The following is a 115,343-nucleotide window of genomic DNA, read 5'->3' as shown; positions in this document are numbered from 1 at the left end:
GTCATCGAGATGGTGCTGAACACGTGCCCCTCGGCACAGCGGACACCGGTCCGCCGAACTTGCCGCCGGCGTGCAGCATGGTCGCCTTCACCATCGAGACGCCCGCATCACACTCGTCCCGACCTCGGCGTCCCCGTGCAGGACCGAACTACGTCGTCCGCTTCCGCAACGTCGGGGGCCGGTCGGTGGGGTTGGCGAGCATCCGGCGGACGGTCTCCGGGTGCCAGCGCTCCCCGCGCTTGGGCCGGATGTCCTCGGCTTCCAGGACGGCCGCGATCTCGCGGTAGGACAGTTCGTCCTCGTCCCGGAGCTGGCGGGCGCGGGTCCGGCCGGCCTGCTCCATCTCCTCCGGGGTGAGTTCCTTCTTGTGGGCCTGCCAGCCGTAGGGCGGGGCGCCGTAGGCGTACTCGCCCTTCTCGCCCTTGATGCGGCGGCCGCGGCGGAGCTTGGCGACGGTCATGCCGCGGTCGAGCTGTGCGAAGACGCCCATCATCTGGCGCATGGCGGTGCGCATCGGGACTTCGGGGTCGTCGGGCAGGATCTCGCCCTGGTCGGCCATGAAGGCGCGGCCGCCGTGCTGCCAGCACTGGGCCAGGGCTGCCTCCTGCACGACCAGTTCGCGCGCGAGGCGGTCGAGGTTCGGCGCGATGATCCCGTGCACGCGCTTCTCCTCGACCCACAGCAGTGCGGTGGCCAGCTCGGGCCGCTCGTCGCCGGCGACAGTGCCGGACACCGCTTTCTCCACGAAGAGGTGCGCGAGCTTGTGGCTGTGCTCGCGGGTCCAGCGGCGCACGATGCGTTCCTGGTCCTCCAGCCCGAATCCGTCCAACTGCCCGCCGGTCGACACCCGGATGTACCCCGCGAGCCGCATCTGATCGCCTCCAACGCGTTGACCTGCAGTGTCACAGATATTGGTGTAACTGTGACTCCCTGAGCCACTGGTCGAGTGGTGCGCACATGTTCCGGCCGTAGCAGCGAGAGAAGAGCGGCTGTGACCAGCCTTCCGCGTGTCCGGCGATCGCGGGGATCGTTGAGAAAACATCGCGCGCTGCACCGCCCTGCGGACATGCCCACGATGGATGGGGGCCCCAGTCTCACCCCCTGGACTCGGGCCCTCCTTCGTGCCCCTGCAGGACTGGGGCTGTGCCGTCGTCTGCGCGCACCACCTTCCAGTTCGTCCCGCACCGGGTCTGGCAGGGGGTGGTCCTGCGTCCAGCCGATGATGTGCCAGCGACCTCGGTTCCGTGGGCCATGCCTCTCCACCGTCCGTCACCCCATGTTGAACCGGGTTCTCATCGCCAGCGGACGGCAGTACCGCAGCCGACTCCTCGCGCCGGCCAGCTATCACCGCAGACGGGAGGGCTGCGTCAGACCCTCCCAGCCTGTGTCTTTTCGGCTCGAAGGCACCCCCAAGGGCCCTGGATGTCTCGCGCGGCCGCCAGGACCTCACCCCACGCCCGGCCCTCCGGGGCCCGCACCATCCCCACAGGCGACCCGCCCAGCGCCGTGACAGTCGGCGGAGTCCCCCGGTCCCCTCTAGGCCGGACGTACCTCGACGGCCCGTACGGCGGCATCCGCCCGTTCGATCGCGTAGATGACGAGCTGCCCTTGCCTGACGAAGTCGACGAACCTCACGGCCTGCGCGTGAAAAGGGACGTGTTCCTCGCCACCGCACGGGGCGATGACCCCCGACCCCCGCGCAGGATCGAACGAAATCACCGTGCCCGCCCGCAGAATGCTCCGCACACCGCCACCTCTCCTCCAACGCGCCCGGCCGATCCCTTCATCTCCTCGCGGAGCGGAACATAGAGCAACCCGGCCTCCCCCGGACAGAGCACACAGCACACGCACTCCGGGCCGCCGGCACGACAAGCCCACAGCACCCGCATGGCGGCATCGGCGGCCCCGAACCAGGAAGTCACCTGGGATAGCACGACCGCCGCAGCAGTCCGCAGCCCCGCACCCCGTCAGTGGGTCCGCCTGAGTGGGACGATTTCCGTGCTGCGGGTCAGGCATAGTGGGCCGGACGGCTTCTGGAGTGGCCCAGCGGCGCGACGATGGTGATGGGCTATTGGCAGTGCGGGCAGTTGCGTGTCGCAGTGGGCGCCATGGGGCGCGTTCGCCGTGGCCCTGGCGGCTCCCGACGGTTCGGACGGTGGGCGGAACGCGGGCAGCCTGAGGGGCAACTGACCTGACTCTTGGGATTGTTGTTCCTTGTGCTGCCAGTGGGATTTCCGTACCGTGATCAAGTAATCCCCCGGACGCCGCGCCGGACCACCGGCCTCCGGGGGAACGACCGCCTCTCGTGCCCGCTCCGCGGCGTGCGGGCGGCTGTCGCACGCGCTGTATTCGGGGAGGAAATACGTGATCCGCATCCGCACCACCATGACCGCCGGTGCCGCCTTCGTCGGCGCGCTCGCGCTTGCGCTGTCCGCCGCCAGTCCGGCCGCCGCCGCCGACGACTCCTGGCAGCAGGGGACCAGGACGAGCAACCCGGGCAGCGCTGCCCTCTGCGTGGGTTCGCCCGACAAGGCCAGGGTCTGCTTCAATCCGACCGGTGACAAGATCTACGTCTACGACGGCGACGCCGACAGCGCCTCCGCGGTCGCCGACTGGGACAACTACAAGCACTGGAACGACACCAGCATCTACCGGTCCGGCCAGTGCGTGAACTCGGAGGGCGCCGGCACCTGGGTCGTGTGCAACAAGGACTTCTACGAGGACGGCCTGATCCTCATGAGGGCCCGCACCTACGACCGCAGCGCCGGCCAGTGGACCGGCTCCTACGGCTACGAGTCCTTCAGCACCAGCTGATCTGATCCGTCTCCGGCAGACGCGTCCGGCCGCGCCCCGATCACCGGGCGCGGCCGGACGCGCTGCCGGAGACGAACAACGTCACGCCGGACCTGACTGGTCGTGGAAGTCGGCGCCGACGTCGCCCGCGACGCGGCCGGCCGGTGGCGGCATCCCGCACGCCGGCCCCGCCCCCGCACCGACCTCGCTCCCAGCGATGTCCCCCGCGCCTCCGGGCGCACGTGATCAAAACGCTCGCAGCCCCGGCCGGTGTCCCGGCCGGGGCTGTCGACGTGCGTGGTCGTGAAGGTTCAGCAGTCTGCTTGTGCTGAGCCGCTCAGTTGGCGCGGAGCGTCCTGACTCCGCCGGCCTCGAAGTCGTAGATGTTCCGGTTGATCCGCAGGCCGTCGACGGCGCCGGCCCACAGGTTGTCGCGGCCCTTGCCCACGGCCGCGGTGTAGATGGTCGGAGCCTGGCCGCCGTCGTTGAGAGCGGTCTTCAGCTGCGGGAAGGTGCACGGGGTGCTCTGGTTGCATCCGGTGACGGTCCCCGCGTTGCCCGTGAGGAACCATGTGCCGCTGGTGGTGGCGTCCAGGTAGGGACTCCAGCGGTCGGTCACCGGGGAGGCCGGCGGAGCCCACACCATCGAGGAGTAGGTGGTGCCAGGCGCCGCGGTCAGGCGCGGGTTGATCTCGAACCTGATGTTGGGCATGTTCCCGGGACCGCCGTGCGTGGTGTTCTCGCCGGTCTGGAAAACATGGAACCCGACCCTGGTCAGCCCCAGGACCGGGTCGCCATAGAAGTCGACCTCGTTGCCGAAGTCGACCTTCTCACTGGGCGGGGTCAGGGAGGTGGAGTTGTCCGCCACCTCGATACCGAGGCTCCCCGTTCCGTAGGGCGGCCTCGCGGCGCGGCCCGTGACACCGAACGAGCCGAACGGACCGTTCCGCAGCGCGGCGACCGGAGAGCCGATCGTATTGCGGGTGATCACACCCCAGTGATCCGAGCCGCCCTGAGCTGGGCCAGTAGCGGGCGCCGCCGATCCCGGGACCGCCGACACGGCGATCGCCGCCAGCGTCGTGATCCCCAGCGCCATCGTCCGTTTCACGCCGGACAGAGCATTCACGTCCTGCTCCCTTTTCGTGGGTGGTTGAAGCGCAGGACATGCACCTGCACGGGCCCTGCGTCACGCCCGTCACATAAGCACTCTCCCGTCGTGGCATATGCCACGACTCGCCTGCATATGCCACGATTCGCCCGCACGGTGGCATAGAGAGCCACCCTCCCGGCGCCCTGCTCCCAGAGCGAGCCCGCACGCTCACCGCTTCGACCGGGTGGGCCGCCACAGAAGCTCGCATGTCACACGGTGTCGCCGCCTCCGCACCGACCTCACCGCCGCCGACCTTCCGCACACCACGGCATCCGCGTGATCGATACGCAAGCAGCCCCGTCCGGGTGCGGGGCCTGGTCGGGGCTGTCCAGATGCGTAGCCGTGAAGGGCGGTCGCCTCCGCGGCGCGCCGTCCGGCCCTGCGCACACGCGAAACGCAAGAGCACACCGGAAAACCAGAGTCAGCGCCCCGCCGCACATGCATCGGAGAACGGGCCGTTCAGGAGGTTCAGTCCTCGCCCAGAATGATCGCGGTGTTCGGGGTGCCACCCCCGTTGTCCTCCCGCAGCGCAGGATCCGCATCCGTCAGGATCGCCGGCTCGCAGGTACGAACAGGCTCCCCGCTCATGTGCCGGCTGCTTATCAAGCCGTCTTCTGCCGACGCCTCGCTCACCGTCCCACCCCTGTTCCTCTCGACCTATTCCGGTTCGACGCCCATGCCGACCCAGAGGGTCGGGTACCCCGCCAACACCTGCCCTCACGGCGCGACAGCATCGGAGAGCAACTCCCGCTGCAGCCCCGCCCCGACCTGGGGGCGTGGATCGCGGACCAGCGGCGGTAACTACGCGGCGGGGACGCTGGAGGCCTCGCGTGCCGCGGAGCGGGGTGGCCCGGGTCGCGGTGTCATACGCCTCGGCCCGGACCGGGACGACCTGACCGACACCAGCGTCGGAAAGGTCAGGCGGCGAAGCCGACGTTGGTGACGTATTCGTACTGGCCCCACTGGGAGCCTAGGTCGATGACCTGTTCCACCCACGCGTCGTCCAGTTCCTGCTCCGCGCCGGCCGCCCATGCGGCGACGATGCGGTCCCAGCGGCGCACGTTCATGTGGCGCATGCCCACCTCGCGCTGGAGTGGCCGGGAGACCTGGGACTGGTTGAGCGGGTGGATCTCCACCCGGGTCCCGCGGCCTTCGCGGTTGAGGCGGGCGAGGAGGTAGCGGGCGACGTTCTCACGCCGCACGGTGCGGTAAGCCTGCTCGATCTTCTCCAGCGTCGCGCGGCGCGGGGTGACGGAGCCGTCGCGCCAGCCCCTGAGTTGGGCTCTGGCCGGGGTGAAGCCGAGGGCGGCCGCGGCGGCGCGGGCGTGGGCGGTGCGGGTCAGGTAGTTCAGCCGGGCGGTGAGGCCGCGGCGGGCGGTGACGGGCGTGGCGATGTAGCCGGCGAGGTTGTCGAGCTGCCGGGCGACGGCTTCGTGGCCTTTGATGCCGCGGGCCCCGAATTTCCCGAACTCGATGGTGCGCTCAGGCATGGTCTCCGGTCCTCAAAGTCTGTGGATCACTGTACGGGCTCCCGGAGGCCGAGGGGCCGCCCCGGCAGGGGGGATCGGCGCCGGGGCGGGTGATCGGCTCCAGGGAGAACCGTCAGGGGCGTTCTGAGGGGTCTGTGGATCAGTGCCGACGGTGTAGACGTCCTTGACCTTCACCTCGGTGACGCCGCGGCCCTCGGGGAACACGGCCCGCCAGTCGCCGATGACGTGCAGTTCGTCGGTGCCCATCGCGCGGAGCACCATGAGGCCTTCGTCGTAGGCCTTGAACGCTTTCGTCCAGAGGTTGGCGAAGGCCTGGGAGCGGATGAGGTGCATCCAGTCGGTGCGGTAGAGCTCGCGGTTGTAGTTCGACTCCCCCAGCGTGGACACGAACTTGGAGTACATCGCCTTCACGTACTCCAGCGTCACCGGATCGTCGTCGGCGATCGCCCGTTCGCGGGCGTCGCGCAGGGTGGTGCGGAACTTCTCCAGCAGGCCCTCGGTGGAGCCGGACGTCCACGACTCGTGGATCTCCGGCGGGTCGCACAGCCCGTACTTCGGCCCGGACAGGCGCAGCAGCAGGCGCAGGGTGGGTTCGGTGACCCACAGCGGTCCGTCCTCGTCGCGGTCGCCCAGGGGGTTCGGCAGGACGGTGTGGTGGTCCCAGGCGGGCGGGGTGATCAGGTGCAGGCCGGAGCGCTTCCTGTCGTGGTGGTCGCCGGTGGAGTGTTCGAGCTGTCCGAGCGGCAGGTGGGTCTTGAGGGCGGACAGGTAGGCGCCGTTGAGGTCCAGAGCGGTCACCTCGTGCCGGCCGGCCGGGAGTTCGGCCCGCGTCCATCTGGGGCGGGCTTCCCATACCTGGTCGGCGCCGCGGGCGGTCTGCTTGCGCAGGATGTCCGGCAGCCACGGGTGGGCGACGATGTCGTAGCGGCCGCCCCTGCGTGTGCGGTCGAGCAGCGCCATCGCATCCGGGATCGCCCGCTTCAGCAGCGCGGCCGTCGCCGCTTCCGCATCCCCGCCGTGCTCCTCAAGCGCGGCGGCTACGGCGGATCCGACCGCGTCGGGCAGGTCCTCGGTGGCCTGCACGCGCCGTCCTACCGGCGCGACCTTCACCCCGTGACCGCCACCGCGGCCGGCTTGCCGTCCGTTCCCCGCCGACGCCGGCCCGGCCGTCTCCGCTCGGTCCGCCCGACCCGGGCGGACCGGCTTCGAGGGCGCGGCAAGGTCTGCGTCCGGTGCGGGCGTGGCGACGGGTGCGGGGGCCGCGCATTCGGCGGCATCGAGGTGCTGGGGGAATCCTTCGACCTGGTGGCGGGCTGGCTGCCCGCACAGCACGCAGGGGCGGGGCGTGGCCAACTCGTCAGCGTCCTCCTCGTCGTCGGTGTGGCCCGCTTCCGCCGGTTCGTCCGCCGGTTCGTCCGCCGCTTCGTCCGCCGCTTCGCCGTCCGAGGCTGTGACAGCGTCCAGTTTGGTACGGGCTCCCTCGAGGAAGTACGCGTACTTCTCACGGCTCTCGCCGCCCGGGTCGCGTCCGGACTCCCAGCCGCCCACCGTGGAAGGACTCACGCCGAGGACCGCGGAGAGCTGGGCACGTGAGAGGTACAGCCCCTCACGCAGGCGTCGCCGCTCCTCGGGAGGGGGCAGGGACACTTCCTGCTTGGCCGCGGCGAGCAGGGCATCGATGGCGTCGAACCCGGTCACCGTACGCTTCCGTCCTGAACGGCCTGACGGCGGGTACCGGCTGCCGAACGCTCGACAGGTCGGAAGCGCTGGTCGGGCAGAGCCTCCATCGCCTGCGTGGGTCCGGCCAGGAGGTCGAGGGTGCCGATGCCGTAGTGCGTGGCGACGGCGTCGCAGTCCGTCAGACTCCATGCCGCCGTGCCGGACTGCCGGCGACTCACCTGGGCCTGGCTGACTCCGAGAGCGGCTGCCAGATCGGCCTGCGATTCGCCCGTCGTATGCAGAAGCGCTGCCACGGCGGATCGCATCCGCTCATCGAGGCTGATCCTCATAACATCAAAGGTACCACTTTTTTCGTATCAGGTATGCGGATATAGCAATTCTCTGCGGCCGGACCCTCTCTTCGATCTGGTTGTCCATGAGGTGAGTTGCGGTCAGTACGGCGACGGCACCTCGTCCTTGGCGGTGGTGCAGGCCGATACGGGCGGCGATGTCACGAGCGGCAGCTGGGCTCCGCCGGCATAGCCGCGGGCCTGGCGCCCGCACCCGGCGTCGACCCGCCTGCGGCCTCCTCGAGTGGGTCTTCCCAGTAGGCCAGAGGTGAGGCCCGATGGCGCCGCGGCCATCCGCGCATGCACGGAGAGCAGTGGACCTTCGCCCGGCTCCAGCAGTTCAAACGACTCCGCATCCGCTTCGAGATACGCGGCGACCTCCACCTCGCCCTGCTCCGACTCGCCTGCAGCATCATCCGCTTGAGACGCCCGCGGACCTCGTTCCGACCATGTATTCACCACGAAGCGGATCCTCACCCCCGGACTTCTCGGGGCGAGGGTCCGCCTTCTTGCGTTCTGGGCCGGAAACCGGTCGGGGCCAGAAGCATCGGGCCCCGGAGGCGCTCACCCGTGCGCCCTGGAACGGAAGCGTCTGCACGATCGCTCGGCCAGGGATGGAGGCTGTGGCACTGCTGGGTGAGGCGGATCGCGTTGGTGTACAGAACAGCGCAGGCCCGCCCTGTCTTCCACAGCTGCGGGCCGGTTCCGAAATCGACGCGTACGTTGCCGTTGACCATGCAGCGGCCACCGTGAGCCTGCCCCTGGACGTGCTGGTACCTGCTGCCGGCCGCGTCGTGACCGTCGAAGTCGATCCACCGGTTGCAGATGGGCCACCCACCGGTGGGTGACAGGCTGGACTTGATGGCTTCGGGTGCGTGATGGGGTTTGACTCAGGGGTGGTTCATGGGGTGGTCGGGGCGCATCGAGTCGTTCACACGATGTGCATGGGCCGGCCGGGCGGAGATCACTCTTGCTGGTGATTCTCCTCCTCATGACGATCACTTCCCGCATGGCCCGGCTCCACCTCGCCGCCGCGATCGCCCTGGCGGCCTCGGCGTCGCTGTTGGCGACACCGACTCCCGCACGGGCCGCTTCGAACGCGGTTCCCACGTACGAAGTGAAGATCAACCTCACGGCCACCGCGCTGGACTCTTCACACAGCCCGCTCGGCGCCGTGAAGTCGGCCTTCGGCATCAGCGGTTCCGCCAAGGCCCGTTCCTACGAGTACTTCGACACGAGCGCGCTGGGGCTGAACGCCCAGGGCTGGGACGTGCGGCTCCGTCACAAGAGCGGCTCGTCGTTCGAGGAGAGCTACAAGAAGCGCTTCCCTGTCACGGGTGGCGACATCAACGGCGCTCTGAGCACGGCCAACTCCGCCGGCTTCAGCGGCAGCGACACCAATTACGACGCAGAGGTCGACTGGGGCTACTCGAAGCAGACGCTGAGTTTCAGCAACGAGAAGTCGCATAGTGCTTCGGGCTACTCCGGCACGGCCATGCCGAGCGCGAGCACGGGCCTCGGCTGGGTCGTTGGCGACATCCCCGGCAAGTTGGAGGACTGGAACTCCGCGAACTGGGGCAAGACCGCACTCCAGGCGTCGCGGGTTCACGGCCCGGTCACCTCGCAGGTGTGGGGCGGCGCGTGGGAGGTCTCGGACGATGCGAGCATCGAGGTGCTGCCGGTCATCGGGGCGAGCGGGTCGGGCACCGAGTACATCGTCGAGTTGTCCTTCAAGACGGACAGCTACGCCGACGCGGCGAAGCTGCACACCGACGCCGTCAATGTCGCGGAGAGCCATGGCTGGCTTTACCACGGCGACATCCTCAAGACCCAGACGATCCTGGACCGTTACTGACTGCTGGTAGGGCGTGGTGGCTCCCCGTGGTGCGGCCCTGCCGGTTTCACCGGATCCGGAACGAGGCTGATCGCTTCCCCCGGGTGATCCTGACCGCGATCGATCACGACGCGCTCGGCGATGTTCTGGTCGGTTTCGGCGACTTCTCCGCGACGGTCAGCAGCTCGGCCAGGATCTTCAGCAGCTTCTGGCGTCCCGGGGAGAGCTCGGTGAACACCGGTACGGCATCCGTGGGGCCGATCAGGGCTTTCAGCAGGTTCTCGGTGCGGACCGCCTGCGGGCGGGGCACGACTCCGGTCTCCTTGATAGGGGGCAGGGGGCGGACGATGTCCAGAAGGACCCCGTCCGGGTCCTCGGCGGCGCCCATCAGGAGCAGCCGACTGCGGACGGTGTGGTGGTGAGGTCGCCGGCATGGTGGGCGGTGGCGGACTCGCGGGCCGGCCCGGCGCCGAAGGCCGCCAGCTCGGCGGCGGTGCGCCCCGCCGGCGGCAGGCCGGGCGCGGCAGGTTGATCCGCGGCCGCCCGCCGGACCCGGCGACAGGCTACGGTGGCGCACCCGCCGTCAAGGGAGGCAGTGCGTGATCGATGTCGTCTTCGGAGTTGACGTTGGCACCTCCAGCACCAAGGGCGTGGTGGTCGACACCGCCGGCCGCATCCTGGGTCAGGCCGTACGCTCTCACGTGGTCGACCGTCCCCGCCCGGGGCACGTCGAGATGGACGCGCAGGTGTGGTGGGAGGAGTTCGTCTCGCTCGCGGCGGAGTTGCTCGTCCGCGACGACGTCGCCGTCCGTGCCGTCGGAGTCAGCGGCATGGGCCCGTGCACCCTTCTGGTCGACGACGCGGGCGAGCCGGTCCGTCCGGCGGTCCTGTACGGGGTGGACACCCGCGCCGAGCAACAGATCGCCCGGCTGAACGGGGAGTTGGGGCCGGACACCGTCTTCCGCAGGTGCGGTTCCGCGCTGTCGTCCCAGGCCGTCGGGCCGAAACTCGCCTGGATCCGCGAGCGGGAGCCCGAGGTGTGGGCACGCGCCCGCCGCCTCTTCATGCCCGCCTCGTGGCTCGCCCACCGGCTGACCGGCGCCTACGTGCTGGACCTGCATTCCGCCAGCCAGTGCACGCCGCTGTTCGACATCCACGAGCAGCGCTGGATCCCCGAGTGGGCCGAGCGCATCGCACCCGGCATCGACCTCCCCCCGCTGCGCTGGCCGGGTGAGGAGGCCGGCCGGGTCGACACGCCCGTCGCGGGCGTCCCGGCCGGGACGCCGGTGATCGTGGGGACGATCGACGCGTGGAGCGAGGCCATCAGCGTCGGAGGCCACAACGTCGGCGACCTGATGCTGATGTACGGCACCACGATGTTCCTGGTGAACACCGTCGACCGGCTCGTGACCAGCCCTTCGATGTGGTCCACGGTCGGCGCCCTGCCCGGCACCCGTTGCCTGGCCGGCGGCATGGCCACCTCCGGGGCCGTCACCGACTGGCTCGGGCACCTCTTCGGCCAGGTCGACCCCGGGGTGCTGTTCGACGAGGCTGCCTCCTCGCCCCCGGGCGCGAACGGCCTGGTGATGCTGCCGTACTTCGCCGGGGAAAGGACACCCCTCATGGACCCCGACGCCCGGGGAGTGATCGCGGGCCTGACGCTCGGTCACACCCGGGCCGACCTGATGCGCGCGGCGCTGGAGGGCACCGCGTACGGTGTCCGGCACAACATCGAGACGATGCTCGCGGCCGGCGCCGACATCCGGCGGATCGTGGCGGTCGGCGGCGGCACCCGGGGCGGACTGTGGCCTCAGATCGTCAGCGATGTCACCGGTCTCGAACAGATCGTCGCCCGCACGACCGTCGGCGCCGGTTACGGTGCCGCCTTCCTCGCCGCCGGGCTGATCGGCCGACCGGACATCACCGCCTGGAATCCGACGGAATCAGTGGTCCGGCCCACCGCAGCCGCGGGTGTCTACGACCGCCGGTTCACCCAGTACCGAGCCCTGTACGAGAGCACCACCACGGTCACCCACGCCCTGGCCCACGACCAGAACACAGGCCCTGGGGAACATGCCGTGTGACAGCGGTGGGCGAGCGTGGGTGTCAGCAGAGTGGGGCCCGCGGTCGTACAACGCGAGATCCCGCCTCCAGAGTTCGGAGGCGGGATCGTGTGGAGCGCCGGGCAGGCCTTGCACCTGCATCTCCCCGCAGGAAGCGGGGCGTCTTTCCTTGGACCACCAACGCGAGGCTCACCGCTGAAAGTTCGAGCGGCGAACACCTGAATCACTGTAGCCCACTCCCCGCGCGCGCAAGCACAGGGGAGGCGGCGCAGGCCGCGAGGGCGACTCGCTGCCCGGTGCGGACGTCACGCCGGTGATGGAGCCGGCCAGGATCGGTCCTGCGGGTGCGCGGTGGCCGGGTGGGCCGCCGCGCGCCGGCGGTGCTCGGGGCGGTTCCGCACTCACTGTCCACCCGGGTCGACGTCCTGACCGGCAAGGGGCTGGACGAGGTGCTGAACGGGTGGTCGAGGTGGGGGTGCCGGACCTGCGCCGGCCGCCGCCGGGAGACGGAACCCCATCCCGCGCTGCCCGCCGGCCGTACGGGGTCTCGCTCTCAGGTCGCCTGCGGCAGCCAGGTGGCGCCTGCCTGCGCGGCGAGGATGAACGCGCGGACGTGGGCGGGCAGGACGGCGCCGTTGAGCCACGCCAGGGCGATCGGTGCGCTGGGCATGTCGCTGACCGGGACGGCCCTGATCCGCGGCGCCAGGCCCGCCTCGACCGAGCGGAAGGAGAAGTGGAGTGCCTGGGTGGTGCTCAGGGTGTGGGTCAGCGCCTCCTGTGTGGTGAGGGTGTGGACGCGGCGGATCGGCGTCCCGGCCGGGGTGCACGGGGGGACTATGAGGTCCCACACCGACTCCGGGAACCCTCGTGGGCGGTCGAACGCGTCATAGGCGGCGGCCTCCTCGACCGTGACGGTGTCGCGCGAGGCGAGCGGGTGGTCGGTGCCGACGAGCACGGCCCGGGCGTCGAAGCCGACCGGCGGGCCCACCGCGATGTCGTTCTCGTGGGGGCTGTACTTCACGAGCATGACGTCGACGCGGCGGGTGCGCAGCTGCGTGAACGACTCGCGGACGCTGGACGGGACCAGGACGAAGTCCTCGATGCGCGAGCCGGTCCGGGCGATGACGCCCTTGGCGAGGTCCGGTGTCACATGGATGCCGAAGCGGATCGCGGGGGCGTCGGTGGTACCGAGGCCGCGGGTGGTTGGCTCGGGGTCGGTCAGGTGGACCATGTCAGAGCTCCTCGGTGGGGGTGTCAGGGGTGGTGTGTCGGAGGTGCGGTGGGGTTGGTCTCGGGGGCGCTGCGGGCCGCGTACGTCCGTCCCGGTGTGTACGGATGAGGGTGGGCGCGTGTCCGTGGCCCGCCGGGTGGGGTGCCCGGAGCGGTGTGCGCCGGGTGCCGGTGCGGCCGTGGCGGCTCGGGGAGGGGACCGACCGCGGACAGACGTGTCCCCGGGCGATGGTGACCAGGCGCGGTGGCACGGTGCGGGGCGCGGCGGGTGGTCTCCCCCGGCCGCGGTGTGGGCGTACTCGCCGGGGCGGCAGAGTGGGTGGCGGGTGCGCCGTGTGTGGTGGCCGGGTCGTGCGCTGCGGCGGCTTCGGGGAGGACTCGCGGGGTCCGGCGGGGAGGGGCCGGGCCCCGCGGGTGCCGCTCGCGGGGGCGGGGCGCGCGTACGCCGGGAGCGGTCGTTGTCCGGGCCGTGGCCATCGTCCGGCCTGGGGCCGTCACCCGGCCTGGGGCCACCGTCCGGCCTGGGACCACCGTCCGGGCCGGGTCTGTGGTCCGGCCCGGAACCGCGGCCCGGTCCGGGTCCGCCGGCCGGGGGCGTCCGCCGTCACGGGCGTCCGCCGGTCGCGGTGCGGGAACCGGTCGCCGTCGGGACGTGGGAACATCCACCCGCCAGGGCGCGGAAGCAACCGCCTCGCGTGCGGTGCCGGTTGGGGCGCCGGCGGTGCGGTGGGGGTGCGGGCGCGCGCCGGCTGTCCGGTTCCCGGTGGCCGCGCGTCCGGGAATCCGGTGGCCGCCCGGTGCCGCGGGGCGGGTGGCGGTGCGTGTGTGGGAGGGCATGCCGGTGGCCGGGGCCGCTGACGGCGGGTCAGAGACCCGGTGCCCGGGAGGGGCCGGCGGTGTCTGCGGCGCGCGGTCCCGGCCGGCCGGTGTGCCCTTCGGCGACACCGCTGAGGTTCAGTGGTGTGTTCATGCCGTCAGCCTCGCGGGTGGAGGGTGCCGGGCGACAGCCGAGACGGGCAGATCTAATAATTCACTTACGGATCGCTTCCCGTTCGGACGGTGCGCGGCACGGCGGGGGCCCGGGCGGCGGGGGCTCAGGCCTGGCGGGCGAGGTCGGCCAGGGGTTCGCCGGAGAGGCGGAAGACGGTGAGTTCCTTGCCCTGGACGGAGGGGATCTCCGCGCCGAGGGAGCGGTAGAACGCGGCGGTCGGTTCGTTGGTGACCCTCCCCCACCACTGCATGTGGCGGTAGCCGCGCTCGGCGCACAGGCCGGCGAGGGTGCTCAGCAGGGCGGTGTCGAAGCCGCGGCCGACGGCGTCCTCGCGGACGTAGATGTCGTCGATGTGGATGGCCGTGCCGCGCCAGGTGCTGTAGACGAGGGCCCACAGGGTGTAGCCGACGATCTCGTCGGTCTTGTCGTCGACGGCGAAGTGGGCCCAGGCCACCGGCTGCGGGCCGAACAGGGCGCGGCGCAGTTCGTCCTCGTCGGTGCTGATCTGCCCGGTGGCCTCCTCGTTCTCGGCCATCCCGTGCACCATCGTGTGGAGCAGTGTGAGGTCCTCGGCGGTGACTGGACGAATCATGTGTGCCATCCCCTGATCCTGGTGATCCGATGAACCGGCCACGGGGGCGCGGCGGGCGGGCCGTGCGGCGTGGGGTGCCGTGGCGGCCGGGCCCCGGGGGCTCAGGTTCGCACGCGTGTGCAGGTGCCATGGATCGGCCGCGGGGGAACTGGTGGAATTCCCAGAGTCCGTCGCGCGTGCTTCCCGGGCGGGAGGGGCGGCGGTAAATACGGGGGTGGGTGGGGCGGTTCGCGTCTTCGTCCGGGGAATGCCGGGGTGAATGCCGGGGAATGCGGGTGGCCGGGGCGGGGCACGGGGACGTGCTTGTACCACATGGCCGGCCGGGAGGAAAAGGGCTGTCGGGCTTCGTCCCGTTCTCCGGGGACGTTCCATTGTTTTCCCTACGACCTGTCTGCCGAGGTATCCGGTCGGTGGCCGGGGCGGCGAGAATTCATTGTCCGGAGGCGGCCTGCAGGCGTGGTGACACGAGAGCCGGGCGGTCGCGTGGCCGGAGTGACGATTCAACGCGCAGAGAGGCAGCCATGATAGAGCCGGTACGGTTCGAGCTCAGCGCCCGGGAGATTCCCGAGACCTGGTACAACATCGCCGCCGACCTCGACTATGTGGCGCCGGTGTTGAGCCCGGCGACCGGTAAGCCGGTCACTCGTGAAGAGATGACCCGCACGATGCCGGAGGCGCTGGTCGACCAGGAGCTCAGCAGGGAAGCCGAGTTCGAGATTCCTGGAGAGGTGCGGCAGTTCTACGCCCGGTGGCGGCCGGCGCCGCTGCTGCGTGCCCGTGGTCTGGAGAAGGTCCTGGACACGCCGGCGCGGATCTACTTCAAGTACGAGGGTGTCGCGCCGACCGGCAGCTTCAAGCCGAACTCCGCGATCCCGCAGGCCTATTACAACAAGCGGGCGGGCCGTACCGGTCTGATCGCCGAGACCGGTGCGGGCCAGTGGGGCAGCGCGGTCGCGTTCGCGGCGTCCCTGTTCGGCATGGACGCCAAGGTGTTCATGGTGAACGTGAGCTTCCAGCAGAAGCCGTACCGGCGGGCGCTGATGGAGACGTTCGGGGCGAGCTGCACGCCGAGCCCGAGCATGGAGACCGAGGCCGGGCGTGCGGTGCTGAAGGAGAACCCGGACCACCCGGGCAGCCTGGGCATCGCCAAGTCCGAGGCGCTGCAGGTCGCTTTCTCCGACCCGCGCTGGGGCTACACCCGCGGCAGCGCGCTCAACCATGTGTGTGCGCACCAGACGGTGATCGGGCAGGAGGCGCTCCTGCAGATGGAGAAGGCCGGGGACTACCCGGACATCGTGGTGGGCTGCGCGGGCGGCGGTTCCAATCTGGCGGGGCTGTCGTTCCCGTTCCTGCGGGCGCAGCTGCACGGCGGGCCGAAGATCCGGTTCATCGCGGCGGAGCCGGCCGCGTGCCCCTCGCTCACGCAGGGGCGCATCGCCTACGACTACTCCGACACCGCGGGGCTGACGTCGCTGACCCGTACGCACACGCTGGGCCACCAGTTCGTGCCGCCGTCGGTGCACGCGGGCGGGCTGCGGGCGCACAACATCGCTCCGCTGGTCAGCCGGGTGGTGGAGGAGGGTCTGATGGAGGCGGTGGCGCTGCGCCAGCGTGACTGCTTCGAGGCCGGTGTGCTGTTCGCGCGGACGGAGGGCATCGTGCCCGCGCCGGAGTCGACGCACGCGATCCGCGGCGCGGTCAACGAGGCGATCCGGTGCCGTGAGGAGGGTGTGGGCAAGACGATCCTGTTCGGTCTGTCCGGGCACGGGAACTTCGATCTGAGCGCCTATGACCGTTATCTGTCCGGCAGCCTCGCCGACGACAGCATCGACCCCGGCGCCCTGGAGCACGGGCTGGAGAGCATTCCCAAGCTGGTGAACGCCTGACGCCGTCGGGCCGGCCCGCAAGCAGGAGTACAGGAGAAGGGACGGGACGATCCCGTGAAACGTGTCAGCGCCGTGCAGTTCGTGGTCCTGGGGATCATCTGGGGCTCCAGTTATCCCCTGATCAAGGTCTCCGGTGAGGGTCTGAACCCAGGTCAGCTGGTGCTGGCCCGGCTGGTCCTGGGGGCGGTGGTCCTGCTCGGCATCGGTGCGGTGACGGGTGCGGGGCTGCCGCGCTTCGGCTTCGTGTGGGTGCACATCACCGTCACGACCGTGCTGGGCATGGTCGCTCCGTTCCTTCTTCTCGCCTGGGGTGAGCAGCACACCAGTGCCGCGATGGCCGGTGTGCTGACGGGTGCGACTCCGCTGCTGACGCTGGGGCTGGCCACGGTGCAGCTGCGCAGTGAGCGGGCGACGGCGCGCCGCGGTGCGGGTCTGGTGCTCGGTTTCGCGGGCATCGTGCTGGCGATCGGTCCCTGGAACGGGGCGACGGGCACCGCGGGCGGTGAGGCGGCGTGCCTGGCGGTCGCCGTGATCTATGCGGGGCATGCGGTGTTCGTGCGCAAGTTCCTGTCCGATCGCGGTATCCCGCCGATGTCCTCGGCCAGTGCGCAGGTGCTGGTGGCGCTCGTCATCCAGGCGGCGCTGCTGCCGTTCCTGGGCTGGCGCACCCCGTCGTTCACCTGGTCGGTCTCCCTGAGCATCGTGCTGCTCGGGGTGTTCGGCACGGGGCTGGCCTATGTGCTGTACAACCGGCTGATCGCGGACATCGGGGCGACCGGTGCCTCGGCGGTCAACTACCTCGTGCCGTTCATCAGTCTGGTGGTCAGCGCGGTCTTCCTCGGGGAGCGGTTCAGCTGGAACGTGCCGGTCGGCGGGGCGGTGATCGTGGTGAGCATCCTGCTGGGCGAGAACCAGCTGGCGCGGCTGGGGCGGCGTGCGGTCGTCACCGGTCCCGAGCCGGAGTTCACGCCGGCGGCGGTGGCCGTGGGGGCCGTGCGGGCGAAGTCCGCGGGTGAGGCGGGGCGCGTGCCCTGATCCGGGGGTGTGCCGTGGCCGCCGGCGGGCGGGGTGAGGTTTCCCCGCGGCCGGGTGGCGGGCCGGGCCGCCGGTCGTGGCGGAAGGGATCCGGTGCGCGGAGCGCTCGGCCGGGTGTGCCGGCAGCGGCTCGTTCACGAGCCGGGGGAGCTGTGGCCCCGGTGCCTCATCCAGGATGTTTGGAGGTTGATGTCGCAGATGGCCGCCACCGGTCCCCGTACCCGGCCGATCCGGATCGCCGTTCTGGCCCGTCGGCCGCTGCTCGTCACGGCGTTGCGCGCCCTGATGGCGGCGGAGGCGGAACTAGAAGCGGTCGGGGTGGCCGATTCCCGGCCGCAGTTGCTGCGTCTGCTGGACGAGCAGGAGCCGCGGGTCGTGCTGATCGACGACTCCGATCCGGGCTGGGAGACGGGTGACATCCTGCGCGCGGTCGTCGCCCGGGGCGGCGGCCCGGCGGCGGTGGTGCTCGTCGACCGGTGTGTGGACGAGACGGCGCTGGAGCATCTGCGGGCCGGCGCGGACGGGTTCGTGCTGCACGACGCGGCGCTCAGTGAGATCGCCACCGCGATCCGCGCGGTCTCGGACGGGTACGCCGTGCTGCCGCCGCCGCTGACCCGCCGGCTGGTGGACCTCCTGGTGCGGCGTGGGCCGGCGCAGGTGGCGGTGGAGCAGGTGCCTCAGGTGGCGACGCTGACGTCCCGGGAGCGGGAGATCTTCGATCTGATCGCGGCGGGCATGTCCAACAGCGAGGTCGCCCAGGAGCTGGTGCTGAGCGAGAAGACCGTGAAGTTCCACGTGTCGAACCTGCTGCGCAAGCTCGGTGTGCGCAGTCGTGCGCAGGCCATCGTCCGTGCGTGGGACCGGGGTGTTCTGGCCGGCCCGCGGGGCGGGGGTTTCTAGGTTCCGCGCGGTCGCGGAACCGAATGGGGTATTTCCTGGAGAATCAGGTATCCACTGTTGCGGAGAATGCTCGTCGAAGGCGGTCGGGGCCGGTTTTGAATTCACGGTCCGGGCCGCCTGGACGAGCTTTTCTGTTCCCCGGGGGGGGAGTTCATCAAGGCAGGAGAGACGTCTGTCACGTTTATTTGTGGAGTGTCTTCCGTCCGGTCCTGATACAGGTCCAAAGAACGGGTACAAAACCCGTCCGCTAGTCCGAAGAGAATTACGGGGCGGCCCCCTCAGAATGTTCGTGACGGTATATCCGGTCGGAGGACTCGATTGCTCGGGTCCCCCGATCTTCGATCAATGGGGAGTCATGTCCAGATCGGTGGCGGCGGACGTCGCAGTGCGTGCGAAGCAAAGCCCGGACGATCCGGCGCTGCTGTTCGGCGGCGCGCGGGACGAGGTCGTCACGTATGCCGAACTGGTCGCGGCGGCGGAGCGGATCGGTGCGGAGCTGGCCGGCCGGTATCCCGACACCCGCCGCCCGCTCGCGCTCCAGGCGTCGAAGTCGGCCGTGGCGATCGCCACGGTCCTGGCCTGCATGAGGGCCGGACGGCCGCTGCTGCTGGCCTCCACGGAACTCGGCCGGGAGCTCCTGGCCGAGCTGGTCGGACGCAGCGGCTGTCAGGCCGTCCTGGGCGTCGCCGAGGAGCGTCTGACGCACCGTCCGGTGACGGCCGCGCCGGGCGGGCCGGTGCTGCCCGAGGACACCAGCCTGCTGCTGACGACGTCCGGTTCCACCGGCATCCCCAAGCTCGTTCCGCTGGGCGCGGCCGGCGTCGACGCCTTCACCTCCTGGGCGGGCAGCGCGTTCGCGCTCGGCACCGGTACGCGGGTGCTGAACTTCGCCCCGCTCAACTTCGACCTGACCCTCCTGGACATCTGGGGCACGCTGCGGCACGGCGGCTGTGTCGTACCGGTGGACCACGACCGCAGCGTCGACACGAAGTACCTGCTCGGGCTGCTGGAGAGCACCCGGCCGCACGTCGTGCAGGCGGTGCCGATGTTCTTCCGGCTGCTGACCGAGGCGGGCACCGGGTCCACGTTCCCGGGCGTGCGTGAGCTGCTGCTGACGGGTGATCACGTGCCGCGGTCCGTGCGGGCCGGGCTGTCGCGGCTCTTCCCGGCGGCGCGGCTGCACAACGTGTACGGCTGCACCGAGACGAACGACAGCATGATCCACACGTTCTCCGCGGCCGAGGCCGCCGACCGGGAGGTGCTGCCCCTGGGCAGTCCGTTGCCGGGCGTGCTGGTGGACGTGGTGGCCGACGGCGAGGTGCTGCGCGGTGCCGGCAGCGGCGAACTGCTGGTCTCGACGCCGTTCCAGACCTCCGGGTACCTCGGCGAGGCCGGGGCGAAGGACCGGTTCGTGGTGCGCGGCGACCGTGTCTGGTACCGCACCGGTGATGTGGTCACCCGTTCCGCCGGCGGTGAACTGGCCCTGGTGGGCCGCACCGACTCGCAGGTCAAGGTGCGCGGTGTGCGCATCAACCTGGAGGAGGTCGAACGGGTCCTGCAGGGCCACGGAGGGGTCGCCGAGGCGGCCGTGGTGGCCGTGCCGCACCCCGACTCGGGACGTGCACTGCACGCGTTCGTCCGGCGCAGCGACGACGCGGTGACCGGACTGCAGCTGCGCAGCTACTGCGCCGCCAAGGTCAACCGGGCGGCCATTCCCGCCGCCTTCCACCTGATGACCGACCCACTGCCGATCGGGCCCACCGGCAAGGTGAGCCGTCGCCTGCTCATGGAGAAGATCCAATGACCATCCAACGCGACATCACCGCGCACATCGTGGCGGAGTACCTGCCCGGCACCCCCGTCTCGGAACTGGACCCGTCCTACGACCTGCTGGAGAACGGCGTCATCAGCAGCCTGGACCTGCTGCGGCTCATCGAGTGGCTGGGTGACCGCTTCGACATCCCGTTCGCCGACCTGGAGATCTCCCCGGACGACTTCCGGTCGGTCGCGGCCGTCGAGAAGGTCGTCCGCCGCTACGCCGGCGTCACCGCCCCCGAGTAACCCCCGCTCCCCCGCACCTCCACACCAGGAGAAAGAAAGGAAACCATGTTCATTCGCGAGAAGTCGCAGGTCACACCGGTCGAGTGGGGAAGCGGTCCGAGTCACCGCCTCCTGGTCGAAGCGGACAACATGGGCTTCGGCATCTGTCACACCGTCGTCCGCGCGGGCACGAAGTCACGGCTGCAGTACCGGCGTCACCTCGAGGCGTGCTACTGCATCTCCGGCTCGGGCCGTGTCGAGGCCGCCGACGGCAGCGTCGCGCAGGACCTGACCCCCGGTGTGCTGTACGTCCTCGACGAGCACGACGCCCACTTCCTGATCGCCTCCCCCGACCAGGACATGGAGCTCGTGAGCGTCTTCAACCCGCCGCTGAGGGGCGACGAGAGCCACGCGCTCAGCGACGAAGCCTTTTCCCAGTACTGAGGATCGGACACTTCCCCGTCATGATGCGCTGGAGCGAGGAACAGCAGGAACTGCGTGAGGCGATCGGCGCCGTGGCCTCGAAGGCCGGCGCCGACCACCTCGAACGCGACCGGGACGGCACGTTCGACCGGGACGGCTGGCAACGACTCAGGGACGTGGGCCTGTTCGGGCTGCCGTTCGACCCCCTCCACGGGGGTCTGGGCAAGGACCTGCTGACCACCGTCCATGTGCTGGAGCAGCTCGGCCACGACTGCCAGGACTCCGGGCTGAACTTCTCGGTCTCCACCCACATGGTCAGCACCGGTGTCCCGCTCCAGCGGTTCGGTTCGTCGGCGCTCAAGGCCCGCTACCTGCCGGAGATCTGCGCCGGCACGATGATCGGCGCGCACGCCATCACCGAACCCTCCGGCGGTTCGGACGTGATGGGGATGCAGACCACCGCCGTCCTGGACGGCGACGACTTCGTCCTCAACGGGAGCAAGTCGTTCATCAGCAACGCCTCGATCGCCGACGTGATCGTCGTCTACGCCCGGACCGGCGCGCCCGGTGACCTGGCCGGGATCACCGCGTTCCTGGTGCGCCGCGACTCGCCGGGCCTGTCGGTCGGCAACCCCATCTCGAAGATGGGGCTGCGCACCTCGCCGCTGGCCGAGGTCTTCCTGGACGACGTCCGGGTGCCCCGGGACCACGTGGTCGGCAGCAAGGGCGCGGGGTTCCTCATCTTCGACCACGTCATGAAGTGGGAGATCCTGTGCGGCTTCGGGATCAACGTCGGCGAGATGCGCCGGCGCCTGGAGCGGTGCGTGGAGTACGCCCGTACCCGTACCCAGTTCGGGTCGGTCATCGGCGCGAACCAGTCGGTCGCCAACATGATCGTCGAGATGCGGATCGACCTGGAGACCTCACAGAAGTGGATCTACGACACCGCCGAGAAGGTGCAGTCCAAGGCCGACGCCGCCAGTGACGTCGCGATGACCAAGCTGGTGGTGAGCGAGGCGAACGTGCGCTCCGCGCTGAACGCGATCCAGGTCTTCGGCGGTTACGGCTACGTCAGCGAGTACGGAGTCGAGAAGGACCTGCGGGACGCCGTGGGCGGGCGGATCTACTCCGGCACCTCGGAGATCCAGCGCCAGCGTCTGGCCACCCTCATGGGCCTGAACCGTCCGCTCAGGCCCGCGCAGGCCTGAGGATCTGGAAGGAATCCCGAGAAACATGGCAGAGAACACCGGTGCCGCGGCTGCGGCCGGCACCGCCACCGAGACGGCCACTCTGGCCGCGACCGAGTTCCTGGACCACCGCTCGCCGGCCGTCCGCGCGTTCGTCGACAAGACCCTCGCCCGGGCCAAGGAGAGCGAGACAAAGACGCAGAAGGCGATCGCGCTCTACTACGCGGTGCGCGACGGCATCACCTACGAGGTGTACGGCGCCGATCTGACCCGGCACGGGCTGAGCGCGACCGGCGTGCTGGAGAAGGGCTTCGGGTTCTGCGTCCACAAGTCCATCCTCTACGCGGCCGCGCTGCGCGCCGTGGGCATCCCGAGCCGCGTCTACTACGGCGACGTGCGCAACCACCTCGCCTCGCCGCGGCTGCGGGAGCTGGTCGGCGGGGACGTCTTCCGCTTCCACAGCCTGACCGTGGTCGAGCTCGACGGCAGGTGGGTGAAGGCGACCCCGGTCTTCAACAAGCTTCTCTGCAAGCTCTACAAGATCAAGCCGCTGGACTTCGACGGCCGCACGGACAGCCTGTACCACCCGTTCGACGAGGACGGCCGGCAGCACATGGAGTTCATCCACGAGCACGGCTCCTTCGACGACGTCCCCTACGACCTGGTGGTCGGCGGGATCCAGCGGGCCCACCCGCAGCTGTTCGCGAGCGCCCACACCACCGTCTCCGGATCGCTGGCCGACGAGGCCGCGACCGCGACGGTCTGAGACGGGGTCCGGTGCGGCCCCACCCGGTCTCCCCCGCCGGGCCGGCCGCACCGGACCGCCCACCACCCCGCACCCCCCTGCACCACCTCGCCCCCACCCGCACCCGTATGTACCCGCACCCCACAGGAACGGAGATCGCTGTGTCGGCAGCGGCCACGACCCGCGACGACCTCACCGGATACGCCGAGTACGCCGGCTGGTCGCACACGCTGCACCGCAGCCACCCCGGAGGGCACCTCGTCCTGCCGGGCGCCTACCTGAAGTGGTACGACATCCGCGGCGCGGAGCAGGAGGCGACGCCCGAGGTCGGCGAGCGGGCGCGGGTGTTCCTGCGGGCCGAGGAGGCCGCCGGACGGCTGGCGTTCCGCAAGGAGTTCGGCTACGTGCTGCTGCACCGCTGCGGCGACCACTACTTCATGCAGGTCTGCGTGTGGCGGGACCGCAACGAGCTGGTCCAGGCGATCTACGCCGACACCGGCGACGGCTTCCGCCCCTACGAACAGGAGCCCGGCCTGCAGCTCGCCGCCCAGGACGTCGTCGAACTGGACGTGACCGGGCACGAGCGGCGCGCCTGGTCGCTCTACCTGCGCTCGGCGCGCGACACCGCCGCGAAGCAGGCCTACCTCGACGACTTCGACACCGAGCGCCCGGTGGGCTGACCCTTGCGAAAGGCAGGAAGCGCCGTGTCCCTCCACCCGGTCACCGACCACGCGTTCTCCCCCCGCCTCATCGGTGAGATCCGCTCCGACGCGCCGCTGATCGTCGCGGCCGTGGCGGAGGAGGCGGCCCACCTCGACGGCCGCTTCCCCCTGCTGGTCACCGGGATGGGAAAGGTCAACGCGGCCGCGGCCCTCGCCCTCACCCTGTCCCGGGGCGAGCGCCCCGGCGAGATCGTCAACCTCGGCACGGCCGGAGCGCTGAAGGACGGCCTGCCGGGCGTCCACGAGATCTCCCGGGTCGTCCAGCACGACTTCGACACCGCCCTCCTGCACCGGATCAGCGGCCGCGTCTACGGTGCCCCCCTCACCGTGGGCGCGGACCGCGGGCCCACCCTCGCGACCGGCGACACCTTCGTCACGGACTCCGCCGTCCGCGACCGGCTCGCCCAGGAGGCCGACCTCGTCGACATGGAGGGCTACGCCGTCGCGACCGTGGCACAGCACCTCAACATCCCCGTACGTCTCGTCAAGTTCGTCAGTGACAGCGCCGACGAGGACGCACGTACCACCTGGCCCGAGGCACTCGACCACGCCGCCGGAATCCTGGCCGGCTGGGTCGCACAGCACCTCCCCGCACCCCGCACGCCCCGCCGCCTCCCCCGCCGCACCCGCACGTCCGCCGTCTTCACCGTCCACCCGCTGTCAGCGCCCCGCGCCGCATAGGGCTTCACCGCCGACAGCCCCCGCACCCAAGGGAGCGCCGTGTCTCACCGCCTGTTCACCTCGGAGTCCGTCACAGAGGGACACCCCGACAAGATCGCCGACCAGATCAGCGACACCATCCTCGACGCGCTGCTGCGCCAGGACCCCACCTCACGCGTGGCGGTGGAGACACTGATCACCACCGGCCTGGTGCACGTGGCCGGCGAGGTCGCGACCACCGCCTACGTGCCGATCGCCCAGCTCGTCCGGGACAAGATCCTGGAGATCGGCTACGACTCCTCCGTCAAGGGCTTCGACGGACTGTCGTGCGGGGTGTCCACGTCGATCGGCACCCAGTCCCCCGACATCGCCCAGGGCGTCGACTCCGCGTACGAGAAGCGCGCCGGGGACGGCCAGAGCGACGACCTGGACCAGCAGGGCGCCGGTGACCAGGGCCTGATGTTCGGCTACGCGACGGACGAGACCCCGGAGCTGATGCCGCTGCCGATCCACCTCGCGCACCGGCTCTCCCACCGGCTCTCCGAGGTCCGCAAGAACGGCACGGTCCCCTACCTGCGCCCCGACGGCAAGACCCAGGTCACCATCGAGTACGACGGCGACCGGGCGGTCCGCCTGGACACCGTCGTCGTGTCCTCCCAGCACTCCGCGGACATCGACCTCGACTCGCTGCTCGCCCCGGACATCCGCGAGTTCGTCGTCGAACCGGAGGTGCGGGCGCTCGCGGACAACGGCATCAAGCTGGACACCGAGGGCTACCGCCTGCTGGTCAACCCGACCGGCCGCTTCGAGATCGGCGGCCCGATGGGCGACGCCGGCCTCACCGGCCGCAAGATCATCATCGACACGTACGGCGGCATGGCCCGTCACGGCGGCGGCGCCTTCTCCGGCAAGGACCCGTCCAAGGTCGACCGTTCCGCCGCGTACGCGATGCGCTGGGTCGCCAAGAACGTCGTCGCCGCCGGGCTCGCCTCGCGCTGCGAGGTCCAGGTCGCCTACGCCATCGGCAAGGCGCGGCCGGTCGGCCTGTTCGTGGAGACCTTCGGCACCCACACCGTCGACGTCGACCGGATCGAGAAGGCCATCGACGAGGTCTTCGACCTGCGCCCGGCCGCGATCATCCGCGACCTCGACCTGCTGCGCCCGATCTACGCGCAGACCGCCGCCTACGGCCACTTCGGCCGCGAGGGCGACGCCTTCACGTGGGAGCGCACCGACCGCGTCAACGCCCTGCGGACAGCGGTCGGGCTGTAGGCCCGCCCCGTCCCGGCGACGCGGTGCCGACCGCCTCGCACACGCATCGGGCCCGGCGTCCTCGGGGGACGCCGGGCTCCGGCATTCCCCCGGGCGCCCGGGCGCCTGCGGCGGGCGGCACCAGGGCCTCCGGCGTGCGCCGCCCGAAGCCGGGGCGTGCACGCGGGAGATGACACCCGCGGCGGCGGAGGTCGTCTCGGCGTGGCGGAGGGGGTCCAGGCGTGGCCGCGGTCGTCTCGGCGGGGTGAAGGGGTCTGGGCGTGGTGGAAGCGGTCTGGGTCTGACGGAGGGCGGGCCGTCCGGCCCCCGTCGGGTCTGACGGAGGGCGGGCCGAGCCCGGGTGAGACGAGCCGGGCCTGGGTGAGCTGCCCGGGCTGGTCCGGCTTGAGCGGAGCGGGCCGCGGCGGGGGCCCTGCCGGGCGCGCGCAGCCGGAGAGTGTCCGCGATGCGGGACCGGAGGTGCCGGAGGCGCACCGGCGGCGGGGGCGAGTCGGCCGGTGCGGGGCGGAATCGACGGGAACGGCCCGGCCGGACCCGTGGCAAGTCCGCCCGTCCGGACCGGCGGTGAATCCGGACGAGCGGACCGGCGGTGAATCCGGACGGCTGGATCGGAGGTGAGCCCGGCGGCGCGCAGCGAGTTGGCCGGACGCCGGATCGTGGGCGAACGGCGCCGGCAGGCCAGGCGTGCGGTGTCGCCGGGACGGCGTCGAGCGGAACCCGCCCGGGGGTCGCGCGTCCGGTGACGCCAGGACAGCCCCCGGGCAGAGCCTCGGTGTCAGGCATCCGGTGGCGCGGGGACGGTTCCGGGCAGAGCCCGGGCGGCAGGCGTCCGGTGGCACCAGGGCAGGCCCGGGCGGAGGCCGGACCGCGGGCGTGCCGGTGGTGCCGGGGTGGAAGCCCGGGTCAGGCGTCCGGCGCGTACGTGTGCAGCCGCTTGGTCCACTCCGGCGTGAGGAGTGCCCGCGCGCTCTCGCGCGGGACGCTGAAGTGCACGTCCCGGCTGCCGTCGTCCACCGGTGTGGGAGTGATCAGGATCGACCACGGCACGGGGCTGGCGGGGAACTCGAACCAGAACGGCCGTCCCGCGCCGAGGTCGATCTCGTAGACGGGCAGCCGGCTGACGTTGTTGACCGCGACGGTTCCCCCGAAGGCGTCCAGGGCCATCCGGCTCAGGACGAGGTGGGTGCGGCGGGCGTCGCGCTGGGCCTCCAGGAAGGCGGCCTCGTCGCGTACCCGGTCGGCGGTGATGCCGTCGACGGCCCGGCGGACGGCCGCGACGGTGTCGGCGAGCGAGGCGGCGCGCAGTTCCGCGGCCCGCATCTCCGGCGTGACGTTGGTGACGGCGTTGCCCCAGTACCCGTCGGGCAGGGCCGCGCGCAGCGCGGAGCGCAGGCCGACGACCATGCCGAGCCGCTCCGCGCTGTCGTCTGGGCGCGCCCGCAGGTCGGCGAGGACCTTCCACAGGTGCGCGCTGAGCGCGTCGCCGCTGGAGACCCGCAGACCGCTGCCGGCGAGCCCGGCGCGGGCGTGCTCCTTCAGCGCCCGCACCTCCTCGGCGGCGAAGCGCAGGGTGAGGGTGCGCACGCGTCGCGCACCGGCGTTGACCCGGAGGATGAAGCGGGCCTTCCGCGGTCCGGACACCAGGGCGTACTGGCTGCTGTGCCGTGCGGCGTCGGGCGCGGCGCCCTCCGCGAGGCCGTCGAGGAGCGTGCGGGCGTACGGGGCCGCGCGGTGCTCCTCGCCGTGGTGGACGCGCGACCAGTGCCGCAGGAAGTCGAGGTATCCCGCGCCGTCGACGATGCTGTGGTTGATCGAGACGCCGAGGACCGAGCCGCCGCCGCGCATATGGGTGACCCGCACGGTCAGCAGCGGGGTGTCGTGCCCGACGATCCGGAAGGCGCTGGCCTTGTGGAGGTAGGAGCCGATGTCGTCCTTGGCCGAACGGCCCAAGCCGTACTCGGGCATGGGCCGGTCGCTGTGGCTCTCGGTGAACGGGACGCCCGCGTCGTCGCAGACGACGCTGAGCCCGCGGTCGTCGTCACGGACCAGCCGTCCGGTCAGCAGCGGGTAGTGCGGCAGGGTCGCGGCCAGTGAGGCGCGCAGCGCCGCGGCGTCCAGCGTCCGGCGGTAGTAGAAGGTGCGCGGGGTCGCGAACGTGCCGGTCATGAGGTCGTAGACGCTCAGGCGCACGCGCTCCGCGGTCGCTTCGCCGGCCCGGACGGTGACGGTGTGGTGCCGTGTCCGGGACGCAGCTGAAGTGTTGTTCATCGAGCCTCACTGGAATCGGCCTGCGGGCGTGCCTGTTGACCTGACACTCCAGCGTTCCGCGGACCGGGCGAGGAAATCACTAGTCCTCGTCCGCGGGTCTTCCCCGTGGCTGCTCAGGCCACCAACGGCCGTGCGCGGGCCGGGTTTTGGTTGTTCCCTAGACTTGTCCGGCAGCGCTGGGCAGGCCGGTGCGCCGTGTGTTGGGCTGGGCTTCCCGGACGGCACAAGCCCGGCCCGGGGACCCCGCTCGCACTTCCTGCCGTCGAGGCCACGGCTCCGTCCCCGCCGGCAGCCACAGGGAGGCCACCAGCCGATGGGCAACGACAAGACAGAGATCCTCGACCTGGTACGCGAGTACCACCGCTCCAACGCGTCCTCGGGATTCGTGCCCGGGATCACGTCCGTCATGGCCTCCGGTGCCGTCCTCGACGAGGACGACCGGGTCGCGCTGGTCGAGGCGGCCCTGGACATGCGGATCGCGGCCGGGCCGAGCTCGCGCAAGCTGGAACGGGCGCTGGCCAAGTACTTCGGTCTGCGCAAGGCGCATCTGACGAACTCCGGTTCGTCGGCGAACCTGCTGGCGCTCAGCTCGCTCACCTCACCGCAGCTGGAGGACAGCCGTCTGGTGCCGGGCGACGAGGTGGTCACCGTGGCGGCCGGGTTCCCGACGACCGTCAACCCGATCATCCAGAACGGTCTGGTGCCGGTCTTCACCGACATCGAGATCGGCACGTACAACCCGACGCCGGAGCGGATCGAGCAGGCCATCGGTCCGCGGACGCGGGCCATCATGGTGGCGCACGCGCTCGGCAACCCGTACGCCGTGGAGGAGATCGCGCAGATCGCCGACGACCACGGCCTGTTCCTCATCGAGGACAACTGCGACGCGCTGGGCAGCACCTACAACGGCCGTCTCACCGGCACGTTCGGTGATCTGGCGACCGAGAGTTTCTACCCGGCGCACCACATCACGATGGGTGAGGGCGGGGTGGTCCTGACGGACAACCTGGCGCTGGCGCGCATCGTGGAGTCCATGCGCGACTGGGGCCGGGACTGCTGGTGCGAGCCGGCCGAGGACAACCGCTGCTTCAAGCGGTTCGAGCACCAGATGGGGACGCTGCCGGCCGGCTACGACCACAAATACATCTTCTCGCACGTGGGTTACAACCTGAAGTCGACCGACGTGCAGGCGGCGCTGGGTCTGCAGCAGCTGACGCACATCGACGAGTTCGGCAAGGCCCGGCGTCACAACTGGGCGCGGCTGCGGGAGGGGTTGGACGGTCTTCCGCACCTGGTGCTGCCGGAGGCGACCCCGGGCAGCGATCCGAGCTGGTTCGGTTTCGCCATCACCGTGGTGCCGGGGGCGCCGTTCGCGCCGGGCGCGCTCATCGACCACCTGGAGTACAGCAAGGTGGCCACCCGGCGTTTCTTCGCGGGCAACCTCACCCGCCACCCGGCCTACGAGGGGCAGAAGTTCCGGGTCAGCGGTCCGCTGACCAACAGTGACATCACCACCGAGCGCACGTTCTGGATCGGTGTGTTCCCCGGTCTGACGGACGAGATGATCGACTACAGCATCTCGACCATCAGCGAGTTCGTCACGCTGCCCCACTGATGCCGGCCGGCCCGCCCGTGCGGTGCCGGCGGTGCCGCGCCGCCCAGCCCTGAAGGGTGTCGGCGGCGCGGACGGCACCGCCGGCGCCGCGGACGGCTTCGCGCATCCGCCGCAGGGCGCCGGGGGTGCGCGGGTCGGCCAGCAGCCCGTTCACGGTGCGGGCGAGGACCTGGGCGTCGAGGCCGGTCCGTGACAGGGTGCGGCCGACCCCGCACTGCTCCAGCCGCTCGGCGCTGAGGCCGAGTTCGTGGGCGCGCGGGATGGCCACCACGGGGGTGGCGAAGTACAGGGCCTCCATGAGGCTGCCCATGCCGGCGTGGCAGACGAGGACGTCGGCGTGCGGCAGCACGGCGGGGTGCGGCAGCCAGTCGTGGATCTCCACGTGCGGGGGCAGCGGCCCCAGTTGTGCGTGGTCGGCGCCGTGTCCGAGGGTCATCACGACGTGCCAGGAGGCCGGGTCGAAGGCCTGGGCGCAGGTGCGGAAGAAGTCGCCGCGGTCGCCGGACTCGGTGCCCAGGGACACCAGCGCGGTGCGCCGGCCGTCCGCCGGCGGCGACCAGAGGCCGGCCGGGGCTTCGGTGACCATGGGGCCCACGAACGCGAAGCGGTCGTCGAAGGTGTCGCCCTCGATCTGGAAGTCCCGCGGCAGGAAGACGAGGTTGTGCTCGTCCCACTCGGTGCCGTAGCGGCTCATCTCGTCCAGGCCGATGCCGTGTTCGCCCATGAACTCGATGAGGACGCCGGCGCCCTTGGCCATGACCGGGTCGGCCCGGTCCCACATCTGGGCGCGCAGGGAGAAGGTCTCGTTCGCCGCGTGGCTGGGGAACATCTGCACCGGCAGGGCGCCGAGGACCCGGGCGGCGACGCGTCCGGCGGCCACGTTCTCGAAGTCGTAGAGGACGGCGTCCGGGGGGTCCTGGGCGAGGGCGGTCAGGGCGGCGGGGAACACGGTCTCGATGGTGTCCACCAGCAACGCGTAGCCCTCGGCGGCCAGTTGGCCGGGGGCCGGGTCGGCGGCGCGGTAGAACTCGCCGCGTGCGGAGGTGTAGGTGACGGCGCGGGCGCCCGCTTCCTCGACCAGGGAGGCGTACCGCTCGTCCACGACGTAGGTCACCCGGTGGCCGCCGGCGACGAGCGCGCGGGCGACGCCGAGGCTCGGTGCGACGTGCCCGAAGTCCGCGAAGGGCAGGACGGCGCAGTGGAGCGGGCGGGGGTCGGCGGGGTGCGGCATCGGCTGTTCCTTCGGTACGGCGGCGGCCTCGGACGGTGTGCCGGCGGCCGCCGGGGAGGGGGGCGGGTCCGCTGCCGGGCGGCCGGTCACGTGCCGCGCAGTGCCGCGTAGTGGTCGAGGCAGTCCTCGTAGCGCGGCAGCAGGCCGGTGCGGCGGGCGGTGGCGACGGAGACGGCCCGGGAGTCCTTGGCCGACATCAGCGGGGTCTCCGACAGCTGCCACGGTAAGTCGAGTTCGGCGTCGAGGGGGTCGATGTCGATCTGGGTGCCGGGGACGAACTCGGTGGAGCACAGGTAGGAGACGCAGGTGTCGTCGGTGAGGGCGAGGAAGCCGTGCACGAGGCCTTCGGAGACGAAGACGCTGTCGCCGGACTCGGCGGTCATCCAGTTCGCCTCGTGCGCGCCGAAGGTGGGCGAGCCGAGGCGCACGTCGACGACGATGTCGAGGATCGCGCCGCGGACGACGCACACGACCTTCGCCTGGCCGGGTGGCAGGAGGGTGCCGTGGAGTCCGCGCAGGGTGCTCTTGCGGGACACCGAGTAGTTCACCTGCACCAGGGGCACCGGTCTGCCGATCTCCTCGGCCAGCCTGTCGTGGCGGAACGACTCGTAGAAGTTCCCGCGCACGTCGCCGATCTTGTGCGGTGTGATGTGGTATGCGTCCGGCACAGCCATCTCTCGAACCTTCATGGTGTCAGCACCATAGGGCGGGCCGGTAGAGGACCGTTGAAGGGCCGCACAGGGCATGGTCGAGTCGAACGGTCCTGGAGGGGTCCTCGATCGCCGGGTGCGACAGTGACCGCACAAATCCGACGTCCGCCGCCGTGGCGCACCGGGACGACGTACGGGTGCGGGGGCGACCCGGCCCAAAAGGAGAACGGCATGACGCTGGTCGGTACGCAGTCAGTGCCCGGAGCGCCGGACGGATCCCCGGGCCGGGTGGTCGTCCTCGGCGCGACCGGCTTCGTCGGCCGGCACGCGGGCGCGGCCCTGGAGGCGGCCGGTCACGAGGTCATCGCCGTCGCGCGGCAGGCCGCGAAGATGCCGGCCTCGTGGCAGTTCTGCCCGATGGACCTGGTCAAGGACGGGCCGGACGCGCTGACGAGGCTGATCGAGGCGGAGCATCCGGTGGCGGTCGTCAACGCGGCCGGGGTGGCCTGGTCGTCGTCGGTCGGCGTCATGCGGCAGGGCAACCAGCTGCTCGTGGATCAGCTGCTGGCGGCGCTGGACGCCGCCTCGTGGCGGCCGCGTCTGGTGCATCTGGGCTCGGTGCACGAGTACACGCCGCAGCCCGCGGGTGTCCTGCTCGCCGAGGACTCCCCCACTCGCCCGGCGACGGACTACGGGCAGTCGAAACTGCTCGGCAGCCAGGCCGTCCTGCGCTCCGTCGAAGAAGGCCGGACGAACGCGGTGGTGCTGCGGCTGTCGAACCTGATCGGCGCCGGGACCCCGCCCGGCAGCCTGCTGGGCCGTGTGGCGCAGCAGTTGCTCGCCCGGCCGGAGCCGGGCGGGGCCGTCACGGTGCAGCTGTCCCCGTTGCGCAGCAGCCGGGACTTCGTCGACGCCAAGGACGCGTCCGAGGCGGTCGTGGCCGCGACGCGGGCACCGGGGGCGCGGGGCAGGGTGGTGAACATCGGCAGCGGCACCTCGCTGCATGTGCGTGCCGTGGTGGAGCGGCTGATCGCGGCGAGCGGCAGACGGGTGCGGCTGGTCGAGGACACCGGCGGTACGGTGCGGCCGGCCACGGACGCGGACTGGATGTGCGTGGACGTCACCGCGGCGCGCGAGCTGCTGGGCTGGTCGCCCCGCCGCGGGCCCGAGGAGGCCGTACGGGACCTGTGGAAGGCGGCGAAACGTTCCGTCTGAGCCGGGGGCGGGGTGCGCGTGCGGGTCGGCGTCCGCACGCGTGCGGACGCCGCCGGCCGGTCGGCGACCCGTCGGCGCAGGGCCGCAGGGCCGCAGGGCGCACCGACCGGACCCAAGGCCTCCACGCGCAGAGCCGAGGACAGCAGAGCCAGGACATGGGGGCCTCCGCGTACGGCGCGGGTACACGAACGCGGGCCGCGCGCACACCACTCGATGCAGAGTCAGGGACGCGGGGACCGGACACGGACGCGAGGCAGCAGACGCACTGGCGCGAAGGCAAGGACCGGGCACGGGGATGCGGGGCAACGGACGCGGGCGCGGGGCCGTGCCCGCGCTGGCGCGGGCGCAAGGGCGTGGACGTACGGGCCGAGCGCAGGGCCTCGGGGGGCGCGGCGCGGGCGCGCGAACGTGGGAGAGCCGGCGCAGGCGCTCCGGCATGGGAGGGCCGGCGCGGGCGCGCGAACGTGGGAGAGCCGGGGCGGGCGCGCGGGCGTGGGAGGGCCGGGGCGGGTGTGGGCCCGTCCGGCGGCTCCCCGGTCAGCCCGGCAGCAGGCTGAGGTCGGCGGTGGTGACGCGGTCCAGGAGGACGTGCTGGCGGATCTGCTGCAGTCCCGCGGAGGGTTCCAGGCCCAGTTCGTCGCGGAGGAGCCGGCGCAGCCGCTGGTAGACCTGGAGGGCCTCGCTGCTGCGGCCGCAGCGCTGGAGCGCGATGATCAGGCCGCCCTGGAACCATTCGTGGAGCGGGTAGGTGCTGGCCAGTTCCTTGAGTTCCGGGACGAGTTCGCGGTGCAGGCCGAGGCCGAGGCCCGCGGTGATGCGCAGCTCCAGCGCGTGCATGTGGAGCTCCTCCAGGCGCAGCGCGTACGCCTGGAGGCAGGGGCCCTGGCCGATGTCGGCGAACGGCTGCCCCGACCACCAGGCCAGTGCGGCCTGGAGGCGTTCGGTGGCCGTGTGCGCGTCACCGGCCTCGATCGCGGACCGTGCCTGGACGGTGAGCCGTTCGAACTCCTCGGCGTCGTAGTCGCCGGGGGCCACCCGCAGGATGTAGCCGGTGGCCCGGGTGACGAGCGGTCCCGTTCCCTCGGTCGTCTCGCTGTCGCTCTGCAGGAGTTTGCGCAGCTGGTAGACGTACGTCTGGACGGTGGCGGTGGCGCTGCGCGGCGGGGTGCGCTCCCACAGTTCCCCGGCGATCGCGGAGATCGACACCAGGGTGTTGCGGCGGGCCAGCAGCAGCGCCAGCATCTGGCGGACCTTGGGGGCGGTGGGTGTCACGGGCCGTCCGTCCCGGGTCACCTCCAGCAGTCCCAGGGTGCGGAAGGTCAGCATGCGGGGGTCCCTGTCGCCGCCTCGCCGGTCCCGGCGAGGGCGGGCTCCCACCAGTCGCGGTTGTCGCGGTACCAGGCGACGGTCTCGGCGAGGCCCTCGGTGAAGTCCTTCTGCGGCTTGTAGCCCAGCTCGGTGTGGGCCTTGGTCCAGTCGACGGAGTAGCGGCGGTCGTGTCCCTTGCGGTCGGTGACGTACTCGACCTGGTCCCAGGTGGCGCCGCACGCCTCCAGGAGCCGTTCGGTGAGCCGGCGGTTGTCGAGTTCGGTGCCGCCGCCGATGTTGTAGATCTCGCCGGCCCGGCCCCGGGTGCGGACCAGTTCGATGCCGCGGACGTGGTCGTCGATGTGGAGCCAGTCGCGCACGTTCATGCCGTCGCCGTACAGCGGGACCTTCTTGCCCTGCAGGAGGAGGCTGACGAAGAGCGGGATGATCTTCTCGGGGTACTGGTGGTGGCCGTAGTTGTTGGAGCAGCGGGTCACCCGTACGTCCAGGTCGTGGGAGCGGTGGTAGACCAGGGCGAGCAGGTCGCTGGCCGCCTTGGAGGCGGCGTAGGGCGAGTTGGGGTTCACGGACTGCTCCTCGGAGCAGGAGCCGGCCGGGATGGAGCCGTAGACCTCGTCGGTGGAGACGTGCACGAAGGTGCCGATGCCGTGCTGCAGGGCGGCGTCCAGGAGCACCTGGGTGCCCATGACGTTGGTGCGCACGAACTCGGCGGAGCTGGAGAGCGACCGGTCGACGTGCGACTCGGCGGCGAAGTGCACGACCTGGTCGTGTTCGGCCATGAGGAGGCCGACGACGTCCGGGTCGCAGATGTCGCCGACGACCAGCCGGAAGCGGTCGGAGTCGTGGACTTCGTCGAGGCTGGCTCGTTTGGCCGCGTAGGTGAAGGCGTCCAGCACGGTCACCGAGACGTCGCCGGGGCCGAGGGGACCGAGGAGGGTGCGGACGTAGTGGGAACCGATGAAGCCGGCACCGCCGGTCACCAGGATGCGTGTCTGACTCATCGGGATTGCGGCGCCAGGTACCCCGTCGGGGTCGCGGTTGACGCCGTCCTCCTTCCTCGTGTGTGCGGTGTGGTGCGCGAATCCGGCCGGTGGGCCGGTCTGTCCGGGGCAGGGTGCTCGGGGCGGTGCGTTCGGGCGGGTGTGTGCGGACCGTGCGCTTCGGGCGGGTGTGTGCGGGGCGGTGTCAGCGGTCGGCGACCAGTTGTTCCAGTCGGCCGACCAGGGCGTGCGGGCTGGGGAGGGCCGCGGACTCGTCCCGCAGCCGTCCCGCGGCGGCCGCGAACGACGGCTCCTCCACGAGCATGCGGGTGTGCACGAGGACCTGGCCGGCGTCGACGTCGCTGTGGTGGACGAAGATCCCGGCGCCGGCCTTCTGCACCGCGCGTCCGCGCAGTTCCTGGTCGGCGACGTTCGTCGACAGGGCGAGCTGCGGGACGCCGTTGACGAGGGCGGTGGCGAAGGAGCCCCAGCCGCCGTGGTGGATGACGGCGGAGCAGGTGGGCAGCAGCGTGTTCAGGGCGATCCCGCTGACGGCGCGCACGTTGGGGGGCAGGTCGCCGAGCTGTTCGGCCTGCTCGGGCATGAGCGCGGCGACGACGTCGACGTCGAGTGCGCCCAGGGATCTGAGGATGTCGTAGAGGGGGACGTAGTCGCCGCCGTAGGCCTCGCTGTTGGTGCGGCCGAGGGTGACGCACACCCGGGGCGACTTGGGCCGCTCGCGCAGCCAGTCCCACTGCACGGCGGGGCCGTTGTAGGGGATGTAGCGCATGGGCAGCTGGTGCAGTTCGCTCGGCGGCCGCAGGCTCGGGGGCAGGGTGTCGATCGTGAACTGGCCGTTGAGGAGTTCCTCGTCGCAGGACACGCCGTAGGCGCGGCCGCGTTCGTCGATCCACTCGGCGAGCGGGTCGGTGCGTTCGGCCTCGGGGACGTCGCGGGCGAGGTCGACGAAGGTGCGGCGGGCCTGCCCGTACACGTCGGCGCACCACAGCAGGCGGGCGTGGGCGGCGCCGCAGGCGCGTGCGGCGACCGCGCCCGCGTAGGCGATGGGGTCGCGGATGACGAGGTCGGGCCGCCAGTCGCGGGCGAGGGCCACCATGTCGTCCATGACGGGATCGTTGTAGCGGGCGAAGCCCCAGGGCACGCTGATCTCGTAGCGTTCGCGCAGGGTGGCCCAGTCGACCTGGCCGGGGCCGAGGTGGCTCCAGTTGGCGACGTCGGCGTCCTGGGACTCGCGGGCGAGGGCCATGTCCGCGTGCAGCAGGGTGTGGTCGTCGGTGCCCACGGGGGCGGCCACCAGGCCTACCCCGGTGATGGAGGGGGTCAGCGACGGCGAGTTGGCCATCAGCACGTCGTGGCCGGCCGTGACGAAGGCCCAGGCGAGCGGCACCATGGTGTTCAGGTGCGACTTCTCCGACAGGCCGGCGAACAGAACGCGCATGGCATCCTCTCGTTCGTAGAAGGTCTGCGGCCGGGCCGCGGGACATCGGAGCGGGTCCGGCAGAAGGCGGGCCGGGCGCCGCCGTCCGGCCTGCCGGAGCCGCTCAGTCCCCGTCGAGGGTGATGGCACCCAGCGGGCAGGATTCGTGCGCTTCGCGGATCGCCTCGTGGTGGTCGCTCCCCGGCCGTTCGATCAGGAGCAGGGCACGTCCGTCGGTCTCGTCCTGGTCGAAGACCTCGGGTGCGATCAGTACGCACTGACCCGCTCCCATGCACTTGTCGTGGTCGATCGCGATGTCCATGCCGGCCTTCCGCGTCGGGCGGTACGGGGTGGCGCCCCGCTGCCGGGGCGTGCCCATCTTGGGCCGCGGGCAGGCCCGTTGCCGCCGTGGGCGGGCACTGTCTGGGATTTCCTCCAGAGATTGCGGCCGCCGCCCGGCCTCCCGGGCGAGGGCCCGGCGGGCGGTACTCGGTGAATCCCTAGACTGCGCGGCCGTTCCTGGCCCCGGTCCGGCGCCGCGTGCTGGAGTGACGCGAGAGCCGGGCCCGTCGGGCGCCGGCCGGACCGGGCACGTCGCGGGCCGCGATCGCGACCGGGCCGCACGAGAGGGGGAACCACTGGTGGCGGAGGAAGGCACCCCGGACGTCGGTGTGACGCGGGCAGGGGCGGATGCGGCGCCCGGCGCGGCGCCGGGGCCCGGCGTCGGCAGGGCTCCCTCGGTGGAGCCGGACGGCGGGGCGACGCTGCTCGCCTGGCTCGCGCGGATGCGTGAACAGTGCCCCGTCTGGCGTGACGAGGCGGGCCAGGTGCATCTGTTCCGGTACGAGGACGTGCAGCGGGTCCTCACCGACCCGGCGACCTTCTCGTCCGACACCGTGGGCCGCCTGTCGGGCGGTGAACGCCAGGCCCCGCGCGGCACCCTCCTGCTGCTGGACCCGCCGCTGCACGGCAAGATGCGGCGTCTGGTCAGCCGTGCCTTCACACCGGGGCTGATCTCCGGTCTCGAACCGTGGATCACCGATCTGACGGCCGAGTTGCTGGCCGCGGCCGGCTCCGACCGCTTCGACCTGGTGGACGTGCTCGCCAACCCGCTGCCGGTGACGGTGATCGCGCGGATGCTCGGCGTGCCGACGGCCGACCGGGACCTGTTCCAGGGGTGGGCGGACCAGCTGCTGTCGACGGACCCGGAGGATCCCGGGAGCGTGCAGCGGATGGAGGAGACCGGCGCCGTCATCTCGGCGTACCTGCAGGGCTTCATCGACGAGCGGCGCCGCGAGCGGCAGGACGACCTGCTGGGCACCCTGGTGCACGCGGAGCTCGACGGTGAGCGCCTCGACGACGAGGACATCGCGAGTTTCGCGACGCTGCTGCTGCTCGCGGGGCATGTCACCACCTCGGTGCTGCTGGGCAACACGCTGATGTGTCTGGACGGGGAGCCGGAACTGTTCGAACGGGTCCGTGAGGACCGGTCGTTGGTGCCGGCCGTGATCGAGGAGACCCTGCGGCTGCGTCCGCCGTTCACGCGGATCGAGCGCGTCACCACGGTGGAGACCGAGTTCCACGGGACGAGCCTCGCCCCCGACACCCTGGTGCATCTGTGGCTGTTGTCGGCCAACCTGGACGAGGAGGTCTTCGAGGACGCGGCCGCCTTCCGTCCGGACCGCTCCAACTCCCGTCAGGCCGCCTTCGGTCACGGTATCCACTACTGCATCGGGGCGCCGCTGGCCCGGCTGGAGGGGCGGGTCGCGCTGAACGCGCTCCTCGACCGGTTCGCCCGGATCGAGGTCGACCCCGACGCACGGCTGACCTACCACGGCACCAACGTCTATGGCGCCCGGCATCTGCCGCTGGCCGTCAAGCGTGCCTGACCCCTCCACCCGCTCCCGCCCCACGACACCCGACGGCGCAGCCGGCACACCAACGGAGTGACCATGAAGACACGGCCCGACGCACCCGTCATCCCGGCGGACCGGGGCACATGCCCGTTCGATCCGCCGGCGGCCTACGCCCGCCTGCGTGCGGAGAACCCGGTCAGCCCCATCACCTTCCAGGTGGCCCCGGCGGACACCTCGGGCTGGCTGGTCACCCGGCACGACCTGGTGCGGCAGATCCTGGCCGACAACCGCTTCAGCCACCGCAACGAACTGCTGGCCCATGTCGTCGCGCCGCCGTTCCCGATGGACGAGTACAAGCCCCAGCCCTCGCCGCCCGGTTCGTTCGCGAAGACGGACGCGCCCGAGCACTCCAAGTACCGCCGGCTGCTGGCCGGGCACTTCACGGTCCGCCGGATCCAGCAGTTCGAGCCGGAGCTGACCCGCATCATCGGCGAGACCCTGGACGAGATGGCCGCGCAGGGCTCGCAGGCCGATCTGCTGACGTCGTTCGCCGAGGTGGTGAGCGTGCGCACGGTGCAGTCCCTGATGGGGGCCTCCGCCGAGCTGATGGCGGTCATCTCGAAGCACTTCTCGGCGATGATGACGCTGACGTACACGCTGGAGGAGTTCATCCACCACGTCGAGTCCATGGACGCGGCGCTGCGGCCCATGGTCCGCGAGCGGATGAAGGAACGGGGCGACGACTTCTTCGGGCAGCTGGCGTCCACCGGGGAGCTGACCGAGGAGGAGATGGTCAACCTCGCCGTCCTCACCCTGGGCGGCTCCCTCGACACGACGCCCAACATGCTGGCCCTGAGCACGTTCGCGCTGCTGGAGCAGCCGGAGCAGCTGGCCCTGCTGCGCAGCCGCCCGGAGCTGTACGAGGCGGGTGCCGTCGACGAGTTGATGCGCTATCTGACCATCTCACAGATGGGGTCGAGCCGTTGCGCGCTGGAGGACGTCGAGATCGAGGGCGTCACCATCAAGGCCGGGCAGACCGTCGTCCTGTCGCTGCCCGCCGCCAACCGTGATCCCTCGGTCTTCACCGACCCCGACGCCCTCGACGTCACCCGTATCCCGCGCAAGCACCTGGCGCTCGGGTTCGGGGCGCATCAGTGCCTGGGCCAGCACCTGGCCCGCGCCACCCTCAGGATCGGTCTGCGCACCCTGTTCGAGCGTTTCCCGAAGCTGCGGCTGGCGACGCCCGCGGACGAGGTGCCGCTGCGCGACCGCGCCGTGCACTACGGGGTCGACAGCCTGCTCGTCGCCTGGGACTGATCGGCCGCGAGGAGGACATCCGTGACAGCGAACACGACCAACCCGAAGGACACGCCCGACCCGGGCACGACGAGTACGGCGAGCACGACGGACGGGACGCCTGCGACCGGCGGCGCGGGCTGGACCCGCAGGACGGGCCGCGCGGGCCGCACGGGCGGCCCGAGGGGCGGGAAGGGCCGGAAGGGCAAGGCGCCCGTGCCGGCGTTCCGCCACGCCGTGGAGAGCCGGGAGGAGCGGTCCTTCCTGGTCCGCGCCGGCACGGCCGGCACCACCCGGGTCCGGCTCAGCGGTTACGACCTGCTGACCGGTCCCTGGTACACACCGCTGACGTTCTTCTACCGCGAGACGCTGGACGGCGCGGAGCTGCGCGCGTCCCTGGCGCGCACGCTGCGCCACTTCCCGCTGCTGGCGGGCCGTCTCACCCGGGACGGGGACGGCGGGCTGAGTGTGCTCTGCAACGACGCCGGGGTCCGCTTCACCGAGGCGGTGTCGCCGGAGCCGCTGCGGGAGTACGGGCCCTCGCTGCGTACCGAGCCGGTGATCGGCAACCTGCTGCGCGAGGTCAGCGCGTTCCGTGTCGTCGACCGGGACACCCCGCTGCTGAAGATCCGGCTGACCCGGATGCGCGGCGGCGGTTCGGTCCTCGGCGTGATGATCAACCACAGTCTCGCGGACGGCGGGAACACCGTCGCGTTCCTGGAGAGCTGGTCGCGCGAGCACCACGGGCTGGACTCTCCCGGGGAGCCGTTCCACGACCGGACCGTCCTCGACGCGCTGGGCCGGACGTCCACGGACCCCGCGACGGTGGCCTCGCGCGCGTTCACCGGTGTCTCACGCGCACGGCTGCTGGCGACGAACATCAAGGTCGGCCTGCACAAGCTCGCGACCGTCGCCACCCGCTTCGAAGCCGCCGAACTCGCCGCGATGAAGCGGTCCGCGCAGCGGCAGCTGACCGGCGAGGGCTCCTGGGTCTCCACCAACGACGTCCTGACCGCGCACATCTGGCAGGTGCTCGGCGCCCTGCGCGGCCGGCCCGACGACGCGGCCGAATGGCTCGGCATGATCGTCAGCGCGCAGTCCCGGCTCGGTGAGGCGCTGCCCGCCGGGTACTGGGGCAACTGTGTCAGCAACAGCTGGACCGGTACCTCGGCGGCGGCGCTGCGCGAGAGCCCGCTGGGCCAGGTCGCCCAGGACGTCCGGGCCTGTCTGGACTCCAACACCGCCGACAAGATCCGCGACGAGATCGCCTTCCTCAACTCCTATCGCGGGGCGGGTGTGTCACGGCACGTCATGTCGGTGCGGGCGCCGGACGTCTTCGACACGGCGCTGACCGTCAACAACTGGTCGCAGTTCCCGCTGTACCGCATCGACCTGGGTGCGGGGCGGCCGTTCTGGTACGAGTTCCCGGACCTTCCGGTGCCGACGGTGCACATCGCGCCGACGCCCGCCGAGGACGGGGGCCGGGACGTGTACCTGTGTCTGGCCCAGGAGCACGCGGCCGAGGTACGGGAGCCGGCCTGGCTGGAGCGTCTGCACGCGCACGCGCGGACCGGCGGGGGTGGCGTACCCGAGGAGAAGTGACGCGGGTGGGCCGGTGGCCCCGGTTCTCACCGGGGGCCACCGGCCCGCCCGTGTCCGTTCCTCCGCGGTCCGCCGACACGGATCGTGGAAGGACTCCCGGCCGGCAGCCGCCGGCTGGGGACGGGTGGACGCGGGCCGCCGGTCACCGGTTCCGCACCGCCCAAGGGCACACTGCCCAAGGCGCACCGGCCGGGGCCGCTCCGCGGGCCCGGAGCGAGAGTGTAGAAGTTCGCCTAGCCGGGGCGGCTCCGGGAAATCCCGTCCGCCGTCGTGCCCCATGCTCGTCGTGATTGTGTCGGCCACGACGAGGCGAGGTGGCGTGAGGTCGATGAAGAGTGGGTCGAACGGCACGTACGAGCAGGGGACTTCGCGGCCGGAGCCGCGGCCCGGGCCGCTCGTCCCCCCGGTGCCGGGTCTCGCCGGGCCGCGGTCGGCGGTCGTGGCCGGGCTGGGCGGTTCGGTGCCCGCCACGGTGGTCTCCAACGACGATCTGGCCGCGGTCCTCGACACCGACGACGAGTGGATCCGCCGCCGTACCGGTATCGGGCACCGGCGGGTGATCGCGCCCGGCCAGTCCACGGGTGACCTCGCCGTCGAGGCGGCACGCAACGCGCTGGCGTCGGCGGGCCTGGAGCGAGCGGGGGCCGTCGTCCTGGCGACGAGCACCCCGGACCGGCTCTGTCCGGCGACCGCGCCGCACGTGGCGAGCCGTCTCGGGCTGGGCCCGGTGCCCGCGTTCGACGTGCAGGCCGTGTGCACCGGATTCGTGTACGCGCTGGCCGCCGGCGCCGGGCTGGTGTCGCTGGGGGTCGCCGACAGTGTGCTGGTGATCGGCGCCGACACGTTCTCGACGATCCTCGATCCCGCGGACCGGGCGACCCGGGTGGTGTTCGGCGACGGGGCGGGCGCGGTCGTGCTGCGCGCGGGCGACGCCGCGGAGCCGGGCGCGCTGCTGGGGTTCAGCCTGGGCAGCGACGGCGGCGAGGCCGATCTCATCGAGATCCCCGCGGGCGGATCCAGGCAGCGTTCCACCGGTCTGCCGACGAAGACCGAGGACACCTTCTTCACGATGCGGGGCCAGGCGGTCTTCGCTCAGGCGGTACGCCGGATGGCCCAGTCGGTGGAGGAGATCGCCGCGCTCGCGGGATGGCCGCCGGGGGAGATCGACTCCTTCGTGCTCCATCAGGCCAACGCCCGCATCCTGACGTCCGTCGCCAGGCGTCTGGGCCTGCCCGCCGGTCGGTTCGCGTCCAACATCGCCGCGCTGGGCAACACGGTCGCCGCGTCGATCCCCCTCGCGCTCACCGACTGCGCCGCCTCCGGTGCGCTGCGGCCCGGTCAGAGGGTGGTGCTGACCGGGTTCGGCGGTGGCCTCACCTGGGGTTCCACGGCCCTGGTCTGGCCCGGACTGCGTCCGCTGCGTACAGAACTGCCGGGGTCAAGCGCTGAACCGCCCCTGACGTCAGGTGCCGGAGCCGTTCCCCGCTGACGCGGTCGTCACCGTCCTGGCCGGGCCGCGGGCGCGGACCGGCCGGGGGTGAGGGGCCGCGCGGCCGCGTCCCACCGCCCGGGGAACCGTGTTCGTCCCCCGGGGCCCGGCCGTGGTCCTACGACTGGTCGAGTTGCCGGCTGATGAAGTCGAACAGCTCCTCGTCGGTGGCGTCGTCGAGCCGGTCGGCCATGGACACCGCCGCGCTCGTCCCGTCGTCCGGGCCGTCGAGTCCGCCGCGGTCCGGCTCCAGGTCCTCGACCTCGGTGAGGAAGGCCTTGAGCCGTGCCTTGAGCAGGATTCTCACGTCCTGTCCCGGGTCGGAGCCGATGAGCTTCGTGACCGCGTTCTCCATCTCCGCGAGCAGCGCGGTGGCGTTGGCCTGTCCGCCGCCGAAGAGTTCACCGGTGAGGTGGCGGGCGAGGTCGGCGGGTGTGGGGTGGTCGAAGACGAGGGTGGTCGGCAGCCGCAGTCCGGTGTCGGCGTTGAGCCGGTCGCGCAGTTCCACGGCGGTCAGTGAGTCGAAGCCCATCTCCCGGAATGCCTTGGTGGGTTCGACGGCCGCCGGCCCGTCGAAGCCGAGTGCCGTGGCAGCGACGCCCCGCACGTGGTCCTGGACCAGCTGGAGGCGGGCCTCGGCGGGCGCCGCGGTCAGTTTCTCGACCAGGGGGCGCGGGCCGTCGGAGCCGGTTCCCGTGTCCCCGGGGGCCGTCGCGGCGGCCCGTGCCTCCGGGAGGGCGGACAGCAAGGGGCTGGGGCGGCGGGCGGTGAAGGGCGCGAGGAACTTCTCCCAGTCGACGTCGGCCACCACCACCGTGGTGTCCGCGACGTCCAGAGCGCGCCCGAGCCCGGCAAGCGCCCGGTCCGGATCCATCACCCGCAGTCCCCGGCGCACCAACTCCGCCGCGCCCTCGTCCGACACCATCCCTCCGCCACCCCACGGCCCCCAAGCCATCGCCGTACCCGCGAGACCCCGGGCCCGGCGCCGCTCCACCAGCGCATCGAGGTGAGCGTTGGCCGCGGCATACGCCGACTGCCCGCCACTGCCCCACACACCGGCGATCGAGGAGAACACCACGAACGCCTTCAGGTCCATGTCCCGTGTCAGCGCGTCGAGATGATCGGCGCCCACCGCCTTCGCGGCCAGCACCGCGGCCACCCGCTCCGGAGTCAGCCGCTCGATCAGATCGTCGTCCAGGACACCCGCCGCGTGGAACACACCATCGACCGGATGCCGGGACAGCAGGTCCCCGACCGCGACCGCGTCGGACGTGTCGCACGCCTCCACCACGACCCGCGCACCCAGCCCCTCCAGGTCACGCACCAGATCGGCCGCACCGGGAGCGTCCATCCCACGCCGTCCGACGAGGACGAGCTCCTCCGTGCCCCGCTCCACCAGCCAGCGGGCCAGCCGCGCGCCGACGCCGCCCGTGCCGCCGGTCACCAGCACCCGGCGCGGAGCGTGCCAGGCGTCGGCGGAGGGTCCCCAGGCCGGTGTGCCGTCGGGCAGCGGGGCGTGGGAGAGCCGGCGGGCGTAGGCGGCCGTACCACGGACGGCGACCTGGTCCTCTCCGCCGTCCGTGATGACCGCGGCCAGACCCGCGAGGACGCTCCGGTCCACGGCCTCCGGCAGGTCGACGAGGCCGCCCCACCGGTCGGGGTGTTCCAGGGCGGCGACCCGGCCGAAGCCCCACAGAGCGGCGCCGGCCGGATCGACGACACCCTCGGACGGGGCGCCGACGGTCACGGCGCCCTGGGTGAGCAGCCACAGCGGCGCGGTCAATGCCGCGTCGCCCAGCGCCTGGACGAGGGCCAGGGAGGCCGTCACGTCCGCCGGCCGGAGCAGGACGCCGGCGACCGGGTCGCCCGCCGCCGCGTCGGACAGGATGCGGCCCAGGGCGGCACGGCCGGCGTCGGGGTCGTAGACGACCCGTTCCACGCCCGGGAGGAATTCCTCGATCCCCGCGAGCGTGTCCTTGTCCTCGCCGGCGGCCTGGAGCAGGAGCCTGCGTCCGGTGTCCGGCGTGGCGGGCGGCGGTGCGGTGAAGGGCTGCCAGTCGATCCGGTAGCGCCAGCCGTCCACCCGCGACCGCTCGGCCGCACCCTGCCGCCAGGCGGACAACGCCGGTACGACCGCGTCAAGTTCGGCCTCGTCCACTCCCAGCACCTCGGCGAGGTTCCGGGCGTCACCGCGTTCCACCGCATCCCAGAAGCCCGCGTCCAGCGGGTTCGCGCCGGTCCCGGGCCCGCGGTGTGCGGCGGGCTCGGGCCAGTACCGTTCGTGCTGGAAGGCGTACGTCGGAAGCTCCACGCTCCGTGCGCCGGAACCGGCCAGCAGAGCGGGCCAGTCGACAGCCACTCCGTGCGTGAACGCACGCGAGACCGCCGCCACGACGGCATCCGCCTCGGGCCGGTCCTTGCGCAACACCGACACGAACAGCACGCTCCCGTCGTCGGAGACGCAGGCCTGGGCGAGGGCGGTGAGCGTGCCGTCCGGGCCGAGCTCCACGAACCGGGTCACGCCCCACTCCGCCAGCGTGCGCACCCCGTCGGCGAACCGCACCGCCTCACGGACATGCCGCACCCAGTACTCGGGCGAGCCCAACTCCCCCGCATCCGCGACCTGTCCGGTCAGGTTCGAGACAACCCCCAGACGCGGCTCTTCGTAGGTCACGCTCTCGGCGACCGTGCGGAACTCCGCCAGCATCGGCTCCATCAGCGGCGAGTGGAAAGCGTGCGAGACGCGGAGGCGGGAGGTGCGGCGGCCCAGGGCGGCGATCTGCTGCGCGACGGCCGAGGCCGCCACTTCGGCACCGGAGACGACCACCGAGCGCGGGCCGTTCACGGCCGCGACCGACACCCCGTCCGTCAGCAGCGGGAGGACTTCGTCCTCCGCCGCCTCCAGCGCGAACATCGCACCACCGGCCGGGAGTTCCTGCATCAGCCGACCGCGCGCCGACACCAGACGGCACGCATCCTCCAGGGAGAACACCCCCGCCACGTGCGCGGCCGCCAGCTCACCCACCGAATGGCCGACCAGGAAGTCCGGGCTCATCCCCCACGACTCCACCAACCGGAACAACGCCACCTCGACCGCGAACAGCGCGGGCTGCGTCCAGGCGGTCTGATTCAGGAGATCGGCGTCCTCACCGAACACCACCCCGCGCAGCCCCTCGCCGAGGTGCGCGCACACCGCGTCGAAGGCCTCCGCGAACACCGGATACGCGTCGTACAACTCCCGCCCCATACCCAGCCGTTGCGCGCCCTGACCGGAGAAGAGGAAGGCGAGCTTGCCGGTGGCCGGGGTTCCGTGTGCCGTGCCTGACGGTGTCTCGCCGTGGGCGACGGCGGCAAGGCCCGTGAGGAGTTCCTCGCGATCCGCGCCGCGCACCACCGCACGGTGGTCGAAGGCCGACCGTGATCCGACGAGCGACCGGGCCACATCGGCTGCGTTCAGCTCCGGGCGGGCCTGGAGGTGGTGCAGCAGGCGGTCGGCCTGGGCCCGCAGAGCGGCGGGGGTCTGTCCGGACACCACCCAGGGGGTGACCGGTAGCGGTCGGCCGGTGTCCGTCTCTTCGACGGCGGGCTCCCGGGCCTGTTCGAGGACGACGTGCGCGTTGGTGCCGCTCAGCCCGAACGAGGACACACCCGCCCGGCGCGGACGGTCCGTGTCCGGCCAGTCCACGGACTCCGTCAGGAGCCTGACGTCACCGGCCGCCCAGTCGACATGCGACGACGGCTCGTCCACGTGGAGGGTGGCCGGCAGCACGCCGTGGCGCATCGCCTCGACCATCTTGATCACACCCGCCACACCGGCGGCCGCCTGTGTGTGGCCGATGTTGGACTTCACCGATCCCAGCCACAAGGGCCGTTCGGCGTCACGGTCCTTGCCGTAGGTGGCGAGCAGGGCGTGTGCCTCGATCGGGTCGCCGAGCGAGGTGCCGGTGCCGTGGGCCTCGACCGCGTCCACGTCCGACGGTGTCAGGCCCGCGTTCGTCAACGCCGCGCGGATGACGCGCTGTTGGGAGGGTCCGTTCGGTGCGGTCAGGCCGTTCGAGGCGCCGTCCTGGTTCACCGCCGAACCACGCACCACCGCCAGGACGGGATGGTTGTTGCGGCGCGCGTCCGAGAGCCGTTCCACGAGCAGGACGCCGACGCCCTCACCCCAGCCCGTACCGTCCGCACCCTCCGCGAACGCCTTGCACCGCCCGTCCGGTGCGAGGCCGCCCTGACGGCTGAATTCCGCGAACGCGCCCGGCGTCGACATCACGGTCACGCCGCCGGCGAGGGCGAGGTCGCACTCCCCCGACCGCAGCGCCTGCACCGCGAGATGCAGGGCCACCAGGGAGGAGGAGCAGGCGGTGTCGACGGTCACCGCGGGGCCTTCGAGGCCCAGCGCGTACGACACCCGGCCGGAGAAGACGCTCGCGGCGTTGCCGGTGCCCACATAGCCGCCGAAGTCGCCTTCCGACAGCGACAGCAGGGCCGGGTAGTCCTGGCCGTTCGTCCCGGCGAACACGCCGGTCCGCGAACCGCGCAGGGTACGGGGGTCGATGCCGGCCCGCTCGACGGCCTCCCACGACGTCTCCAGCAGCAGACGCTGCTGCGGATCCATCGCCAGGGCCTCACGCGGCGAGATCCCGAAGAAACCCGCGTCGAACGAACCCACACCCGACAGGAAGCCGCCCACCTGTGCGAAGTCCGCCGCGTCATACCCGTAGACCGTGCCGAGTCCTTCCCAGCCGCGGTCGTCGGGGAAGCCTCCCATGCCGTCGCGCCCCTGCGACAGCAGACTCCACAGGGTCTCCGGGGAGTCGACGCCGCCGGGGAACCGGCAGGCCGTCGAGACGATCACCACCGGGTCGCCGGCCACGGCCGAACTCACGGACGTGCCGGGCTCCTCGTCGACCGCGCCGCCCAACTCGGCGTACAGGAACTCCGCGAGAGCCGTCGGGGTCGGATGGTCGAACACCACGGTGGCGGGCAGCCGTACCCCGCACTCCGCGCTCAGGACGTTGCGCAGTTCCACCGCGATCAGTGAGTCCACGCCCAGGTCGCGGAACGCGCGATCGGCCGGGACCGCGTCCGCGTCGGCATGGCCCAGCACCGCCGCCGCGCGGGCCCGGATCAGGTCCACGGCGGCTCGGACGCCCGCCTCGCGCGGGAGGGTTGCGATGCGCGCGCCGGTGCTGTCGGCGCCGTTCGGCGACGGCCGGTCGGCGGACGGGGCGGGGGCCGCCTCCGGAAGTTCCCGCAGCAGGGCGCTGGGCCGGATCGACGTGAAGGCCGGTACGAACCGGGGCCAGTCGATGTCGGCCACGAACTCGGTGGTCACTCCGGAGTCCAGGGCCGTCGCGAGCGCGGCGACGGCCAGGTCGGGATCGAGCGAGGCCACGGCGCCGCGGCTGCGCCTGCGGTCGCCGGTGGCCTCGGCGGCCATGCCGGCGCCGGCCCAGGGGCCCCAGGCGACGGAGGTGGCGGGCAGCCCTTCGGCGCGGCGGCGCTCGGCGAGGGCGTCGAGGACCGCGTTGGCGGCGGCGTACGCGCCCTGCCCGGCGTTGCCCAGGACGCCGGCGAGCGACGAGAAGAGGACGAAGGCGGACAGGTCCCGGTCCCGGGTCAGTTCGTCGAGGTGCAGGGCGGCCTCGGCCTTGGCCCGCATGACGTGCCGGATGCGCCGGGGGTCGGTGCCGCCGATGACGGCGTCGTCGAGGACGCCCGCGGTGTGCAGTACGGCGTCCACGGGGTGCCGTTCGAGGAGCGCGGCGACTTCCTCCCTGACGGACACGTCGGCCGCGGCGAGCGTGACCTGGGCGCCGAGCGCTCGCAGGGCCGTCTCGAGTTCGGGGGCGCCGGGCGCGTCGGGGCCGCGCCGGCTCACCAGGAGGATGTTCTCGGCGCCGCGCTCGACGGCCCAGCGCGCGACCCGGGCGCCGATGGCGCCCGTGCCTCCGGTGACGAGGACGGTCCCTCGGGGCTGCCACGTCTCCAGCGGGGTGGGGAGGGGCCTCGACAGTCTGCGGCCGAAGACTCCGGAGCCGCGGACGGCCACTTGGTCCTCGCCGCGCTCACCGGGCGTGGCACTCCCGGCGGACGACGCCGGTTCGCCTTCCTCGCCCGGCAGTTCGGTGAGGACGTCGGCGAGTCGTGCGAGCGTCCGCTCGTCGAGCTCGTCGGGGAGGTCGACGAGTCCGCCCCACAGGTCGGGGTGTTCGAGGGCCGCGACCCGGCCGAGTCCCCAGACCGCCGCCTGTTCGGGGGCCGTGACCGCGTCGGAGTCTCCGACGGAGACGGCGCCGCGCGTCAGCGACCACAGCGGGCCGTCCAGTCCGCCGTCCGTGAGCGCCTGGATCAGGGTGGCCGTGGCCGCGGCCACCCCGGCCCGGTCCTCGGCCAGCGGGAGCAGGGACAGGACGGCCGTGACGGGCCCGAACTCGTCGTGGGCGTCGGCGAGTCGGGCCGCGAGGTCGGCACGGTCCGCCCCGGAGGCGGGGTGCGGCACCTCGATCCGTCGGAGTTCGAACCCGTGCCCGGCGAGTCCTTCGAGTACGGCGCGGATCGTGGCGTCGGCCCGCTCGTCGCGCTCCTGCGGGACGAGCACCAGGCGCGCGCCGGGGGAAGGCGCGGGCGCGGTTCCGGAGAACCGGGACAGTGGCTTCCAGGTGACGGAGTAGCGCCAGGAGTCGGCGCCGGGCCTCGGCCTCGGCGCGGCCGGGTCGAGCCAGTAGCGCTCACGCTGGAACGCGTACGTCGGCAGCTCCACGGCCGTCGCGCCGGTTCCCGCGAAGAATGTCCGCCAGTCGACGGGCGCTCCGTGTGTGTGCAGTCGGCCCAGGGCGCGCAGGACGGCCGCCGGTTCGGGTCCGGTCTTGTGCAGCAGGGGTGTGAAGAGCACCCCGTCGTCGGAGGGGACGCAGGCCTGGGCGAGGGCGGTGAGGGTGCCGTCCGGGCCGAGCTCCACGAACCGGGTCACCCCGTTCACGGCCAGCGTGCGCACCCCGTCGGCGAACCGCACCGCCTCACGGACATGCCGCACCCAGTACTCGGGCGAGCCCAACTCCCCCGCATCCGCGACCTGTCCGGTCAGGTTCGACACGACCGCCAGACGCGGCTCTTCGTAGGTCACGCTCTCGGCGACCGCACGGAACTCCACCAGCATCGGTTCCATCAGCGGCGAGTGGAAAGCGTGCGAGACCCGCAGCCGCGAGGTGCGGCGGCCCAGCGCGGCGATCTGCTGCGCGACGGCCTCCGCGACCGCCTCGACACCCGAGACGACCACCGACCGCGGGCCGTTCACGGCCGCGACCGACACCCCCTCCGTCAGCAGCGGGAGGACCTCGTCCTCCGTCGCTTCCAGCGCGAACATCGCACCACCGGCCGGGAGTTCCTGCATCAGCCGACCACGTGCCGACACCAGACGGCACGCATCCTCCAGGGAGAACACCCCCGCCACGTGCGCGGCCGCCAGCTCACCCACCGAGTGACCGACGAGGAAGTCGGGACGCACACCCCACGACTCCACCAACCGGAACAACGCCACCTCGATCGCGAACAGCGCGGGCTGCGTCCACCCCGTCTCGTTCAGCAGATCGGCGTCCTCACCGAACACCACCCCCCGCAGCCCCTCGTCGAGGTACGCGCACACCGCATCGAACGCCTCCGCGAACACCGGATACGCGTCGTACAACTCCCGCCCCATACCCAGCCGTTGCGCGCCCTGGCCGGAGAAGAGGAAGGCGAGCTTGCCCTCGTCATGGGCGGAGCCGGTCACGGCCCGAGATGTCGTCTCGTTGTCGGCGAGGCCGCGCAGGCCGTCGAGGAGGTCGGTGCGGTCGGCGCCGAAGACGACGGCTCGGTGGTCGAACGTCGACCGGGTGGTCAGCAGGGACCAGCCGATGTCGGTGGGAGTGTGGTGGTCGGGGTGTCCGGTCAGGAAGTCCGTCAGTGTGCGGGCCTGTGCGCGCAGGGCCTTGGGGGTGCGGGCGGAGAGCAGCCACGGGACCATGGGCGGTGCGGCGGAGGTCTGTTCCCGTGCCGGGTCCGCCTTCGGGTCCAGGACCGGGGCCGGCTCCGGTGCCGGGGTGCCCTGTTCCAGGATGACGTGGGCGTTGGTGCCGCTGACGCCGAAGGCGGAGACGGCCGCGGTGCGGGGGCGGCCGGTCTCGGGCCAGGCGCGTGGTGCGGTGAGGAGGCTGACCTCGCCCGCCTCCCAGTCGATGTGGGTCGAGGGTTCGTCGACGTGGAGGGTGGCCGGCAGGACGCCGTGGCGCATCGCCTCCACCATCTTGATCACACCCGCCACACCCGCAGCCGCCTGCGTGTGACCGATGTTCGACTTCACCGACCCCAGCCACAAGGGCCGTTCGGCGTCACGGTCCTTGCCGTAGGTGGCGAGCAGGGCGTGTGCCTCGATCGGGTCGCCGAGCGAGGTGCCGGTGCCGTGCGCCTCGACCGCGTCCACCTCCGACGGCGTAAGGCCCGCGTTCGTCAACGCCGCGCGGATGACGCGCTGTTGGGAGGGGCCGTTCGGTGCGGTCAGGCCGTTCGAGGCGCCGTCCTGGTTCACCGCCGAACCACGCACCACCGCCAGCACCGGGTGGCCGTTCGCGCGGGCGTCCGAGAGCCGTTCCACGAGGAGGACGCCGACGCCCTCGCCCCAGCCCGTACCGTCCGCACCGTCCGCGAACGCCTTGCACCGTCCGTCGCCCGCCAGGCCGCCCTGCCGGTCGAACTCGGCGAACACGTCGGGGGTGGACATGACGGTGACGCCGCCGGCGAGGGCGAGGTCGCACTCCCCCGACCGCAGCGCCTGCACCGCGAGATGGAGGGCGACGAGGGACGACGAGCAGGCGGTGTCGACGGTCACCGCCGGGCCTTCGAGGCCCAGCGCGTACGACACCCGGCCCGAGACCACGCTCGCGGCGTTGCCGGTGAGCAGGTGGCCCTCGATGCCCTCGGGGAGTTCACGTCCGGTCGCGGAGCCGTAGTTCTGGTTGCTGCAGCCGACGAAGACGCCCGTGCGGCTGCCGCGTACGGCGGCGGCGGCGATGCCCGCCCGTTCCAGGGCCTCCCAGGACGCCTCCAGGGTGAGGCGCTGCTGCGGGTCCATGGCGAGGGCCTCGCGGGGCGAGATCCCGAAGAACGCGGCGTCGAACTCGGTCGCGGAGGCCACGAATCCGCCGCGCAGGGCGGCCGCGTCGGTGGTGCTCCCGGCCAGGTCCCAGCCCCGGTCCTCCGGAAAGCCGGTCATCGCGTCCCGGCTGTCGGCCACGAGCCGCCACAGTTCCTCGGGCGAGTGGACGTCTCCCGGGTAGCGGCAGGCCATGCCGACCACGGCCACCGGTTCGGTGGCCGCGCGGGCGAGGCGGTCGTTCTGCTTGCGCAGCCGCTCGTTCTCGACCAGCGACGCGCGCAGGGCCGCGACGACGCGTTCCTCGGAGGTGGGCATACTCAGCTCCACTGTTCTTGCATCGGGCTTCGGCGGGCGGGGTGGGCGGCGGGCTGCACGGTCAGGGAGCCGAGTCGCCGAGGGCCAGTTGGACGAGGTCGTCGACGTCCATCGTGCTGATCAGGTCGTCGTCCGTCGCCTCGCCGGGGGCATCAGGGGCCGTCCCCTCCGATGGCGAGGGCCGGTCCGGTTCGGCGAGGGCCAGCAGTGCGGTGAGCAGGCCGCTCTCCTTCAGCCGGGCCAGCGGGACGGTCGAGAGTCTCCTGCGCAGCGCGGTCTCCTCGTCGTCGCCGGCCGTGCCGGGCTGGTCGAACAGGCCGCCCGGGCGGGTGGGCGCGGCGGGGAAGAGTTCGGCGCCGAGGTGATCGGCGAGGTGTCCGGGGGTGGGGTAGTCGTAGACGAGGGTGCTGGGCAGGCGCAGTCCGGTGTCCTGGTTGAGCTGGTTGCGGAGTTCGACGGCCGTGAGGGAGTCGAAGCCGATGTCGCGGAAGGCCTGGGCGGGTGCCACGCTCTCGCCGCTCGCGCGGCCCAGGACCGAGGCCGCGCGGTCGCGTACGAGGTCCCGCAGCGCGGTCCTGCGGTCGGTCTCGGAGAGCGCGGAGAGCTCCTTGCGCAGGGCCGCTCCCTTGGCCTCCGGTTCCGTGCCCGTCGCGGGCCGTGCCGCCGTGGTGTCGGCCTCTTCGAGGAGGGCGGTCAGCAGGGGGCTGGGGCGGCGGGCGGTGAACGTGGGCAGGAACTTCTCCCAGTCGACGTCGGCCACCACCACCGTGGTGTCCGCGACGTCCAGGGCGCGCCCGAGCCCGGCAAGCGCCCGGTCCGGATCCATCACCCGCAGTCCCCGGCGCACCAACTCCGCCGCGCCCTCGTCCGACACCATCCCTCCCCCGCCCCACGGCCCCCAGGCCACCGCCGTACCCGCGAGACCCCGGGCCCGGCGCCGCTCCACCAGCGCATCGAGGTGAGCGTTGGCCGCGGCATACGCCGACTGCCCGCCACTGCCCCACACACCCGCGATCGAGGAGAACACCACGAACGCCGACAGGTCCGACTCCCGCGTCAGCGCGTCGAGATGATCGGCACCCACCGCCTTCGCGGCCAGCACCGCGGCGAGGTGGTGGTCGTCGGTCTTCTCGAACGGTGTGGCGTCGCCCAGGCCGGCGGCGTGGAACACCGCGTCGACCGGGTGCCGTTCCAGCAGGGCCCCGACCTCGGCGCGGTCCGCCATGTCACAGGCTTCGAGGGTGACCTCGGCGCCCAGGTCCCGGAGTTCCTCGGCCAGTTCGGCGGCGCCGGGGGCCTGGGCTCCGCGGCGGCTCGTCAGGACGAGGTCCCGTGCGCCTCGGCCCACCAGCCAGTGTGCGAGGCGTCCGCCGAGGGCGCCCGTGCCGCCGGTCACCAGGACGCGGCCGCGCGGGGTCCAGGACACGGCGGGGACCGTGGCGGACGGGGCGTGGGCCAGTCGGCGGGCGACCAGTCCGGGTTCGCGTACGGCGAGCTGGTCCTCGCCGCTGACGAGGGCGGACGCGATCCCGGCGAGGGTGTGCCGGTCGGTCTGTCCAGCGGGGACGTCCACGAGGCCGCCCCAGCGGTCGGGGTGTTCGAGCGCGGCGACCCGGCCGAGTCCCCAGACCGCGGCCTGGTTCGGGTCGGCGGGCTCCTCGCCGGGCGCGCCCGTCGAGACCGCGCCGTGCGTCACCGTCCACGCCGGAACCGCCAGCCCGGCGTCGCCCAGTGCCTGGACGAGCGCCGTCGTCACCCGCGCTCCGCCGGCGGGGGCGAGGCAGGACAACACGCCCGCGACGAGCCCGCATTCGGCCGCCTGTGTCAGCAGCCGTGCCAGTCCGGCGCGGTCGGCCGTCTCCGCCGGGCAGGTGAACCGGTCGACGCCGGGGACGAACTCCTCGATCCCCGCGAGCGCGTCGTCGCCCGGGGGCTGGAGCAGGATCCAGCGGCCCGGCACCGGTGCGGGGTCGGCCGGGGTGGGAACGGTCTCCCACCCGACGCGGTAGCGCCAGCCTTCGACCCGCCGCTCGACCGCGGCCTGTGCCGGTCGGGGCCAGTACCGTTCACGCTGGAAGGCGTACGTCGGAAGCTCCACGGCCGTCGCGCCGGAACCGGCCGGCAGAGCGGGCCAGTCGACAGCCACTCCGTGCGTGAACGCCCGCGAGACCGCCGCCACGACGGCATCCGCCTCGGGCCGGTCCTTGCGCAACACCGACGCGAACAGCACGCTCCCGTCGTCGGAGACGCCGGACTGGGCGAGGGTGGTGAGGGTGCCGTCGGGGCCGAGCTCCACGAACCGGGTCACCCCGTTCACGGCCAGCCAGGAGATCCCGTCGGCGAACCGCACCGCCTCACGGACATGCCGCACCCAGTACTCGGGCGAGCCCAACTCCCCCGCATCCGCGACCTGCCCGGTCAGGTTCGACACGACCGCCAGACGCGGCAGTTCGTAGGTCACGCTCTCGGCGACCGCACGGAACTCCACCAGCATCGGTTCCATCAACGGCGAGTGGAAAGCGTGCGAGACCCGCAGCCGCGAGGTGCGGCGGCCCAGCGCGGCGACCTGCTGGGCGACGGCCTCCGCGACCGCCTCGACACCCGAGACGACCACCGACCGCGGGCCGTTCACGGCCGCGACCGACACCTCCGCCTCCCAGCCCGCCAGCAGCGGGAGGACTTCGTCCTCCGCCGCCTCCAGCGCGAACATCGCACCACCGGCCGGGAGTTCCTGCATCAGCCGACCGCGCGCCGACACCAGACGGCACGCATCCTCCAGGGAGAACACCCCCGCCACGTGCGCGGCCGCCAGCTCACCCACCGAATGGCCGACCAGGAAGTCCGGGCTCATCCCCCACGACTCCACCAACCGGAACAACGCCACCTCGACCGCGAACAGCGCTGGCTGCGTCCAGGCGGTCTGATTCAGGAGATCGGCGTCCTCACCGAACACCACCCCCCGCAGCCCCTCGTCGAGGTGCGCGCACACCGCGTCGAACGCCTCCGCGAACACCGGATACGCGTCGTACAACTCCCGCCCCATACCCAGCCGTTGCGCGCCCTGGCCGGAGAAGAGGAAGGCGAGCTTGCCCTCGGTCGCCAGGCCCTGGGCCACGGAGGGCAGGTTCTCGCCGCGGGCGAGGGCGGCAAGTCCCGTGAGGAGTTCCTCACGGTCGCCGCCCCGGACCACCGCACGGTTCTCGAACACCGACCGGGTCCGCACCAGCGACAAACCCACATCCACGGGGTCGAGGTCCGGACGGGCCTGTACATGGGCCAGCAGTCCGGCGGCCTGGGCGTGCAGGGCGTCGGTGCCGCGGCCGGAGACGACCCAGCTGGTCACGGGGGCGGGGCGGGGAGCGGTGGCCGTGTTCTCCTCGGTGACGTTCTCCGGTGCCTGTTCCAGGACGACGTGGGCGTTCGTGCCGCTGAACCCGAAGGCGGAGACCGCGGCCCGGCGCGAACGGTCCGTGTCCGGCCAGTCCACGGACTCCGTCAGGAGCCTGACGTCACCGGCCGCCCAGTCGACATGCGACGACGGCTCGTCCACGTGGAGGGTGGCCGGCAGCACGCCGTGGCGCATCGCCTCCACCATCTTGATCACACCCGCCACACCCGCAGCCGCCTGCGTGTGACCGATGTTCGACTTCACCGACCCCAGCCACAACGGCCGCTCAACGTCACGGTCCCTGCCGTACGTGGCCAGCAGCGCCTGCGCCTCGATCGGGTCACCGAGCGAGGTACCGGTGCCGTGCGCCTCCACCGCGTCCACCTCCGACGGCGTAAGGCCCGCACTCGCCAACGCCGCACGGATGACACGCTGTTGGGACGGACCGTTCGGCGCCGTCAGACCGTTCGAAGCGCCGTCCTGGTTCACCGCCGAACCACGCACCACCGCCAGGACGGGATGGTTGTTGCGGCGCGCGTCCGAGAGCCGTTCCACGAGCAGGACGCCGACGCCCTCACCCCAGCCCGTACCGTCCGCACCCTCCGCGAACGCCTTGCACCGCCCGTCCGGTGCGAGGCCGCGCTGGCGGCTGAACTCGACGAAGGCCGCCGGGGTCGACATCACGGTCACTCCGCCGACGAGTGCCATCGAGCACTCCCCCGAGGTGAGCGCGCGGATCGCCCAGTGCAGGGCGACGAGGGATGCCGAGCAGGCGGTGTCGACGGTGACCGCCGGGCCTTCGAGGCCCAGGACGTAGGAGATGCGGCCGGAGATGACACTCGCGGCGTTGCCGGTGCCGAGGTAGCCCTCGGTGTCGGCGTCGGCCGTGCTCAGGACGTGTGCGTAGTCCTGGCCGTTGGTGCCGGTGAAGACGCCGGTGCGGGAACCGCGCAGGGTGCGGGGGTCGATGCCGGCCCGCTCGACGGCCTCCCACGACGTCTCCAGCAGCAGACGCTGCTGCGGATCCATCGCCAGGGCCTCACGCGGCGAGATCCCGAAGAAACCCGCGTCGAAGGAGGCGACGTCGGTGAGGAAGCCGCCGCGGTGGGTGTAGGTCGTGCCGCGGCGCCGGGACTCGGGGTCCGGGTCGTAGAGGGCGGCCAGGTCCCAGCCGCGGTCGGCGGGGAAGTCTCCGATGCCGTCGACGCCCTTGAGGAGCATGTCCCACAGCTGTTCGGGGCTCTCGGCGCCGCCGGGGAAGCGGCAGCCCATGCCGACGATCGCGATCGGGTCGTCGGCGAGGGCGGCGGGTGCAGCGGGGGTGCGGGGTGCGTCGTGCTCCGGCTCGGTGGGGGTGGCGAGTTCGGCGAGGAGGAGGTCGGCGACGGCGGTCGGGGTGGGGTGGTCGAAGACCAGGGTCGCGGGCAGGGTGAGGCCGGTCTCGCGGGTGAAGGCGTTGCGCAGCTCCATGGCGGTGAGGGAGTCGAAGCCCATCTCCGCGAAGGGGCGGTCGAGGCTGATCGACGTGTCGTCGCTGTGGCCGAGGACGGCGGCGACGGTCGTGCGGACCAGGGTGCGGACAGCCGCTCGCCGCTGTTCCTCGGGGAGCGCGGCGAGCGTGCCGCCGGCGGGTGCCGGGCCGCTCGCCGTTCCGGCGCCTACGCCGGTGGCGCGGCGCAGCGGGGGGCGGCCGGCCAGGGAGCGCAGGACGGGGGGAAGTCCGGCCGCGTTGCGGCGCAGTGCGGGCAGGTCGACGCGCAGGGGCAGGGGGGTGCCGCCGGTGTGGGACAGGCAGCGGTCGAAGAGGGCCAGGGCTTGCGGGGTGGGCAGGGCGCCGATGCCGCTGCGGTCGATGCGGCCGCGCTGTGCGGTGTCCAGGTGTCCGGTGATGCCGCTGTCCGCGGCCCACAGGCCCCAGCCGATGGAGAGGGCGGGGTGTCCCTGTCCGCGGAGGTGTCCGGCGAAGGCGTCCAGGAAGGAGTTGGCCGCGACGTAGTTGCCCTGGCCGGGGCTGCCGAGCGTGGCGGCGGCCGAGGAGAAGACGACGAAGGCGGTCAGGCCGAGGGTGCGGGTCAGTTCGTGGAGGTGGACCGTGGCGTCGACCTTGGGGCGCAGGACCGCGTCGAGGCGTTCGGGGGTGAGGGAGGTGATGAGGCCGTCGTCGGCCACACCGGCGGCGTGGACGACGGCGCCGAGCGGATGGTCGCGCGCGATGGTGTCCAGGAGTGCGGCGAGGGCGTCGCGGTCGGTGGTGTCGCAGGCGGCCACGGTGATGTCGGCGCCCGCTTCGGTCATCTCGGCGACGAGTTCGCGGGCGCCGGGGGCGTCCGCGCCCCGGCGTCCGGCGAGGACGAGGTGGCGTGCGCCGTGCTCGGTCACCAGGTGGCGGACGGTGGCGGCGCCGACGGTGCCGGTGCCTCCGGTGACCAGGACGGTGCGCTCGGGGTCGAATGCCGGTGTCCGATCGGCCGGCCGGGCAGCGGTGCGGGTGAGGCGGGGCAGCAGGACCCGGCCGTCGCGCAGGGCGAGGTCGGGCTCGTCGTGGCGCAGTGCCTCGGCGAGGGTGCGGGGGTCGGGTTCGGGGGTGTCGGTGTCCAGGAGCAGGAAGCGGCCGGGGTGCTCCGCCTGGGCGGAGCGTACGAGTCCGCGGACGGCCGCGGCGGGCAGGTCGTCGGCGGTCTCGCCGGCGGCCGCGGCGACGGCGCCCGAGGTGAGCAGGAGCAGGCGGGAGCCGGTGAGACGGTCGTCCGTCAGCCAGGTCTGCAGCAGGGTGAGTGCGGTGGTGGTGGCGGTGCGGACGGCTTCGGCGGTCGGCGTGCGGTCGTCGAGGGGGGTGTGGAAGGGGACGGCGACGACCTCGGGTACGCGGCGGGCGGCGAGGAGGTCGTCGAGGCCGGTGTGGACGGCGAGTTCGGGGGTGTGGGGCAGGACCGGTCCGGGTGAGGCGGTCCAGACGAGGCCGAAGAGGTCGTCGTCCGCGGTGTCCGGGGCCGGCAGGTCGGCCGTGGTGAGGGTGCGTGTCCTCAGTCCGTCGGCGCTGAGGACGGGTGCGCCGGTGGTGTCGAAGAGGCTCAGCGCGACGGTGCCGTCCGGGCGGGGGCGGATCCGGACGCGTACGGACTCGGCGGCCGTGGCGTGCAGGGTGAGGCCGGTCCAGGACAGGGCGTGGGGTGCGGGGTGTCCGGTCGCGGACAGGGCGAGGAGGGCGCCCTCGACGAGGGCGGGGTGCAGGGCGAAGTGACCGGCCTCGGTGCGCTGCGGCTCGGACAGCACGGCGTCGGCGTACACCTCGTCGCCGAGTCGCCAGGCGGCGGTCAGGGTGCGCAGGGCGGTGCCGGGGACGGTGTCGTGGTCCTCGAGGGTGAGGTACAGCTCGTCGAGGTCGAGGGGGACGGCTCCGGCGGGCGGCCAGGCGGCGGGGTCCTGGTGCTCGGGGGCCGGCGAGGTGTCCGGCTGCCGTACGAGGACGCCTCGTGCGTGCTGGCGCCAGGGGCCCTCCCCCGTGGCGTCGGTGGGGTCGGCGGGGCGGGAGTGCGCGGTGAACGTCCACCGGCCGTCGTCCTCGGTGCCCTCGACCACGGTCTGGATCTCGGTCTCGCCGGTCTCGGAGAGGACGAGGGGCAGGTCCACGGTGAGTTCGGCCAGGTGCGGGCTGCCGAGCCGGGAACCGGCGTGCAGGGCGAGGTCCGTGAAGACCGCGGCAGGTACGAGCGATGTGCCGAAGGCGGTGTGGTCGGCGAGCCAGGGCTGGGCGCGGCGCGAGAGGCGTCCGGTGGAGACGACGGTGTGTGAGCCGGCGAGCGCGAGGGTGGTGCCGAGCAGGGGGTGTCCCGTCGTCCTGGTGGTGTCCTTGGAGACGGGGTCGAGCCAGTAGCGCGTGCGCTGGAAGGCGTAGGTGGGCAGGGTGACCGGCGGCTGGTCGCCGCCCTGGATCACGGCGGCCCAGTCGACGGTGACGCCGCGGGTGTGGAGGGTGGCGGCCGTGCCGAGCGCCGTGAGCGGTTCGGGGCGGTCCTTGCGCAGGACGGATGTGAACAGGAGGTCGTCGTCGCCGGAGACGGCGGCCTGGGCGAGGGCGGTGAGGGTGGCGTCGGGGCCGAGTTCGACGAACCGGCGTACGCCGCGTCCTTCGAGCCAGGCGATCCCGTCGGCGAACCGTACGGCCTCGCGGACGTGCCGCACCCAGTACTCGGGTGAGCCCAACTCTCCTGCTCCGGCGACCTGTCCGGTCAGGTTCGAGACGACCGCCAGACGCGGCTGTTCGTAGGTCACGCTCTCGGCGACCGTGCGGAACTCGGCCAGCATCGGTTCCATCAGCGGCGAGTGGAAGGCGTGCGAGACGCGGAGGCGGGAGGTGCGGCGGCCCAGGGCGGCGATCTGCTGGGCGAGGGCGGAGGCGTCGGTCTCGGCGCCGGAGACGACCACCGAGCGCGGGCCGTTGACCGCCGCGACCGACACCCCCTCCGTCAGCAGCGGGAGGACTTCGTCCTCCGCCGCCTCCAGCGCGAACATCGCACCACCGGCCGGGAGTTCCTGCATCAAGCGGCCGCGCGCCGACACCAGACGGCAGGCGTCCTCCAGGGAGAACACCCCGGCCACGTGCGCGGCGGCCAGTTCACCCACCGAGTGGCCGACCAGGAAGTCGGGACGCACACCCCACGACTCCACCAGCCGGAACAGCGCCACCTCGATGGCGAACAGCGCGGGCTGCGTCCAGGCGGTCTGATTCAGCAGGTCGGCGTCCTCACCGAACACCACCTCCCGCAGCCCCTCGCCGAGGTACGCGCACACCGCATCGAACGCCTCCGCGAACACCGGATACGCGTCGTACAACTCCCGCCCCATGCCGAGGCGTTGGGCGCCCTGGCCGGAGAAGAGGAAGGCGAGTCTTCCTCCGCCGCGGCGGGCCGTGCCGGTGACGGCCTCGGGGGCGGTGGTGCCGTTCGCGACGGCGTCGAGGCCGCGGATCAGGGCGTCGTGGTCGTCGCCGAGGACGACGGCGCGGTGGTCGAAGACGGAGCGTGTGGTGGAGAGGGCGTGTGCCACGGCGTGGTCGCCGTCGCCGTCGGGGTGGGTGCCGAGGTGGGTGAGGAGTGTGCGGGCCTGGGCCTGGAGGGCCTGGGGGGTCTGTGCGGACAGCAGCCAGGGCATGGCCGGTGGGCGGGGGGCGGTGCGGGTCCCGGCCGGGGCGTCGTTCGTGTCGGCGGGCGCGTCGGCGTTCTGGTCGGCGGCCGGTTCGGCGGGGGGCGCCTGTTCGACGATGACGTGGGCGTTGGTGCCGCTGACGCCGAACGCGGAGACGCCGGCCCGGCGGGGCCGGCCCGGGTCGGTCCACTCGACCGGTGACGTCAGCAGGCGGACGTTGCCCTCCGTCCAGTCGACGGTGGTGGACGGCTGGTCGACGTGGAGGGTGCGGGGCAGCCGCCGGTGCTGCAGGGCCTGCACCATCTTGATGACGCCGCCGACGCCGGCGGCGGCCTGGGTGTGGCCGATGTTCGACTTGAGCGAGCCGAGCCACAGGGGGCGGTCGGCGGGCCGGTCCTGGCCGTAGGTGGCCAGCAGGGCCTGGGCCTCGATGGGGTCGCCGAGGGTGGTGCCGGTGCCGTGTCCCTCGACGGCGTCGACGTCGCCCGGCCGGAGGTCGGCGGCGGCGAGCGCGGCGCGGATGACGCGTTGCTGGGAGGGGCCGTTGGGGGCGGTGAGGCCGCTGCTCGCGCCGTCCTGGTTGACGGCGGAGCCGCGGATGACCGCGAGGACGTCGTGGCCGGCCCGCCGGGCGTCCGAGAGGCGTTCCAGGAGGAGCATGCCGACGCCCTCGCCCCAGCCGGTGCCGTCGGCGGCGTCCGCGTAGGACTTGCAGCGGCCGTCGGCGGACAGTCCGCGCTGGCGGCTGAACTCCATGAAGGTGACGGGGGTGGACATGACGGCGACGCCGCCGGCGAGGGCGAGGTCGCACTCGCCGGCGCGCAGGGCCTGGACGGCGAGGTGCAGGGCGACCAGGGAGGAGGAGCAGGCGGTGTCCACCGTGATGGCGGGGCCCTCGAAGCCGAAGGTGTAGGCGATGCGGCCGGAGGCGATGCTGGCGGCGCTGCCGTTGCCGATGTAGCCGTCGAGTCCTTCGGGCGGTTCGGGGAACCGTGAGCCGTAGTCGTTGTACATGACGCCCGCGAAGACGCCGGTGGCGGTGCCCTTGAGGTCGGCGGGGCGCAGTCCGGCGCGTTCCATCGCCTCCCAGGTGACCTCCAGGAGCAGGCGCTGCTGGGGGTCGGTGGCGAGGGCTTCGCGGGGTGACATGCCGAAGAAGTCGGCGTCGAAGTCGGCGGCGTCGTGCAGGAATCCGCCGGTGCGGGTGTAGCAGGTGCCGGGGTGGTCGGGGTCGGGGTCGTAGAGGGTGTCGACGGACCAGCCGCGGTCCTCGGGGAAGTCGGAGACGCCGTCGGTCGCGGTGTCCACGAGGTGCCAGAGGTCTTCGGGGGTGCGGACGCCGCCCGGGTAGCGGCAGCTCATGGAGACGATGGCGATGGGTTCCGTGGCCCTCGACTCGACCTGGTGCAGGCGGTTGCGCGTGCGTTGGAGGTCTGCGGTGACGCGCTTCAGGAACTCGTGAAGTTCGCGGAGCCTGTCCTCGGTCACGGATCGGTTCCCTTCGGCAGCGGGGCCCGGTGGTGTCGCCGGTGGTGGGTCGGTGGCGCGGGCGGTGGCGGTCCCGGACGGGTGGGGGCGGCCTGGGGCCGATTATGCGGAGGGCCGGGGGTGGCTTCCGGACCTGCGGTGACCGGCTCTAAGAGATCCCCTAGCGTTGGCCGGGCCGGGCACCGGGGGGCCTAGGGGAAGTCGAGGGCGCCGTCGGGTACGGCGGGCAGCAGGCCGAGGTCGGCGCTGCGGCCGAGGAGTTCGCGTACGGCGGCGTGGCCTTCGTCGCCGAGTTCCGCGGTGAAGGAGTTGACGTAGAGCTCGATGTGCTGGTCGACGACGTCCGTGGCCAGTTCCTGGGCGTGCTCCAGGACGTAGGGGCGGGAGGCGGCGGGGGTGTCCCAGGCGGCGCGGACGGAGGCGCGGACGGCGTCGGCGAGGGCGGTGAGGCGGGTGGCGCCGAGGGTGCGGCGGGCGATGATGGCGCCGAGCGGGACGGGCAGGGTCGTCTCCTTCTCCCACTCCTCGCCCAGGTCGGCGACGCTGTGCAGGCCGTAGTGGCGGTAGGTGAAGCGGGCCTCGTGGATGACGAGGCCGGCGTCGACGAGGCCGTCGCGGACGGCGGGCATGATCTCGTGGAAGGGCAGGACGACGATCTCGCCGACGCCGCCGGGGACGGCGCGGGCCGCCCAGAGGCGGAAGAGGAGGTAGGCCGTGGAACTGGTGCTGGGTACGGCGACGCGGGCGCCGCTGAGACCGGCGGCCGGGCCGGCCTGCCGGCGCAGGACGAGGGGTCCGCAGCCGCGGCCGACGGCGCCGCCGCACGGCAGCAGGGCGTAGGTGTCGAGTACGTGCGGCAGGACGCCGTAGGACACCTTGAGGACGTCCAGTTCGCCGCGTTCGGCGAGCCCGTTGGTGACGTCGATGTCGGCCAGGCGCACGTCGGTCTCGGGGGCGCCGGGGAGCAGGCCGTGGGTCAGCGCGTGGAAGACGAACGTGTCGTTGGGGCACGGGGAGTGCGCCAGGGTCAGTCGTGACGTCATGCGGCCCGCCTCATTCTCTGCCGTGAGTGATCCGGTGGCGGCGCTCTCGCGCGCCCCCTCCAGGAAAGCCGGAGTGGGTGTGGGGTTTTCCCCAGACTGTCCTCCGCGAAGATGAGGGAGCCTCATCCGACGTGGCCGGATCCCCTGTGTTCCGGTCGGGGAGCGGTCCATGTGCCGTTGTCTCCAGGAGGGTTCGGGTCCGTCCGTGAAGGGCGGTCCGGCCGGCCTGGGTCGGGTGGCGCGGCTCCGTACCAGTTCCGCCCTGCCGGATCCACGGCGGTGCGAGCCGTCCGCGAAGACGGGTGGCTCGGCCGGGGCCCGCAGACGAGTTACGTGCCATCCGCGTACTCGCACTCACTACGTGTGCCGCCAGGCACTGACCGAGGAGGTTCCCCGGTAATGGACGCAGGGCTCAAGCGTGAGCTGGAGGAGAAGGTCTACTCCGGTGAACGGCTGTCCCGCGAGGACGGCATCGCGTTGTACGAGTCGGACGAGCTGGCCTGGCTGGGCGAGCTCGCGCACCATGCGCGCACGGTCAAGAACGGTGACGTGGTCCACTTCAACGTCAACCGTCACCTCAACATGACGAACGTGTGCACCGCGTCGTGCGCCTACTGCTCGTTCCAGCGCAAGCCGGGCGAGATGGACGCGTACACGATGCGCATCGAGGAGGCGGTCCGTCTCGCCAAGACGATGGAGAGCGAGCATCTCTCGGAGCTGCACATCGTCAACGGGCTGCACCCGACGCTTCCTTGGCGTTACTACCCGCGTTCGCTGCGGGAGCTGAAGAAGGCGCTGCCGAACGTGTCGATCAAGGCGTTCACGGCGACGGAGATCCATCACTTCGAGACGATCTCCGGGCTGCCCGCCTCGGAGGTCCTGGACGAGCTGATCGACGCCGGTCTGGAGTCGCTGACCGGTGGCGGCGCGGAGATCTTCGACTGGGAGGTGCGTCAGCACATCGTCGACCACCGCACCCACTGGGAGGACTGGTCGCGCATCCACCGTCTGGCGCACTCCAAGGGCCTCAAGACGCCGTGCACCATGCTGTACGGGCACATCGAGGAGCCCCGCCACCGGGTCGACCACGTCCTGAGGCTGCGTGAGCTGCAGGACGAGACCGGCGGTTTCCAGGTCTTCATCCCGCTGCGCTACCAGCACGACTTCGTGGACATGAAGGACGGCAAGGTCCGCAACAAGCTGCAGGCGCGCACCCAGATGGCGACCGGCACCGAGGCGCTGAAGATCTTCGCGGTCTCCCGGCTGCTGTTCGACAACGTCCCGCACGTCAAGGTCTTCTGGGTCATGCACGGTCTGCACACCGCGCAGCTCGCCCTGCAGCACGGCGCGGACGACATGGACGGCTCGGTCGTCGAGTACAAGATCACGCACGACGCGGACAACTACGGCACCCCGAACAAGCTGACCCGCGAGGACCTGCTCGACCTGATCCGCGACGCCGGCTTCCGTCCCGTGGAGCGCAACACCCGCTACGAGATCATCCGCGAGTACGACGGTCCGGACCGCACCCGCCGCGACGAGCCGCAGCCGATGCGTGTCTGACGCGCCGGGCCGTGGCGGACGGTGTGTCCCGTCCCGGCCTTCCCTCCCCCCTTCACCCCGCGTGCCCCGGTGCGCGGTCTCACGACACGATCGGCAGGCAGGTGGACATGTCCGAGCAGACGACCGGCGAGCAGGCCTTCGAGGTCTGGATCGACCATGAGCTGTGCACCGGTGACGGTATCTGTGCCCAGTACGCGCCCGAGGTGTTCGAACTGGACGTGGACGGCATCGCCTATGTGAAAGACGAGGACGACGAGCTCCTGCAGGAACCGCGTGCCACCACGCGGATCCCCCTGGAGCTTCTGCCGGACGTCGCCGACTCCGCCAAGGAGTGCCCCGGCGAGTGCATCCATGTGCGCCGTGTCGCCGACTCCGTCGAGGTGTGGGGTCCGGAGGCGGAGAGCGCCTGAGGCTCCGCCGCCCCGCAGCCAGTTCCGCACCGCCCACCGGCCCCTGTGCCGGGTGCGCCGATTTCCCGGAAGGACATCCGCGTCTCATGAGTCCAAGTCCCGCGGACGATCTGTGGATCCGCAGTTTCCGTCCCGCTCCCGAGGCGGCCGAGCGTCTGGTGTGCTTTCCGCACGCGGGGGGTTCCGCCAGTTTCTACCTGCCGGTCGCCGCGGCTCTCAGTCCCGCTGTCGACGTGGTCGCGGTGCAGTACCCGGGCCGGCAGGACCGGCGTCACGAGCCGGGTCTGACCTCGGTCGCCGAGCTCGCCGACCGGGTGGCCGAGGCCCTGCGGGGCCGGCAGGACCGGCCGTTGACGTTCTTCGGGCACAGCATGGGAGCGGTGGTCGCCTTCGAGGTGGCCCGGCGTCTGGAGCGGTCCGGGACCGGGCCGGTGCGGCTGTTCGCGTCGGGGCGCAGGGCGCCGTCGCGGACCCGGGACGAGCGGGTGCACACCCTCGGTGACGACCGGCTGATCGCCGAGATCCGTGCGCTCAGCGGTACCGACAGCCGGCTCCTCGACGACGAGGAGCTGCTGCGCATGGTGCTGCCGGCGATCCGTAACGATTACACGGCCGTCGAGACCTATCTGGCCGCGCCGGACGACACCGTGCGCTGCCCGGTGACGGTGCTGGTCGGCGACGACGACCCGAAGACCTCGCTGGACGAGGCGCGCGCCTGGGAGGGTCACACGCTCGGCGGCAGCACGCTGCAGGTGTTCCCCGGCGGTCACTTCTATCTCACCGAGCGGGCGGCGGACGTCCTCGCCGTCCTCACCGAGCACTTCACGGCGACGGTCGCCCGCGGGGCGTAGGGCCGGCGCGGGCTGCCGGGCAGGGCCGTACACGTCCAGGCGGGCGCCGGGTGTTCTTCCCGGCGCGTCGCTCACCCTCCTTTGTCCCTCCTCGTTCCGTGCGCCGGGCACCGAGTACGCCCCGCCGCCCCTTCTCCGACCCGCTCCGGGAGCGTCCACAGATGACCGAACCACTCGTCGCAGAACCGTCGTCGGCGCTGCGCACCAAACGTCGCCGCCCCCGAGTCGGGCACATCGAGTTCCTCAACTGCCTGCCGCTGTTCTGGGGGCTGGCCCGTACCGGCAGCCTGCTCGACCTGGATCTGCGCACGGACAGCCCGGACGGCCTCAACCAGGCGCTGGCCGCCGGTGATCTGGACATCGGGCCCATCAGCCTGGTCGAGTTCCTGCGGCACGCCGACGATCTGGTGGCCCTGCCGGACATCGCGGTGGGCAGCGACGGCGACGTCATGTCGTGCTTGATCCTCAGTCAGGTGCCGCTGGAGCAGCTGGACGGCGAGCGGGTCGCGCTGGGTTCGACCAGCCGGACCTCGGTGCGGCTGGCCCGGCTGCTGCTGGAGGAGAAGGTAGGTGTCCGTCCCGAGTACGTGGTGCGGCCGCCTGACCTGCGCACGATGCTGTCCGAGGCCCGCGCGGCGGTCATCATCGGTGACGTGGCGCTCAGTGCCGCGCTGCACGAGGCTCCCGGACTCGGCCTCCAGGTCCACGACCTGGGCCGGATGTGGAAGGAGTGGACCGGCCTCCCGTTCGTGTTCGCCGTGTTCGCGGCGCGCCGCGACTTCCTCGCCCGCGAACCCGCTCTGGTCCGCCAGGTCCATGCCGATCTGCTGGCCTCCCGGGACCTGTCGTTGCGCGAGGTGACCGAGGTGAGCGAACAGGCCTCCCAGTGGGAGGAGTTCGACGCCGGAACGCTGGAGCGGTACTACACGGAGGCGCTCGACTTCCGGCTCGGCGCCGAACAGCTGGCCGGTATCCGGGAGTTCGCCCGCCGGGTCGGCGGTGCGGCGGAGGGCTTCCCCGCCGACGTGGCCGTGCGCCTGCTGGACACCGACTCTCCGTGACACCCCCGCCATGACCAGGAAGACCATCCACAGCCCCGGAAAGGCCGGCACCATGCCCCGACCTACCCCGTCCCCGTTGCAGTCCGTCCTCGACCGTGCCGCCGAAGGCGGGCGCATCACCCCGGAAGAGGCCCTCGACCTCTACCGTGACGCTCCGCTGCACGCGCTGGGCGCCGCCGCCGACGCCGTACGCCGCCGCAAGTACGCCGGTACCGAGCACATCGCGACGTACATCATCGAGCGGAACATCAACTACACCAACGTGTGCGTCACGGCGTGCAAGTTCTGCGCCTTCTACGCCGCGCCGAAGGACACCGCCAAGGGCTGGACCCGCGACCTCGACGACATCCTGCGCCGCTGCGCGGAGACCGTCGAACTCGGCGGCACCCAGATCATGTTCCAGGGCGGCCACCACCCCGACTACGGCGTCGAGTACTACGAGAAGCACTTCTCCGCGATCAAGGAGAACTTCCCCCAGCTGGTCATCCACTCGCTGGGCGCCTCCGAGGTCGAGCACATGGCCCGGATCTCCAAGGTCGGCGTGGAGGAGGCCATCACCCGCATCCACCAGGCGGGCCTGGACTCCTTCGCGGGCGCCGGCGCCGAACTGCTGCCCGCCCGCCCGCGCAAGGCCATCGCCCCGCTCAAGGAGTCCGGCGAACGCTGGCTGGAGATCATGGAGATCGCGCACGGCCTGGGCGTCGAATCCACCTCCACCATGCTCATGGGCACCGGCGAGACCAACGCCGAGCGCATCGAGCACATGCGCATGATCCGCGACGTACAGGACCGCACCGGCGGTTTCCGCGCCTTCATCCCGTACACCTACCAGCCCGAGAACAACCACCTCAAGGGCCGCACGCAGGCCACACTCTTCGAGTACGTACGGATGATCGCCGTCGCGCGCCTGTTCCTCGACAACGTCCGTCACATCCAGGGCTCCTGGCTGACCACCGGCAAGGAGGCGGGCCAGCTGACCCTGCACTACGGCGCGGACGACCTCGGCTCGGTGATGCTGGAGGAGAACGTCGTCTCCTCGGCCGGCGCCAAGCACCGCTCCAACCTGGTGGAGCTGCTCACGCTGATCCGCGGTGCCGGGCGGGTGCCCGCGCAGCGCTCCACGACGTACGAGCACCTCAAGGTCAACGACGACCCGGCGAACGACCCGGTCGACGAGCGGGTCGTCTCCCACATCTCGTCCACCGCGATCGCGGGCGGCACCGCCCACCCCGAGCTGAAGCTGATCTCCGCGAACTGACGAAGTCCCACCGAACGCAGAAACAGGACGGAGAAGCCATGCCGGGCGCCATCCACGCTGAGGGCCTCGTCAAGACCTTCGGGAAGATCCGGGCTCTCGACGGAGTCAGTCTCACGGTCCCGGAGGGCACCGTGCTGGGTCTGCTGGGCCCCAACGGGGCGGGCAAGACCACCGCGGTCCGGGTGCTCACCACCCTGCTGCGCCCCGACGCGGGCACCGCCACGGTCGCGGGCCACGACGTGGTCCGCGCCCCGGACCTGGTACGCCGGTCGATCGGGCTGTCCGGTCAGTTCGCGGCCGTCGACGACCGGCTGACGGGCCGTGAGAACCTGCGCATGATCGGCGAGTTGTACGGCATGCGGAGCGGCGCGGCCCGGCGGCGGGGTGAGGAGCTGCTCGCGCAGTTCGAGCTGACCGGGGCCGCCGACCGGGTGTCCACCACGTACTCGGGCGGCATGCGCCGCCGGCTCGATCTGGCGTGCGCGCTGGTGGTGCGGCCGTCGGTGATGTTCCTCGACGAGCCGTCGGTGGGCCTCGACCCCACCAGCCGCCTGCTGCTGTGGGAGGCCATCGACCGGCTGGTCGACGCGGGCACCACCCTGCTGCTGACCACGCAGTACCTGGAGGAGGCCGACCGCCTCGCCCGGGACATCGCCGTCGTCGACCAGGGCCGGATCATCGCCCAGGGCACACCGCGCGAGCTCAAGACCCGCACCAGCCGGCAGCAGATCGAGATCGTCGTGGAGCGCGCCGAGCAGATCGCGGGCGCCGCCGCGCTGCTGGGCCGCTTCAGCACCCGCGCACCCGACGTGGACCGGGCCAGGTCACTGGTCTCCGCGCCGGTGGACGGCGGCGTGCACCTGCTGACCGAGGTCATCGGCGCCCTGGCCGGCGCCGGGATCGAGATCAGTGACATCAGCCTGCGCCAGCCCACCCTCGACGAGGTGTTCCTGGCCCTGACGGACCCGCCCCGCGGTGACCGGTCCGAGCCCGTGATGGCCTCGGCCGGCGCGTCGAACGAGAAGGAGTGATGACCGTGGCATGGGCGGTACAGTCCCGCGACGGGGACGCCCTGCGCCCCGCGTCCGCGGCGAAGGCGATCCACGACGTGGTCGTGATCACCCGGCGCAACATGATCAGGATGATCCGCATCCCCGAGGTGCTGGTCCTCAGCCTCGTGCAGCCGATCGTGTTCGTCCTGCTCTTCGCCTACCTCTTCGCGGGCTCCTTCGCGCTGCCCGGCGCGGGCGGCCCGGAGGCCTACCGCGAGTACATGATGCCCGGCTTCTTCGCGCAGACCATCGCCTTCGCGACCGCCAGCAACAGCAGCGTGGGCATGGCCAACGACCTCAAGAGCGGCATGGTCGACCGGTTCCGCTCACTGCCCATGGCCCGCAGCGCGCTGCTGACCGGCCGCGCGGTGGCCGACCTGGTGCAGAACTCCGCCGTGATCGTGGTGATGGTGGGCTGCGCCCTGATCGTCGGCTGGCGCATCCACCACGGATTCCTGCACGCGGCCGCGGCGTTCGGGCTGCTGCTCCTGCTCGGCTACGCCCTGTCGTGGGTGGGTGTGCTCATCGGTCTGTCGGTCCGCGCGCCGGAGGCCGCCGCGACCGGCAACTTCCTGTGGCTGTTCCCGCTGACCTTCCTGTCCAACGCGTTCGTCGCACCGTCCACGCTCCCGGCCCCGCTGCGTTTCGCGGCGGAGTGGAACCCGCTCACGGCCACCGTCCAGGCGGCCCGTGACCTGTTCGGCAACCCGGGGCTGCACGCGACGACGGGCTGGCCCGCCGAGCACGCCGTGGTGGTGTCCGTGGGCTGGTCGGTCGTCATCGCCCTGGTGTGCCGGACGCTCGCGGTGCGCCGCTACCGCTCGTCCGCCGCCTGACCGCAGGGAGTCCGAGGAGCGTGAGTGACATGTTCCGTGCCGATCTCGTCCGGCCGCTGCACGAGCTGCTCGCCGAACACGCCGAGCGGCGGCCGCGGCAGCCCGCGTTCCGTGACGCGCACCGTTCGGTGACGTACGCCGAACTCGCCCTGCGTACCGCCCGGGTGGCCGGTCACCTCGCCGAACTGGGTCTGCAGCGCGGGGCGCGGGCCGTGATCTATCTGCCCAACCGGGTGGAGACGGTGGAGAGTTACCTGGCGATCACGCGGGCGAGCGCGGTCGGTGTGCCGCTCAACCCGCAGTCCACCGACGCCGAGCTGTCCTTCCTGCTGGACGACTGCGCGGCCCGCATGGTGATCACCGGGGTGGCCCAACTGCCGCAGGTGCGGCGGGTCCTGGTCGACCGTCCGGGGGTCGCGGTGGTGGTCGTCCCGGATCCCTCGGGCCCCGGCGAGGACCACGGCCTGCCGCGTTACGAGACGCTGGCGACGACCTGGTCGATACGTCATCCCCCGCGCGACGACCTGGGTCTGGACGAGCCGGCGTGGATGCTCTACACGTCCGGCACCACGGGCCGTCCCAAGGGCGTGGTCTCCACCCAGCGGTCGTCGCTGTGGGCGACCGGCGCCTGCACCGCCCCGGTCCTCGGGCTGTCGCCCGAGGACCGGGTGCTGTGGCCGATGCCGCTGTTCCACGCCGTCGCGCACAACGTGTGCGTGCTCGGGGTGGTGGCGGTCGGCGCGACGGCCCGGATCACCGACGGGCTGGCCGCGGACGAGATCCTGCGCACGGCCCGGGAGGAGCGCTCCACGTTCCTCGTCGGGGTGCCCACGATGTACCACCACATGGTCGAACAGGCCCGGTCCGACGGCTTCGACGCCCTGGCGGACCTCCGGCTGTGCATGGTCGCGGGCTCCTCCTGCCCGGTGTCGCTGCACGAGTCGTTCCGCGCCGCGTTCGGCCTGCCCCTGCTGGACAGTTACGGCAGCACCGAGACCGGCGGCGCGATCACCACCAACCTCCCCCAGGGCCCGTACGTGCCGGGCTCCTGCGGGCTGCCCGTGCCGGGGCTGACACTGCGCCTGACGGACCCCCGCACCGGGGAGGAGGTGCCCGGCGGCGCGGAGGGCGAGGTGTGGGTCTCCAGCCCCGCGCTGATGCTCGGCTACCACCGCCAGGAGGAGGCGACGGCCTCCGTGCTGAGCGACGGCTGGTACCGCACCGGCGACATCGCCTGGCAGGACGGGGCCGGATACGTCACGATCAGCGGCCGGCTGAAGGAACTCATCATCCGCGGCGGCGAGAACATCCACCCGGGCGAGATCGAGAAGGTGCTGGGCCGGGTGGAGGGCGTCGCGGACGCGGCCGTGGGCGCACTGCCGCACGACACGCTCGGCGAGGTGCCGGTGGCGTACCTGGTGCGCGGCCCGGGCGGCATCGACACGGAGACGGTCCTGGCCGCGTGCCGCGCGGAGCTGTCGGCGTTCAAGCTGCCCGAGGAGCTGTACGAGGTCGACGAGATCCCCCGCAACCCCGCCGGGAAGATCGCCCGCAAGCGGCTGGCCGGGCTGCCCGGCCGGCTGCTGTGGCGCCGGGCCCAGACGGCGGAGCGGTCCTCGCGGGTCTACGAAGGGGCCCTGGAACTCGGCCTGGTGGACGGTGCGCACCCGCTGCTGCAGGCCGCGATCGAGCTGCCCGGCGGGGACGGCGTGCTGTTCGCGGGCCGGCTCGAGGGCGGCGGGAACACGGTGCCGGCCTCGCGCACGGTGGCCGGCCGGGCCGTCGTGGCGCCCGCGGTCCTCACCGAACTGGTGCTGCACGCCGGGGAGCACGTCGGCTGCGGGCATCTGGTGGAACTGAGCACCGGGGAACCGCTGGTGCTGCCCGAGCGGGACGGCGTCCAGCTGCGGGTGAGTGTCGGGGCCGCCGGTGACGAGGGCCTGCGTCCCGTGACCGTGCACGCCCGGCGGGACGGCGAGGGCGCGGCCGGACGGCCCTGGACCCGGCACGCGTCCGGCACCCTCGCGCCCGGCCTGCCCGGCCCCGACGACCCGGGTGAGCCGGCCGTGTGGCCGCCCGCGGGGTCCCGGCGCGTCCCCTTCGAGGAGCTGCCGTCCGATCCCGGCGACGGCGTGCCGCGGGAGCTGCGGACGGTGTGGCGGCGCGACGGTGAGCTGTTCGCCGAGGTCGCGCTCCCCGACGACAGCCGGGAGCAGGGCGCCCTGTTCGGACTGCACCCGGCCCTGCTGGACGCGGTGGTACGGCCCCTGCTCCTGCACACCCGAGTGGATCCGTCGGTCCAGGCGCCCGCGCCGGACGCCGACGGCCTGTGGTGGCCGGACTCCTGGCACGGGGTGACGCTGTACGCCTCCGGGGCGTCGGTGCTGCGGGTACGGGTTCGGCCGCGCCCCGACGGCGGGTTCGGCATCGAGGCCGCCGACGCGGCCGGGGATCCCGTACTGAGCGTGGAGTCGGTGGCCTCCGGGGGGCTGGCCCGCTCCGCCCCGGCCCGGGCCTCGGCCCTTCAGCAGGACGGCCTGTTCACCCAGGTGTGGGACGACGTGCGGCTCACGCCGGCCGCGCGGCACGGGGACGAGCGGTGGGCGGTGGTCGGGGACGATCCGTTGCGGGTCCGTGCCGGCCTGATGGCCGCCGGGCGCTACTCGGAGACCTATCCGGACCTCGGCACCCTCGCGAAGGCCGTCTCGGACGGCGGCGCGCCGCCGCACGTCGTGGTCGTCTCCCCCGCCCCGGGCGCCGGGAGCGGGGCGGAGGCCGCGGACGCGGTGCGCGGCGCCGTGCGCGAAGGCCTGGAGTGGGCGCGCCGGTGGGGTGATCCGCTGTTCGCGGACAGCCGTCTGGTCGTGGTGACCCGCGGCGCGGTGCCCGCCGGGGAGGACGCCGCGGTGCCGGATCTGCCGGCCGCCGCCCTGTGGGGGCTGGTCGGCGCGGCGCAGGACCGGGCCCCCGGCCGTTTCGTCCTGGTCGACACGGACGCCTCCAAGCGGGCCTGGCGCGTCCTGCCGGACGCGGTGGCCTCGGGCGAGCCCCGGCTGGCGCTGCGCGGCCGTACGGTGCGGGTGCCGCGCCTCGCCCGCGTCGGGCCCGGGACCGGCTCGCCGGTGCCCGCCCCGCGCGGCACGGGCCCGCTGCTGGTGGTGCGGGCCGGGGCGGCCGCACCGGTCGGACGCCTGTCGGCCGGACTCGGCTCGCGTGAGGTGCTGCTGGCCGACACCGCGGGACCGGAGGCCGCCGCGGGGGCAGAGGTGCCGGGCGCGTCCGTGGCCGGGTGGGACGCGGCGGACCCGGTGGCGTCCGTGCGCCCGCTGCGGGCGGCCGGTCCTTCGGCCGTGCTGTTCGCGGCGGCCGTGCACCTCGCCTCCGAGGGCCCCGACGGCGATGTCGACGCGGTGCTGCGGCCGGTCGTCGACACCGCGCTCGCGCTCGGTGACGGGCTCGCGGCCGGGGACGTGGACACGTTCGTGCTCAGCTCCCCCGGCCCCTCGCCGGCCGCCCCCGGGCTGGTCGCCGAGGCCGCCGGCGCGTTCCTCGACGCGTGGGCGGTGCGGCTGCGGGCCGCCGGTGTGCCGGCCGTGTCGGTGCGCGGTGCCGATCTCGCCTCGGGTGAGGCCCTCGACCTCTTCGACGCGGCGCGCTCGCTGGGGCTGCCCGCGGTCGTCGCCGCGCGCACCCCGCTGGGCGGCACCGGTTCGCCCGGCCCGCTCACCGGCTCGGCCGCGCTGCGGCGCGGTCTGGTGCGCGGTGCGGGCCGCCGGGTGGCCCGTGACGCGGTGACGGACCCGTCCGGGCTGCGGCACCGGCTGGCGGCCCTGTCGGACGCGGAGCAGGAGCAGTCCCTCATCGACCTGGTGTGCGGGCACTTCGCCGCCTCCCTCGGACTCTCCGGCGGCGCCCAGGTGCCGCCGGACGGCGAGACCCGGGAGCTCGGCTTCGACTCGCTGACGGCGCTCACCGCGCGCAACGCGCTGGTCGAGGCGACCGGGCTGCCGCTGTCGGCGGCCGTGGTGTTCGACTTCGCCACGCCGGCCGGGCTCGCCCGCCATCTGAAGAAGGAGCTGCTCGCCCGCTGAACCAGGCGGTCCGACAGGCCCGTTGAGGCGGGATCCCCCAGGCCGGGCGGTGCGGCACCCGACGGTGGTGCCGCGCCGCCCGGCGCCGTCGTGACGCGGGAGGTCCGCCGTCATGACGCCGCATGACAGACAACGCCCCAAGGCGGAAGAGGAGAAGAAGGCAGATGAGGGTCGAGAACGTGCACATCGAATCGCTGGGCGTCGTGCTGCCCGAGTGGGCCGACGCCCTGCAGGCCGTGGCCGAAGGGAGGCTGGACGGCGAGATCCAGGCGGCGAACGGGCTGACGGGCACGCATGTCGCCGGTGACGTGCCGGCCATGGACATGGTCGTGGCGGCGGCGCGGACCACGCTGGGGCGCTCGAAGACCGACCCCGAGGACCTCGGGGCGTACATCCACAGCGCCGTCCACTACCAGGGCCCCGACGGCGCCTACCCGCCCGGCTACATCCTGCGGGAGCTGGGGCTGGGCAACATTCCCGCGCTCTACCTGCAGCAGGGCTGCGACGGCATGCTCAGCGCCCTGGAGGTGGCGATCGGCAAGCTCACCGGGGCCGCCGGGGCGGGCTCGGTGCTGCTGACGACGGGCGAGAACTTCTCCTCGCCGCAGATGGACCGCTGGAAGGGCTTCGGCCAGGCGTACATCCTCGGCGACGGCGCGGCCGCGGTGCTGGTGAGCGACGAGGGGGGCTTCGCCGAGGTGCGCTCCCTCAACTCGGGGGTGCTGCACGAGCTGGAGTCGTGGCACCGCGGGGACGGGCCGCTGCTGCTGCGCGAGGACACCGGGACGGTGGCCGGCATGGTCGAGCGGGCCGAGCAGTTCAGCGAGCGGATGCCGCTGTCGGAGACGATGGAGAAGCTGACCCTGTTCGGCCTGGACATGATCCACCGGTCGCTGGTCGACGCCGGTCTGAACGCGTCCGACCTCACCAAGGTGGTGCCGATCAACATGGACGGCCGGATGATCGAGTACTCGATCATGCTGCCGCTCGGGCTGACCATGGCGGAGTGCAGCTGGGACTTCGGCAGAACGGTCGGGCACGTGGGCGGCGCCGACGTGTTCATCTCCCTGGAGCACCTGGTGCGCACGCGCGAGGTGGGCCCGGGCGACAACGTCCTGCTGTTCTCCCAGGGTCCGGGATGGCTGTGCAGCGCGGCCGTGCTCACCATCACCGACACGCCGCACTGGGCGGTCTGAACACCATCGCCTCCCCTTCCACTGCCACTTCCACTGCCCCTGCCACCACGCACGATGCCCCCCGGGTCCCGACCCGGGGGGCATCGTGCGTGGGCACGCGGTGGGTCAGCCGCCCTGGCCCAGGCCGCCCAGCCACGCGCCGGTGGCGTCGGCGGTGCTGCGCGCGTGGGTCTCCATCATCGTGAAGTGGTTGCCGGGGACGTCGATCGTGGTGTGCGCCCGCTCCCACGACGCCTGCCACTCCTCCCGCCGCAGGGGGCCGTCCGGGTCGGCGGGCACCGGGGGTTCGCTGGAGCGCACCAGGACGACGGGGCTGTCCAGCGGCCCCGGCTCCCATTCGCCGATGAGGCTGATGTACCAGCTCATGGCGGTCAGCCGGTCGGTGTCCATGTGGGCGAACATCGACTCGCGGTCGAACATGCCGCCCAGCATCTGCTGGGAGAACTTCAGGAACGGCGAGTCGGCGCGCGGCATGTAGGTGTCGAGCAGGACCACGGCGGCCGGGGGCCGGCCCTGCTCCTGGAGGTGCCGGGCGGCGGCCAGGGCGAGGATGCCGCCCGACGAGGAGCCGACGAGGACGACGGGTCCCTCGCCGACGGTCCGGGTGACCGCCTCGGCCTGGAGCGCGGCGACGGCGTCGAAGGAGGCGGGCAGCGCCTCGCCGGTGCCGAACCCCTGGGTGGGCAGGGCCCATACGTCGCGTTCGCCGCGGAAGGCCGAGGCGAACCGCGCGTACTGGTGCACGCCGGCCAGCGCCACGTAGGAGCTGAAGCAGACGAACGGTGTGGCCCGCTCGCCCTTGGAGAGCCTGATCGGCTCGGTGGCCGCGGGCAGTTCCCGCGGGGAGGCGAAGGTCGGCCGCAGTCCGGCGGCGGCCTGGAGCAGGGCGAAACCCTCGTCGACGCGGCCGCTCTCGCAGGCCTGCTTGAACAGGCCGCTGAGGGTGTCCCCGGGGGGCGCGGCGGGCCGGTCGGCCGGGGCCGCCGGGGCGCCGCCGGCGGGCGCGTCCAGCAGCCGCCGGTCGAGGTGGGCGGCGAGCAGTTCCGGGGTGGCGTGGTCGAACAGGAGGGTCGGCGGCAGGGTCAGGGCGGTCGCGGTGGCGAGGTGGTTGCGCAGTTCGACGGCGGTCAGGGAGTCGAAGCCCTGTTCGGTGAAGAGCTGGTCGGCCTCCACCGCGTCGCCGGACGCGTGTCCCAGGACCGCCGCGGCCAGGTCGCGGACCAGGCCGACCAGTGCGGTGCGGCGCTCCTCGGGGGCGAGCCCCGCCAGTCGTACGGACGTGCCGGGGCCGGCCGGGGCGCCCGCGGCGGTGCGGCGGGCGGCGGGGCGGGCGGCGGGCCGCAGCAGGCTCTGCAGGGCCTCGGGTCCGCCGGTGGTGCCCATGGCGACCAGGGCCGGGTGGTCCGTGGACAGGGCGGTGTCGAACAGCAGGAGCGCGTCCTCGGCGGGCAGTGGCCGCATGCCGCCGCGGGCCATGCGCCGGCGGTCGGTCTCGGAGAGGCCGGAGGTCAGGGCGCTGTCGCTCTCCCACAGTCCCCAGGCGAGGGAGGAGGCGGGCAGGCCGAGCGAGCGCCGGTGGGAGGCGAGGGCGTCGAGGAAGGCGTTGGCGGCGGCGTAGTTGGCCTGGCCCGGGGAGCCGAAGGTGCCCGCGGCGGAGGAGAACAGGACGAACGCGGCCAGGTCCTGGCCGGCGGTGAGTTCGTGCAGCAGCCAGCCGCCGTCGGCCTTGGGGCGCAGGACCCGTTCGAAGCGCTCGGGGTCCAGGGCGGTGACCGGTTTGTCGTCGACGACGCCGGCGGCGTGCACGATGCCGGTCAGGGGCCGGTCTGCGGGGACGGCGGCGAGGAGGCGGGTGACGTCGGCGCGGTCTGCGGTGTCGCAGGCGACGAGGGTGACGTCCGCGCCCAGCGCGGTGAGCTCGTCGCGCAGTGCGGCCGCGCCGGGGGCGCCGGCGCCGCGGCGGCCGGTGAGCAGCAGGCTGCGTACCCCGTGGGCGGTGACGAGGTGCCGGGCGAGGATGCCGCCGAGGGTGCCGGTGGCGCCGGTGACCAGGACGGTGCCGGACGCCAGGGCGGGGGCGGCGGTGCCGGGGCCGGCCGGGGCGAGCCCGGGCAGCAGGACCTGGCCGGCCCGGACCGCGCTCTGCGGCGCGGCGGCGACGACGGCGGCGAGCAGGGCGCGGTCGTCGGCCTCACCGGATGCGCCGTCGGGTGTGCCGTCGGGTGTGCCGTCGGTGGCGGGCAGGTCCACGAGCTGGAAGCGGCCGGGGTGTTCGGCCCGCGCGGAGCGGACCATGCCCCACAGGGCGGCGCCCGCCATGTCCTGGACGGTGTCGGTGTCCGTGGCCACGCAGGAGCGGGTGACGAACACCAGCCGGGCGGCGGCGAAGCGGTCGTCGCCGAGCCAGCCGCGGATCTGCTCGTGGGCCGGGGTGAGCACCGAGCGGAGGGCGCCGGTAACGTCGCCGCGCCCGGCCCGGGAGCCGTCCGGGGTGACGAGGACGACGTCCGGCATGGTCATGCCGGTGTCCACCGCCTTGCCGAGCGCGTCGAGATCGGCGTACGTCTCCAGGTGGACGCCCGTGGCGTCGAGGGCCTTGGCGACCCGGTCGTCGCCCTCGCCGAGGATGATCCAGCGGAGCGTCTCCGGGCGAGGTGCCGGGGCGGCCGGGGCGGGGCTCCAGGCGACGCGCAGCAGACCGGGGGCACGGCCGTCGGTCTCCCGCGGCGGGGCGGCGGCCACGGCGCGCAGGGTGAGGGACTCGGCGGTGGCGACGGGGCGGCCGTCGGTGTCGCAGGCGAGCACGGAGAACCCGTGGGTGTGTCCGGCCGGCGCCAGCCGCACCCGCAGGGCGGTGGCGCCCTCCGCGTGCAGGGTCAGGCCGCTCCACGCGAAGGGCAGCATCGGTTCCGCCGATGTCCCGGCGCCGCCCGGGAGTTCGACGAGGAGCGCCTGGGTCGCCGCGTCCAGCAGGGCGGGGTGCAGGCCGAAGCGGGTGGCGTCGGCGCGGTACTCCTCGGGGAGCGCGACCTCGGCGAACACCTCGTCGCCGCGCCGCCAGACCCGGCCCAGGCCCTGGAAGCTGGGCCCGTAGTCGAACCCGGCCCCGGCGAAGCCTTCGTAGTGGCCGCCGTCGGCGACGCTCTCGGCGCCCTGCGGGGGCCAGACGCTCAGGTCGGCGAAGGGCGCGGCGGGGGCCGGGGCCTCGGGGGCGAGGGTTCCGCGGGCGTGCTGTTCCCACGGGGTGTCGGTGTCGGCGGGGCGGGCGTGCACGCCGAAGGCGCGCCGGCCCCGCTCGTCGGGTGCCTCGACGGTGACCTGGAGCTGGACGGCGCTCTCGCGGGGGATCACCAGCGGGCTGTGCAGGGTGAGTTCGGCGAGGTGGGCGCAGCCGGTGCGGTCGCCGGCGTGGACGGCGAGGTCGAGGTAGCCGGTCGCGGGCAGGATGACCTGGCCGAGCACGGTGTGGTCGGCGAGCCAGGGGTGGGTGCGCAGGGACAGGCGTCCGGTGAGCAGGAGGGTGCCGGAGCCGGCGGGGCTGACGGCGGCGCCCAGCAGGGGGTGGGTCGCCGGTTCCAGGCCGGCGCCCGCCAGGTCGCCGGTCCAGGGGGCGCTGGGCAGCCAGTAGCGCTCGTGCTGGAAGGCGTAGGTGGGCAGCGGTACCGGCCGGGCGCCGGGGAACAGGGCGGCCCAGTCGGGTCCGGTGCCGGTGGTGAACAGCCGGCCGAGGGCGGTGAGGAGGCCGCGGGTCTCGGGGACGTCCTTGCGGACGGCCGGGACGAGTTGGGCCTCGGGGCGGTCGGGGTCGTCCAGGGCGGCCGTGGCCAGGGCGGTCAGGGTGGCGTCCGGGCCGATCTCCAGGAAGCGGGTGACGCCGAGGCCGTCGCGGAGGTGACGGACGGCGTCCTGGAAGCGGACCGGCTCGCGGACGTGGCGTACCCAGTACTCGGGGTCGGTCAGCTGCCGTGCGCCGACCGGTTCTCCGGTGGTGCCGGAGACGAAGGCCAGCGTCGGCGCGGAGTAGGTGAGGCCCGCGGCGACGGACCGGAAGGCGTCGAGGACGGGGTCCATCAGCGGCGAGTGGAAGGCGTGGCTGACGCGCAGCCGGGAGGTCTTGCGGCCCTGTGCCGCGAGCTGGTCGACGACGGCGGTGACGGCGTCCTCGGTGCCGGAGACGACGGTGGCGGCGGGGCCGTTGAGGGCGGCGATGCCGAGGGTGTCCTCCCGCCCGGCGAGCAGGGGCAGCACCTCCGTCTCGGAGGCCTGCAGGGAGGCCATCGCGCCGCCCGCGGGCAGCTGCTGCATGAGGCGGCCGCGGGCGGCGACCAGGGTGCAGGCGTCCTGGAGGGAGAGGACGCCGGCGACGTGGGCCGCGGCGAGTTCGCCGACGGAGTGGCCGGTGACCTGGTCGGGCACGACGCCCCAGGATTCCAGCAGGCGGTAGAGGGCGACCTCGAAGGCGAACAGGGCGGGCTGGGCGTGTTCGGTGCGGTTCAGGACCTCGGCGGCGGTCTCGGAACCGCCGTCGCCGTCGCCGTCGCCGTCGCCGTCGCCGTCGCCGAGGACGATCTCGCGCAGTCCAGGCAGGTGGGCGCAGACCGCGTCGAAGGCCTCGGCGAACACGGGGTGACTGCGGTGGAGTTCGCGGCCCATGCCCGGACGCTGGGCGCCCTGGCCGGTGAACAGGAACGCGGTGCGGCCGGTGCCGCGCGCCGTGCCGGCCGGGGTCCGGGGCTCGGACCGTCCCTCGGCGAGCGCGGTGAGGGCGTCGGTGAGTTCCGCCCGGTCGGCGCCGACCACCACGGCCCGGTGTTCGAAGGAGGTGCGGGTGGTGGCGAGGGACAGTCCCACGTCGCGGGGGTCGGCCTCCGGCCGGTCGGCGAGGTGGGCGAGCAGGCGGGCCGCCTGGTCCCGCAGGGCGGCGGCGCTGCGGGCGCTGAGCGCCCAGGGGACGACGGGGGCCCCGGTGACGGAGGCCGCGGGTGCGGCGGGTACGGCGGACGGGGTCGCGTCGGGTCCGTCGGGTTCCTCGCCGGTGGCGGCTTCGAGGATGACGTGGGCGTTGGTGCCGCTGATGCCGAAGGAGGAGACGCCCGCGCGGCCCGGGCGGCCGTTCTCGGGCCAGGTGACGGGCTCGGTCAGCAGCCGGACGTCACCCGTCTCCCAGTCGACGTGCGTGGATGGCCGGTCGACGTGGAGGGTGGCGGGCAGGACGCCGTTGTCCATGGCCAGGACCATCTTGATGATCCCGGCGACGCCGGCGCCGGCCTGGGTGTGGCCGATGTTGGACTTGACCGAGCCGAGCCACAGCGGGCGGTCGGCGGGCCGGTCCTGTCCGTAGGTGGCGAGGACGGCCTGCGCCTCGATCGGGTCGCCGAGCATGGTTCCCGTGCCGTGCGCCTCCAGGACGTCGACGTCCGCGGTGCCGAGGCCCGCGTCGGCGAGCGCGGCGCGGATGACCCGTTGCTGGGAGGGGCCGTTGGGGGCGGTGAGCCCGTTGGAGGCGCCGTCCTGGTTGACGGCGGAGCCGCGGACGACGGCGAGGACGGGGTGGTTGTTGCGGCGGGCGTCGGACAGGCGCTCGACCAGGAGCATGCCGCCGCCCTCGGAGAAGCCGGTGCCGTCGGCGGCGTCCGCGAAGGACTTGCAGCGGCCGTCCGCCGCGAGGCCCCGCTGCCGGCTGAAGTCGAGGAACAGTCCGGGGGTGGACATCACGGTGACGCCTCCGGCGAGCGCGAGGTCGCTCTCGCCGGAGCGCAGGGAGCGCACGGCCAGGTGCAGGGCGACCAGGGAGGAGGAGCAGGCGGTGTCGACGGTGACCGCGGGCCCTTCCAGGCCGAAGGTGTAGGAGATGCGGCCGGACAGGACGCTCGCCGAGTTGCCGGTGCCGAGGTGGGCGCCGGCGTCCTCGTCGAGGGCGAGCGGCCGGGAGGAGTAGTCCTGGTAGTTGGTGCCGGCGAAGACACCGGTACGGCTGCCGCGCAGGGTCCTCGGTTCGATGCCGGCCCGCTCGAACGCCTCCCAGGACATCTCCAGCAGGTGCCGCTGCTGCGGGTCCATCGCGGCGGCTTCGCGCGGGGAGATGGTGAAGAACGCCGGGTCGAAGTCGGCGAACCCGGTGAGGAAGCCGCCCGCCCGGGTGGAGACGCCGTGGTGTCCCGCCTCGGGGTCGTGGAGTGCGTCGAGGTCCCAGTCGCGGTCGTCGGGGAAGGGGGTGATCGCGTCGGTGCCGGCGGCCAGCAGCCGCCAGAACTCCTCGGGTGTGCCGACGTCGCCGGGGAACCGGCAGGCCATGCCGATGATGGCGATCGGGTCGTCGTCGGTGTCCGCGCGCCGGGCGCCGGGCGCCGTGTCCGCGACGGGGGCCGGGGAGTGCGCGGGGGCCAGCTCGGCGCCGAGGTGGTCGGCGAGCGCGGCGGGCGTCGGGTAGTCGTAGACGAGGCTGGTCGGCAGCCGCAGGCCGGTGGCCGTGTTGAGGGCGTTGCGCAGTTCGACGGCGGTCAGGGAGTCGAAGCCGAGTTCCCGGAAGGCCCGGGTGGGTTCGACCTCGTCGGGGCTCGGGTGGTTGAGCACGTAGGCGATGTGGGCGCGGACGAGGTCGAGCAGCGCGGCGCGGCGGTCGGTGTCGCCGAGCCGGGCGAGCTGTCCGGCGAGGCCGGTCCCCTCCCCCGGCGCGGGTTCCGCCGCGGTGCCGCGGGCGCCGGCCAGGGCCTGCCGGGCTTCGGGCAGGGCGGCGTAGAGGCGGCGCGGGCGGCCCTTGGCGAGTTCGGCGCCGAACACCTCCCAGTCGATGTCGGTGACGACGAGGGTGGTGTCGTCGTGGTCGAGGGCGTGCTGCAGCGCGGTGACGGCCGTCTCGGGGTCCATGAGGCGCACGCCGTGGCGTTCCAGGCGTTCACCGACGGTGCCGGAGGCCATGCCGCCGTCGGCCCAGCCGCTCCAGGCGACGGCGGTCGCGGGCAGTCCGCGGGCGCGGCGGTCCTCGGCGAGGGCGTCGAGGTGGGCGTTGCCGGGGGCGTAGTTGCCGTGTCCGGGGCTGCCGAAGACGCCGGAGGACGAGGAGAACAGGACGAAGGCCGACAGGTCGAGGCCGGCGGTGGCGGCGTCGAGGTTGAGGGCGCCGCCCACCTTCACGCGCAGCACGTCGGCGAGGCGTTCGGGGGTGAGGGAGCCGATGACGCCGTCGTCGAGGACGGCGGCCGTGTGGAACACGGCGGTCAGGGGCCGCTCGTCGGGTATCGCGGCGAGCAGCCGGGCGACGTCGTCGGGGTCGGCGAGGTCGCAGCGGGCGAGGTCGGCGCGGGCGCCGAGGGCGGCGAGTTCGGCGGCGAACTCGGCGGCGCCGGGCGCGTCCGGGCCGGAGCGGCTGACCAGCAGCAGGTCGCGGGCGCCGGAGCGGGCGAGCCAGCGGGCGACGTGCCGGCCGAGGGCGCCGGTGCCGCCGGTGACCAGGATCGTGCCGTCGGGCTGCCAGCGGCGGCCGGTCGGCAGGGCGCCGGTGGCCGCGCGCAGCAGACGGCGGCCGAGGACGCCGGTGGCGCGGATCGCGACCTGGTCCTCGTGGTCGCGGCCGGCCAGTACGGCGGTGAACCGGTCGGCGGCCCGCTCGTCGAGGGTGGCGGGCAGGTCGACGAGACCGCCCCACAGGTCGGCCTGTTCGAGGGCGACGACCCGTCCGAAGCCCCAGACCGTCGACTGGGCGGGCGCCTGCGGGGCGCTGTGGGCGCCGGTCGCGACGGCGCCGCGCGTGGTGAACCACACGGGGGCGTCGGTGCCGAGGTCCTGCAGTGCCTGGACGAGGGTGACGGTCGCGGCGAATCCGCTCGGCAGGGCGGGCAGCGCGGGCAGCGGGTCCTCGTCGAGGGCGAGCAGCGAGACGACTCCGGCAACCTGCGCGGCACCGTTCGCCGCGGTGGGGCCGGTGCTCCCGGTGAGGGCGGCCGACAGGGCGGCGGCGACGGCGGTCCGGCCGGCGGCGCAGTCGACGGGGACGGTCACCGGGGTGGCGCCCGCGCGCCGCAGGGCGGCGGTCAGGGCGGTGGCCTCGGGGCCGTCCTCGCGGCCCAGGGGGACGACGAGGGCCCAGGGGCCGGTGAGGGCGGCGGCGGGTCCGTCCTCGACGGGCTGCCAGGCGATGCGGTAGCGCCAGGAGTCGGCGACGGCGGTCTCGGTGCTGTGCCGGCGGTAGTGCGCGAGCGCCGGGACGAGCCGGGAGACGGCGGTCTCGTCGAGGTCGAGGGCGGCGGTGAGGGTGGTGACGTCGCCCTGCTCGACGGCTTCCCAGAACGGTGCGTCGGTGGTGCCCGGTGCGGTGCCGGCGGCCGCGGCCCGGGTGAACTCGGGCCAGTAGCGGCGTCGTTGGAAGGCGTAGGTGGGCAGCTCGACGCGGTGGGCCGGGGTGTCGTCGGCGGTGGGGAGCCCGGCGCAGCCCTGTACGTGGAGTTCGGCGAGCGAGAGCAGGAAGCGGACGGGGCCGCCGTCGCCGCGGCGCAGAGTGGCGACGACCACGCTGTCGGCGGCGCCGGCCTCGTCCAGGACGTCGCCGAGGACGGTGGTCACCACGGGGTGGGGGCCGACCTCGACGAAGACGCGGTGGCCCGCGGCGGCGAGGGACTCGACGGCGTCCCCGAGGCGGACGGTCCGGCGGACGTTGCGGTACCAGTAGTCCGCGTCGAGCGTGGTGGTGTCCTCGATCCGGCCGCCGGTGACCGTGGAGTGGAAGGGCACGTCGGCCGGGCGGGCGGCGACCGGTGCGAACGCGGCGAGCAGGTCGTCGCGCACCTCCTCGATCTGCGCGGAGTGCGAGGCGTAGCCGATGGCGACGCGGCGGGACCGTACGCCCTCGTCGGCGAGTTCGGTCTGCAGGGCGTCGAGCGCCTGTGTGTCGCCGGAGACGACGACCGCGCGGGGGCCGCTGAGCGAGCCCACGGCGATCCGTCCCTCCCAGCGGGCCAGGCGGTGTTCGACCTCGGCGAGCGGCAGCGGTACGGAGAGCATGCCGCCGCGGCCGGCGAGCGGGGCGAGCGCGCGGCCCCGGGTGACGACGATCCGGGCGGCGTCGGCGAGGGTGAGGGCGCCGGCGACGTGCGCGGCGGCGATCTCGCCCTGGCTCTGGCCGACGACGGCGACGGGCCGCACGCCGTGGGACCGCCACAGCCGGGCGAGCGCGACGCAGACCACGAACAGGACGGGCTGGACGATGTCGAGGCGGTCCAGCGGCGGGGCGCCGTCGGCCTCGCGCAGCACGTCCAGCACCTTCCAGTCGGTGTACTCCTCGACAGCGGTGGCGACTTCGGTGAAGTGGGTGCGGAACAGCTCGTCGGTGTCGAGGAGTTCGGTGGCCATGCCGGGCCACTGCGGGCCGTGTCCGGGGAAGACGAAGACGGGTCCGCCCTCGGTGTCGGCGACGCCCCTGACCACGCAGGGCGCGGGGGTGTCCGCGGCGACGGCGGCGAGGCCGGTAAGGAGTTCGCCGGTGTCGCGGGCGACGACGACGGCGCGGTGTTCCAGAGCGGAGCGGGTGCGGGTCAGGGCCCGGGCGAGGTCGGCGGGGTGCGGGGCGGGGCCCTTGCCCGCGGTCAGGTGGTCGTGCAGGCGCCGGGCCTGGGCGCGCAGCGCGGTGCTGGTGCGGGCGGACACCGGGAAGGCGAAGGGGCCGGCGGGCGCGGCGGCCGGCGGTGCGTCGGTGCCGGCGGCGGGCGGTGCGGTCTCCGGTTCGGCCGGGGGCTGTTCGAGGATGACGTGGGCGTTGGTGCCGCTGACGCCGAACGAGGAGACGCCGCAGCGCAGCGGCCGGTCGGCGGCGGGCCAGGGCCGGGCCTCGGTGAGCAGTTCGACGTGTCCGGCGGTCCAGTCGACGTGGGTGGAGGGCTGGTCGACGTGGAGGGTGGCGGGCAGCTGCCGCTCGCGCAGGGCGAGGACCATCTTGATGACACCGGCGACACCGGCGGCGGCCTGGGTGTGGCCGATGTGGGACTTGACCGAGCCGAGCAGCAGCGGCCGGTCGGCGGGCCGGTCCTGGCCGTAGGTGGCCAGCAGGGCCTGCGCCTCGATCGGGTCGCCGAGGCGGGTGCCGGTGCCGTGGGCCTCGACGGCGTCGACGTCGGCCGGGGCGAGGCCCGCGGAGGTGAGCGCCTGCCAGATGACGCGTTCCTGGGAGGGGCCGTTGGGGGCGGTCAGTCCGTTGGAGGCGCCGTCCTGGTTGACGGCGGAGCCGCGGACGACGGCGAGGACGGGGTGGTTGTTGCGGCGGGCGTCGGACAGCCGCTCGACGACGAGGACGCCGGCGCCCTCGCCCCAGGCGGTGCCGTCGGCGGCGTCCGCGAAGGCCTTGCAGCGGCCGTCGGCGGCGAGGCCGCGCTGCCGGCTGAACTCCAGGAAGACGGTGGGCGTCGACATGACGGTGACGCCGCCGGCGAGCGCGAGGTCGCACTCGCCGCTGCGCAGCGCCTGTACGGCCAGGTGCAGGGTGACCAGGGAGGACGAGCAGGCGGTGTCGAGGGACACCGCGGGGCCCTCCAGGCCGAGGGTGTAGGAGACGCGGCCGGACAGGACGCTCGCGGAGTTGCCGACGCCGTCGTCGCCCGCGTTGTCGGAGAGGCTGAGCAGGGTGGTGTAGTCCTGCAGGTTGGTGCCCGCGAAGACGCCGGTGCGGCTGCCGCGCAGGGCGGCCGGGTCGATGCCCGCGCGTTCCAGCGCCTCCCAGCAGATCTCCAGCAGAAGGCGCTGCTGCGGGTCGGTGCCGACGGCCTCGCGGGGCGAGACGCCGAAGAAGCCGGCGTCGAAGTCCGCGACGCGGTCGATGAATCCGCCGGTCCGGGTGTAGCTGCGGCCGGGGGTGCCGGGCTCGGGGTCGTACAGCGAATCGGTGTCCCAGCCGCGGTCGACGGGCCATTCGGTCATGGCGTCGTCGCCGGAGTCCAGCAGCCGCCACAGCGCCTCGGGGTCGCTCACGCCGCCGGGGAACCGGCAGCCCATGGCGACGATCGCGACGGGTTCCCGGTTGCGGGCCTCGGCCTCGCTCAGCCGTTGCCGCGTCTGGTGGAGATCGGCTGTGACCTTCCTCAGGTAGCCGAGGAGCTTCTCCTCATCGCTCATGCGTGTTCACCCGTTCCCCAGTCCCGTGTCGCGTGTCGTCGCCCTGGCCGGCCGTCGCGGCGGCCTCAGGAGATTCCAAGATCGTTCTCGATGAAGTCGAAGATCTCGTCCGCCGCTGCGGAGTTGATCCGGTCGCTGACGTCGTCGGTCGCCGGTGCCGTGAGGACCGGGCCGCGGTCCGGGCCGTCCCAGCGGGCCAGCAGGGAGCGCAGCCGGGCGCCGATCCGGTCCCGTCGCGTGTCGTCGTCCGCGAGGTCCGTCAACGCGGTCTCCAGGCGGTCGAGTTCGGCGAGCGCCCGGCCCGCGCCGTCCATGCCCTCGGTGAGCCGGCCGCGCAGGTATCCGGCGAGGGCCGTCGCGTTGGGCTGGTCGAACAGGAGCGTGGCGGGCAGGGCCAGGCCGGTGGCGGTGCCGAGCCGGTTGCGCAGTTCGACGGCGGTCAGGGAGTCGAAGCCGAGGGCGTTGAACGCCTGGGCGGCGCCGACCTTGTCGGTGGAGGCGTGGCCGAGGACGCCGGCGGCCTGGCCGCGGACCAGGGCCAGGAGCGTGCGCTCCTGCTCGGCGGCGGACTGCTCGGCCAGCCGGGCGCGCAGGGTGGTGGCGGCGGCGTCCCCGCCCGGGGCCGCCGGGCGGGCGGCCGCGAGGTCGCGGAGCTCCGGCAGGTCGGACAGGAGCGGGCTGCGCCGGGCCGAGGTGAAGCCGGGCGCGAAACGTGTCCAATGGACGTCGGCGACGGTCACGGCCGCGTCCGGGCGGGCCACGGCCCGGCCCAGGGCGGCCGGGGCGTGCTCCGGGTCCAGCGGGTTCATGCCGCTGCGCCGCATGCGTTCCTCGGCCCCGGTGTTCTGCGCGGCCATGCCGCCGCCGGCCCACGGCCCCCAGGCCAGCGAGGTGCCGGGCAGTCCCGCGGCGCGGCGCTGCTGCGCGAGGGTGTCCAGACAGGCGTTGGCGGCGGCGTAGTTGGCCTGGCCGAGGGTGCCGAGGGTGCCGGAGACGGACGAGTACAGCACGAAGGCGGACAGGTCCCGGTCGCGGGTGAGGTCGTGCAGGTTGCGGGCGGCGGCCAGCTTGGGGCGCAGCACGGTCTCCAGGCTCTCGGGCGACAGGGTGTCGATGAGCCGGTCGTCGAGGACGCCCGCGGTGTGGATCACGGCGTCCACGGGGTGCCGGGCCAGGAGCGCGGCGAGCGCGTCGCGGTCGGCGACGTCGCAGGCGGCGATCTCCAGTTCGGTGCCGGTGCCCTCCAGCGCGGCCTTCAGCCGGGCCGCGCCCTCGGCGCCGGCGCCGGAGCGGCTGACGGCGAGTATCCGTGCGGCGCCCTGCGCGGCGAGCCACGCGGCGGTGTGCACGCCGAGGGCGCCGGTGGCGCCGGTCAGCAGGACGGTGCCGTGCCAGGCGGGGGCGGCGGCGGGTTCGGAGCCGGCCGGGATCCGCTCCAGCCGGCGCAGAAAGGTGCCGGAGCCGCGGACCGCGACCTGGTCCTCCCCGTCGCGGCCGGTCAGGACGGCGCTCAGCCGGCGGCCGATGTCCTCGGCGATCGGGGTGCCGGTGGTGCCGGGGAGGTCGACGAGTCCGCCCCAGCTCTGCGGGTGTTCGAGGGCCGCGGTGCGGCCGAGGCCCCAGACGGCGGCCTGTTCGGGCGCTTCAGGTGCTTCCTGGGCGTGGATGCCGACGGCGCCGGCGGTCAGGCACCACAGGGGTGCGGTGCCCGCGCCGTCCGGGCCGTCCAGGGTGTCGGAACTGTCGGAGAATGCCTGGACGAGCGCGGCGGTGGCGGCGAGGCCGCTCGGGGTGGAGGGGTGGTCCGGCAGCGGCCGGGTGTCGGCGGCGAGCAGGGACAGGACGCCGCCGAGGCTCCCGCCGTCCGTCGTCGCGAGGGCGTCGCTCAGCCGGGCGGCCAGGGTGACGCGGTCGGCGGACGCGCAGTCGACGGGCACGCTCACCACGTGGGCGCCGTGCGCGCCGAGCGCGGCGGCGACCGAGGCGGCCCAGGCGCCGTCCGCGTGGCCGGCGGGGACGGGCAGCAGCCAGGTGCCGGTGAGGGCGGCGGCCTCCTCGACGGCCGGCTTCCACACGACGCGGTGCTCCCAGCCCTGTGCCCGGGACGTCTGCCGGCGCTCGCGGCGCAGGGAGGAGATCGCGGGCAGGACCGCGCTGAGCGGTGCGTCGGTGTCCAGGCCGAGGCGGTCGGCGAGGTCCTGCGGGCCGGCCTGTTCGACGAAGTCCCAGAACCGGCTCTCCTCACCGGAGTCGGCCGGTTCGGCGGCCCCGGCGGGCTGCGCGGAGGACTGGAGCCAGTAGCGCTCGCGCTGGAAGGCGTAGGTGGGCAGTTCGCCGCGGAGCGCGTCGGGGTCGTGCAGCGCGGCCGGGTCCAGCTCGGCGCCGCGGGCGTGCAGCAGGCCCGCGGCGAGCAGGGCGGCGCGGCGCTCGTCGCCCTCGCGGCGCATCAGCGGTGCGGCGGCGGCCGTCGTGGGGTCGGTGACGCTGTCGAGGGCCATCGTGGTCAGCGTGGCGTCGGGGCCCAGTTCGAGGTACGTGGTGACGCCGAGGGCCTCCAGGGCGCGCGCGCCGTCGCAGAAGCGGACCGCGTCGCGCACATGCCGGCGCCAGTAGGCCGCGGTGCGCAGGTCGTCGCCCTCGGCGAGGCGTCCGGTGACGTTGGAGACCACGGGCAGGGCGGGCGGGCCGTAGGTGACGCGTGCGGCGACCTGTTCGAACTCGTCGAGCATGGCGTCCATGCGGGCGGAGTGGAAGGCGTGGCTGACCCGCAGGCGCCGGGTGCGGCGTCCGCGCCCGGCGAGGACGGCGGCGATCCGCTCCACCTCGTCCTCGTCGCCGGAGAGCACGACCGAGGCGGGGCCGTTGAGCGCGGCGATGCCGGCGCGGCCTCCGTTCTGGTCGCTCCGGTCGTTCTGGTCGAGGAGTTGGCGTACCTCTTCCTCGGTGGCTTCGACGGCGGTCATCGCGCCGCCCTCGGGCAGTGCCTGCATCAGCCGGCCGCGGGCGGCCACCAGGGCGCAGGCGTCGGCGAGGGTGAGGACGCCCGCGGCGTGCGCGGCCGTCAGTTCGCCGACGGAGTGGCCCATCAGGGCGTCGGGGCGGGCGCCCCAGGAGTGGACCAGGGCGTGGGCGGCGGTGCCGACGGCGAACAGCGCGGCCTGGGTGTAGGCGGTCCGGCCGAGCAGGTCGGCCTCGGGCGAGCCCTCCTCGCAGAAGACGACCGAGCGCAGCGGCGGGCCGTCGAGGTGGCGGTCGAGTTCGGCGCAGACGGTGTCGAAGGTCTCCGCGTACACGGGGTGGGCCCGGTAGAGGTCCTGGCCCATGCCGGGGCGCTGGGCGCCCTGGCCGCTGAAGAGGAACGCGGTCCCGCCGCCGGTGCCGGCGGTGCCGGTGGCGACGTCGGGGCTGTGGGTGCCCTGTGCGGTGGCGGCGAGGGCGGTGAGCAGTTCCGTGTGGTCGCCGGCGACGGCGACGGCGCGGTGGCCGAGGGTGTGCCGGGCGGCGGTCAGGGTGTGCGCGAGGTCGCGCAGGTCGGTGCCGGGGTGGGCGAGGAGGTGGCTGCGCAGCCGGGCGGCCTGGGCGCGCAGGGCGTCCGGGGTGTGTCCGGAGACGGTGAACGCGCGGGGCCGGGCGGCCGGTTCGGGGCGGCCGGGGGCGGGCAGCGGCGCGGGCGGTTCCTCCAGGATGACGTGCGCGTTGCTGCCGCTGATGCCGAAGGAGGAGACGCCGGCGCGGCGGGGCCGTGCGGTGTCGGCCGGCCAGGTGCGGGGCTCGGTGAGCAGTTCGACGGCGCCGCTGGACCAGTCGATGTGCTCGGAGGGCTCGTCGACGTGGAGGGTGCGGGGCAGTTCGCCGTGGCGCATGGCCATGACCATCTTGATGACTCCGGCGGCGCCGGCGGCGGCCTGGGTGTGGCCGAAGTTGGACTTGGCGGAGCCGAGCAGCAGGGGCCGGCCGTCCTCGCGGTCCTGTCCGTAGGTGGCGAACAGGGCGCGTGCCTCGATGGGGTCGCCGAGGGTGGTGCCGGTGCCGTGCGCCTCGACGGCGTCCACCTCGCGCGCGGTGAGGCCGGCGGCGGCGAGGGCCTGGCGGATGACGCGTTCCTGGGAGGGGCCGTTGGGGGCGGTCAGTCCGTTGGAGGCGCCGTCCTGGTTGGTCGCCGAGCCGCGGACCACGGCGAGGACGGGGTGGTGGTTGCGGCGGGCGTCGGAGAGCCGTTCCAGGAGCAGGACTCCGACGCCCTCGGAGAAGCTGGTGCCGTCGGCGGACGCGGCGAACGCCTTGCAGCGGCCGTCCGCGGCGAGTCCGTTCTGCGCGGTGAACTCGGTGTAGGTGCCGGGGGTGGCCATCACGGTGACGCCGCCGGCCAGGGCCATGCCGCACTCGCCGGTGCGCAGCGCGTGCGCGGCCAGGTGCAGGGAGACCAGTGCCGAGGAGCAGGCCGTGTCGATGGTCATGGTGGGGCCTTCGAGGCCGAAGGTGTAGGCGACGCGGCCGGAGATGACGCTGCCGGAGACGCCGAGGCCGATGTAGCCCTCCATGCCCTCGGGGATGTCGGCGAGGCCGGAGGCGTATCCGGAGCCCATCGCGCCCACGAACACGCCGGTGCGGCTGCCGCGCAGGGACAGCGGGTCGATGCCGGCCCGTTCGAAGACCTCCCAGGAGGACTCCAGCAGCAGGCGCTGCTGGGGGTCCATGGCGAGGGCCTCGCGGGGGGAGATCCCGAACAGGGAGGCGTCGAAGTGGGTGGCCCCGTAGAGGAATCCGGCCTGGAGTCCGGGCAGGCGTTCCAGGTCCCAGCCGCGGTCGGAGGGGAACGCGGAGATCGCGTCGCCGCCCTCGGCGACGAAGCGCCACAGCTCTTCGGGGGAGGTGACGCCGCCGGGGTACTGGCAGGCCATGCCGATGATGACGACGGGGTCGTCGTCGGCGGCGGCCACGGCGGCGGTCTCCGTGCGCACGGTGGTGCCGCCGAGTTCCTCGCGCAGGTGGCGGGCGAGCGCGGCGGGCCGGGGGTGGTCGAAGACGAGCGTGGGCGGCAGCCGCAGACCGGTCTCGGTGTTGAGGCGGTTGCGCAGCTCGACGGAGGTGAGGGAGTCGAAGCCGAGGTCGCGGAAGGACTGGTCGGCGCCGACCGCGCCGGCCGTGTCGTGGCCGAGGGCGGTGGCGGCGTGCCGGCGGACCAGGTCCAGGAGCAGCCGTTCCTGTTCCGCGGGTTCCAGGCCGGCCAGCCGTGCGGTCAGCCGGGGTGCGTCGCCGGTGCCGGCCTCGACGGTGCGCCGGGCCGGGGCGCGGACCAGGCCGCGCAGCAGCACGGGCAGCCGGCCGGCGCCGGCGGCGGTGCGCAGCGCGGCGGTGTCCAGGCGCAGCGGGGCGAGCAGCGGCTCGCCGGCCGTCAGGGCGGCGTCGAGGAGGTCCAGGCCCTGTTCGGCGGTGATCGCGGGCAGGCCGGAGGCGGCGATGCGCCGGATGTCGTCCTCGTCGAGGCCGCCCGTCATGCCGGCGTCGCCGGCCCACAGCGTCCAGGCGAGGGAGGTGGCGGGCAGGCCCTGGGCGTGCCGGTGCTGGGCGAGGGCGTCCAGGACGGTGTTGGCGGCCGCGTAGTTGGCCTGTCCGGCGCCGCCGAGCAGGCCGGCGGCGGAGGAGAACAGCACGAACGCCGTCAGGTCCGCGTCGCGGGTGGCGTGGTGCAGGGCGAGCGCGGAGGCCGCCTTGGCGCGCAGGACGGCGCCGAGGCGCTCGGGGGTGAGCGAGGCGAGGACGCCGTCGTCGAGGACACCGGCGGTGTGCACGACGCCGCGCAGCGGGCGCTCGGCGGGGATCCGGGCGAGGAGGGCGGCGAGCGCGGCGGGGTCGGCGGTGTCGCAGGCCTCGACGGTCACCTGCGCGCCCTGTGCGGTGAGTTCGGCCGCCAGACCGCTCGCGCCCGGGGCGTCGGCGCCGCGCCGGGAGACGAGGACGAGGCCGCGTACGGCGTGCCGGGTGACGAGGTGGCGGGCGACGAGGGCGCCCAGGTAGCCGGTGCCGCCGGTGATCAGGACGGTGCCTTCGGGGTCCCAGGGGGCTCCGGGGCCGTCGGCCGGGTCCGCGGCGGGGCGGGCGGTGGGCCCGCGGGTGAGGCGGGGGGCGAGCGGCAGGCCGTCGCGCAGGGCGAGTTGGGGTTCGCCGGTGGCGAGGGCGGCGGCGAGGACGGAGGGCGTGGTGCCGGGGTCGGTGTCGGGGTCGGTGTCGAGCAGGACGAGGCGTCCGGGGTTCTCGCTCTGGGCGGAGCGGACCAGGCCCCAGGCGGCGGCCGCCGCGACGGCGGGCACGTCCTCGCCGTCGCGGGCGGCGATCGCCCCGCGGGTGAGGACGACGAGGCGGGCGCCGGCCGTGCGGGCGTCGGCGAGCCAGGTCTGCAGGGTCCGCAGGAGGTCCGCGGCGACGGTGGCGGGGTCGTCACCGGCGGGGCAGGGCAGCAGCACCGTCTCGGCGTCCTCGGGGAGTTCGCCGGGGCCGGACACGCGGGGCCAGGCGGCGTCGAGGCCGGTGTCCCCGTCCGTCCCGGCGACGTACCAGCGGCCGGCCGGGGGTGCGGCCGGGGCGCTCCCGGCGGGGCTCCAGGTGACCCGGTACAGGGCTCCGGCGGCGGCCGGGGCGGCGGCGCCGCGCAGGCTGTCGGCGGAGACGGGCCGGGAGACGAGGGTGTCGACGGTGGCGACGGGGCGGCCCTCGGCGTCGGCGATGCGCAGGGCGACCCCGCTCGCGCCGGACGGTTCGATCCGTACCCGCAGGCTGGTGGCTCCGACCGCGTGCAGGCGCACCCCGCTCCACGAGAACGGCAGGCCGACCCCGGCGGGGCCGCCCTCCTCCCCCGCGGGTGCGGTGAGCTGGGCGTGCAGGGCGGCGTCCAGCAGCGCGGGGTGCAGTCCGTAGCGGGCCGCGTCCTTGTGCTGGTCCTCGGGCAGCGCGACCTCGGCGTACCACGCCCCGTCGGCGCGCCAGGCGGCCCGCAGGCCCTGGAAGACGGGCCCGTACTGGTAGCCGGTGTCGGCGAGGGCGGCGTAGAAGCCGTCGAGGGGGACGGGGCGGGCGCCGGGCGGCGGCCAGGCCGTCAGGTCGAAGGCGGCGTCGGTGCTCCCGGCGGTCTGGGGGGCCAGGACCGCGGAGGCGTGGCGGGTCCACTCGGTGCCGGTGTCGTCCGCGGCGGTCTCGAGGCGTGCGTAGACGGCCAGTTGGCGGCGGCCGGTGTCGTCGGGGGCGCCGAGGACGAGCTGGAGCTGCGCGGTGTCCTTCTCCGCGAGGACGAGCGGGGCTTCGAGGGTCAGTTCCTCCAGCAGGTCGCAGCCGGCCTCGTCGCCCGCGCGCAGGGCGAGTTCGGCGAAGGCGGTGCCCGGCAGCAGGACGGCGCCGGAGACCCGGTGGTCGGCGAGCCAGGGCTGGGAGCGTGCCGAGAGCAGGCCGGTGAGCAGGACCCGGCCGTCGTCGGCGACGCGGACGACGGCGCTCAGCAGCGGGTGTCCGGCGCTGCCGAGTCCCGCGCCGGAGAGGTCGCCGGCGCCGCGGGCGCTCATGCGCAGCCAGTAGTCGTCGCGCTGGAAGGCGTAGGTGGGCAGGTCGACGCGGGCGGTGCCGGGCGCGGGCAGCAGGCGCTGCCAGTCCACGGCGGCGCCGTGCGTGAAGAGTCCGGCCACGGCCGCCAGCAGTGCGGGGGCCTCGGGCCGGTCCTTGCGCAGGGAGGCGAGGCAGACGCGTTCGGTGGTGTCGTCGGGCAGGCAGGCGCGGGCGAGCGCGGTGAGGGTGGCGTCGGGTCCGAGCTCGACGAACCGGCTGACGCCGTGTCCGGCGAGCCAGTCGATGCCGTCGGCGAAGCGCACGGGCCGGCGCAGGTGGCGCACCCAGTAGTCGGGCGAGCCCAGTTCGTCGGCGGTGGCCGGCCGGCCGGTCAGGTTGGAGACGACGGTGATGCGCGGCGCGTGGTAGGTGACGCTCTCGGCGACGGCGCGGAACTCGTCGAGGGCCGCGTCCATGCGGGCGCTGTGGAAGGCGTGGCCGACGCGCAGGCGCCGGGTGCGCCGCTGCCGGGCCTCCAGCTGGGCGGCGACCTCTTCGACGGCGTTCTCGTCGCCGGAGATCACCGTGGAGCGGGGGCCGTTGAGGGCGGCGATGCTCACGGCGCCGCCGTGGGCGGCGAGCAGCGGGGTGACCTCGTCCTCGGTCGCCTCGACGGAGATCATGGCGCCGCCCGGCGGGAGCGCCTGCATGATGCGGCCGCGGGCCGCGACCAGCCGGCAGGCGTCGGCCAGCGACCAGACGCCCGCGGCGTGCGCGGCGGACAGTTCGCCCAGGGAGTGTCCGACGAGGTACTTGGGCCTGACGCCCCAGGACTCCAGCAGCCGGAACAGGGCCACTTCGAGGGCGAACAGCGCGGGCTGGGTGAGGTCGGTGCCGTCCAGGGCGTCGGGGCCCTCGGCGCCGTCGAGGACGATGCTCTTCAGCGAGCGGCCCAGGGCGGTGTCGAGGTGGGCGCAGACCGCGTCGAAGGCCGCGGCGAAGGCGGGGAACGCCGCGTACAGCTCGCGTCCCATGCCGGTGCGCTGGGATCCCTGTCCGGAGAAGAGGAAGGCGGTGGCGCCGCGCAGGACGCGGCCGGTGACGACGTGCGGGGCGTCGGGCGTGTCGGGGTTGTCGTCGGCGAGCCGGGCCAGGCCGCGCAGCGCGGCGGCGTGGTCGTCGGCGAGGACGACGGCACGGTGTTCGAACAGCTGGCGGGTGGTGAGGAGCGCGTGGGCGATGCCGGGGGACGCGTGGTCGTCCTCGCCGGTGACGCGGTCCAGGAGCCGGGCGGCCTGGCCGCGCAGGGCGGCGGCGCCGCGCGCGGAGACGATCCACGGCACGACCGGGGACGGCGGTACGGCCGGGCTGCCGTCGGGTGCGGCGCCGTCGGGTGCCGTGGTGCCGGGTGCCGTGGTGTCCTGGGCCGGCCGGGCGGCGGGGGCCGTGCCGGGGGCGTCCTGCGCGGCGGCGTCGCCGGCGGGGTGCTCGGCGGGCGCGGCCTCCAGGATGGTGTGGGCGTTGGTGCCGCTGATGCCGAAGGACGACACGGCGGCGCGGCGCGGCCGGTCCCCGGTGTCGGGCCAGTCGGCGGGCTCGGTGAGCAGGCGGACGTGGCCCGCGGACCAGTCGACGTGGGTCGAGGGCTCGGAGACGTGCAGGGTGCGCGGGAGGCGGCCGTGGCGCAGCGCCATGACCATCTTGATGACGCTGGCGACGCCGGCGGCGGCCTGGGTGTGGCCGAGGTTGGACTTCAGGGAGCCGAGCAGCAGCGGACGCTCGGCGTCCTTGGCGCCGCCGTAGGTGGCCAGCAGGGCCTGGGCCTCGATCGGGTCGCCCAGGGAGGTGCCGGTGCCGTGGGCGTCGACGGCGTCGATGTCGGCGGCGCTCAGGCCGGCGTTGGCCAGGGCCTGTTCGATGACGCGCTGCTGGGCGGGGCCGTTGGGGGCGGTGAGGCCGTTGGAGGCGCCGTCGGAGTTGACGGCCGAGCCGCGGACGACGGCGAGGACGGGGTGGCCGTTGCGGCGGGCGTCGGAGAGGCGCTCCACCAGGAGCAGGCCGACGCCCTCGGACCATCCGGTGCCGTCGGCGTCGTCGGAGAACGCCTTGCAGCGGCCGTCGGCGGCGAGGCCGCGCTGCCGGCTGAACTCGAAGAGCAGTCCGGGGGTGGCCATGACGGCGACGCCGCCGGCCAGGGCGAGGTCGCACTCGCCCGACCGCAGTGCCTGAACGGCCCAGTGGAGGGCGACCAGGGAGGAGGAGCAGGCGGTGTCGACGGTGACGGTGGGGCCCTCCAGTCCCAGGACGTAGGAGATGCGGCCGGAGGCGACGGAGGTGGCGTTGCCCGCGAGCATCAGTCCGTGGACGTCCTCGGGGACCTCCACGGGGCCCTGGCCGTAGCCGGAGGTGGCGGCGCCGACGAAGACGCCGGTGGCGCTGGAGCGGAGGGTGGCGGGCGGGATGCCGGCCCGCTCCAGGAGTTCCCAGGACGCCTGCAGCAGCAGCCGCTGCTGGGGGTCGGTGGCGAGGGCCTCGCGCGGGCTCATGCCGAAGAACCCGGCGTCGAACGCGGCGGCGTCGCCGAGGAAGCCGCCCTCGCGGGTGGAGAAGGTGCCCGGTTTGTCGGGGTCGGGGTCGAAGCGGTCCTCGATGTCCCAGCCGCGGTCGGCGGGCAGCGGGCCGATGGCGTCGCCGTCCTCGTCGACGAGCCGCCACAGGTCCTCGGGGGTGGCCACCGCGCCGGGGAAGCGGCAGCTCATCGAGACGATGGCGATGGGCTCGCGCTGCTTCTCCTCCACCTCGTGGAGCTGCCGGCGGGTCTGGCGCAGCTCCGCCGTCACCCGCTTGAGGTACTCGACGTACTTGCCGTCGTCAGCCACGTGTCTCACTTCCTTGACCCGGGCCGGACCGTGTCCGCCGCGCGGGAGCCAGTGCCAAAGTGGGGAGGTCCAGGGCCGGAGCCAAGCGGTCGGCTCCGGTCGGGGGATGGTCCGCGGCGGTGGGTGCCGCCGCGGTGCGGGCGTCCGCTGCCGTGGTCACGTCGTTCCCAGCTCCCTGTCGATGAGGTCGAACAGATCGTCGGCGGTCTCGACCGATTCCAGTTCGCCGTCCCCGGCGTCCGGCTCCCCGGTGCCGTTGACCGTCACCGGTGCGCCCGACCAGCGGGCCAGCAGGTCCCGCAGCCGGTCGGTGACCCGGGAGCGGACCTCGGTGTCGTCCAGGTCGGTGCCGTTCAACGCGGCGTCCAGGCGGTCGAGTTCGCCCAGCAGGGCCTGCGCGCCGCCGGGCGGGTCGGGCAGGTCGAGCTGGGTCAGCAGATGGCGGACCTGGACGGCGGGGGTCGGGTAGTCGAAGACGAGGGTCGCCGACAGCCGCAGGCCGGTGACGGCGTTGAGGCGGTTGCGCAGTTCGACCGCGGTCAGTGAGTCGAAGCCGAGTTCCTTGAAGGACTGTTCGGGTTCGATCTCGGCGGCCGAGGAGTGGCCGAGGACGGCCGCGGCCTGCTCGGCGACCGCGTCGAGGAGCAGTTGCTCGCGGTCGGCGGCGGACAGCGGGGCCAGCCGCTCCGCGAGGGTCCGGGTGCCGCCGGCCGCGGCGGCGGACGTCTCGGCCCGGCGCCGGGCGGGCGCCTTGACCATGGCGCGCAGCAACGGGGGCAGTACGTCGGCGTGTTCGCGCAGGGAGGCGTGGTCGAGGTCCATGGGCAGCAGCACCGCGCGGTCGGTGGCGGGGCCGGCGTCGAGCAGGCGCATGCCCAGTTCCGCGTCGAGCGGGACCATGCCGGTCCTGGCGTGGCGTTCGCGGTCGGCCTGGCCGAGTTCACCGGTCATGCCCGCGTCGGGCAGCCAGGTGCCCCAGGCGAGGGAGGTGGCGGGCAGGCCCAGGTCGCGCCGGTGGTGGGCGAGGGCGTCGAGGAAGGCGTTGGCGGCCGAGTAGTTGGCCTGTCCGGCGCCGCCGAACGTGCCGGCGACGGACGAGAAGACCACGAACCGCGCCAGGTCCAGGTCACGGGTGAGTTCGTGCAGGTTGGTGACGGCGTCGGCCTTGGGCCGCATCGAGCGGTCGATGCGCTCCGGTGTCATCGAGGAGATGACGCCGTCCGCCAGGACGCCCGCGGTGTGGATCACCGCGGTCAGCGGGTGGGCCGGGGGCAGCGAGGCGAGGAGGCCGGCCAGTGCGGCGCGGTCTCCGGTGTCGCAGGCGACGATGGCGACGTCGGCTCCCAGGGCGGTCAGTTCCTCGCGCAGTTCGGCCGCGCCGGGCGCGTCGGGTCCCTGCCGGCCGGCCAGCACGAGATGGCGCAGGCCGTGGTGGGCGACCAGGTGGCGGGCCGTGATGCGGCCCAGTCCGCCGGTGCCGCCGGTGAGCAGGACCGTGCCGTCGGGGTCGGGGGCGGTGGGCAGGGTCAGGACGACCTTGCCGATGTGGCGTGCCTGGCTGAGGAAGCGGAACGCGTCGGGGGCCCGGCGTACGTCGAACGTGGTCATGGGCAGCGGCGGCAGCACCCCTTCCTCGAAGAGGGCCACCAGCTCGCGCAGCATCTCCCCGATGCGGTCGGGTCCGGCCTCGACGAGGTCGAAGGCGCGGTAGACGACGCCCGGCTGGTCCTCGGCGACCTGCCGCGGGTCCCGGACGTCGGTCTTGCCCATCTCCAGGAAGTGTCCGCCGCGCGGCAGCAGCCGCAGCGAGGCGTCGACGAACTCCCGTGCCAGGGAGTCCAGTACGACGTCCACGCCGCGGCCCTCGGTGGTCTCCAGGAACAGTTTCTCGAAGCCGAGGTCGCGGGAGGAGGCGAGGTGGGCGTCGTCGAGGCCCGCGGCGCGCAGCGCGTCCCACTTGCCGGGGCTCGCGGTGCCGAACACCTCGGCGCCCAGGTGGCGGGCGAGCCGTACGGCGGCCGTGCCCACTCCCCCGGCGGCGGCGTGCACGAGGACCGACTGGCCGGGGCGGAGCCCGCCGAGGTCGACGAGGCCGTAGTAGGCGGTCAGGTAGACGATGGGCGCGGTGGCGGCCTGGGCGAAGGTCCAGCCGCGCGGGATGCGGGCGACCATCCGCTCGTCGGCGACGGCGACGGGGCCGAAGGCTCCGGCGAACATGCCCATCACCCGGTCGCCGACGGCGAGCGAGGTGACGTCGGCGCCGGTCTCGGTGATCACGCCGGCGCCTTCCAGGCCGATCGCCGTGGCGTCGCCGGGGTACATGCCCAGCGCGGTGAGGACGTCGCGGAAGTTGACGCCGGCGGCGCGCATCGAGATGCGGACCTCGCGCGGTGCGAGGGGTTCGGTGACCTCGGGGCACGGGGTGAGCCGCAGGCTCTCCAGGGTTCCCCGTTCCTCGACGGCGAGCCGCCAGGCGGCGGTGTCCGCGGGCTCGGCGAGCGCGCGCTGCGCGGCGAGGGGAATGATCTTCGGTGTGGTCACCGTCCCTTCCCTGACGGCCAGTTCGAGGTGGCCGGAGGCGAGGGCGGCGGGCAGCGCGGCCGCCGAGGCGGGGGCGGTGTCGAGGTCGGCGAGGACGAACCGGCCGGGGTTCTCGGAGCGGGCCGAGCGGACCAGGCCCCAGGCGGTGGCGCGGGCCGGGTCGGCGGGCCGGGTGGTGACGCGCATGGCGTCGCGGGTGACGACCGCGAGCCGGGCGTGGGCGAAGCGGGGTTCGTCGAGCCACTGCTGCACGAGCCGCAGCGTCGTCTGCGCGGTGGCGCGTGCGGCGGCGGCCAGTCCCCCGGTGCCGGTCTCGCTGCCGGTCTCGCTGTCGGGGTCGGGGTCGGGGTCGGGCAGGATCAGCAGGACGGTCTCGGGGATCTCCAGGTCCGAGGCGGCGAGCGCGGTCAGGTCGGGGAAGGCCCGTACCCGGGAGCCGGCCCGTTCCAGTTCCGCGGCCAGCGGCCGGGCTTCGCCGCCGCCGACCAGGGTCCAGTCCGTGCCGGGCGTCCGGGTGCCGGCGGGTACCGGCGTCCAGTCCAGCTCGTACAGGCCTTCCTGGCGCGGTGCGCCGATGGTGGCGCCCGCGAGGTCTCCGGCGAGTTCGCGCAGGGTGAGCGAGCCGACGGTGGCGACGGGGCGTCCGGTGGTGTCGGCGAGGGCCAGGCCGATGGACTCCGGGCCCGTCTGCACCATGCGGACCCGCAGGGCGTCGGCGCCCGCGGCCTCCAGGCGGACGTCGTTCCAGGAGAACGGCAGCCGGCCCGCGTCCTTCATGGGCACGAACATCACGGCGTGCAGGGCGGCGTCGAGCAGGGCGGGGTGCAGGTCGAACGCGTCGGCGGACGGGTCGGCGCCCTCGGGCAGCGCGACCTCGGCGAAGACCTCCTCGCCGCGGGTCCACACCGACTTCAGTCCCTGGAAGAGCGGACCGTACAGGTGGCCCCGTTCGGCGAACCGCTCGTAGAAGCCGTCGAGCGGTACCTCGTCGGCGTCCTGGGGCGGCCAGGCGGTGAAGTCGTAGGCGGCGTCGGGTTCCGTCACGCCGCCGTCGGCGGTGAGCAGGCCGGAGGCGTGCAGTGTCCACGGCGTCTCGGGGTCGGCGTCCTCGGTGCGGGAGTGCACGGTCAGGGTGCGGGCGCCGTTCGTGTCGGCGGCCTCCACGTGCAGTTGTACGTGCAGGGCGCCGCTGTCCGGGAGGGTGAGCGGGGTGAGGATCGTCAGTTCCTCCACCCGGTCGCAGCCGACGTGTTCGGCGGCGTGCAGGGCCAGGTCGAGGAAGCCGGTCGCCGGGAACAGGGCGGTGCTGGTGAGCGCGTGGTCCGCGAGCCAGGTCTGGCCGCGCAGCGACAGGCGTCCGGTGAAGAGGCGGGCGTCGCCGCCGGCGAGTTCGACCGCCGCGCCGAGCAGCGGGTGCGCGGCGGAGTCCAGGCCCGCGGAGCCGACGTCGCCCAGCAGGACGGGCGGTCCGGGCCAGAACCGCTGCCGCTGGAAGGCGTACGTCGGCAGGGGCGTGGGCCGTGCGCCGGTGGCGTCGAAGACGCGGGCCCACTCGACGTCGACGCCCCTGGTGAAGGCCTGGGCCAGGCCGGCCAGCAGCGCTTCGCGCTCTTCGCGGTCCTTGCGCAGGACGGGGACGAACAGCAGGTCCTCGTCGCCGGAGACGCTGGACTGGGCGAGCGCGGTGAGGGTGCCGTCGGGGCCGAGTTCGACGAACCGGCGTACGCCGCGTCCTTCGAGCCAGGCGATCCCGTCGGCGAACCGTACGGCCTCCCGCACGTGCCGCACCCAGTACTCGGGCGACTCCAACTCCCCGACGCCCGCGGCCTGTCCGGTGACGTTCGAGACGACCGCCATGCGGGGCGGCGTGTACGTCACGCTCTCGGCGACCGTACGGAACTCGGCCAGCATCGGTTCCATCAGCGGCGAGTGGAAGGCGTGCGAGACGCGGAGCCGGGAGGTGCGGCGGCCCAGCGCGGCGATCTGCTGGGCGACGGCCTCCGCGACCGCTTCGACACCGGAGACGACCACCGAGCGGGGGCCGTTGACGGCCGCGACGGACACCTCCGTCTCCCGGCCGTCCAGCAGCGGGAGCACTTCGCCCTCCGCCGCTTCCAGTGCGAACATCGCACCACCGGCGGGGAGTTCCTGCATGAGGCGGCCGCGCGCCGACACCAGACGGCAGGCGTCCTCCAGGGAGAAGACCCCGGCCACGTGCGCGGCGGCCAGCTCGCCCACCGAGTGGCCGACGAGGAAGTCGGGGCTCATCCCCCACGACTCCACCAGCCGGAAGAGCGCCACCTCGACCGCGAACAGCGCGGGCTGCGTCCACCCCGTCTCGTTCAGCAGGTCGGCGTCCTCACCGGACACCACCCCCCGCAGCCCCTCGTCGAGGTGGGCGGCCACCGCTTCGAAGGCCTCCGCGAACACGGGATACGCGTCGTACAACTCACGGCCCATACCGAGGCGTTGGGCGCCCTGGCCGGAGAAGAGGAAGGCGAGCTTGCCCTCGCCGCGGGCGGAGCCGGTCACGGTGGAGGGGTTCGGTTCGTCGTCGGCCAGGGCGCGCAGGCCCTGGAGGAGGGTGTCGTGGTCCTCGCCGAGGACGACCGCGCGGTGTTCGAAGACCGAGCGGTGCGCGGCCAGGGACAGGCCCACGTCGGCGGGGTTCGTGCCGGGGTGGTCGGTGAGGTGGGTGAGGAGCCGGTCCGCCTGGGCGCGCAGGGCGGTGCGGCTGCGCGCGGTCACGATCCACGGGACCGCGCCGTCGGCGGATTCGGTGGCGGGGGCCGGTGCGGTGGTGTCGGGGGCGGGGGCCGGGGTGGTCGGGGCGGGGTCGGGTGCCTCGTCGGTGGCGGCTTCGAGGATGACGTGGGCGTTGGTGCCGCTGATGCCGAAGGAGGAGACGCCCGCGCGGCGCGGGCGGCTCGTCTCGGGCCAGGTGACGGGCTCGGTCAGCAGCCGGACGTCGCCTTCCGTCCAGTCGACGTGGGTGGAGGGCCGGTCGACGTGGAGGGTGGCGGGCAGGACGCCGTTGTTCAGTGCCAGGACCATCTTGATGATCCCGGCGACGCCGGCGCCGGCCTGGGTGTGGCCGATGTTGGACTTGACCGAGCCGAGCCACAGCGGCCGGTCGGCGGGCCGGTCCTGGCCGTAGGTGGCGAGGACGGCCTGCGCCTCGATCGGGTCGCCGAGGGTGGTGCCGGTGCCGTGCGCCTCGACCGCGTCGACCTCGGTGGCCGGGACTCCGGCGTCGGCGAGCGCGGCGCGGATGACGCGCTGCTGGGCGGGGCCGTTCGGGGCGCTCAGGCCGTTGGAGGCGCCGTCCTGGTTGACGGCGGAGCCGCGGACGACGGCGAGGACGGGGTGGTTGTTGCGGCGGGCGTCGGACAGGCGCTCGACCAGGAGCATGCCGCCGCCCTCGGAGAACCCGGTGCCGTCGGCGGCGTCCGCGAACGCCTTGCAGCGGCCGTCCTGGGACAGGCCGCGCTGCCGGCTGAAGTCGACGAACAGTCCGGGTGAGGCCATCACGGTGACGCCTCCGGCGAGCGCGAGGTCGCACTCGCCGGAGCGCAGGGAGCGCACGGCCAGGTGCAGGGCGACCAGGGAGGCCGAGCAGGCGGTGTCGACGGTGACCGCGGGGCCTTCCAGGCCGAAGGTGTAGGAGAGCCGGCCGGAGACGACGCTGGCGGCGTTGCCGGTCAGCATGTAGCCCTCGAAGTCCTCGCGGGAGGCGGCCAGCATGCCGGTGTAGTCCTGGCCGTTGGTGCCGGCGAAGACGCCGGTGCGGCTGCCCTTGAGGGTCCTGGGGTCGATGCCGGCCCGTTCGAAGGTCTCCCACGTCATCTCCAGCAGCAGGCGCTGCTGGGGGTCCATGGCGACGGCCTCGCGCGGTGAGATGTTGAAGAACGCGGGGTCGAAGCCGCTGGCGTCGTGGAGGAAGCCGCCGGTGCGGGTGTAGACGCTGCCGGGTTTCCCGGGCTCGGGGTCGTAGAGCGCGTCGAGGTCCCAGCCGCGGTCCTCGGGGAAGGGGACGAGTCCCTCCTGGCCGTCGAGGAGCATGGCCCACAGCTGTTCGGGGGTGCTGACGTCGCCCGGGAAGCGGCAGCCCATGGCGACGATCGCGATCGGTTCGTCGTCGCGCGGCGCCGTGACGGGCGCGGGGGCCGTGGTGCCGGGCTGTTCGGCGCCGGCCAGCTCGCTCAGGAGGTGGCCTGCGAGGGCGTCGCAGGTGGGGTGGTCGAAGACGAGGGTGGCCGGCAGGCGCAGGCCGGTGATGCGGTTCATGCCGTTGCGCAGTTCGACGGCGCTGAGGGAGTCGATGCCGAGGTCGGTGAAGGGGCGGCCGGGTTCGACGGCCTCGGCGGAGGGGTAGCCGAGGACGCCCGCGACGTAGGAGCGGACGACGTCGAGGACGGCGCCGGCCCGGTCGTAGGCGGGCAGTTGGGCCAGGTGGGCCTGGAGGGAGGAGGTGTCCGCGGCGGGGTTCCCGGCCTGCTGGGTGCGGGCGGCGTCCAGGGCGCGGCGGGCGGCGGGCAGTTCGTCGAGGAGGTGGCTGGGGCGCGGTCCGGTGAAGGCGAGCGCGTAGGTGTCCCAGCGCAGGTCGGTGACGACGACGGCGGTGTCGTCGGCGTCCAGGGCCCGGCCGAGCGCGTCGCAGGCGGACTTGGTGTCCATGGGGTGGACGCCGTAGCGGCGCATGCGGTCGCCCGCGGCGTCGCCGACCATGCCGCCGTCGGCCCACAGGCCCCAGGCGACGGCGGTGGCGGGCAGTCCCTGGGAGCGGCGGTGCTGGGCGAGGGCGTCGAGGTAGGCGTTGCCGGGGGCGTAGTTGCCCAGGCCCGCGCCGCCGAGGACGCCGGAGGAGGAGGAGAACAGGACGAAGGCCGACAGGTCCAGGTCCCGGGTGAGTTCGTGGAGGTGCAGGGCGGCGGTGGCCTTGCCGCGCAGGACGGGGTCCATGCGGTCGGGGGTCAGGGAGTCGACGACGGTGTCGTCGAGGGTGCCGGCGGCGTGGAAGACGGCGTCCAGCGGGTGGTCGGCGGGGATCGAGCGGAGCAGGTCCTCCAGGGCGTCCCGGTCGGCGACGTCGCAGGCGGCGAGGGTGATGTCGGCGCCGAGGGCGGTGAGTTCGTCGCGCAGTCCGCTCGCGCCGGGGGCGTCGGCGCCGCGCCGGCCGGCCAGGATCAGGCGGGTGGCGCCGCGTCCGACGAGCCAGCGGGCGAGGTGCCCGCCGAGGGCGCCGGTGCCGCCGGTGACCAGGACGGTGCCGCGCGGGTGCCAGGTCGCGGTGTCGGCGAGGGGGGCCGCGGCGTGGACCAGGCGGCGTCCGAAGGAGCCGGAGGGCCGGATCGCGATCTGGTCCTCGTCGCCGGGGGCGGCGAGGACGGCGCACAGGCGGGTGCCGGCCCGGCCGTCGAGTGCGGCGGGCAGGTCGACGAGGCCGCCCCAGCGCTCGGAGTGTTCCAGGGCGGCGACCCTGCCGAGGCCCCAGACGAGCGCCTGGGCGGGGCTGGTGACGGTCTCGGAGGCGCCGACGGCGACGGCGCCGCGGGTGGCGCACCACAGCGGTGCGTCGGTGCCGGTGTCACCGAGGGCCTGGAGGAGGGCGACGGTGCCGGCGAGGCCGTGCGGGAGCGCCGGGTGGCCGGGGTGGGGGCGTTCGTCGAGGGCGAGCAGGGACAGGACGCCCGCCACGGCGGGGGTGGTGTCCTCGGTGGTGAGGGCGGCCGTCAGGAGGGCGGCGAGGGCGGTGCGGTCGGTGGCGTCGTCGGGGACGGTGACCACGCGGGTGTCGCGGGCGCCGCCGCCGGTCAGGGCGCGGTGGGCGTCGGCGACGAGGGCGGCGTGGGTGCCGTCCGGGTCGGCGGGGGCGACGAGGAGCCAGGTGCCGGACAGGGCGCCGGCGGCGTCGCCGGTGAGCGGGGACCATCCGACGCCGTAGCGCCAGGAGTCCGTGGTGGAGCGTTCGCGGCTGGTGCGGCGCCAGCTGGACAGGGCCGGCAGGAAGGCGCTGAGCGGGGCGTCGGCGGGCAGGTCGAGGGCGTCGGCGAGGGCGTCCGGGTCGCCTTGGTCGACGGTCTCCCAGAACCGGGACTCGACGGTGTCCGTGGCGGCGCCGCCGAGGGGCTCGGAGGTGTCCTGTTCCGGTATGTGCGGCCAGTACCGCTGCTGCTGGAAGGGGTAGGTCGGTACGTCGACGCGGTGGGCGCCGGTGGCGGCGAACACGGCCGTCCAGTCGAGGGCGACGCCGCTCACGTGGGCTTCGGCGGCCGCGGTGAGGAACTGGCCGAGGCCGCCCTTGTCGCGGCGCAGGGAGCCGAGCGCGGCGCCTTCGACGCCGGCGTCCTCCAGGGTCTCGCGCAGCCCGACGGCGAGCACGGGGTGCGGGCTGACCTCGATGAAGGTGCGGTGCCCTTCGGCGATCAGGCCGCGGACGGCCTCCTCGAAGCGGACGGTCTCGCGCAGGTTGGTGTACCAGTACGTGGGGTCGAGGGTGGTGGTGTCCTGCCACTGGCCGGTGAGGGAGGAGCGGAAGGGGATCTCGGCGTCCCGCGGCTCGATGCCGGCGAGGGCGTCGAGGACGGTTTCGCGAATGGCTTCGACCTGCGGGGAGTGGGAGCCGTAGTCGACGGCGACCTTGCGGGCGCGTACGCCGTCCTCGGTGAGGGCGGTGAACAGTTCGTCGAGCGCGGCGGCTTCGCCGGAGACCACCACCGAGGCCGGTCCGTTGACGGCGGCGACGGCGAGGCGGTCGGCCCACGGGCTCATCCGGGCGCGGGTCTCGTCGGCGCCCAGCGGTACGGACATCATGCCGCCGGTGCCGGCGATGGCGACGATGGCCCGGCTGCGCAGGGCGACGATCCGGGCGCCGTCGTCGAGGGACAGGGCGCCGGCGACGCAGGCGGCGGCGATCTCGCCCTGCGAGTGGCCGACGACGGCGGCGGGGGTGATGCCGAGGGAGCGCCACAGGGCGGCGAGGCCGACCATGACGGCCCACAGGGCGGGCTGGACGACGTCGACCCGGCCGATGTCGGCCGCGTCCTCGTCGCCGCGCAGGACCGCGGTCAGCGACCAGTCGGCGTAGGGGGCGAGGGCGCGTTCGCAGTCGGCGACGACCGCGGCGAACAGGGGTGATCCGGTGAGGAGTTCGCGTGCCATGCCGGTCCACTGCGCGCCCTGTCCGGGGAAGACCAGGACGGGGTCGGCGGCGGTGGGCGCGGTGCCGGAGACGACGCCGGGTCCGGCGACGGGGGCGCCCGCGGCGAGGGCGGCGAGCGCCTCGTCGAGGGTGTCGCGTCCGGTGGCGAGGACGGCTGCCCGGTGCTCGAAGGCCGGGCGGGTGGTGGCCTGGGAGTAGGCGAGGTCGGTGAGCGGGGTGTCGGGACGGGCGAGCAGGTGGGTGCGCAGGCGTGCGGCCTGGCTGCGCAGGGCGGCTTCGGTGCGGCCGGACAGCAGGGTCGGTACGACGGGCAGGGCGCCGGTGAGGACCGCGGGGTCCGGGGTGGCGGGCGGGGCGGTGGCCGGCTCGGCGGCGGGGGCCTGTTCGACGATGACGTGGGCGTTGGTGCCGCTCATGCCGAACGAGGAGACACCGGCGCGGCGCGGGCGTCCGGTCTCGGGCCAGTCCCGCGCCTCGGTGAGCAGGCGGACGTCGCCCGCGGTCCAGTCGACGTGCGGGGTGGGGTTGTCGGCGTACAGGGTGCGGGGCAGGACGCCCTCGCGGATGGCCATGACCATCTTGATGATGCCGCCGACGCCGGCGGCGGCCTGGCTGTGGCCGATGTTGGACTTCAGGGAGCCCAGCCACAGGGGCCGGTCCTCGGGCCGGTCCTGGCCGTAGACCGCGATGAGGGCCTGGGCCTCGATGGGGTCGCCGAGGGTGGTGCCGGTGCCGTGCGCCTCGACCGCGTCGACCTCGGTGGGGGTCAGGCCGGCGCCGGCCAGGGCCTGGCGGATGACCCGCTGCTGGGAGGGGCCGCTGGGGGCGGTCAGTCCGTTGGAGGCGCCGTCCTGGTTGAGGGCGCTGCCGCGCAGCACGGACAGGACGGGGTGGTGGTTGCGGCGGGCGTCGGAGAGCCGTTCGAGGACGACCATGCCGACGCCTTCGGCCCAGCTGGCGCCGTCGGCGTCCGCGGAGAACGGCTTGCAGCGGCCGTCCGGGGCGAGCGCCCGCTGGCGGCTGAACTCGATGAGGGAGCCGGGGGTGGACATCACGGTGACGCCGCCGGCCAGCGCGAGGGTGCATTCGCCCTGGCGCAGTGCCTGGGAGGCGAGGTGGAGGGCGACGAGGCTGGAGGAGCAGGCGGTGTCGACGGAGACCGCGGGGCCTTCCAGGCCGAGGGTGTAGGCGATGCGGCCGGAGAGCACGCTGGGCGAGTTGCCGGTGCCGACGTAGCCCTCGACGTTGTCGTCGGCGGCGGCCAGGATCGTGACGTAGTCCTGGTAGGTGACGCCGGCGAAGACGCCGGTGCGGCTGCCGCGTGCGGTGGTCGGGTCGATGCCGGCGCGTTCCAGTGCCTCCCAGGACGTCTCCAGCAGCAGGCGCTGCTGGGGGTCCATGGCGAGGGCCTCGCGGGGGCTGATGCCGAAGAACGCGGGGTCGAACCGGCTGGCGTCGTGGAGGAACCCGCCCTCGCGGGTGTAGACGGTGCCCGGATGGTCGGGGTCGGGGTGGTAGAGGGTCTCCGGGCTCCAGTTGCGGTCGCCGGGCAGCGGCGAGATGCCGTCGGCGCCGGCCACGACGAGGTCCCACAGGTCCTCGGGGCTGCGGACGCCGCCGGGGTAACGGCAGGCCATGCCGACGATGACGATCGGGTCGTCGTCGGTGGCGGCCGGGCGGCGGGTGTGGTCGCCGTCGTGGCCGGCGGTGCCGAACAGGTCGGCGTCGAGGTGGTGGGCGAGCGCGTGCGGGGTGGGGTGGTCGAAGACGAGGGTGGCCGGGAGGGCCACGCCGAGCGCGGTGCTGAGCGCGTCGCGCAGTTCGACGGAGGTCAGGGAGGTGAATCCGAGGGAGGAGAAGGAGTGGGCCGGCTCGATGTCGGTGGGGCCCTCGTAGCCGAGGATGGCGGCGACCTGGGTGCGGACGGTGGCGAGCAGGACGCGGGCGCGTTCGGCCGGGGGCCGGTTCGCCAGCCGTTCCAGCAGGCTTCCGGGCTGCTGGGCGCGGGCCGCGGTGCGGCGGGCGGCGGCCCGGGCGGGTACGGAGGCGGGCCGGCCGGTGGCGTCGGGGGCGGCGGGGGTGCTCGTGCGCTGCGGGTCGAGGGGCCGCATCAGCAGGGAGGAGACGGCGAGGACGCTTTCGCCGATCGCGTCGGCGGCCTCCAGGGCCAGGGTGTCGGGGCCGCTGCGGGAGAGGCGTACGCGCAGCGTGGTGGCGCCGGTGGCCTGGAGCGAGGCGCCGGCCAGGGAGAACAGGACGCGGCCGTCCCCGAATCCGTCGAAGACGCCCAGGGCGAGCGGGTGCAGGGCGGCGTCCAGGAGGGCCGGGTGCAGGTCGAAGCGTCCGGCCTCCTGCGCGGTGCCTTCGGGGAGGGCGACCTCGGCGTACACGTCCCCGTCGTGGCTCCAGGCGGCCCGCAGGCCCTGGAAGACGGGTCCGTAGTCGAGTCCGGCGGTGGCGAGCCGTTCGTAGACGCCGTCGGTGTCGAGGGGTTCGGCGTCCTGGGGCGGCCAGGCGGTGAAGTCGAACTCCGTGTCCGTGGCGGTGCGTTCGGGCTCCCGGTCGCTCAGGAGACCGCCGGCGTGCCGGGTCCAGGGGCCGTCCGCGCCGTTGACGTTGCCGGTGTCGTGGGTGTCGTGGGTGTTTTCGGGCCGGCCGTACACGGCGAAGGCGCGGGAGCCCAGCGCGTCGGGTCCGTCGACCCGGATCTGGAGGTGGACGCGGCCCTGTCCGGGCAGGACGAGCGGGGATTCCAGGACGAGTTCGCGTACGTGCCCGCAGCCGGTGTGGGCACCGGCGCGCAGGGCGAGTTCGAGGAAGGCGGTGCTCGGCACCACGACGGAGCCGTTGACGCGGTGGGCGGCGAGCCAGGGCTGCGCGTGGGCCGACAGGCGTCCGGTCAGGACGACGGTCGCGCCCTCGGCGGGCGGGACGACGGCGGTCAGCATCGGGTGGCGCGCGTCGAGGAGTCCGGCCGCGGCCGGGTCGCCGGAGGCGGTGGGTACGTCGAGCCAGAAGGTGCGGTGCTGGAAGGCGTAGGTGGGCAGGGGTACGGGCCGGCCGCCGGGGGCGACCGCGTCCAGGCAGGACTGCCAGTCGACCGGGACACCGCGGGTGAACAGGGCGCCCACGGCGGCGAGGAGGGTGGCCGGTTCGGGGCGGTCGGCGCGCAGCGCGGGCACGGTGAGGTGACCGTGAGTCTCGAAGCAGCCCTGGGCGAGGGTGCTGAGGGTGGCGTCGGGGCCGAGTTCGAGGCAGTGCTCGACACCGCTGCGTTCCAGCCAGGCCATCCCGTCGGCGAAGCGGACCGCGTGCCGGACGTGGCGCACCCAGTACTCGGGCGTGGTCAGTTCCCCGGCCTCGGCCGGCCTGCCGGTGAGGTCGGAGACGACCGGGATGCGCGGCTCGCTGTAGGTGATGCTCTCGGCGACGGCCCGGAAGTCGGCCAGCATCGGTTCCATGCGCGGCGAGTGGAAGGCGTGGCTGACGCGCAGCCGGGTGGTCTTGCGTCCCTCGCCCGCGAAGTGCGCGGCCACCGCGAGCACGGCGGGTTCGTCGCCGGCGACGACCACGGACCGGGGTCCGTTGAGGGCGGCGAGGCCGATCTCGTCCTCCCGGCCGGCCAGCAGGGGCAGGACCTCTTCCTCGGTGGCCTGCAGCGCGATCATGGCGCCGCCTTCCGGGAGGGCCTGCATGAGCCGGCCCCGGGCGGCGACGAGCCGGCACGCGTCGGGCAGCGTGAGGACGCCGGCGACGTGGGCGGCGGCCAGTTCACCGATGGAGTGGCCCAGGAGGTGGTGGGGCCGTACGCCCCAGGACTCGACCAGCCGGTACAGCGCGACCTCGACGGCGAACAGGGCGGGCTGCGCGTACTCGGTGCGGTCGAGGAGGGTGCCGTCGTCACCGAGGACGGCCTCGCGCAGCGGCTGCTCCAGCCGGCCTTCGAAGTGGCCGCACACGGCGTCGAAGGCGTCCGCGTAGACAGGGAAGGCGTCGTAGAGTCCGCGGCCCGTGCCGGGCCGCTGGGTGCCCTGGCCGGCGAAGAGGAACGCGGTGGTCCCCTCGGTCAGGGTGTCGCCGGTGACGGCGTCCGGGGAGGGTTCGCCGGCGGCGACGGCGGCGAGGCCGCGCAGGAGTTCATCGCGTCCGCTGCCGCGGACCACGGCCCGGTGTTCGAAGCCGGGCCGGGTCGTGACCAGCGCGTGGGCGATGTCGGCGGTGTCGAGTCCGGGGTGCTCCTCGGCGTGGGCGAGCAGGCGGGCGGCCTGCTCGCGCAGGGCGGCGGCGCCGCGGGCGGACACGATCCACGGGGTCACCGCGTCGCCGGCGGGCCGGCGGGCCGGGACGGCGGGGCTGGCGGCCTGCCCGGGGGCCTGTTCGATCACGACGTGGGCGTTGGTGCCGGACACGCCGAAGGCGGAGACGCCGGCCCGGCGCGGGCGTCCGGTGTCGGGCCAGTCCCGCGCTTCGGTGAGCAGGCGGACGTCGCCGGTGCTCCAGTCGACGCGTGAGGAGGGCGCGTCGGCGTGCAGGGTCTGCGGGAGGACGCCCCGGTCGAGGGCGAGGACCATCTTGATGATGCCGGCGGCTCCGGCGGCGGCCTGGGTGTGGCCGATGTTGGACTTCACCGAGCCGAGCCACAGCGGCTGGTCGGCGGGCCGGTCCTTGCCGTACGTGGCGAGCAGGGCCTGCGCCTCGATGGGGTCACCGAGGACGGTGCCGGTGCCGTGCGCCTCGACGGCGTCGACGTCCGCGGGGGCCAGGCCCGCGGCGGCGAGGGCGGCGCGGATGACGCGCTGCTGGGAGGGGCCGTTGGGGGCGGTCAGGCCGTTGGAGGCGCCGTCCTGGTTGACGGCGGTGCCGCGGACGACGGCGAGGACGGTGTGGCCGTTGCGCCGGGCGTCGGACAGGCGCTCGACGACGAGCACGCCGACCCCTTCGGACCAGCCCGTCCCGTCGGCGCCGTCGGCGAACGCCTTGCAGCGGCCGTCGGGTGCGAGGCCGCCTTGGAGGCTGAACTCTACGAAGGCGCCGGGGTTCGCCATGACGGTGACACCGCCGGCCAGCGCGAGGTCGCACTCGCCGGTGCGCAGGGACTGCACGGCGAGGTGCAGGGCGACCAGGGACGAGGAGCAGGCGGTGTCGACGGTGACCGCGGGGCCTTCGAGGCCGAGCGTGTAGGCGACGCGGCCGGAGACGACGCTTCCGGCGCCGCCGGTCAGCAGATGTCCGCCGAGGCCTTCGGGGACCTCGGTCAGGCCCGATCCGTAGCCGGAGCTTCCGGCGCCGACGAAGACGCCGGTCCGGCTGCCCTTGAGGGCGGTCGGGTCGATGCCGCCGCGCTCCAGGGCCTCCCAGGACGTCTCCAGGATCAGGCGCTGCTGGGGGTCGATCGCGAGGGCCTCGCGGGGGCTGATGCCGAAGAACGGGGCGTCGAAGCCGGCGGCCTCCCGCAGGAAGCCGCCCGAGCGGGTGTCGCTGGCGGCGAGCAGGGTCTCCAGGTCCCAGCCGCGGTCCTCGGGGAACCCGGAGACGGTGTCGAGGCCGCCGGAGACGATCCGCCACAGCTCCTCGGGGCCGGCCACACCGCCCGGCAGGCGGCAGCCCATGCCGACGATGACGACGGGGTCGGTGTCGGTGGCCGTCGTGGGCCCGGTGGGACTGTCGTCGCCGGGGTCGGTGCCGAAGAGTTCGTCGCGCAGCCGGGCGGCGACGGCCAGCGGGGTCGGGTGGTCGAAGACGAGGGTGGAGGGCAGCGGCACCCCGGTGGCGCCGGTGAGTTCGTTGCGCAGTTCGACCGCGGTCAGGGAGTCGAAGCCCAGTTCGCGGAAGCTCCGTCCGGGGGCGACGGCCGCGGTGTCGGTGTGGGCGAGCACGGCGGCGGCGCGGTCGCGGACCAGGTCCAGGAGGGCGGTGTCGCGGTCCTCGGCGGACAGCGGGGCGAGCCGTTCGCGGAGGGCGGCGCCGACGCTCGTGGTGTCCGCGGCGGGGCCGGTGCCGCGCAGTGCGTCGGAGACCTCCGGCAGTGCGGACAGCAGGGGGCTGGGGCGGCCGGTCGTGAAGGCGGGGGCGAAGCGGTCCCAGTCCACGTCGGCCACGACCACGGCGGTGTCGCCGAGTTCGAGGGCACGGGAGAGGGCGCGCAGGCCCGCGTCGGGCTCCAGCGGGCGCAGTCCGCGGCGGCGCAGCAGGTCCTGGGCGTCGGCGTCGGCGGCCATGCCGCTCTCGCCCCACGGCCCCCAGGCCACCGCCGTACCCGCGAGACCCCGGGACCGGCGCCGCTCCACGAGGGCGTCGAGGTGGGCGTTGGCCGCGGCATACGCCGACTGGCCGCCGCTGCCCCACACACCGGCGATCGAGGAGAACACCACGAACGCCTTCAGGTCCATGTCCCGTGTCAGCGCGTCGAGATGATCGGCGCCCACCGCCTTGGCGGCCAGCACCGCGGCCACCCGCTCCGGAGTCAGCCGCTCGATCAGATCGTCGTCCAGGACACCCGCCGCGTGGAACACACCGTCGACCGGATGCCGGGACAGCAGGTCCCCGACCGCGACCGCGTCGGACGTGTCGCACGCCTCCACCACGACCCGCGCACCCAGCCCCTCCAGGTCACGCACCAGATCGGCCGCACCGGGAGCGTCGATCCCACGACGGCCGGTGAGGATGAGCTCCTCCGTGCCCCGTCCGACGAGCCAGTGCGCCACCCGCGTGCCGAGCGCTCCGGTGCCGCCGGTGAGCAGCACCCGGCGGGGCGCGTTCCATCGCCCGCTGGTGTCGGACGGCGCGGCGGCGCGGGTGAGGCGCCGTGCGTAGGCGGTCGCACCGCGGACGGCGACCTGGTCCTCGCCCCGGTCGGTGACGACGGAGGCCAGCGCGGCCAGGGCGCGACGGTCGGGGCGGGCCGGCAGGTCGACGAGGCCGCCCCACCGGTCGGGGTGTTCCAGGGTGGCGACCCGGCCGAAGCCCCACAGGGCGGCGGCCGCCGGATCGACGACGCCTTCGGACGGGGCGCCGACGGTGACGGCGCCGTGGGTCAGCAGCCACAGCGGCGCGGTCACTCCCGCGTCGCCCAGCGCCTGGACGAGGATCAGCAGGGAAGCCGGGTCGGACGGGGACGCCAGGACGCCCGCGACCGGTTCGCTCTCCGCCGTGCCGGACAGGCCGGACAGGACGCCGGCCAGCGCGGCACGGTCCGCCCGCGGGTCGTACGTCACGCGCTCCACGCCGGGGAGGATCTCCTCGATCCCCGCGAGCGTGTCCTCGTCCTCGCCGGCGGGCTGGAGCAGGAGCCTGCGTCCGGTGTCCGGGGCGGCGGGCGACGGTGCGGTGAAGGGCTGCCAGTCGATCCGGTAGCGCCAGCCGTCCACCCGCGACCGCTCGGCCGCACCCTGCCGCCAGGCGGACAACGCCGGTACGACCGAGTCGAGTTCGTTCTCCTCGACGCCGAGGACCTCGGCGAGGTGGTGGGCGTCGCCGCGCTCCACGGCCGCCCAGAAGCTCGCGTCCAGCGGGTCGGCCGCCACGGGTGTGGCGTCAGCGGCGGGCTCGGGCCAGTACCACTCGTGCTGGAAGGCGTAGGTGGGCAACTGGACCGCTCGTGCGCCGGAACCGGCCAGCAGAGCGGGCCAGTCGACAGCCACTCCGTGCGTGAACGCCCGCGAGACCGCCGCCACGACGGCATCCGCCTCGGGCCGGTCCTTGCGCAACACCGACACGAACAGCTTGCCTTCATCCCCCGGGACAGCGGACTGAGCGAGGGCGGTGAGCGTGCCGTCCGGGCCGAGCTCCACGAACCGGGTCACCCCGTTCACGGCCAGCCAGGAGATCCCGTCGGCGAACCGCACCGCCTCACGGACATGCCGCACCCAGTACTCGGGCGAGCCCAACTCCCCCGCATCCGCGACCTGCCCGGTCAGGTTCGACACGACCGCCAGACGCGGCAGTTCGTAGGTCACGCTCTCGGCGACCGCACGGAACTCCACCAGCATCGGTTCCATCAACGGCGAGTGGAAAGCGTGCGAGACCCGCAGCCGCGAGGTGCGGCGGCCCAGCGCGGCGACCTGCTGGGCGACGGCCTCCGCGACCGCCTCGACACCCGAGACGACCACCGACCGCGGGCCGTTCACGGCCGCGACCGACACCTCCGCCTCCCAGCCCGCCAGCAGCGGGAGGACTTCGTCCTCCGCCGCCTCCAGCGCGAACATCGCACCACCGGCCGGGAGTTCCTGCATCAGCCGACCGCGCGCCGACACCAGACGGCAGGCGTCCTCCAGGGAGAACACCCCCGCCACGTGCGCGGCGGCCAGTTCACCCACCGAGTGGCCGACCAGGAAGTCGGGACGCACACCCCACGACTCCACCAGCCGGAACAGCGCCACCTCGACCGCGAACAGCGCGGGCTGCGTCCACCCCGTCTCGTTCAGCAGATCGGCGTCCTCACCGGACACCACCTCCCGCAGCCCCTCGTCGAGGTGCGCGCACACCGCGTCGAAGGCCTCCGCGAACACCGGATACGCGTCGTACAACTCACGGCCCATACCGAGGCGTTGGGCGCCCTGGCCGGAGAAGAGGAAGGCGAGCTTGCCCTCGGTCGCCAGGCCCTGGGCCACGGAGGGCAGGTTCTCGCCGCGGGCGAGGGCGGCAAGACCCGCGAGGAGTTCCTCACGGTCGCCGCCCCGGACCACCGCACGGTTCTCGAACACCGACCGGGTCCGCACCAGCGACAAACCCACATCCACGGGGTCGAGGCCGGGCTGTGCACCGAGATGGGCCAGAAGCCTTTCGGCCTGGTCCCGCAGCGCGTCGGCACCTTGTCCGGAGACCACCCACGGCAGGACGGGCACGGCCGGAGAGGTCACGGCGTCCGTGTCCTCGGCGGGCTCCCGGACCTGTTCGAGGACGACGTGCGCGTTGGTGCCGCTCAGTCCGAACGAGGACACACCCGCCCGGCGCGGGCGGTCGGTGTCCGGCCAGTCCACCGCCCCGGCCAGGAGTCGTACGTCACCGGTGTCCCAGTCGACGTGTGAGGACGGTTCGTCGACGTGGAGGGTGGCCGGCAGCACGCCGTGACGTATCGCCTCCACCATCTTGATCACACCCGCCACACCCGCAGCCGCCTGCGTGTGACCGATGTTCGACTTCACCGACCCCAGCCACAACGGCCGCTCAACGTCACGGTCCCTGCCGTACGTGGCCAGCAGCGCCTGCGCCTCGATCGGGTCACCGAGCGAGGTACCGGTGCCGTGCGCCTCCACCGCGTCCACCTCCGACGGCGTAAGGCCCGCACTCGCCAACGCCGCACGGATGACAC

General features: G+C 73.6%; 49 protein-coding genes and 2 pseudogenes (2 of these 51 cut by a window edge). 29 read left to right on the top strand and 22 right to left on the bottom strand.

Annotated features, from left to right (window positions below; translation table 11 throughout):
- Both OG776_RS41885 and OG776_RS41880 read right to left on the bottom strand, forming a co-directional pair.
- Nucleotides 1-23, bottom strand: partial view of a hypothetical protein gene (locus OG776_RS41885; RefSeq protein ID WP_329317989.1) — the 5' end (the start) only. It extends 223 nt beyond the left edge of the window; 23 of the gene's 246 nt are visible here — the first part of the coding sequence; its start codon is at nt 21-23; the stop codon falls past the left edge of the window.
- Nucleotides 24-148: 125 nt separating this feature from the next.
- Nucleotides 149-871, bottom strand: a complete 723-nt coding sequence (locus tag OG776_RS41880) for a recombinase family protein (protein WP_329317991.1) — start codon at nt 869-871, stop codon at nt 149-151.
- Between the two features lie 1,493 nt (nt 872-2,364).
- Here OG776_RS41880 and OG776_RS41875 point away from each other — a divergent pair.
- Nucleotides 2,365-2,814 carry a hypothetical protein gene (locus OG776_RS41875; protein WP_148007341.1) on the top strand — a complete coding sequence of 150 codons (450 nt, stop codon included), beginning with the start codon at nt 2,365-2,367 and terminating at the stop codon, nt 2,812-2,814.
- A 316-nt stretch (nt 2,815-3,130) separates the two neighbouring features.
- Here the strand turns inward: OG776_RS41875 and OG776_RS41870 are convergent, their stop codons facing one another.
- The 4 genes from OG776_RS41870 to OG776_RS41855 all read right to left on the bottom strand — a co-directional run bounded on the left by OG776_RS41870 (nt 3,131) and on the right by OG776_RS41855 (nt 7,442).
- Nucleotides 3,131-3,919 carry a hypothetical protein gene (locus tag OG776_RS41870; RefSeq protein WP_329317993.1) on the bottom strand — a complete coding sequence of 263 codons (789 nt, stop codon included), beginning with the start codon at nt 3,917-3,919 and terminating at the stop codon, nt 3,131-3,133.
- A gap of 941 nt (nt 3,920-4,860) precedes the next feature.
- Complete coding sequence (locus OG776_RS41865; protein ID WP_148012496.1) at nt 4,861-5,433, bottom strand: transcriptional regulator; 573 nt, start codon at nt 5,431-5,433, stop codon at nt 4,861-4,863.
- 12 nt (nt 5,434-5,445) lie between these two features.
- Entirely contained in the window at nt 5,446-7,131 is a 1,686-nt protein-coding gene (locus OG776_RS41860) for a helix-turn-helix domain-containing protein (protein ID WP_329317996.1), read from the bottom strand.
- Complete coding sequence (locus tag OG776_RS41855) at nt 7,128-7,442, bottom strand: helix-turn-helix domain-containing protein (RefSeq protein ID WP_187285885.1); 315 nt, start codon at nt 7,440-7,442, stop codon at nt 7,128-7,130. The genes OG776_RS41860 and OG776_RS41855 overlap by 4 nt, the downstream gene beginning before the upstream one ends.
- Before the next feature lie 991 nt (nt 7,443-8,433).
- Here OG776_RS41855 and OG776_RS41845 point away from each other — a divergent pair.
- Entirely contained in the window at nt 8,434-9,297 is an 864-nt protein-coding gene (locus OG776_RS41845) for a hypothetical protein (protein ID WP_329317999.1), read from the top strand.
- 103 nt (nt 9,298-9,400) lie between these two features.
- Here OG776_RS41845 and OG776_RS41840 read toward each other — a convergent pair whose 3' ends face one another.
- Complete coding sequence (locus OG776_RS41840) at nt 9,401-9,664, bottom strand: hypothetical protein (RefSeq protein WP_148012492.1); 264 nt, start codon at nt 9,662-9,664, stop codon at nt 9,401-9,403.
- A gap of 214 nt (nt 9,665-9,878) precedes the next feature.
- On the opposite strand from OG776_RS41840, the gene OG776_RS41835 reads away from it, so the two are divergent.
- Nucleotides 9,879-11,360, top strand: coding sequence for an FGGY-family carbohydrate kinase (locus tag OG776_RS41835; RefSeq protein ID WP_329323614.1), 1,482 nt, complete (start codon nt 9,879-9,881; stop codon nt 11,358-11,360).
- Between the two features lie 532 nt (nt 11,361-11,892).
- Here OG776_RS41835 and OG776_RS41830 read toward each other — a convergent pair.
- A complete protein-coding gene (locus OG776_RS41830; protein WP_148012491.1) occupies nt 11,893-12,570 on the bottom strand; it encodes a LysR family transcriptional regulator substrate-binding protein in 678 nt (225 codons plus the stop codon).
- Between the two features lie 1,093 nt (nt 12,571-13,663).
- The gene (locus OG776_RS41825) at nt 13,664-14,152 is read right to left on the bottom strand and encodes a GNAT family N-acetyltransferase (protein WP_329318002.1); all 489 of its coding nucleotides are present in this window, start codon (nt 14,150-14,152) and stop codon (nt 13,664-13,666) included.
- A gap of 521 nt (nt 14,153-14,673) precedes the next feature.
- Between OG776_RS41825 and OG776_RS41820 the strand changes: the two genes are divergently transcribed.
- The 11 genes from OG776_RS41820 to metK all read left to right on the top strand — a co-directional run bounded on the left by OG776_RS41820 (nt 14,674) and on the right by metK (nt 25,022).
- Nucleotides 14,674-16,038 (top strand): TrpB-like pyridoxal phosphate-dependent enzyme, encoded by a 1,365-nt coding sequence (locus tag OG776_RS41820; RefSeq protein WP_187286126.1) that lies wholly within the window; start codon nt 14,674-14,676, stop codon nt 16,036-16,038.
- 54 nt (nt 16,039-16,092) lie between these two features.
- Nucleotides 16,093-17,073 carry a DMT family transporter gene (locus OG776_RS41815; RefSeq protein ID WP_329318005.1) on the top strand — a complete coding sequence of 327 codons (981 nt, stop codon included), beginning with the start codon at nt 16,093-16,095 and terminating at the stop codon, nt 17,071-17,073.
- A 189-nt stretch (nt 17,074-17,262) separates the two neighbouring features.
- A complete protein-coding gene (locus tag OG776_RS41810; protein WP_148014853.1) occupies nt 17,263-17,973 on the top strand; it encodes a LuxR C-terminal-related transcriptional regulator in 711 nt (236 codons plus the stop codon).
- 385 nt (nt 17,974-18,358) lie between these two features.
- Nucleotides 18,359-19,777, top strand: a complete 1,419-nt coding sequence (locus OG776_RS41805) for an AMP-binding protein (protein ID WP_329326294.1) — start codon at nt 18,359-18,361, stop codon at nt 19,775-19,777.
- Entirely contained in the window at nt 19,774-20,034 is a 261-nt protein-coding gene (locus OG776_RS41800) for an acyl carrier protein (RefSeq protein WP_329318011.1), read from the top strand. The genes OG776_RS41805 and OG776_RS41800 overlap by 4 nt, the downstream gene beginning before the upstream one ends.
- Nucleotides 20,035-20,079: 45 nt before the next feature.
- The gene (locus OG776_RS41795; RefSeq protein WP_148015058.1) at nt 20,080-20,457 is read left to right on the top strand and encodes an ectoine synthase; all 378 of its coding nucleotides are present in this window, start codon (nt 20,080-20,082) and stop codon (nt 20,455-20,457) included.
- A gap of 20 nt (nt 20,458-20,477) precedes the next feature.
- Nucleotides 20,478-21,644 carry an acyl-CoA dehydrogenase family protein gene (locus tag OG776_RS41790; protein WP_148015059.1) on the top strand — a complete coding sequence of 389 codons (1,167 nt, stop codon included), beginning with the start codon at nt 20,478-20,480 and terminating at the stop codon, nt 21,642-21,644.
- Nucleotides 21,645-21,669: 25 nt separating this feature from the next.
- The gene (locus tag OG776_RS41785; protein ID WP_148015060.1) at nt 21,670-22,389 is read left to right on the top strand and encodes a transglutaminase-like domain-containing protein; all 720 of its coding nucleotides are present in this window, start codon (nt 21,670-21,672) and stop codon (nt 22,387-22,389) included.
- 140 nt (nt 22,390-22,529) lie between these two features.
- Nucleotides 22,530-23,048, top strand: a complete 519-nt coding sequence (locus OG776_RS41780; protein ID WP_148014765.1) for a hypothetical protein — start codon at nt 22,530-22,532, stop codon at nt 23,046-23,048.
- 24 nt (nt 23,049-23,072) lie between these two features.
- Nucleotides 23,073-23,771, top strand: a complete 699-nt coding sequence (locus tag OG776_RS41775) for a nucleosidase (protein ID WP_329318019.1) — start codon at nt 23,073-23,075, stop codon at nt 23,769-23,771.
- A gap of 39 nt (nt 23,772-23,810) precedes the next feature.
- Nucleotides 23,811-25,022, top strand: coding sequence for a methionine adenosyltransferase (gene metK / locus OG776_RS41770; protein WP_148007836.1), 1,212 nt, complete (start codon nt 23,811-23,813; stop codon nt 25,020-25,022).
- Between the two features lie 903 nt (nt 25,023-25,925).
- Here the strand turns inward: metK and OG776_RS41765 are convergent.
- Nucleotides 25,926-27,290: an acyltransferase gene (locus tag OG776_RS41765; RefSeq protein WP_329318021.1), complete on the bottom strand. Its 1,365-nt coding sequence runs from the start codon at nt 27,288-27,290 to the stop codon at nt 25,926-25,928.
- Nucleotides 27,291-27,603: 313 nt separating this feature from the next.
- Here OG776_RS41765 and rfbH point away from each other — a divergent pair, with 313 nt between their 5' ends.
- Nucleotides 27,604-28,905, top strand: a complete 1,302-nt coding sequence (gene rfbH / locus OG776_RS41760; protein ID WP_148007838.1) for a lipopolysaccharide biosynthesis protein RfbH — start codon at nt 27,604-27,606, stop codon at nt 28,903-28,905.
- On the opposite strand, the gene OG776_RS41755 is transcribed toward rfbH, so the two are convergent.
- Nucleotides 28,889-30,136 carry a macrolide family glycosyltransferase gene (locus OG776_RS41755; protein ID WP_148007839.1) on the bottom strand — a complete coding sequence of 416 codons (1,248 nt, stop codon included), beginning with the start codon at nt 30,134-30,136 and terminating at the stop codon, nt 28,889-28,891. The genes rfbH and OG776_RS41755 overlap by 17 nt on opposite strands.
- 86 nt (nt 30,137-30,222) lie before the next feature.
- A complete protein-coding gene (locus OG776_RS41750) occupies nt 30,223-30,825 on the bottom strand; it encodes a dTDP-4-dehydrorhamnose 3,5-epimerase family protein (protein ID WP_187285504.1) in 603 nt (200 codons plus the stop codon).
- A 192-nt stretch (nt 30,826-31,017) separates the two neighbouring features.
- Here OG776_RS41750 and OG776_RS41745 point away from each other — a divergent pair, with 192 nt between their 5' ends.
- Nucleotides 31,018-32,001 (top strand): NAD-dependent epimerase/dehydratase family protein, encoded by a 984-nt coding sequence (locus OG776_RS41745; RefSeq protein ID WP_148007841.1) that lies wholly within the window; start codon nt 31,018-31,020, stop codon nt 31,999-32,001.
- Nucleotides 32,002-32,538: 537 nt separating this feature from the next.
- On the opposite strand, the gene OG776_RS41740 is transcribed toward OG776_RS41745, so the two are convergent.
- The 4 genes from OG776_RS41740 to OG776_RS41725 form a co-directional block, all read right to left on the bottom strand.
- Complete coding sequence (locus tag OG776_RS41740; RefSeq protein ID WP_329318026.1) at nt 32,539-33,327, bottom strand: AfsR/SARP family transcriptional regulator; 789 nt, start codon at nt 33,325-33,327, stop codon at nt 32,539-32,541.
- Entirely contained in the window at nt 33,321-34,331 is a 1,011-nt protein-coding gene (gene rfbB / locus OG776_RS41735) for a dTDP-glucose 4,6-dehydratase (protein WP_329318028.1), read from the bottom strand. The genes OG776_RS41740 and rfbB overlap by 7 nt, the downstream gene beginning before the upstream one ends.
- A 184-nt stretch (nt 34,332-34,515) precedes the next feature.
- Nucleotides 34,516-35,769: an activator-dependent family glycosyltransferase gene (locus OG776_RS41730; RefSeq protein ID WP_148009554.1), complete on the bottom strand. Its 1,254-nt coding sequence runs from the start codon at nt 35,767-35,769 to the stop codon at nt 34,516-34,518.
- 103 nt (nt 35,770-35,872) lie between these two features.
- On the bottom strand, nt 35,873-36,070 hold the full coding sequence (locus tag OG776_RS41725; protein WP_148009555.1) for a ferredoxin: 198 nt from the start codon (nt 36,068-36,070) through the stop codon (nt 35,873-35,875).
- Between the two features lie 319 nt (nt 36,071-36,389).
- Between OG776_RS41725 and OG776_RS41720 the strand changes: the two genes are divergently transcribed.
- The 4 genes from OG776_RS41720 to OG776_RS41705 all read left to right on the top strand — a co-directional run bounded on the left by OG776_RS41720 (nt 36,390) and on the right by OG776_RS41705 (nt 41,991).
- Nucleotides 36,390-37,637, top strand: coding sequence for a cytochrome P450 (locus OG776_RS41720; protein ID WP_329326296.1), 1,248 nt, complete (start codon nt 36,390-36,392; stop codon nt 37,635-37,637).
- A gap of 63 nt (nt 37,638-37,700) precedes the next feature.
- Nucleotides 37,701-38,921, top strand: coding sequence for a cytochrome P450 (locus OG776_RS41715; RefSeq protein ID WP_148009556.1), 1,221 nt, complete (start codon nt 37,701-37,703; stop codon nt 38,919-38,921).
- 21 nt (nt 38,922-38,942) lie between these two features.
- Nucleotides 38,943-40,502: an acyltransferase gene (locus OG776_RS41710; RefSeq protein ID WP_148009557.1), complete on the top strand. Its 1,560-nt coding sequence runs from the start codon at nt 38,943-38,945 to the stop codon at nt 40,500-40,502.
- Nucleotides 40,503-40,830: 328 nt separating this feature from the next.
- The gene (locus tag OG776_RS41705; RefSeq protein WP_329318034.1) at nt 40,831-41,991 is read left to right on the top strand and encodes a beta-ketoacyl-ACP synthase III; all 1,161 of its coding nucleotides are present in this window, start codon (nt 40,831-40,833) and stop codon (nt 41,989-41,991) included.
- A 118-nt stretch (nt 41,992-42,109) separates the two neighbouring features.
- Here the strand turns inward: OG776_RS41705 and OG776_RS41700 are convergent.
- The 3 genes and pseudogenes from OG776_RS41700 to OG776_RS41690 all read right to left on the bottom strand — a co-directional run.
- A pseudogene (locus OG776_RS41700) lies at nt 42,110-51,406 on the bottom strand (type I polyketide synthase); the annotation flags it as partial.
- Nucleotides 51,407-51,500: 94 nt separating this feature from the next.
- Nucleotides 51,501-61,460 carry a type I polyketide synthase gene (locus tag OG776_RS41695; protein ID WP_329318038.1) on the bottom strand — a complete coding sequence of 3,320 codons (9,960 nt, stop codon included), beginning with the start codon at nt 61,458-61,460 and terminating at the stop codon, nt 51,501-51,503.
- 191 nt (nt 61,461-61,651) lie between these two features.
- Complete coding sequence (locus OG776_RS41690) at nt 61,652-62,503, bottom strand: 1,4-dihydroxy-6-naphthoate synthase (protein ID WP_329318040.1); 852 nt, start codon at nt 62,501-62,503, stop codon at nt 61,652-61,654.
- A 399-nt stretch (nt 62,504-62,902) separates the two neighbouring features.
- On the opposite strand from OG776_RS41690, the gene mqnE reads away from it, so the two are divergent.
- The 9 genes from mqnE (at nt 62,903) to OG776_RS41645 (ending at nt 74,821) form a co-directional block, all read left to right on the top strand.
- On the top strand, nt 62,903-64,066 hold the full coding sequence (gene mqnE, locus OG776_RS41685; protein ID WP_148009940.1) for an aminofutalosine synthase MqnE: 1,164 nt from the start codon (nt 62,903-62,905) through the stop codon (nt 64,064-64,066).
- A gap of 107 nt (nt 64,067-64,173) precedes the next feature.
- Nucleotides 64,174-64,476 carry a ferredoxin gene (locus tag OG776_RS41680; RefSeq protein WP_148009941.1) on the top strand — a complete coding sequence of 101 codons (303 nt, stop codon included), beginning with the start codon at nt 64,174-64,176 and terminating at the stop codon, nt 64,474-64,476.
- A gap of 86 nt (nt 64,477-64,562) precedes the next feature.
- Nucleotides 64,563-65,327, top strand: coding sequence for a thioesterase II family protein (locus OG776_RS41675; RefSeq protein WP_148009942.1), 765 nt, complete (start codon nt 64,563-64,565; stop codon nt 65,325-65,327).
- A 161-nt stretch (nt 65,328-65,488) separates the two neighbouring features.
- Nucleotides 65,489-66,388, top strand: a complete 900-nt coding sequence (locus OG776_RS41670; protein ID WP_329318044.1) for a menaquinone biosynthetic enzyme MqnA/MqnD family protein — start codon at nt 65,489-65,491, stop codon at nt 66,386-66,388.
- Between the two features lie 52 nt (nt 66,389-66,440).
- Nucleotides 66,441-67,646 carry a cyclic dehypoxanthinyl futalosine synthase gene (gene mqnC / locus OG776_RS41665; RefSeq protein WP_329323616.1) on the top strand — a complete coding sequence of 402 codons (1,206 nt, stop codon included), beginning with the start codon at nt 66,441-66,443 and terminating at the stop codon, nt 67,644-67,646.
- A 38-nt stretch (nt 67,647-67,684) separates the two neighbouring features.
- Entirely contained in the window at nt 67,685-68,677 is a 993-nt protein-coding gene (locus OG776_RS41660; protein ID WP_148009947.1) for an ATP-binding cassette domain-containing protein, read from the top strand.
- Entirely contained in the window at nt 68,677-69,534 is an 858-nt protein-coding gene (locus tag OG776_RS41655; RefSeq protein ID WP_148009948.1) for an ABC transporter permease, read from the top strand. The genes OG776_RS41660 and OG776_RS41655 overlap by 1 nt, the downstream gene beginning before the upstream one ends.
- Nucleotides 69,535-69,563: 29 nt before the next feature.
- Entirely contained in the window at nt 69,564-73,625 is a 4,062-nt protein-coding gene (locus OG776_RS41650; protein ID WP_329323617.1) for an AMP-binding protein, read from the top strand.
- Between the two features lie 164 nt (nt 73,626-73,789).
- A complete protein-coding gene (locus tag OG776_RS41645) occupies nt 73,790-74,821 on the top strand; it encodes a ketoacyl-ACP synthase III family protein (RefSeq protein WP_148009949.1) in 1,032 nt (343 codons plus the stop codon).
- A 105-nt stretch (nt 74,822-74,926) separates the two neighbouring features.
- Here OG776_RS41645 and OG776_RS41640 read toward each other — a convergent pair.
- From OG776_RS41640 to OG776_RS41630, 3 genes and pseudogenes are all read right to left on the bottom strand, one after another.
- Nucleotides 74,927-85,885 (bottom strand): annotated as a pseudogene (locus OG776_RS41640) (type I polyketide synthase); the annotation flags it as partial.
- A gap of 98 nt (nt 85,886-85,983) precedes the next feature.
- Entirely contained in the window at nt 85,984-96,330 is a 10,347-nt protein-coding gene (locus tag OG776_RS41635) for a type I polyketide synthase (RefSeq protein WP_329323607.1), read from the bottom strand.
- Between the two features lie 156 nt (nt 96,331-96,486).
- Nucleotides 96,487-115,343, bottom strand: partial view of a type I polyketide synthase gene (locus tag OG776_RS41630; protein WP_329326298.1) — the 3' portion only. Its footprint extends 5,338 nt past the window's final position; the window shows 18,857 of its 24,195 coding nt (coding positions 5,339-24,195); its start codon lies off the right edge, out of view — the gene reads right to left on this strand; the stop codon is at nt 96,487-96,489.

The sequence above is a fragment of the Streptomyces sp. NBC_01689 genome, from assembly GCF_036250675.1.
In the GTDB taxonomy this organism is placed as follows: Bacteria; Actinomycetota; Actinomycetes; order Streptomycetales; family Streptomycetaceae; genus Streptomyces.
The sequence above is the reverse complement of the archived record's forward strand: the minus strand, read 5'-3'. Positions and strand labels throughout refer to the sequence as shown.

What these genes read in the sequence shown, in the direction of transcription:
- OG776_RS41880 (WP_329317991.1), bottom strand. Translation starts at nt 871, where the DNA reads ATGCGGCTCGCGGGGTACATCCGGGTGTCGACCGGCGGGCAGTTGGAC.
- OG776_RS41865 (WP_148012496.1), bottom strand. Translation starts at nt 5,433, where the DNA reads ATGCCTGAGCGCACCATCGAGTTCGGGAAATTCGGGGCCCGCGGCATC.
- OG776_RS41855 (WP_187285885.1), bottom strand. Translation starts at nt 7,442, where the DNA reads ATGAGGATCAGCCTCGATGAGCGGATGCGATCCGCCGTGGCAGCGCTT.
- OG776_RS41845 (WP_329317999.1), top strand. Translation starts at nt 8,434, where the DNA reads ATGACGATCACTTCCCGCATGGCCCGGCTCCACCTCGCCGCCGCGATC.
- OG776_RS41840 (WP_148012492.1), bottom strand. Translation starts at nt 9,664, where the DNA reads ATGGGCGCCGCCGAGGACCCGGACGGGGTCCTTCTGGACATCGTCCGC.
- OG776_RS41830 (WP_148012491.1), bottom strand. Translation starts at nt 12,570, where the DNA reads ATGGTCCACCTGACCGACCCCGAGCCAACCACCCGCGGCCTCGGTACC.
- OG776_RS41825 (WP_329318002.1), bottom strand. Translation starts at nt 14,152, where the DNA reads ATGATTCGTCCAGTCACCGCCGAGGACCTCACACTGCTCCACACGATG.
- OG776_RS41820 (WP_187286126.1), top strand. Translation starts at nt 14,674, where the DNA reads ATGATAGAGCCGGTACGGTTCGAGCTCAGCGCCCGGGAGATTCCCGAG.
- OG776_RS41810 (WP_148014853.1), top strand. Translation starts at nt 17,263, where the DNA reads ATGTCGCAGATGGCCGCCACCGGTCCCCGTACCCGGCCGATCCGGATC.
- OG776_RS41800 (WP_329318011.1), top strand. Translation starts at nt 19,774, where the DNA reads ATGACCATCCAACGCGACATCACCGCGCACATCGTGGCGGAGTACCTG.
- OG776_RS41795 (WP_148015058.1), top strand. Translation starts at nt 20,080, where the DNA reads ATGTTCATTCGCGAGAAGTCGCAGGTCACACCGGTCGAGTGGGGAAGC.
- OG776_RS41790 (WP_148015059.1), top strand. Translation starts at nt 20,478, where the DNA reads ATGATGCGCTGGAGCGAGGAACAGCAGGAACTGCGTGAGGCGATCGGC.
- OG776_RS41785 (WP_148015060.1), top strand. Translation starts at nt 21,670, where the DNA reads ATGGCAGAGAACACCGGTGCCGCGGCTGCGGCCGGCACCGCCACCGAG.
- OG776_RS41765 (WP_329318021.1), bottom strand. Translation starts at nt 27,290, where the DNA reads ATGAACAACACTTCAGCTGCGTCCCGGACACGGCACCACACCGTCACC.
- rfbH (WP_148007838.1), top strand. Translation starts at nt 27,604, where the DNA reads ATGGGCAACGACAAGACAGAGATCCTCGACCTGGTACGCGAGTACCAC.
- OG776_RS41755 (WP_148007839.1), bottom strand. Translation starts at nt 30,136, where the DNA reads ATGCCGCACCCCGCCGACCCCCGCCCGCTCCACTGCGCCGTCCTGCCC.
- OG776_RS41750 (WP_187285504.1), bottom strand. Translation starts at nt 30,825, where the DNA reads ATGAAGGTTCGAGAGATGGCTGTGCCGGACGCATACCACATCACACCG.
- OG776_RS41745 (WP_148007841.1), top strand. Translation starts at nt 31,018, where the DNA reads ATGACGCTGGTCGGTACGCAGTCAGTGCCCGGAGCGCCGGACGGATCC.
- OG776_RS41740 (WP_329318026.1), bottom strand. Translation starts at nt 33,327, where the DNA reads ATGCTGACCTTCCGCACCCTGGGACTGCTGGAGGTGACCCGGGACGGA.
- rfbB (WP_329318028.1), bottom strand. Translation starts at nt 34,331, where the DNA reads ATGAGTCAGACACGCATCCTGGTGACCGGCGGTGCCGGCTTCATCGGT.
- OG776_RS41730 (WP_148009554.1), bottom strand. Translation starts at nt 35,769, where the DNA reads ATGCGCGTTCTGTTCGCCGGCCTGTCGGAGAAGTCGCACCTGAACACC.
- OG776_RS41725 (WP_148009555.1), bottom strand. Translation starts at nt 36,070, where the DNA reads ATGGACATCGCGATCGACCACGACAAGTGCATGGGAGCGGGTCAGTGC.
- OG776_RS41715 (WP_148009556.1), top strand. Translation starts at nt 37,701, where the DNA reads ATGAAGACACGGCCCGACGCACCCGTCATCCCGGCGGACCGGGGCACA.
- OG776_RS41705 (WP_329318034.1), top strand. Translation starts at nt 40,831, where the DNA reads ATGAAGAGTGGGTCGAACGGCACGTACGAGCAGGGGACTTCGCGGCCG.
- OG776_RS41690 (WP_329318040.1), bottom strand. Translation starts at nt 62,503, where the DNA reads ATGACGTCACGACTGACCCTGGCGCACTCCCCGTGCCCCAACGACACG.
- mqnE (WP_148009940.1), top strand. Translation starts at nt 62,903, where the DNA reads ATGGACGCAGGGCTCAAGCGTGAGCTGGAGGAGAAGGTCTACTCCGGT.
- OG776_RS41680 (WP_148009941.1), top strand. Translation starts at nt 64,174, where the DNA reads ATGTCCGAGCAGACGACCGGCGAGCAGGCCTTCGAGGTCTGGATCGAC.
- OG776_RS41675 (WP_148009942.1), top strand. Translation starts at nt 64,563, where the DNA reads ATGAGTCCAAGTCCCGCGGACGATCTGTGGATCCGCAGTTTCCGTCCC.
- OG776_RS41670 (WP_329318044.1), top strand. Translation starts at nt 65,489, where the DNA reads ATGACCGAACCACTCGTCGCAGAACCGTCGTCGGCGCTGCGCACCAAA.
- mqnC (WP_329323616.1), top strand. Translation starts at nt 66,441, where the DNA reads ATGCCCCGACCTACCCCGTCCCCGTTGCAGTCCGTCCTCGACCGTGCC.
- OG776_RS41660 (WP_148009947.1), top strand. Translation starts at nt 67,685, where the DNA reads ATGCCGGGCGCCATCCACGCTGAGGGCCTCGTCAAGACCTTCGGGAAG.
- OG776_RS41655 (WP_148009948.1), top strand. Translation starts at nt 68,677, where the DNA reads ATGACCGTGGCATGGGCGGTACAGTCCCGCGACGGGGACGCCCTGCGC.
- OG776_RS41650 (WP_329323617.1), top strand. Translation starts at nt 69,564, where the DNA reads ATGTTCCGTGCCGATCTCGTCCGGCCGCTGCACGAGCTGCTCGCCGAA.
- OG776_RS41645 (WP_148009949.1), top strand. Translation starts at nt 73,790, where the DNA reads ATGAGGGTCGAGAACGTGCACATCGAATCGCTGGGCGTCGTGCTGCCC.